The sequence below is a fragment of the Burkholderia sp. PU8-34 genome (assembly GCF_053427725.1).
Window position 1 is genome coordinate 221717 of sequence record NZ_JBSAXC010000006.1, and the last position, 113520, is coordinate 335236.

101 protein-coding genes, 1 tRNA gene and 1 pseudogene are annotated in these 113520 nt (G+C 68.5%); 54 read left to right on the forward strand and 49 right to left on the reverse strand.

Annotation, left to right across the window (positions count from 1 at the left end):
- Positions 1-80: 80 nt before the first annotated feature.
- The gene (locus ACV22Z_RS17175; protein ID WP_448077480.1) at positions 81-857 is read right to left on the reverse strand and encodes an ABC transporter substrate-binding protein; all 777 of its coding nucleotides are present in this window, start codon (positions 855-857) and stop codon (positions 81-83) included.
- 386 nt (positions 858-1243) lie between these two features.
- On the opposite strand from ACV22Z_RS17175, the gene ACV22Z_RS17180 reads away from it, so the two are divergent.
- On the forward strand, positions 1244-1942 hold the full coding sequence (locus ACV22Z_RS17180) for a pirin family protein (RefSeq protein ID WP_448077481.1): 699 nt from the start codon (positions 1244-1246) through the stop codon (positions 1940-1942).
- A 101-nt stretch (positions 1943-2043) separates the two neighbouring features.
- Here ACV22Z_RS17180 and ACV22Z_RS17185 read toward each other — a convergent pair whose 3' ends face one another.
- The gene (locus ACV22Z_RS17185) at positions 2044-2589 is read right to left on the reverse strand and encodes a periplasmic heavy metal sensor (protein WP_448077482.1); all 546 of its coding nucleotides are present in this window, start codon (positions 2587-2589) and stop codon (positions 2044-2046) included.
- A gap of 223 nt (positions 2590-2812) precedes the next feature.
- On the opposite strand from ACV22Z_RS17185, the gene ACV22Z_RS17190 reads away from it, so the two are divergent.
- The gene (locus tag ACV22Z_RS17190; protein ID WP_448077483.1) at positions 2813-3538 is read left to right on the forward strand and encodes a response regulator; all 726 of its coding nucleotides are present in this window, start codon (positions 2813-2815) and stop codon (positions 3536-3538) included.
- Positions 3522-4835, forward strand: coding sequence for an ATP-binding protein (locus ACV22Z_RS17195; RefSeq protein WP_448077484.1), 1314 nt, complete (start codon positions 3522-3524; stop codon positions 4833-4835). Before ACV22Z_RS17190 ends, ACV22Z_RS17195 begins: the two co-directional genes overlap by 17 nt.
- Positions 4836-4881: 46 nt before the next feature.
- Here ACV22Z_RS17195 and ACV22Z_RS17200 read toward each other — a convergent pair whose 3' ends face one another.
- A complete protein-coding gene (locus tag ACV22Z_RS17200; RefSeq protein WP_448077485.1) occupies positions 4882-5148 on the reverse strand; it encodes a double-stranded DNA-specific endonuclease in 267 nt (88 codons plus the stop codon).
- Positions 5149-5634: 486 nt separating this feature from the next.
- On the opposite strand from ACV22Z_RS17200, the gene ACV22Z_RS17205 reads away from it, so the two are divergent.
- Both ACV22Z_RS17205 and ACV22Z_RS17210 read left to right on the forward strand, forming a co-directional pair.
- Complete coding sequence (locus ACV22Z_RS17205) at positions 5635-7389, forward strand: ABC transporter permease (protein ID WP_448077486.1); 1755 nt, start codon at positions 5635-5637, stop codon at positions 7387-7389.
- Positions 7390-7411: 22 nt separating this feature from the next.
- A complete protein-coding gene (locus ACV22Z_RS17210) occupies positions 7412-8752 on the forward strand; it encodes an ABC transporter ATP-binding protein (RefSeq protein WP_448077487.1) in 1341 nt (446 codons plus the stop codon).
- Positions 8753-8839: 87 nt separating this feature from the next.
- Here the strand turns inward: ACV22Z_RS17210 and ACV22Z_RS17215 are convergent, their stop codons facing one another.
- Positions 8840-9334, reverse strand: coding sequence for a hypothetical protein (locus ACV22Z_RS17215; protein ID WP_448077488.1), 495 nt, complete (start codon positions 9332-9334; stop codon positions 8840-8842).
- The gene (locus ACV22Z_RS17220; protein ID WP_448077489.1) at positions 9331-9921 is read right to left on the reverse strand and encodes a hypothetical protein; all 591 of its coding nucleotides are present in this window, start codon (positions 9919-9921) and stop codon (positions 9331-9333) included. The genes ACV22Z_RS17215 and ACV22Z_RS17220 overlap by 4 nt, the downstream gene beginning before the upstream one ends.
- 249 nt (positions 9922-10170) lie before the next feature.
- Here ACV22Z_RS17220 and ACV22Z_RS17225 point away from each other — a divergent pair, with 249 nt between their 5' ends.
- Together ACV22Z_RS17225 and ACV22Z_RS17230 are read left to right on the forward strand one after the other, a co-directional pair.
- Positions 10171-10368, forward strand: coding sequence for a hypothetical protein (locus tag ACV22Z_RS17225; RefSeq protein WP_448077490.1), 198 nt, complete (start codon positions 10171-10173; stop codon positions 10366-10368).
- A 163-nt stretch (positions 10369-10531) separates the two neighbouring features.
- On the forward strand, positions 10532-10873 hold the full coding sequence (locus ACV22Z_RS17230; RefSeq protein ID WP_448077641.1) for a hypothetical protein: 342 nt from the start codon (positions 10532-10534) through the stop codon (positions 10871-10873).
- Here the strand turns inward: ACV22Z_RS17230 and ACV22Z_RS17235 are convergent.
- Both ACV22Z_RS17235 and ACV22Z_RS17240 read right to left on the reverse strand, forming a co-directional pair.
- On the reverse strand, positions 10789-12156 hold the full coding sequence (locus ACV22Z_RS17235) for an MFS transporter (RefSeq protein ID WP_448077491.1): 1368 nt from the start codon (positions 12154-12156) through the stop codon (positions 10789-10791). The genes ACV22Z_RS17230 and ACV22Z_RS17235 overlap by 85 nt on opposite strands.
- A gap of 201 nt (positions 12157-12357) precedes the next feature.
- A complete protein-coding gene (locus tag ACV22Z_RS17240) occupies positions 12358-12738 on the reverse strand; it encodes a DUF5594 family protein (protein ID WP_448077492.1) in 381 nt (126 codons plus the stop codon).
- 117 nt (positions 12739-12855) lie between these two features.
- Between ACV22Z_RS17240 and ACV22Z_RS17245 the strand changes: the two genes are divergently transcribed.
- Positions 12856-13275 carry a hypothetical protein gene (locus ACV22Z_RS17245; RefSeq protein WP_448077493.1) on the forward strand — a complete coding sequence of 140 codons (420 nt, stop codon included), beginning with the start codon at positions 12856-12858 and terminating at the stop codon, positions 13273-13275.
- Between the two features lie 281 nt (positions 13276-13556).
- On the opposite strand, the gene ACV22Z_RS17250 is transcribed toward ACV22Z_RS17245, so the two are convergent.
- Positions 13557-14063: a hypothetical protein gene (locus ACV22Z_RS17250; RefSeq protein ID WP_448077494.1), complete on the reverse strand. Its 507-nt coding sequence runs from the start codon at positions 14061-14063 to the stop codon at positions 13557-13559.
- Positions 14064-14202: 139 nt separating this feature from the next.
- Between ACV22Z_RS17250 and eco the strand changes: the two genes are divergently transcribed.
- Positions 14203-14706, forward strand: coding sequence for a serine protease inhibitor ecotin (eco, locus tag ACV22Z_RS17255; RefSeq protein ID WP_448077495.1), 504 nt, complete (start codon positions 14203-14205; stop codon positions 14704-14706).
- A 205-nt stretch (positions 14707-14911) separates the two neighbouring features.
- Here eco and ACV22Z_RS17260 read toward each other — a convergent pair.
- Positions 14912-14986 (reverse strand) — tRNA-Arg (locus ACV22Z_RS17260).
- Positions 14987-15118: 132 nt separating this feature from the next.
- Positions 15119-15301: a rubredoxin gene (locus ACV22Z_RS17265; RefSeq protein WP_448077496.1), complete on the reverse strand. Its 183-nt coding sequence runs from the start codon at positions 15299-15301 to the stop codon at positions 15119-15121.
- A gap of 208 nt (positions 15302-15509) precedes the next feature.
- On the opposite strand from ACV22Z_RS17265, the gene ACV22Z_RS17270 reads away from it, so the two are divergent.
- The 5 genes from ACV22Z_RS17270 to ACV22Z_RS17290 all read left to right on the forward strand — a co-directional run bounded on the left by ACV22Z_RS17270 (position 15510) and on the right by ACV22Z_RS17290 (position 23644).
- Positions 15510-15917 (forward strand): DUF4399 domain-containing protein, encoded by a 408-nt coding sequence (locus ACV22Z_RS17270; protein ID WP_448077497.1) that lies wholly within the window; start codon positions 15510-15512, stop codon positions 15915-15917.
- 203 nt (positions 15918-16120) lie between these two features.
- The gene (locus ACV22Z_RS17275; RefSeq protein WP_448077498.1) at positions 16121-18067 is read left to right on the forward strand and encodes an ATP-binding cassette domain-containing protein; all 1947 of its coding nucleotides are present in this window, start codon (positions 16121-16123) and stop codon (positions 18065-18067) included.
- Positions 18068-18497: 430 nt separating this feature from the next.
- Positions 18498-20480, forward strand: coding sequence for a DNA topoisomerase IV subunit B (parE, locus tag ACV22Z_RS17280; RefSeq protein ID WP_448077499.1), 1983 nt, complete (start codon positions 18498-18500; stop codon positions 20478-20480).
- A gap of 112 nt (positions 20481-20592) precedes the next feature.
- Positions 20593-22914, forward strand: a complete 2322-nt coding sequence (gene parC / locus ACV22Z_RS17285; protein ID WP_448077500.1) for a DNA topoisomerase IV subunit A — start codon at positions 20593-20595, stop codon at positions 22912-22914.
- A gap of 271 nt (positions 22915-23185) precedes the next feature.
- Positions 23186-23644: a CopD family protein gene (locus tag ACV22Z_RS17290; protein ID WP_448077501.1), complete on the forward strand. Its 459-nt coding sequence runs from the start codon at positions 23186-23188 to the stop codon at positions 23642-23644.
- A 143-nt stretch (positions 23645-23787) separates the two neighbouring features.
- Here ACV22Z_RS17290 and ACV22Z_RS17295 read toward each other — a convergent pair whose 3' ends face one another.
- Positions 23788-24672, reverse strand: a complete 885-nt coding sequence (locus ACV22Z_RS17295) for a LysR family transcriptional regulator (RefSeq protein ID WP_448077502.1) — start codon at positions 24670-24672, stop codon at positions 23788-23790.
- Positions 24673-24786: 114 nt separating this feature from the next.
- Between ACV22Z_RS17295 and ACV22Z_RS17300 the strand changes: the two genes are divergently transcribed.
- A complete protein-coding gene (locus tag ACV22Z_RS17300; protein ID WP_448077503.1) occupies positions 24787-25224 on the forward strand; it encodes a multidrug/biocide efflux PACE transporter in 438 nt (145 codons plus the stop codon).
- 70 nt (positions 25225-25294) lie between these two features.
- Here the strand turns inward: ACV22Z_RS17300 and ACV22Z_RS17305 are convergent, their stop codons facing one another.
- The 7 genes and pseudogenes from ACV22Z_RS17305 to ACV22Z_RS17335 all read right to left on the reverse strand — a co-directional run.
- A complete protein-coding gene (locus tag ACV22Z_RS17305; protein WP_448077630.1) occupies positions 25295-26491 on the reverse strand; it encodes a chromate transporter in 1197 nt (398 codons plus the stop codon).
- A gap of 192 nt (positions 26492-26683) precedes the next feature.
- On the reverse strand, positions 26684-29023 hold the full coding sequence (locus tag ACV22Z_RS17310) for a bifunctional diguanylate cyclase/phosphodiesterase (RefSeq protein WP_448077504.1): 2340 nt from the start codon (positions 29021-29023) through the stop codon (positions 26684-26686).
- A 212-nt stretch (positions 29024-29235) separates the two neighbouring features.
- Positions 29236-30150 carry a PhzF family phenazine biosynthesis protein gene (locus ACV22Z_RS17315; protein ID WP_448077505.1) on the reverse strand — a complete coding sequence of 305 codons (915 nt, stop codon included), beginning with the start codon at positions 30148-30150 and terminating at the stop codon, positions 29236-29238.
- Positions 30151-30163: 13 nt separating this feature from the next.
- Positions 30164-30622: a RidA family protein gene (locus tag ACV22Z_RS17320; protein WP_448077506.1), complete on the reverse strand. Its 459-nt coding sequence runs from the start codon at positions 30620-30622 to the stop codon at positions 30164-30166.
- 40 nt (positions 30623-30662) lie between these two features.
- Complete coding sequence (locus tag ACV22Z_RS17325; RefSeq protein ID WP_448077507.1) at positions 30663-31844, reverse strand: aminotransferase-like domain-containing protein; 1182 nt, start codon at positions 31842-31844, stop codon at positions 30663-30665.
- A gap of 152 nt (positions 31845-31996) precedes the next feature.
- The gene (locus ACV22Z_RS17330) at positions 31997-32905 is read right to left on the reverse strand and encodes a DMT family transporter (protein WP_448077508.1); all 909 of its coding nucleotides are present in this window, start codon (positions 32903-32905) and stop codon (positions 31997-31999) included.
- An 81-nt stretch (positions 32906-32986) separates the two neighbouring features.
- A pseudogene (locus tag ACV22Z_RS17335) lies at positions 32987-33067 on the reverse strand (VOC family protein); the annotation flags it as partial.
- Between the two features lie 237 nt (positions 33068-33304).
- Here ACV22Z_RS17335 and ACV22Z_RS17340 point away from each other — a divergent pair.
- From ACV22Z_RS17340 to mctP, 8 genes are all read left to right on the forward strand, one after another.
- Positions 33305-34762 carry an aminotransferase-like domain-containing protein gene (locus tag ACV22Z_RS17340; RefSeq protein ID WP_448077509.1) on the forward strand — a complete coding sequence of 486 codons (1458 nt, stop codon included), beginning with the start codon at positions 33305-33307 and terminating at the stop codon, positions 34760-34762.
- Between the two features lie 118 nt (positions 34763-34880).
- Positions 34881-36779, forward strand: a complete 1899-nt coding sequence (gene htpG, locus ACV22Z_RS17345) for a molecular chaperone HtpG (protein ID WP_448077510.1) — start codon at positions 34881-34883, stop codon at positions 36777-36779.
- A gap of 8 nt (positions 36780-36787) precedes the next feature.
- Positions 36788-37384, forward strand: coding sequence for a chorismate--pyruvate lyase family protein (locus ACV22Z_RS17350; protein WP_448077511.1), 597 nt, complete (start codon positions 36788-36790; stop codon positions 37382-37384).
- On the forward strand, positions 37384-37860 hold the full coding sequence (locus tag ACV22Z_RS17355; RefSeq protein ID WP_448077512.1) for a DNA-deoxyinosine glycosylase: 477 nt from the start codon (positions 37384-37386) through the stop codon (positions 37858-37860). Before ACV22Z_RS17350 ends, ACV22Z_RS17355 begins: the two co-directional genes overlap by 1 nt.
- Positions 37853-38347, forward strand: a complete 495-nt coding sequence (locus tag ACV22Z_RS17360) for a hypothetical protein (protein ID WP_448077513.1) — start codon at positions 37853-37855, stop codon at positions 38345-38347. Before ACV22Z_RS17355 ends, ACV22Z_RS17360 begins: the two co-directional genes overlap by 8 nt.
- A gap of 274 nt (positions 38348-38621) precedes the next feature.
- Positions 38622-39539 carry a spermidine synthase gene (locus tag ACV22Z_RS17365; protein ID WP_448077514.1) on the forward strand — a complete coding sequence of 306 codons (918 nt, stop codon included), beginning with the start codon at positions 38622-38624 and terminating at the stop codon, positions 39537-39539.
- 198 nt (positions 39540-39737) lie between these two features.
- On the forward strand, positions 39738-39980 hold the full coding sequence (locus tag ACV22Z_RS17370) for a DUF3311 domain-containing protein (protein WP_448077515.1): 243 nt from the start codon (positions 39738-39740) through the stop codon (positions 39978-39980).
- Entirely contained in the window at positions 39977-41527 is a 1551-nt protein-coding gene (mctP, locus tag ACV22Z_RS17375) for a monocarboxylate uptake permease MctP (protein ID WP_448077516.1), read from the forward strand. The genes ACV22Z_RS17370 and mctP overlap by 4 nt, the downstream gene beginning before the upstream one ends.
- A 91-nt stretch (positions 41528-41618) precedes the next feature.
- Here the strand turns inward: mctP and ACV22Z_RS17380 are convergent, their stop codons facing one another.
- From ACV22Z_RS17380 to ACV22Z_RS17400, 5 genes are all read right to left on the reverse strand, one after another.
- A complete protein-coding gene (locus tag ACV22Z_RS17380) occupies positions 41619-42071 on the reverse strand; it encodes a VOC family protein (protein ID WP_448077517.1) in 453 nt (150 codons plus the stop codon).
- A gap of 219 nt (positions 42072-42290) precedes the next feature.
- Positions 42291-43259: a transaldolase gene (gene tal, locus ACV22Z_RS17385; protein ID WP_448077518.1), complete on the reverse strand. Its 969-nt coding sequence runs from the start codon at positions 43257-43259 to the stop codon at positions 42291-42293.
- A gap of 236 nt (positions 43260-43495) precedes the next feature.
- A complete protein-coding gene (locus ACV22Z_RS17390) occupies positions 43496-44713 on the reverse strand; it encodes a benzoate/H(+) symporter BenE family transporter (protein ID WP_448077519.1) in 1218 nt (405 codons plus the stop codon).
- Positions 44714-44764: 51 nt separating this feature from the next.
- A complete protein-coding gene (locus ACV22Z_RS17395; protein ID WP_448077520.1) occupies positions 44765-45940 on the reverse strand; it encodes a vWA domain-containing protein in 1176 nt (391 codons plus the stop codon).
- A 27-nt stretch (positions 45941-45967) separates the two neighbouring features.
- Positions 45968-46810, reverse strand: a complete 843-nt coding sequence (locus ACV22Z_RS17400) for an AAA family ATPase (protein ID WP_448077521.1) — start codon at positions 46808-46810, stop codon at positions 45968-45970.
- Between the two features lie 244 nt (positions 46811-47054).
- Between ACV22Z_RS17400 and ACV22Z_RS17405 the strand changes: the two genes are divergently transcribed.
- Positions 47055-47414, forward strand: coding sequence for a c-type cytochrome (locus ACV22Z_RS17405; RefSeq protein WP_448077522.1), 360 nt, complete (start codon positions 47055-47057; stop codon positions 47412-47414).
- 20 nt (positions 47415-47434) lie between these two features.
- Positions 47435-47794 carry a c-type cytochrome gene (locus ACV22Z_RS17410; RefSeq protein ID WP_448077523.1) on the forward strand — a complete coding sequence of 120 codons (360 nt, stop codon included), beginning with the start codon at positions 47435-47437 and terminating at the stop codon, positions 47792-47794.
- Between the two features lie 172 nt (positions 47795-47966).
- On the opposite strand, the gene ACV22Z_RS17415 is transcribed toward ACV22Z_RS17410, so the two are convergent.
- Positions 47967-48401, reverse strand: a complete 435-nt coding sequence (locus ACV22Z_RS17415; protein WP_448077631.1) for a DUF1841 family protein — start codon at positions 48399-48401, stop codon at positions 47967-47969.
- Positions 48402-48730: 329 nt separating this feature from the next.
- On the opposite strand from ACV22Z_RS17415, the gene ACV22Z_RS17420 reads away from it, so the two are divergent.
- On the forward strand, positions 48731-49660 hold the full coding sequence (locus ACV22Z_RS17420) for a DMT family transporter (RefSeq protein ID WP_448077524.1): 930 nt from the start codon (positions 48731-48733) through the stop codon (positions 49658-49660).
- A gap of 196 nt (positions 49661-49856) precedes the next feature.
- Here the strand turns inward: ACV22Z_RS17420 and nth are convergent, their stop codons facing one another.
- Together nth and rsxB are read right to left on the reverse strand one after the other, a co-directional pair.
- Positions 49857-50501 carry an endonuclease III gene (gene nth, locus ACV22Z_RS17425; protein WP_448077525.1) on the reverse strand — a complete coding sequence of 215 codons (645 nt, stop codon included), beginning with the start codon at positions 50499-50501 and terminating at the stop codon, positions 49857-49859.
- Entirely contained in the window at positions 50498-51382 is an 885-nt protein-coding gene (gene rsxB, locus ACV22Z_RS17430; RefSeq protein WP_448077526.1) for an electron transport complex subunit RsxB, read from the reverse strand. Before rsxB ends, nth begins: the two co-directional genes overlap by 4 nt.
- Positions 51383-51636: 254 nt before the next feature.
- Here rsxB and ACV22Z_RS17435 point away from each other — a divergent pair, with 254 nt between their 5' ends.
- Positions 51637-52269 carry a TetR family transcriptional regulator gene (locus ACV22Z_RS17435; protein ID WP_448077527.1) on the forward strand — a complete coding sequence of 211 codons (633 nt, stop codon included), beginning with the start codon at positions 51637-51639 and terminating at the stop codon, positions 52267-52269.
- 150 nt (positions 52270-52419) lie between these two features.
- On the opposite strand, the gene ACV22Z_RS17440 is transcribed toward ACV22Z_RS17435, so the two are convergent.
- The gene (locus tag ACV22Z_RS17440) at positions 52420-53895 is read right to left on the reverse strand and encodes a polyhydroxyalkanoate depolymerase (protein ID WP_448077528.1); all 1476 of its coding nucleotides are present in this window, start codon (positions 53893-53895) and stop codon (positions 52420-52422) included.
- A gap of 211 nt (positions 53896-54106) precedes the next feature.
- Positions 54107-55936: a glycoside hydrolase family 15 protein gene (locus ACV22Z_RS17445; RefSeq protein ID WP_448077529.1), complete on the reverse strand. Its 1830-nt coding sequence runs from the start codon at positions 55934-55936 to the stop codon at positions 54107-54109.
- Positions 55937-56182: 246 nt separating this feature from the next.
- Between ACV22Z_RS17445 and ACV22Z_RS17450 the strand changes: the two genes are divergently transcribed.
- Positions 56183-57358: a lactonase family protein gene (locus ACV22Z_RS17450; RefSeq protein ID WP_448077530.1), complete on the forward strand. Its 1176-nt coding sequence runs from the start codon at positions 56183-56185 to the stop codon at positions 57356-57358.
- A 169-nt stretch (positions 57359-57527) separates the two neighbouring features.
- On the opposite strand, the gene ACV22Z_RS17455 is transcribed toward ACV22Z_RS17450, so the two are convergent.
- Both ACV22Z_RS17455 and ACV22Z_RS17460 read right to left on the reverse strand, forming a co-directional pair.
- Positions 57528-62678 (reverse strand): DNA translocase FtsK, encoded by a 5151-nt coding sequence (locus ACV22Z_RS17455; RefSeq protein WP_448077531.1) that lies wholly within the window; start codon positions 62676-62678, stop codon positions 57528-57530.
- Between the two features lie 173 nt (positions 62679-62851).
- Entirely contained in the window at positions 62852-63397 is a 546-nt protein-coding gene (locus tag ACV22Z_RS17460) for an META domain-containing protein (RefSeq protein ID WP_448077532.1), read from the reverse strand.
- A gap of 229 nt (positions 63398-63626) precedes the next feature.
- On the opposite strand from ACV22Z_RS17460, the gene purT reads away from it, so the two are divergent.
- The 4 genes from purT (at position 63627) to ACV22Z_RS17480 (ending at position 67406) form a co-directional block, all read left to right on the forward strand.
- Positions 63627-64841 carry a formate-dependent phosphoribosylglycinamide formyltransferase gene (purT, locus tag ACV22Z_RS17465; RefSeq protein ID WP_448077533.1) on the forward strand — a complete coding sequence of 405 codons (1215 nt, stop codon included), beginning with the start codon at positions 63627-63629 and terminating at the stop codon, positions 64839-64841.
- Between the two features lie 17 nt (positions 64842-64858).
- Entirely contained in the window at positions 64859-65050 is a 192-nt protein-coding gene (locus tag ACV22Z_RS17470) for a DUF6726 family protein (protein ID WP_448077534.1), read from the forward strand.
- Positions 65051-65154: 104 nt separating this feature from the next.
- Positions 65155-65535, forward strand: a complete 381-nt coding sequence (locus ACV22Z_RS17475) for an MliC family protein (protein ID WP_448077535.1) — start codon at positions 65155-65157, stop codon at positions 65533-65535.
- 377 nt (positions 65536-65912) lie between these two features.
- Positions 65913-67406 carry a DEAD/DEAH box helicase gene (locus tag ACV22Z_RS17480; RefSeq protein ID WP_448077536.1) on the forward strand — a complete coding sequence of 498 codons (1494 nt, stop codon included), beginning with the start codon at positions 65913-65915 and terminating at the stop codon, positions 67404-67406.
- Positions 67407-67686: 280 nt separating this feature from the next.
- Here ACV22Z_RS17480 and gluQRS read toward each other — a convergent pair whose 3' ends face one another.
- On the reverse strand, positions 67687-68580 hold the full coding sequence (gluQRS, locus tag ACV22Z_RS17485; protein ID WP_448077537.1) for a tRNA glutamyl-Q(34) synthetase GluQRS: 894 nt from the start codon (positions 68578-68580) through the stop codon (positions 67687-67689).
- 19 nt (positions 68581-68599) lie between these two features.
- Entirely contained in the window at positions 68600-69454 is an 855-nt protein-coding gene (locus ACV22Z_RS17490) for a sulfurtransferase (RefSeq protein ID WP_448077538.1), read from the reverse strand.
- A gap of 243 nt (positions 69455-69697) precedes the next feature.
- Here ACV22Z_RS17490 and dnaE point away from each other — a divergent pair, with 243 nt between their 5' ends.
- From dnaE to ACV22Z_RS17505, 3 genes are all read left to right on the forward strand, one after another.
- On the forward strand, positions 69698-73231 hold the full coding sequence (gene dnaE, locus ACV22Z_RS17495) for a DNA polymerase III subunit alpha (protein WP_448077539.1): 3534 nt from the start codon (positions 69698-69700) through the stop codon (positions 73229-73231).
- A 324-nt stretch (positions 73232-73555) separates the two neighbouring features.
- On the forward strand, positions 73556-74638 hold the full coding sequence (locus ACV22Z_RS17500) for a glycosyltransferase family 9 protein (protein WP_448077540.1): 1083 nt from the start codon (positions 73556-73558) through the stop codon (positions 74636-74638).
- Positions 74639-74992: 354 nt separating this feature from the next.
- Positions 74993-76168, forward strand: coding sequence for a glycosyltransferase family 9 protein (locus tag ACV22Z_RS17505; RefSeq protein WP_448077541.1), 1176 nt, complete (start codon positions 74993-74995; stop codon positions 76166-76168).
- Positions 76169-76364: 196 nt separating this feature from the next.
- Here ACV22Z_RS17505 and ACV22Z_RS17510 read toward each other — a convergent pair whose 3' ends face one another.
- From ACV22Z_RS17510 to ACV22Z_RS17520, 3 genes are all read right to left on the reverse strand, one after another.
- Positions 76365-77645 (reverse strand): O-antigen ligase family protein, encoded by a 1281-nt coding sequence (locus ACV22Z_RS17510; RefSeq protein ID WP_448077542.1) that lies wholly within the window; start codon positions 77643-77645, stop codon positions 76365-76367.
- Positions 77646-77778: 133 nt separating this feature from the next.
- Positions 77779-78621, reverse strand: a complete 843-nt coding sequence (locus tag ACV22Z_RS17515) for a glycosyltransferase family 2 protein (protein ID WP_448077543.1) — start codon at positions 78619-78621, stop codon at positions 77779-77781.
- A gap of 172 nt (positions 78622-78793) precedes the next feature.
- Positions 78794-79546 (reverse strand): glycosyltransferase family 2 protein, encoded by a 753-nt coding sequence (locus ACV22Z_RS17520; protein WP_448077544.1) that lies wholly within the window; start codon positions 79544-79546, stop codon positions 78794-78796.
- A 228-nt stretch (positions 79547-79774) separates the two neighbouring features.
- On the opposite strand from ACV22Z_RS17520, the gene msbA reads away from it, so the two are divergent.
- Together msbA and ACV22Z_RS17530 are read left to right on the forward strand one after the other, a co-directional pair.
- Positions 79775-81526, forward strand: coding sequence for a lipid A export permease/ATP-binding protein MsbA (gene msbA / locus ACV22Z_RS17525; RefSeq protein ID WP_448077632.1), 1752 nt, complete (start codon positions 79775-79777; stop codon positions 81524-81526).
- Positions 81527-81637: 111 nt separating this feature from the next.
- On the forward strand, positions 81638-82021 hold the full coding sequence (locus tag ACV22Z_RS17530) for an RcnB family protein (RefSeq protein WP_448077545.1): 384 nt from the start codon (positions 81638-81640) through the stop codon (positions 82019-82021).
- Between the two features lie 99 nt (positions 82022-82120).
- Here the strand turns inward: ACV22Z_RS17530 and ACV22Z_RS17535 are convergent, their stop codons facing one another.
- From ACV22Z_RS17535 to upp, 14 genes are all read right to left on the reverse strand, one after another.
- On the reverse strand, positions 82121-82681 hold the full coding sequence (locus ACV22Z_RS17535) for an FUSC family protein (RefSeq protein ID WP_448077546.1): 561 nt from the start codon (positions 82679-82681) through the stop codon (positions 82121-82123).
- 43 nt (positions 82682-82724) lie between these two features.
- Entirely contained in the window at positions 82725-84005 is a 1281-nt protein-coding gene (locus ACV22Z_RS17540; protein WP_448077547.1) for an MFS transporter, read from the reverse strand.
- The gene (locus ACV22Z_RS17545; RefSeq protein WP_448077548.1) at positions 84002-84961 is read right to left on the reverse strand and encodes a PRC-barrel domain-containing protein; all 960 of its coding nucleotides are present in this window, start codon (positions 84959-84961) and stop codon (positions 84002-84004) included. Before ACV22Z_RS17545 ends, ACV22Z_RS17540 begins: the two co-directional genes overlap by 4 nt.
- 431 nt (positions 84962-85392) lie before the next feature.
- Positions 85393-86664 carry a collagen-like triple helix repeat-containing protein gene (locus ACV22Z_RS17550; protein WP_448077549.1) on the reverse strand — a complete coding sequence of 424 codons (1272 nt, stop codon included), beginning with the start codon at positions 86662-86664 and terminating at the stop codon, positions 85393-85395.
- 547 nt (positions 86665-87211) lie between these two features.
- The gene (locus tag ACV22Z_RS17555) at positions 87212-87547 is read right to left on the reverse strand and encodes a YggL 50S ribosome-binding family protein (RefSeq protein ID WP_448077550.1); all 336 of its coding nucleotides are present in this window, start codon (positions 87545-87547) and stop codon (positions 87212-87214) included.
- Between the two features lie 66 nt (positions 87548-87613).
- Positions 87614-89083: a ribonuclease G gene (gene rng, locus ACV22Z_RS17560; RefSeq protein ID WP_448077551.1), complete on the reverse strand. Its 1470-nt coding sequence runs from the start codon at positions 89081-89083 to the stop codon at positions 87614-87616.
- An 8-nt stretch (positions 89084-89091) separates the two neighbouring features.
- Complete coding sequence (locus ACV22Z_RS17565) at positions 89092-89724, reverse strand: Maf family protein (protein WP_448077552.1); 633 nt, start codon at positions 89722-89724, stop codon at positions 89092-89094.
- Positions 89725-89773: 49 nt separating this feature from the next.
- Positions 89774-90244 (reverse strand): 23S rRNA (pseudouridine(1915)-N(3))-methyltransferase RlmH, encoded by a 471-nt coding sequence (rlmH, locus tag ACV22Z_RS17570; protein ID WP_448077553.1) that lies wholly within the window; start codon positions 90242-90244, stop codon positions 89774-89776.
- A 19-nt stretch (positions 90245-90263) separates the two neighbouring features.
- Positions 90264-90707, reverse strand: a complete 444-nt coding sequence (gene rsfS / locus ACV22Z_RS17575) for a ribosome silencing factor (RefSeq protein ID WP_448077554.1) — start codon at positions 90705-90707, stop codon at positions 90264-90266.
- 4 nt (positions 90708-90711) lie between these two features.
- On the reverse strand, positions 90712-91485 hold the full coding sequence (locus ACV22Z_RS17580; RefSeq protein WP_448077633.1) for a nicotinate-nucleotide adenylyltransferase: 774 nt from the start codon (positions 91483-91485) through the stop codon (positions 90712-90714).
- A complete protein-coding gene (gene hemF / locus ACV22Z_RS17585; protein ID WP_448077555.1) occupies positions 91482-92405 on the reverse strand; it encodes an oxygen-dependent coproporphyrinogen oxidase in 924 nt (307 codons plus the stop codon). The genes ACV22Z_RS17580 and hemF overlap by 4 nt, the downstream gene beginning before the upstream one ends.
- Before the next feature lie 119 nt (positions 92406-92524).
- The gene (gene purD, locus ACV22Z_RS17590; RefSeq protein ID WP_448077556.1) at positions 92525-93802 is read right to left on the reverse strand and encodes a phosphoribosylamine--glycine ligase; all 1278 of its coding nucleotides are present in this window, start codon (positions 93800-93802) and stop codon (positions 92525-92527) included.
- A 104-nt stretch (positions 93803-93906) separates the two neighbouring features.
- A complete protein-coding gene (locus ACV22Z_RS17595) occupies positions 93907-94635 on the reverse strand; it encodes a YebC/PmpR family DNA-binding transcriptional regulator (protein WP_448077557.1) in 729 nt (242 codons plus the stop codon).
- Positions 94636-95050: 415 nt separating this feature from the next.
- Entirely contained in the window at positions 95051-95701 is a 651-nt protein-coding gene (gene upp, locus ACV22Z_RS17600; protein WP_010091140.1) for a uracil phosphoribosyltransferase, read from the reverse strand.
- A gap of 226 nt (positions 95702-95927) precedes the next feature.
- Between upp and ACV22Z_RS17605 the strand changes: the two genes are divergently transcribed.
- From ACV22Z_RS17605 to ACV22Z_RS17685, 17 genes are all read left to right on the forward strand, one after another.
- Positions 95928-96707 carry an SDR family oxidoreductase gene (locus tag ACV22Z_RS17605; RefSeq protein ID WP_448077558.1) on the forward strand — a complete coding sequence of 260 codons (780 nt, stop codon included), beginning with the start codon at positions 95928-95930 and terminating at the stop codon, positions 96705-96707.
- 98 nt (positions 96708-96805) lie between these two features.
- Positions 96806-97198, forward strand: a complete 393-nt coding sequence (locus ACV22Z_RS17610; protein WP_448077559.1) for a methylglyoxal synthase — start codon at positions 96806-96808, stop codon at positions 97196-97198.
- 343 nt (positions 97199-97541) lie between these two features.
- Entirely contained in the window at positions 97542-98516 is a 975-nt protein-coding gene (locus ACV22Z_RS17615) for a quinone oxidoreductase family protein (RefSeq protein WP_448077560.1), read from the forward strand.
- Positions 98517-98687: 171 nt separating this feature from the next.
- Complete coding sequence (locus ACV22Z_RS17620; protein WP_448077561.1) at positions 98688-98810, forward strand: hypothetical protein; 123 nt, start codon at positions 98688-98690, stop codon at positions 98808-98810.
- On the forward strand, positions 98807-98899 hold the full coding sequence (gene kdpF / locus ACV22Z_RS17625; protein ID WP_017331558.1) for a K(+)-transporting ATPase subunit F: 93 nt from the start codon (positions 98807-98809) through the stop codon (positions 98897-98899). The genes ACV22Z_RS17620 and kdpF overlap by 4 nt, the downstream gene beginning before the upstream one ends.
- The gene (kdpA, locus tag ACV22Z_RS17630) at positions 98896-100701 is read left to right on the forward strand and encodes a potassium-transporting ATPase subunit KdpA (RefSeq protein WP_448077562.1); all 1806 of its coding nucleotides are present in this window, start codon (positions 98896-98898) and stop codon (positions 100699-100701) included. Before kdpF ends, kdpA begins: the two co-directional genes overlap by 4 nt.
- A 45-nt stretch (positions 100702-100746) precedes the next feature.
- Positions 100747-102831 (forward strand): potassium-transporting ATPase subunit KdpB, encoded by a 2085-nt coding sequence (gene kdpB / locus ACV22Z_RS17635; RefSeq protein WP_448077563.1) that lies wholly within the window; start codon positions 100747-100749, stop codon positions 102829-102831.
- 11 nt (positions 102832-102842) lie between these two features.
- The gene (kdpC, locus tag ACV22Z_RS17640; protein WP_448077564.1) at positions 102843-103424 is read left to right on the forward strand and encodes a potassium-transporting ATPase subunit KdpC; all 582 of its coding nucleotides are present in this window, start codon (positions 102843-102845) and stop codon (positions 103422-103424) included.
- 172 nt (positions 103425-103596) lie between these two features.
- The gene (locus tag ACV22Z_RS17645) at positions 103597-106452 is read left to right on the forward strand and encodes a DUF4118 domain-containing protein (protein ID WP_448077565.1); all 2856 of its coding nucleotides are present in this window, start codon (positions 103597-103599) and stop codon (positions 106450-106452) included.
- The gene (gene kdpE / locus ACV22Z_RS17650; protein ID WP_448077566.1) at positions 106445-107143 is read left to right on the forward strand and encodes a two-component system response regulator KdpE; all 699 of its coding nucleotides are present in this window, start codon (positions 106445-106447) and stop codon (positions 107141-107143) included. Before ACV22Z_RS17645 ends, kdpE begins: the two co-directional genes overlap by 8 nt.
- 119 nt (positions 107144-107262) lie before the next feature.
- Entirely contained in the window at positions 107263-107547 is a 285-nt protein-coding gene (locus ACV22Z_RS17655; RefSeq protein ID WP_448077567.1) for a putative hemolysin, read from the forward strand.
- 156 nt (positions 107548-107703) lie between these two features.
- Positions 107704-108024, forward strand: a complete 321-nt coding sequence (gene sugE / locus ACV22Z_RS17660) for a quaternary ammonium compound efflux SMR transporter SugE (protein WP_448077634.1) — start codon at positions 107704-107706, stop codon at positions 108022-108024.
- A gap of 190 nt (positions 108025-108214) precedes the next feature.
- The gene (locus ACV22Z_RS17665; protein ID WP_448077568.1) at positions 108215-108832 is read left to right on the forward strand and encodes a DUF4126 domain-containing protein; all 618 of its coding nucleotides are present in this window, start codon (positions 108215-108217) and stop codon (positions 108830-108832) included.
- Between the two features lie 137 nt (positions 108833-108969).
- Positions 108970-111474: an ABC transporter permease gene (locus ACV22Z_RS17670; RefSeq protein ID WP_448077635.1), complete on the forward strand. Its 2505-nt coding sequence runs from the start codon at positions 108970-108972 to the stop codon at positions 111472-111474.
- 43 nt (positions 111475-111517) lie between these two features.
- The gene (locus ACV22Z_RS17675) at positions 111518-111928 is read left to right on the forward strand and encodes a group II truncated hemoglobin (RefSeq protein ID WP_448077569.1); all 411 of its coding nucleotides are present in this window, start codon (positions 111518-111520) and stop codon (positions 111926-111928) included.
- A gap of 152 nt (positions 111929-112080) precedes the next feature.
- Entirely contained in the window at positions 112081-112812 is a 732-nt protein-coding gene (locus ACV22Z_RS17680) for an alanyl-tRNA editing protein (RefSeq protein ID WP_448077570.1), read from the forward strand.
- On the forward strand, positions 112809-113426 hold the full coding sequence (locus tag ACV22Z_RS17685; RefSeq protein ID WP_448077571.1) for a DUF924 family protein: 618 nt from the start codon (positions 112809-112811) through the stop codon (positions 113424-113426). Before ACV22Z_RS17680 ends, ACV22Z_RS17685 begins: the two co-directional genes overlap by 4 nt.
- Positions 113427-113520: the final 94 nt, after the last annotated feature.

Genomic DNA, 113520 nt, shown 5'->3' on the forward strand with positions numbered 1-113520 from the left:
GGGGGCGGGCGGCGCGTGGTTTGACTGCCTGTACTGCGCGGATGCGGGGCAAGCCCCGCGTCCGGATTTCGGCGGGCCGCTCAGCGGGCCGAGTAGACGCTGAATGCGAAATACTTGTGCGACAGCCGGTCGTACGTGCCGTCCTTGTGCATGTCGGCCAGCGCCTGGTTGACCTTGAGCTTCAGGTCGGCATCTTCCTTGCGCAGCCCGATCGCGGTGCCGTCGCCGATCGTCTTCGGATCCTTCACTTCCGGCCCCGCGAACGCGAAACCCTTGCCGCGCGGCGTGCGCAGGAAGCCGTAGTCGGCCTGCAGCTCGTCCTGCAGCGTCGCGTCGAGACGGCCCGAGCCGAGATCGGCGTAGACCTGGTCCTGGTTCTGGTACGGAATGATCGTCACGCCTTGCGGCTCCCAGTACGTCTTCGCGTAAGTCTCCTGCGTCGAACCCTGCTCGACGCCGACGCGCTTGCCCTTCAGCGACGCGATCGTCGGCAGCAGCGGCGAGCCGGTTTTCGCGATCATCCGCGCCGGCGCGTCGTATACCTTGTCGGAGAAGTCGATCTGTTCGCGGCGCTTGTCCGTCACGGTCAGCGACGACACGATGATGTCGTACTTCTTCGCCTTCAGCGCCGGGATGATCCCGTCGAGATCCTGCGCCACCCACACGCATTTGACGTTGATCCGCTTGCAGATTTCCTTGGTGAGATCGACGTCGAAACCGACGATCTCGCCGCTCGGCGCGGTCGACTCGAACGGCGGGTAGCTGGCATCGACGCCGATCCGCACGGTCTTCCACTCCTTCGCGAAGGCGCTGCCCGCCACGAGGGCGAGGGCGGCGCACAGGGCGGCCTTCTTCATTTCCATCCTTTTGTTGCTGAATTGCCGGGGCGGCGTGCGCGGCCTCGTGGGCCGGGCGCCGCGCCGTATTCTAGATAGCCAAAAATCGTCGTTCGGCGTCCGGGTGGCGGCCACCGCCGGACAGGCGGGCGCCAAAAGGGCGGTATTTTACCCGAACGCGATCCCCGGACAGCGCATAAGCGCGCTTGCAAGCGCATCCGTTGGTGCCGGACGACGCGGGCCGACCCGGCGCGATCGGGCTGTTGCGGCAATCGCTGTAGTCGCAACGAGTATTGCGCGAATTGAGCTCATGGGTGCAACGATCCGGTGCGTGCACGCGGATTGTTGCGACATGCGCGAATCCCTACATTGGCGGCATCCCGGAAAACCCTTACGGAGCGCCCGCCATGTTCCAGATTCGCCGCGCGGCCGAGCGCGGTTACGCCCACCGCGGCTGGCTCGAGTCGCATCACAGCTTCTCGTTCGCCGACTATCGCGACGACGCGCACCAGCAATTCGGCGCGCTGCGCGTGCTGAACGACGACCGGATCGCGCCGACCCGCGGCCTCGGCATGCACCCGCACCGCGACATGGAGATCGTCACGTACGTGCTGGACGGCGCACTCGCGCACCGCGACAGCATGGGCAACGGCTCGATCGTCCGGGCGGGCGACGTGCAGCGGATGAGCGCCGGCACGGGGATCGTGCACAGCGAGTACAACGCGTCGCGCGATCGGCCGCTGCATCTGCTGCAGATCTGGCTGCTGCCGACCGAGCCGGGCTGCCGGCCCGCCTATGAAGAGAAGCGCTTCGGCGCGGACGAGAAGCGCGGCCGAATGCGGCTCGTCGCATCGCCGGACGGGCGCGATGGTTCGGTGTCGATGCGCGCGGACGCGCGGATCTATGCGGGACTGATCGACGGCGACGAGGTGGCGGCGGTCGCCGTGCCGGCCGGGCGCCGCGCTTACGTCCATGTCGCGCGCGGCGCGGTGGACGTCAACGGCGAGCCGCTCGAGGCCGGCGACGGCGCGCGGCTCGGTGGTGTGAAGTCGGTCGCGTTCACGCGCGGCCGGGATGCGGAGGTGTTGCTGTTCGATCTCGCCTGAACGGGCGAGAGGGCGGACGCGGGCCGTTCGCCTGCGTCCGCCGGGCCGCCGCGCAGGCCTGGCGCAGGCCTGGCGCAGACCGAGCGCGACGGCCGTCCGGCTTACTGCGCCGGCGCCGACGCGGCCTTGCCCGCCTGGCGGTGCTGTTCCCAGCGCTCCTTCATCTTCTCGTGGCGCTGCTCCATCCGCGCGTATTGCTGCTTGATCGCGGTGCTGACCGTCGTCTTCTGCTGGTCGTTCAGGCCGTTGTAGAACGCGAGCCACGCGGCCGATGTCTGCTCGCGCAGTTGCGCGTTCTGCTGCTCGGCCTGCTGGCGCGCGGTGTGCATTGCGTTCAGGTCGAGGATCGGCTGGTTCTGTTGCGCCTTGAACTGTGCGCGCATCTGCTCGTGGCTCTTGCGCATCGCTTCGCGGTTCTGCTTCATCGTGTTGACAGCGGTCTGCCACTGCTGCTCCTGCGCGGCGGTGAGCTTCAGCTGGTCGTGCAGGCGCATGATCGCGCCGAACGGGCCGCCTTCGTGCATGTGTTGCATGCCGGGGCCGCCCGGCGGCGGCGTGTCGGACGGCTGGGCCGCCTGCGCGGCGCCGAATGCGAGAGCGAGCATGGTGGCGGCCGCAATGGCCACTCGGGACGTCTTCTTATACATTTCAGAAACTCCTGTAACCAAAGGATCCGGCGATGCGGCGGCGGGGGAGCCGGGCGTCGCATCCGGTAACAGGCAGGTTAGCGGTGCGCGTTCCGGACGGTGTTACGCGGGCCGGCGGCGGAATTACCAGGCATTACAGTTCCCTTGCGCGGTAACTCGCAGTAACCCTTTCGTCCCTTTGTATCGTTTTTAGTGGCCGCCCTCGCGCGGTAAACTCCGAGCCATGACTACCCAGATCCTCATCGTCGACGACGACCAAGAACTCCGCGACCTGCTGCGCGACTACCTCGTGCGCCAGGGGATGGAGGTTTCCGTGCTGCACGACGCGGCGACGCTCGAGAAGCGCCTCGAGCGCGAGCGCCCCGACCTGATCGTGCTGGACCTGATGATGCCGGGCGTCGACGGCCTCACCGCGCTGCGCCAGCTGCGCGCGGCCGGCGACGACATCCCCGTGATCATGCTGACCGCGCGCGCCGATGACGTCGACCGCATCGTCGGGCTCGAGCTTGGCGCGGACGACTACCTCGGCAAGCCGTTCAACCCGCGCGAGCTGCTCGCGCGCGTGCAGGCCGTGCTGCGCCGCCGTCGCGCGACGCCGTCGGCCGCGGCGCCCGAGCAGCGCGAGCCGTACGCGTTCGGCCGCTTCGTGCTCGACTTCCAGGCGCGCACGCTGTCGGTCGACGGCAAGCCGGCGACGCTGTCGAGCAGCGAATTCGCGCTGCTGAAGATCTTCGTGAACCACGCGCTGCGCACGCTCACGCGCGAGCGGCTGCTCGAACTGCTGCACGGGCCCGAATACGACGGCACCGACCGCGGCATCGACGTTCAGGTGTGGCGCCTGCGCCGCATCCTCGAAACGGATCCGTCGACGCCACGCTTCATCCAGACGGTGCGCGGGCGCGGCTACGTGTTCGTGCCCGACGGCGAGGCCCATGCGCAAACCCATTGATTCGCTGTTCGGCCGGCTGTCGCTGCTCGTCGTCGGTGTCCTGCTGCTGTCGCACTTCGCGTGGTATTTCGCGATCCGGCTCGAGCGCAACCAGATGCAGACGCGCTATGCAGTCGAGGAAGCCGCGTTCCTCGTCGATGCCGTGCGTCAGCACGTCGCGCGCACGCCGGACCAGCCGTTGCCGTCGCGCGTGCGGCTCGTTCCGCCCGGCAGCGCCGACGTGCCGCATGCCGACGGCAGCCTGCCGGCGCCGCTGAAGCGGTTCCGCGACGACGTGAGCGAGCGGATGCCGCCCGGCACGCGCGTCGAGATCGGCTTGCCGGGCCATCCTCCGGTGCTGTGGGTGAAGGAGCCGGCCGACGCGAACTGGATCGTCGTCCCCGTGCAGCCGTTGCGGCCGCCGCGCTCGCTGGACCGGATGCTGCTGTGGCTGGGCACGATCTTCTCGGCCGGCGTGATTGCCGCGTTGTTCGCGGCCTGGCAGCTGCAGCAGCCGCTGAGTTCGCTGGCGCGCGCGGTCGCGCGCTTCGGCCGCGGCCAGCCGGTGCCGCCGCTGCGCGAGCGCGGGCCACGCGAGCTGCGCCAGCTCACGCACGGTTTCAACCAGATGGTGGAGCAGGTGTCGCGCGCGGAGAACGACCGCGCGGTAATGCTGGCGGGCGTCGCGCACGACCTGCGCACGCCGCTTGCGCGGATGCGCCTGCGTGCCGAGATGATGGACGATGCGCGGCTGCGGGACGGCGTCGTGCGCGACGTCGACTCGATGTCGCACATCGTCGACCAGTTCCTCGTGTTCGCGCACGGCGGCAGCGACCGCAGCGAGCCCGTGCCGGTCGACCAGGCCTGCGAGCGGATCGCGCGCACTTACCGCGCGGTCGCGCCGAACGCGCCGACCGTCGAGACCCGGCTGGCCGCGGATCCGGGCTTTCTGCTGCCGACCGCGACGCTCGACCGGATCCTGTCGAACCTGCTCGACAACGCGCACGCGTACGGCGCGCCGCCCGTCATCGTCGAAACCGAGCGCAACGTGGCCGGCTACGTGCTGTCGGTCAGCGACCACGGAGGCGGCATCGCGCCGCGCGACCTCGCAGCCGCGACCCGGCCGTTCGTCCGCCTCGACCCCGCGCGCGGCGGCAACGGGCACAGCGGCCTCGGGCTTGCGATCGTCGAGCGGCTGGTGCTGCGGCTGGGCGGGACGTGCGAGATCGGCAACCGGCCGGAAGGGGGCCTGCGCGTCACGATGACGTTCCCGTTCGACGTGGTGCCGAAGGACGAGGCGCACGCCCAGGCCGCGTGAGCGGCAGGCATGGCGCCCGCGCGGCTGCGCGGGGCGCCATGCCGCGTCATTCGCCGAACAGCGTGCCGAGCGTCTCGGCTGCGTTGCTGTCGATCGTGTTGTAGGTCACGCTGGTGGCCTCGAAGATATAGACGGTCGTGTACCGGCCGAGGCGCTCGAGGATCGCTTCCTGCAGCGAATCCGGTACGATATTCATGTTCAGGTACCACGACGTCGACGACAGCCGCGTCTGGAACGAGCCGTATTCCTGCATCAGCTCGTAGAACGCATCGGCATCCTGATCGCGGCACACGATCACCAAGTTTCCTGCCATTCCCATTCCTCCCGCTCGTCGGACAATCCCCGTAGGGGCTAGCCCTGATCATACCTGCTTAGTCGTGTCCGACTCCTGACGCCGCACACGGTTTCGCGCCGCGCGCCGCAGGCGGGTTCCCGACCGGGCCGGATCACGGCATAATTCGGGCCAGCGCGCCGGCCGGACGACTGCGAGCCGCGCCATCCTGCGCCGATCCGTCTGCCGCCCGCCCGTTCCGGGCCCGTTTGCCCGCGGCGGCGGCCGGAACCCACCGTTTCGCCCCGGAAGGTTGTGCCTGAAATAGAGGTTGTAGTAGTGTCGTGCCGTTTGCGGAACGACTCGGCCGGGACCCGCGCGGTGGCGCAGTGAGCACGTGCGGCGCGTTGCGTCCGCCTTACATCGTGAGTCAAAACGAATTACCGCGCCCGTGCGCTTTGCCATGATTCAACATCGTCTGCCGGTCACATATTTCGATTCGATTGGCCTTACCGGGGAGAGCGCCTGATGGATATCGGATTCGATCCGAACCGGATCGCCAATGCATCCGCATGGCGCGTCCTGCCGAACCGGTGGGACTTCATCGCCTTTCCGCTGATCATCTGCCTGATCGCGATGGCGGTCGTCGGCTTCCACGAGACGATGGCGCCGATCGCGACCCTCAATACGCAGAAGATCTCGCTCGACCCGTCGAACCTGCCCGAATATGCGCTGCGCACGACGCTGCGGATGCTCGCCGCGATGGTCGCGTCGCTCGTCTTCACGCTCGTGTACGGCACGCTCGCCGCGAAGAGCCGCCGGGCCGGCATGGTGCTCGTGCCGATCCTCGACATCCTGCAGTCGGTGCCGGTGCTCGGCTACATCTCGTTTACGGTCACGTTCTTCCTCGCACTTTTCCCGAGCCGCGTGCTCGGCGCCGAGCTGGCCGCGATCTTCGCGATCTTCACGAGCCAGGCGTGGAACATGACGTTCAGCTTCTACCAGTCGCTGCGCACCGTGCCGCGCGATCTCGACGAAGTGTCGCGCGGCTTCCACCTGACGAACTGGCAGCGCTTCTGGAAGCTCGAGGTGCCGTTCTCGATGCCGGGCCTGATCTGGAACATGATGATGTCGATGTCGGGCGGCTGGTTCTTCGTCGTCGCGTCCGAGGCGATCACGGTCGGCAACCACACGATCACGCTGCCGGGCATCGGCGCGTATCTCGCGCAGGCGATCTCCGACAAGAACCTCGGTGCGATCGGCTGGGTGATCCTCGCGATGACGGTCGTGATCCTCGCTTACGACCAGCTGCTGTTCCGTCCGCTCGTCGCGTGGGCCGACAAGTTCCGGATGGAAACCACGAGCTCCGGCAACGCGCCCGAGTCGTGGCTGCTCGACCTCGTGCGCCGCACGCGGCTGATCCACAAGCTGCTCGTGCCGGCCGGCTGGTTCTTCGCGAAGGCCGCGCGGATCCCGTTCCGCCTGCCGCTGTCGGGCGCGGTGCGCTTCACGCTGCCGCGCGTCGAGAAGAAGGCGTCGCTCGCGGCCGACATCGTCTGGGCGATCGTCGTGCTGCTCGGCACGGCCTACGTGGTCTGGCGCGTGATCAGCTTCGTGGCGACCGGTGTGACGATGGCCGAAGTCGGCCACGTGTTCGTGCTCGGGCTCATCACGCTGCTGCGCGTGATCGTGCTGATCGCGATCGCGTCGGTAATCTGGGTGCCGATCGGCGTGTGGATCGGGCTGCGTCCGGCGCTGGCCGAGAAGATGCAGCCGCTCGCGCAGTTCCTCGCCGCGTTCCCGGCGAACCTGCTGTTCCCGGCGTTCGTGATCGTGATCGCGCGCTTCCACCTGAACGCGGACATCTGGCTGTCGCCGCTGATCGTGCTCGGCACGCAGTGGTATATCCTGTTCAACGTGATTGCCGGCGCGACCTCCTATCCGAACGACTACCGCGAGGCGGCGACGAACTTCCGCATCCGCGGCTGGCAGTGGTGGCGCCAGGCGATCCTGCCGGGCATCTTCCCCTATTACGTGACGGGCGCGATCACCGCGTCGGGCGGCGCGTGGAACGCGAGCATCGTGTCCGAAGCCGTGCAGTGGGGCGACACCAAGATCACCGCGCACGGCCTCGGCGCGTATATCGCGCAGACGACGGCCGCCGGCGACTTCCCGAAGATCATTCTGGGCATCGCCGTGATGTCCCTGTTCGTGACCCTGTTCAACCGCGTGCTGTGGCGCCCGCTGTATGCGTATGCCGAGTCGAAGCTGCGACTTGACTGACCCTGATTGAGAGCGAAACGCGATGCAAAATCCGAATGCTGTAAACGCCCCCGTTCAGACGCAGCCGGTGCCCCCGAAGCTCGGTGAGGAAATCCTGCGCGTCGACGACGTCAGCCGCGGCTTCAACAAGAACCAGGGCGAGCTGCTCGTGCTCGATGGCGCGAACCTGTCGCTGCGCGAAGGCGAGATCGTCGGGCTGCTCGGCCGTTCCGGCTCGGGCAAGTCGACGCTGCTGCGGATCATCGCCGGCCTGATCGAGCCGACGGGCGGCGAGGTGAGCTATCTCGGCAAGCCGCTGCGCGGCCCGGCCGAAGGCGTCGCGATGGTGTTCCAGACCTTCGCGCTGTTCCCGTGGCTCACCGTGCTGCAGAACGTGGAAGCCGGCCTCGAGGCGCTCGGCGTCGGCGCGCGCGAGCGGCGCGAGCGCGCGCTCGCGGCAATCGACCTGATCGGTCTCGACGGCTTCGAGAACGCGTATCCGCGCGAGCTGTCGGGCGGCATGCGCCAGCGCGTCGGCTTCGCGCGCGCGCTCGTCGTCGATCCGACGATCCTGCTGATGGACGAGCCGTTCTCGGCACTCGACGTGCTGACCGCCGAGACGCTGCGTACCGACCTGCTCGACCTGTGGACGCAGGGCCGCATGCCGATCAAGTCGGTGCTGATCGTCACGCACAACATCGAGGAAGCGGTGTTCATGTGCGACCGGATCCTCGTGCTGTCGTCGAACCCGGGGCGCGTGATCGCCGAGATCAAGGTGCCGTTCAAGCATCCACGCAACCGCCTCGACCCGGCATTCCGCCGGCTCGTCGACGACATCTACGCGAAGATGACGGCGCGCCAGATCGGCGAGGCGACGAAGAAGGGGCTCGAGCTCGGCAGCTGGCTGCCGCAGGTGTCGACCAACCTGATGGCCGGCCTGATCGAAACGCTGGCCGCGCCGCCGTACCACGGCCGTGCGGACATGCCGGAGATCGCACGCACGCTGCATCTCGAGGTCGACGACCTGTTCCCGATCGCCGAAGTGCTGCAGTATCTCGGCTTCGCGGACGTGCGGGAAGGGGACGTGTTCCTGACGCCGCCGGGGCGCGTGTTCGCCGAGTTCGGCACGCAGGAACGCAAGCTGATGTTCGCGGACCATCTGCTGAAGCACGTGCCGCTTGCCGCGCGGATCAAGAAGGTGCTGAACGAACGGCCGGGCCATCGCGCGCCGCGTGTGCGTTTCGAGCAGGAGCTGGAGGATTCGCTGTCCGACGGCGCTGCCGAGGAAACGCTCGACGCGGTGATCGACTGGGGCCGTTACGGCGAGATCTTCTCGTACAACGACCAGACCGAGATCTTCAGTCTCGAGGACGTCGAGTCCTGACCGGCGTGCCGGGCCGCCGGCCCGGCAGCGGTGAGCGTCGCGCTTACCGGACGTATTGGACGCACCCGGCGCGGCGCGCCTGATTCTTTACTGCAGGTTGCCCCAGCGGTCGACGGCCGGTTCGGCCGCGGCCCACTTCCAGTGCGTGCCTTGCTGGCACGCGCTCGCGAAATACCAGTCGGCCTTCGCGCCGTCCTTCACCGAAAACGCGAATTCCTTGCACAGCGCGAGCGGCGTCGAATACGCGCGCGTGACGCGCACTTCGCCTTCGCCGTTGTCGAGCGGAATCGTGTTCTTCACCTTCCACGGCTTCACTTCGCCGACCGCGAGGCCGCCGACCGCCTGCGCGATCGCATCCTGCTGGTTCTGATGGAGCTGCTTCATCGAGCGGTTCACGGCCTCGTCGGTCGCGGCCTGCACGGCGATGCCGACTCCGATGCCGACGGCCGGGTTCGCGGTCACGAGGCCCGTCGCCGCGCCCGCGAGCGCGCCGCTCGCCGCGCCGACCGAGCCGCAGCCGGAAAGCGTGGCGCCGGCCGCGCACAGCGCGCCGAGCCACGCGAGGCGAAACGCGACGCTCATTGCAGCGCGCCCCAGCGCTCGGTCGCCGGCTCGGCCGACGCCCATTTCCACACCGGGCCGTCGCGGCAGATGGTGGCGACGTAGAACGCCGATTGCGCGGCGGCATCGGGTTTCGCCGGCGTGTCGACGGAGAACACGATTTCCTTGCAGTCGAGCGGGCCGACGCTGATCATCCGGCTGACCGTCACGCGGCCGCGCTCGTCGTCCTCGATCGGAAACGAATGGTTGGTCGACCACGGCGCAACGCCGCCGACATCGAGCGGTCCGGCCGCAGTGGCGACCTGCTGCTGCGTGTAGCGGTGCGCGACGCGCTGCGTGTACTGGACGCCGGCGCGCGCGCCGGCAACCGCGCCGAGGCCGATGCCCGTCGCGACGGCCGCGTTGTTGGTGACCTTGGACGCGATCGCGGCGCCCGCGATGCCGGCGCCGGCCGTCGCGCCTTCGCTGTAGAGCGAGTTGCAGCCGGACAGCAGCGCGGCCGTGGCGACCACCGCCAGCACGATGCGCGCCGGCATGGCCCGGCGCGGCGATTCGAAACGAATGTTCATCCCTGAGTGCGAGTCCTGTCTGGGTGAGCGGCGATGCATGCGCGCGCCCACATGCCGTGCCATTGTTTCGCAATTGTCATGGGAAAACTGCAAAGCTTTGACAAATCGCCGGCGGGAGGGGCTCGCGCGCGCGCGGCGCTATTGTCTGGCAGATGGCTGACGAAGGGTCGAAGCGTTACAAATTGAAGGCAATTGTTACTTTGGCGCACCATCAACGCGCCTAGACTGTTTTGTTATGGAATGTTTCAACGACGGCGACGCGCCGCTCCCTGCATGAGACACTCAGCCATGCGCCGTTCGAAACGGCCTGCGCATCAGCCGCCCGACGCGGGCGCCGGCCGTCCTCGGCCGCGCACCGATGCGCCCTCCGCACCGCCAGCCGGCGCGCCTGACACGGCGCCGTCCGATGGCGATCACAACCAGGGCGGCGCCCGCCCGGAAGGACTCGACTATCAACGCGACCTCGGCCTGGAGCAGGACGCGTAACGACGTCTTCGTGACATCCTTCGCCGCATTTCGTCATCGCATCTCGTCAACGCATTTCGCAGGATTTCCCACGCCTGAACCGCCGCACGGCAGACCGCAAGCTGCCGTGCCCGCCAACGCGCGTGCCGCGCGCCGGCCATTCGAATCGGGGAGGGGAAGCCGCATGAGCAGATCGATCGTGGTATCGAACCGTGTCGCCATCGGCGAGGACACGCGCCCGAGCGCGTGCGGCCTCGCGGTGGGCGTGATCGACGCGCTGAAGGAAACCGGCGGCGTGTGGTTCGGCTGGAATGGCGAGAAGACGAACCTCGCGCGGCTGCGCGAGAACGACCTGTCGAAGTGGCGCGATACGTTCCTCGCCGATCTGCGCAGCGTCGCGACGGCCGCGTCAGTGACGCGGCGCGCGGCGATGCGGCGGGCTCAGGCCGATGCGTTCGGTTGCGGGGCCGCGATTCGCAGCATGCTGACGACGGCCGCGGCCGCTGCGAACGCGGCTGCCACGTAGAGCGCGATGGTCGGCCCGTGCGCGGGCGCGACGCCGAAGATCAGCGCGACGAGCGCAGCGCCGAGCGTCTGCCCGGTCAGCCGCGCGGTGCTGAGCATGCCGCCCGCACCGCCGCTGCGCTCGCGTGGCGCCGACGACAGCATTGCACGGTTGTTCGGCGACTGGAACAGCCCGAAGCCCGCGCCGCACAGCGCCATGCGCCAGACGATGTCGACCGTGTCCGGATGCGCGCCGATCGTCGCGAGCGACAGCAGCCCGGCCGCGAACAGTGCGAGCCCTATGCCGCCGAGCACGCCGGCCGAGTAGCGGTCGGACAGCACGCCGGCGAGCGGCGCGGCGACGACGATCACGAGCGGCCACGGCGTCATGTAGAGGCCCGTCTGCACCTGCGAGAAGCCGAGCGAATTCTGCAGCCAGAACGGCAGCGCGACGAACGCGAGCATCTGCGACGTGAACGACGCGACCGACGTGCAGATCGACAGCGCGAACACCGGGATGCGCATCAGGTCGACGGGCAGCAGCGGCGCCGGCTGCGACAGCTGCCGCTTCACGAAGAAGTAGCCGACGCCGAACGCCACCGCGAACTCTGCGGCGACGAACGCGCCACGCTCGCCGTGGCCGAGCCCGTCGACGGCCATGATCAGCAGCCCGAACACGCAGGCGTTCATCAGCGCGCTCGGGATATCGTACGGCGCGTGGTGCAGCGGATTGGCGGGCAGCGCGCGCAGGCTGCCGAGCACCGCGACGATGCCGATCGGCACGTTGATCGCGAAGAGCCACGGCCACGGCGCGACCGACAGCACCGCGGACGCGACCGTCGGGCCGACCGCCGACGACAGCGCGACCACCATCGCATTGATCGACAGGCCGCGGCCGAGCATCGACGACGGATAGATCATCCGCACGAGCGCCGCGTTGACGCTCATGATGCCCGACGCGCCGAAACCCTGGATCACGCGCAGCACCGCGAGCATCGGCAGCGACGTGGCGAGCGCGCAGCCGAGCGACGCGACGGTGAAGAGGGCGAGGCCCGCAATGTAGATGCGCCGGTAGCCGACGCGTTCGCCGAGCGACGCGAGCGGCAGCAGCGTGATCGTGACGGCGAGCTGGTACGCGTTGACGATCCAGATCGATGACGCGTCGGACGCGTGCAGGTCGCGCGCGATCGTCGGCAGCGCGACGTTGGCGATCGCGCCGTCGAGCACGGCAAGCGTGATGCCCAGCGCGACGCAGACGATCGCCCAGTAGCGTTGCGGAAGCGGCAGGCCGGTATCGGCATTCATGACGGGAACGCGTCAGTCAGGAGCCGGAACGCGGCCATGGAGCCTCCTTGCGGTGATGGGCGGCAGGTTGATGCGGGGAATTGTGCGAATGGCGCTCGCTCTCGCAGGCGGGCAGGCGGGCGCAAGCCGGCCGAGTGTAGCACCGGGCCGCGCGACACGTCGTCGACGCGGCGCGGCTCGGCGCGGTGGCCCTTTGCGCGGTCAACCCTCGAAGTCGAGTCCGCCCAGCCGCACCAGCGGCTCGGCCTGCGTGCGCGACACGAGATCGACGTCGCGCGCGCTCTGCCACGCGGTCAGCTTCCTCGGCAGCGCGGCGAGGTAATGCTCGAAGCGCTCCGTGCTGTGCGGTTCCATCAGCCGTTCGATTTCGTCGGTATCCCAGGTCAGCTCGAGGTTCAGCGGATGCGCGAAGCCGCTCACGTGTTCGTGCGGCGTGCTGCGGATGCGTACGCACGTCGGGTGGCCGTGACCCCCGTACGGGACGACGTCGGCCTCGACGTGGTCGGCGAAGAATGCGGCGATCGCGCGCGCGATGCGCGGCGCGAATTCGGTATCGAAACGGCGGGCGGTTTCGGGCTGCATGCGGGCGTCTCCTTTGTCCCGAAAATGCTAGCACGGCGGTTGCGCGCCGGGGCCCGCCGGTTCGCCGTAATTGCGCGTTACCACTTGCTGCATCTATTACGGCCGCTTGCCACCACAATGCATCGCATCCCGTACCACTTCGCGTGGGAGTGCATCATGAAAAAGCTCGCAGCAGTGTGTGTTCTCGCCGGTTCGCTTGCCGTTGCCGGGCCGGCCTCCGCGCATGGCCGCGACGGCGGCGCCGTGATCGGCGCGCTGATCGGCGGCGCGGTGCTGGGCGCGATCGTGACGTCCGCGCTGAATCCGCCGGTGGTGTATCAGGCGCCCGCGTATCAGGCACCGGCCTATCAGCCGCCGACCTACTACCAGGCGCCGGCCTACCAGGCGCCTGCGTATCCGCCGAGCTATCAGCAGGCGCAGTATCAGGACGAAGATGGCGACCAGCCCCGCTATTGCTATGACCGCTATCAGCGCCCGTATGTGTGCGGCGCGCCGGCGCAGGGCGGCTACGGCTACGCGCAGCCGGGCGGGTGGTAAGGGTGGCGGTGCGCGGCTGATCGGCTGGTTGGCTTGTTGGCTGCCGCGCTGCGCCGACGCCGTGATCGCACGTCGTGCTGCGCGTGCAGCACCTGGCAGAGCGCCGCGGCTCGTGCAAGGTGAATGCAGAACGGAAACGAAAAGGCCCTCGCATCGTGCGAGGGCCATTTCATTGGCGCAGTGCTACTGCAGATTCCGCAGATTCGGGAAATGGATGCATGCGCAACGTCGTTCGAGCCGCCATGCGTCACCCGCGCCGGATACAAACGGTTGCAATTGCGTCAGTGCCAGAAGCCGTGTCCGCGGTCGTCGTTGGCCTGGCCGCCACGCGAGTCCCGGCTGCCGCCGTTCGCGCGGTTGCCTTCGCTCGGGCGGTTGCCGCCATTGCCGCGATTCCAGCCGTTGCCGTTGGCATTGCCGTTGCCGCTGCCGTGATTCCAGCCGTTGCCATTCGCGTTGCCGTTGCCGCGATTCCAGCCATTGCCGTTGCCATTGCCGCGATCGCCCCAATTACGGTCACGGTCGCCCCAATTGCGGTCGCCCGGGCCGCGGTCGTGGCGCCAGTCGCGGTCGCCGCGGCGGTCATCGCGGCGATCCCAATCGCCGCCGCCACCCCAGATGTTGACGGTGCCGTATGCGGGCCCGTAGGCGGGGCCGTACGCGTAACCGGGGTCCGAGTAGTACGGCTGTCCGTAGCCGTAGCCGTAGCCGGCATCCGGGCCGACGACGCAGCCCGTCAGCAGCGTGGCGACGGCGGCGGTGGCGGTAAGAGTGATGAGCTTGATCATGGCGTTCTCCGTTGGGTCGAATCATATGTGGCGGAGCGCCGCAGATCCGCTAGCAATTGTGTCTCTAAATTACAGCCTCGAAAGGTCGGCCAGCGAAAGTGTTAGCATCCGGAGCCATTCGTCATACAGGAGCACATCGATGAAATTTGCGATCCGGGCCGCACTGGCCGCCGTCTGCGTGATGACCGCCGCCGCTGCATGTGCGGCGGGACCGTTGTCCGAGCCGGCGGTTTCTGCCGAATCGATCAAGATGTTCCCGCAGCCCACGGCCGGCCAGCAGCGCGTCGTGATTGCGCTGCCTGCACTGCCCGACGAAGCCGACGCGCGCGTTGAGCTGATGATCGGCAAGACCCTGCAGACCGACTGCAACCAGCAGTGGTTCGGCGGCGAACTGACGGCCGAGACGGTGCAGGGCTGGGGCTATTCGTATTACCGGCTGTCCGACGTGAAGGGCCCCGCGTCGACGCTGATGGCCTGTCCGGGGCAGGCGCCGCGCGAACGGTTCGTGCAGGTGCGCGGCGACGATCAACTGCTGCGCTACAACAGCCGGCTGCCGATCGTCGTGTACGTGCCGAACGGTTTCGAAGTGCGGTATCGCGTGTGGCATGCGTCGAACGACGTGAAGCAGGCGGTCGTGCAGTAATGTGCTGACGGGTTGTGCCGTGCCGGTGTCGCGATGCCGGGCGGCAAGATGAAGTCCATCCGTGGCGGCAATGCATCGGTGAGCGCCAATGCGGGGTCGCGGCGTTCGATGCGAATGCCGTGTCGCGCATGCGCGCTGTGCGATCAGTGCGGAACGGGGGAATCGATGGGCGTGGAGGTGTCGGCAGCGCGTGCAGAGACATCGCTGGTCCCCCCGACAGGAATCGAACCTGTATCTAGCGCTTAGGAGGCGCTTGTTCTATCCATTGAACTACGGGGAGCCTGCGGATCCGGCGTGGCGCGCGCGGCGCGAACCGGACAGCGGTATGGACAGCGCGCAGAGTATAGCAAACGCGCGTTCTCATCGGCAGACGGAATGCGCGCCGATGCGAACGTGCCGCGCGCTCAGGCGATCAGAAATCGACGACGACGAAGTCTTCCTTGCTCACGTCGCACAGCGGGCAACGCCAGTCCGCAGGGATGTCGGCGAACCGGGTGCCGGGCGCGATGCCCTCGTCGGGCAGCCCGTCCGCTTCGTTGTAGACCCACCCGCAAATCAGGCAGACCCAGCTCTGGTATTCGGTCACTTCGCTCATGTCGCGCTCTGGATGATGAATTCAGGGAATCGCCGTCCGCGGCCTGGCCGGCGGACGAAAGGCGCAATAGTACCGGAATTTCGCCGAACTCGGCCGCAACGTCGTTTTAAACGTGCGCATCGCGAACAATGCGGCCGAAACGCGCGTGTCGTGCACGCAGTGTATGCTTCGTGGGCCTGTCAGCCTGTCAATCAGAAGGAGAAAAACAATGCTCAACAAAAAGTGGATCGCGGGTGCGGTGTGCGTGGCGGCGATGGCCGTGTCGGTGGCGGCGCGGGCCGAGTCGCGCATGTACTTCGTCGAGCCGCAGGACGGTGCGACCGTGTCGAACCCCGTGCACGTTAAGTTCGGTCTCGACGGCGACGTTCATCTGGCGCCGGCCGGCGACATGACGCCGAAAACGGGCCATCATCATCTGCTGATCGACGGCAAGCCGGTGCCGAAGGGCGAAGTGATCCCGGCTTCCGAGCGTTCGCTGCACTTCGGCAAGGCCCAGACCGAGACCGACGTGAAACTGCCGCCGGGCCAGCATACGCTGACGCTTCAGCTCGGCGACGGCATGCACCGTTCGTACGGTCCTGAACTGAGCTCGACCATCACCGTCAACGTGAAGTAAGCGCGTGCACCCGCGCGCAGGTGGCCCGGCCGCCGCGCGCGACGCTGCATTCGCCGTCCGGGACCCGCGCCGTCGCGCCGCGCCCGGCAACTGACAACCCGGCCTTCCGAGCCGTCCGTTCGGCATCGTCCGTTCGGCCATGCCGGCGGCGGCTCCGCCACCGGTACAATGAGCGCTTCCGATTTCTCTTCGCCGTCTTCCCCATGTCGCTTTATTCCATTACCGGCGCGCAGCTCGCGTTCGGTCACGTCGCGTTGCTCGATCACGCGGATTTCTCGCTCGAGGCCGGCGAGCGCGTCGGCCTGATTGGCCGCAACGGCGCGGGCAAGTCGTCGCTGCTGAAGATCGTCGCCGATCTCGCGCGGCCCGATGACGGCCTCGTCACGCGCCAGCAGGAGCTCGTGACGGTCTACGTGCCGCAGGAACCCGAATTCGAGCCTGGCGCGACCGTGTTCGACGCGGTGGCGTCGGGCCTCACGCATGCGCGCGCGCTGCACGACGAATACGACGCGATCGCGCACCGTCTCGCGGAGACACCCGAAGGCGCCGAGCACGATGCGCTGCTCGCGCGGATGAACGCGCTGCAGTCGTCGCTCGACGCGACCGACGCATGGAACTGGCGCACGCGCGTGGCGATGACGCTCGCGCAGATCGGCCTGGCCGACGTCGACGCGCGCGTCGACGCACTGTCGGGCGGGATGCAGAAGCGCGTCGCGCTCGCCCGCGCGCTCGTCGTGCAACCCGACGTGCTGCTGCTCGACGAGCCGACCAACCACCTCGATTTCGACGGCATCCGCTGGCTCGAGGAGCTGCTCGTCACGCAGCGCGCAGGGCTGCTCTTCATCACGCACGATCGCGCGTTCCTCGACCGCGTCGCGACGCGCATCGTCGAGCTCGATCGCGGCCGCCTGCTGTCGTATCCGGGCAATTTCTCCGCATACCAGACGCGCAAGGCGCAGCAGCTCGAAGTCGAGCGCGTCGAGAACGAGAAATTCGACAAGCTGCTCGCGCAGGAAGAAGTGTGGATCCGAAAGGGCGTCGAGGCGCGCCGCACGCGAAGCGTCGGCCGCATCGCACGCCTCGAGCAGATGCGCCGCGAACGCTCGGAGCGCCGCAACGCGCAAGGCAACGTGAAGCTCGATGTCGCGCAGGGCGACAAGTCCGGCAAGATCGTCGCGGAACTGACCGACGTGACGAAACGCTATGGCGACCGCACGATCGTCGACCGCTTCTCGACGACCGTGATGCGCGGCGACAAGATCGGCTTCGTCGGCCCGAACGGCGCGGGCAAGACCACGCTGCTCAAGCTGATCGTCGGCGAGCTGAAGCCGGACGAAGGCACGGTGCGCACCGGCACGAACCTGCAGGTCGCGTACTTCGACCAGATGCGCGCGCAGCTCGATCAGGAGATGAGTCTCGCGGACACGATCAGCCCCGGCAGCGAATGGGTCGAGATCGCCGGCAACCGCAAGCACGTGATGAGCTATCTCGGCGATTTCCTGTTCGCGCCGGAACGCGCGCGCTCGCCGGTGAAATCGCTGTCGGGCGGCGAGCGCAACCGTCTGCTGCTCGCGCGCCTGTTCGCGCGGCCGGCCAACGTGCTGGTGCTCGACGAACCGACCAACGACCTCGACATCCCGACGCTCGAACTGCTCGAGGAACTGCTGACCGACTATGACGGCACCGTGCTGCTCGTCAGCCACGATCGCGCGTTCCTCGACAACGTCGCGACGTCGGTGATCGCATCGGAAGGCGACGGCAAGTGGCGCGAATACGTCGGCGGCTTCACCGACTGGCAGATCCAGAGCGAGCGCGCGCAGCAACTCGCCGCGCAGGAAGCCGCGAAGCGCGCAACGAAGGAGGCGGCCCCCGTCAAGGAAGAGCCGGCGAAGAGTGCGGCAGGCCGCAACGCGCAGCGCACCGTGAAGCTGTCGTTCAACGAACAGCGCGAGCTCGATGCGCTGCCGGACCGGATCGCGACGCTCGAGGAAGAGCAGAAGACGATCGGCGCACAGCTCGAGGACGGCTCGATCTTCGCGAAGGACCCGCAGGAAGGCACGCGCCTGACCGAGCGCTTCGCGGCGATCGACGACGAGCTGCTCGCCGCGCTCGAACGGTGGGAGACGCTCGAAGCAAAGCGCAAGCCGTGACGCGAGGTGGGGTGGCGATCCGTCGGGCGGCGATCCGTCGGGCGGCGATCCGCGGGTAGCCATCCGCCGGGCGGCGATTCACGGGGCGGCCATCCGTGGGGCGGCCATCCGTGGGGCGGCCATCCGTGGGGCGGTCATCCGCCGGCAGCCATCCGCGCGGCGGCCCTTCGCAGCGATCCCTGCACCGGCGCCGCAGCGCGTCGCACCGCGGCACCGGGCCGACCCGCAATTCGCCGGACGGCGCGTCGCGCGGAACCAGTAGAATACGGCCCGTTTCGGGCTGCGCGGCGCACGCTGCGCGCCCGCTTTCGGAGCAGTCCAAGCACACAGTTGTTTCGATTCGCTTTTTTACGGAACTCAACGTTTTGTCCACGACGTTGTCCACACGAGATGTGGACAACGTCCCGATGAATGACGAACATCAGCGCCTATGTCAACGAAGAAGCCCAGCGCGGCCTATAGCGAAGCATCGATCAAGGTGCTCAAGGGTCTCGAGCCGGTCAAGCAGCGGCCCGGCATGTACACCCGTACCGAGAATCCGCTGCACATCATCCAGGAAGTCATCGACAACGCGTCGGACGAGGCGCTCGGTGGCTACGGCAAGCAGATCACCGTGACGCTGCACGCGGACCAGTCGGTATCGGTCGAGGACGACGGCCGCGGCATCCCGTTCGGCCTGCATCCCGAAGAACGCGTGCCCGTCGTCGAAATCGTGTTCACGCGCCTGCACGCGGGCGGCAAGTTCGACAAGGCCGCGGGCGGCGCCTATACGTTCTCGGGCGGCCTGCACGGCGTCGGCGTATCGGTGACGAACGCGCTCGCGACGCGTCTCGACGTGACCGTCTGGCGCGACGGCAAGATCGCCGAGCTGGGCTTTGCGGACGGCGACGTCGTGAAGCCGCTGACGACGCAAGGCGCGGGCCGCGGCGAAAAGAAATCCGGCACGCGCGTGCAGGTGTGGCCGAATCCGAAATATTTCGATTCGCCGAACCTGCCGACGGGCGAGCTGCAGCGCCTGCTGCGCTCGAAGGCCGTGCTGCTGCCGGGCGTCGAGGTCGTGCTCGTCAACGAGAAGTCCGGCGAGCGCCAGAGCTGGAAGTACGAGGACGGCCTGCGCGGCTACCTGCTCGACGAGATGAACGGCAGCGAGCTGCTGATTCCGCTGTTCGAGGGCGAGCGCTTTGCCGATTCGCGCTCGGGCGACGACACGTTCGCCGAAGGCGAGGGCGCGTCGTGGGTCGTTGCATGGAGCGAGGAAGGCTCGCTCGTGCGCGAGTCGTACGTGAACCTGATCCCGACGCCGGCCGGCGGCACGCACGAGTCGGGCCTGCGCGACGGCCTCTACCAGGCGGTGAAAAGCTTCGTCGAGCTGCACAACCTGCAGCCGAAGGGCGTGAAGCTGCTCGCGGAAGACGTGTTCGCACGCGTGTCGTTCGTGCTGTCCGCGAAGGTGCTCGATCCGCAGTTCCAAGGCCAGATCAAGGAGCGCCTGAACAGCCGCGACGCGGTGAAGCTCGTGTCGTCGTTCTCGCGCCCGGCGCTCGAACTGTGGCTGAACCAGCACGTCGAGCACGGCAAGAAGCTCGCGGAGCTCGTGATCAAGCAGGCGCAGGCGCGCACCCGCGCCGGCCAGAAGGTCGAGAAGCGCAAGAGCTCGGGCGTCGCGGTGCTGCCCGGCAAGCTGACCGACTGCGAGGCCGAGGACATCGCGCGCAACGAGCTGTTCCTCGTCGAGGGCGACTCGGCGGGCGGCTCCGCGAAGATGGGCCGCGACAAGGAATACCAGGCGATCCTGCCGCTGCGCGGCAAGGTGCTGAACACATGGGAAACCGAGCGCGACCGCCTGTTCGCGAACAACGAGGTGCACGACATCTCGGTTGCGATCGGCGTCGATCCGCACAGCCCGGACGACGGTGTCGACCTGTCGAACCTGCGCTACGGCAAGATCTGCATCCTGTCGGATGCGGACGTCGACGGCTCGCACATCCAGGTGCTGCTGCTCACGCTGTTCTTCAAGCACTTCCCGCAGCTGATCGAGCGTGGCCACGTCTATGTCGCGCGGCCGCCGCTGTTCCGCGTCGATGCGCCCGCGCGCGGCAAGAAGCCCGCGCAGAAGCTCTACGCGCTCGACGACGGCGAGCTCGAAGCGATCCTCGACAAGCTGCGCAAGGACGGCGTGCGCGACACGCAGTGGAGCATCAGCCGCTTCAAGGGCCTCGGCGAAATGAGCGCCGAGCAGCTGTGGGACACGACGATGAACCCCGACACCCGCCGTCTGATGCCGGTGAAGCTCGGCGAACTCGACTACGAGGCCACCGTCGCGCGGATGACGATGCTGATGGGCAAGGGCGAGGCGGCCGCACGGCGCGGCTGGCTCGAGGAAAAGGGCAACGACGTCGAAGCCGACATTTAAAGCGCCCCGGAAAGGGGCAGGAAGACGCGGGACAGCCCGGCGTCTTCCTGTGGAGCGCGGCCCGGCGTGACGCCCGGCCCTGTCTCGCGCCACCTACGAACACGGAAACCAGATGGACGACAACACTTCCGATCTCTTTGCCGGCTCCGACGCGCCCGAGAACGACGCGCTGACGCTCGGCAACTACGCGGAGCAGGCGTATCTCAGCTATGCGGTCAGCGTCGTGAAGAGCCGCGCGCTGCCGGACGTCTGCGACGGCCAGAAGCCGGTGCAGCGCCGGATCCTGTACGCAATGAACGAAATGGGCCTCGGCCCCGACGCGAAGCCGGTGAAGTCGGCGCGCGTGGTCGGCGACGTGCTCGGCAAATACCACCCGCACGGCGACCAGTCCGCGTACGACGCGCTCGTGCGTCTCGCGCAGGACTTCTCGCTGCGTTATCCGCTGATCGACGGGCAGGGCAACTTCGGCTCGCGCGATGGCGACGGCGCGGCGGCGATGCGCTACACCGAAGCGCGGCTCACGCCGATCGCGAAGCTGCTGCTCGACGAGATCGACCAGGGCACGGTCGATTTCATGCCGAACTACGACGGCTCGTTCGAAGAGCCGAAGACGCTGCCGAGCCGCATGCCGTTCGCGCTGCTGAACGGCGCGTCGGGCATCGCGGTCGGTCTCGCGACGGAAATCCCGTCGCACAACCTGCGCGAAGTCGCGGCGGCGGCGGTTGCATTGATTCGTCATCCGAAGCTCACGCACGCGGAGCTGATGTCGCACATTCCCGGCCCGGACTTCCCGGGCGGCGGCCAGATCATCTCGAGCGACGCGGAAATCTCGGCGGCCTACGAGTCGGGCCGCGGCAGCCTGAAGGTGCGCGCGCGCTGGAAGATCGAGGATCTCGCGCGCGGCCAGTGGCAGCTCGTCGTCACCGAGCTGCCGCCGAACACGTCGGGCCAGAAGGTGCTCGAGGAAATCGAGGAACTGACGAACCCGAAGCTCAAGCTCGGCAAGAAGACGCTGACGCCCGAGCAGCTCAACACGAAGAAGGCGATGCTCGACCTGCTCGACGCGGTGCGCGACGAGTCGGGCAAGGAAGCGGCCGTGCGGCTCGTGTTCGAGCCGAAGTCGCGCACGATCGACCAGACCGAGTTCGTGAACACGCTGCTCGCGTACACGAGCCTCGAATCGAACGCCGCGCTGAACCTGGTGATGATCGGCGCCGACGGCCGGCCAGGCCAGAAGGGGCTGCTGACGATCCTCGACGAGTGGGTGAAGTTCCGCCAGCTCACGATGACGCGCCGCTGCCGCCACCGTCTCGCGAAGGTCGACGACCGGATCCACATCCTCGAAGGGCGGATGATCGTCTTCCTGAACATCGACGAGGTGATCCGCATCATCCGCGAGTCGGACGAGCCGAAGGCCGCGCTGATGAGCGCGTTCGGCCTCACCGAACGCCAGGCCGACGACATCCTCGAAATCCGTCTGCGTCAGCTCGCGCGGCTCGAGAAGATCAAGATCGAGAAGGAGCTCGAGGCGCTGCGCGACGAGAAGGCGAAGCTCGAGGAACTGCTCGCGAACGAAAGCGCGATGAAGCGGCTGATGATCAAGGAGATCGAGGCCGACGCGAAGCAATTCGGCGACGATCGCCGCACGCTGATCCAGCAGGAAAAGCGCGCGACGTTCGAGGCGAAGGTCGTCGACGAGCCCGTGACGGTCGTCGTGTCGCAGAAGGGCTGGGTGCGCGCGCTGAAGGGCCACGGTCTCGATCCGGCGAGCTTCTCGTTCAAGGCCGGCGACACGCTCTACGCGGCGTTCCAGTGCCGTACGCCCGACAAGCTGATCGCCTGGGGCAGCAGCGGCCGCGTGTATTCGGTCGACGTGTCGGTGCTGCCGGGCGGCCGTGGCGACGGCGTGCCTGTCACGTCGCTGATCGAGCTCGAGTCGGGCTCGCACCTGATGCATTACTTCGCGGCGCCGGCCGAGCAGCAACTGCTGCTTGCATCGAGCAACGGCTTCGGCTTCCTCGCGAAGGTCGGCGACATGGTGAGCCGCGTGAAGGCCGGCAAGTCGTTCATGACGATCGACGCGGGCGCGGCGCCGCTTGCGCCGATGCCGGTGCTGCCGAACGCGACGCAGGTCGCGTGCCTGTCGAGCGGCGGGCGGCTTCTCGTGTTCGGCATGGACGAGATGAAGACGCTGTCGGGCGGCGGCCGCGGCGTGATCCTGATGGCGCTCGAAGACAAGGAAACCCTCGTGCAGGCGCTCGCGATCGATCCGGCCGGCGTCGTGCTGATCGGCACCGGCCGTGGCGGCAAGGTCATGGACGAGACGCTGTCGTACGCGGGGCTCGCGCCGCACGTCGGCAAGCGCGCGCGCAAGGGCCGCGCGCCGGACACGAAGCTCAAGGTCGTCAGCGAGCTGCGTCCGCTGCTCGGCTGAGCGCACGTACCGGCGGCACCCCTGGGCCGCACGGCTGCTTCGGCGGCCGTGCGGCCTTTTTCGTTGTCGATGCGCGGCGCCGTCATGCAGCACTTGCAAAATAGTGTGAAATTCCGATGAGGGCCTGAACCGCATCGCAGCGCGCCTGTCGAACGTCGCTTGATGCCGCGCGCATCGACCTGCCGGCCGGTGTGCAGCGCATGCATGGCCGCGCCGGGCCGTCGGATGCGCAGCCGGTTCGCCGCATTCAACCCAGAACAGGATTTTCACCATGTCCCACGCCATCGCCGTCGCGTTGTTTCTCCATCTGCTGGCCGTCGCCGTGTGGGTGGGCGGGATGGTATTCGCCAACTTCTGCCTGCGTCCGGCGCTGTCGGACCTGTCGCCGCAATTGCGGCTGCCGCTGATCGAGGGCGTGTTCGGCCGCTTCTTCAACTGGGTCGCGGGCGCGGTGATCGTGATCCTGCTGTCCGGCGGCTTCCTGCTGATGCAGTTCGGCGGCGCGCACGCAACCTGGCCGCTGCACGCGATGGCCGGCCTCGGCGTCGTGATGATGCTGATCTTCGGTCACATCCGCTTCGCGCTGTTCCCGCGCATCCGCCGCGCGGTGCAGGCGCAGAACTGGCCTGACGGCGCGCGTGCGGTGAATGCGGTGCGACTGCTCGTCGTCGTCAACCTCGTGCTCGGTGTCGTGACGATCGGCGCGGCCGTGATGTCGCGCGGCTTCTGACGCGCGATTCTCGACGCGATTCTCGACGCGGTTTTCGACGCGATTCCTGCGCGATGTGCGGGCGGTGCGCGGCGGCTTGCGCGCGCGCCGCACGGTTCGACCGCGGGCGTCCGCCGGTGTCCGCCGCACCCGACACGCACCCGTCACGCAGCCAGCATCGCATCGAGCAGCCACGCGCCGGCGGGGCCGAGCGGCCGGCTTCTCGACCACACCGCATCGACCCGCACCCGGCGCGGCCAGCCGCGCGCGCGCAGCTCGCAGAGCCGGTCGCGCGCGAAATGCTCGACCATCCAGCGGGGCAGTTCTGCCCACCCGAATCCCGGCACTGCCATCTCCAGCAGCATCAGGTAGCTCGGCGCTGACCAGCGGTTCGTGCCGGCGACGATCGGGCCGTCCGCGTCGCGGCCGTCCGGCGTCGCGTACGTATTGAGGCGCAGCTCGCGCGCATCGCGCAGCGCCGCATGCGGCACCTCGGCGTCGCCAAAGGCGGCGAGCGGGTGCGTGCGTCCGACGAACAGCCCGATTTCCGATTCCTCCGCGATCGTCGCCGCGCCGATGTCGGCCGGGTACGCCGCGCGCGCGGCCATCAGCCCGAGTTGCGCGCGGCCCTGCTGGATCAGGTCCAGCACGTCCTCGTGCTCGGCGATCTGGCATTCGAGCTCGAGCGCCGGAAAGCGCTGCTCGAGCGCGGTCAGCGTCTCCTCGTAGCGCTTCGACTGATAGGTGTCGGAAACGACCAGCGTCAGGCGCGCCTCCTCGCCGCCGGCGAGCCGCGCGGCGGTGCGGTCGATCGCCGCGCCGGCTTCGAGCGCGCGCTGCACGTGCGGCAGCAGCGCGCGCCCGGCGTCGGTCAGCGTCGGCGTGCGAGTCGAGCGGTCGAACAACTGCACGCCGAGATCAATTTCAAGGTTCGCGATCGCTTCCGACACCGTCGACTGGCGCTTGCCGAGCTTGCGCGCGGCGGCGGTGAACGAGCCGAGCAGTGCGGCTTCGGCGAACGCGAGCAGGGCTTCGGGGGCGTGGCGCATGCGGGGTGCCTCGCATCGTCTTATCGGAAAATCCGATGATAACCAATTGGATTCGCCCGGTCAGGCCGATCAGAATGGCGGGCATGGATCACATGTCTGGATCGGAGGTTCGCAATGAAGCATCCCAATAAAACGGTGACGGAACGGCTCGTGCATGCGCTGACGTTCGAACTGGTCGCAATCGCGCTGTGCGCGCCGATCGGCGCGTGGCTGCTCGACATGCCGGTGTCGCACGTCGGCGCGTTGACGGTGATGGTGTCGCTGATCGCGATGGCGTGGAACATGACGTTCAACACGCTGTTCGACCGGTTCGAGCGCCGTTTCGGGCTCGTGCGCAATCTCGGCATGCGGATCGTGCATGCGGTCGTGTTCGAACTGGGGCTCGTCGCGATGGTGGTGCCGCTTGCCGCGTGGTGGCTCGGAATCGGCCTCGTCGAAGCGCTGCTGCTCGACCTCGGCATCGTGCTGTTCTTCCTGCCTTACACGTTCTGCTTCAACCTCGCGTACGACTACCTGCGCGCGCGCCGGATCGCGAGGCGCGTCGCGGCATGATGCCAGTGGTGTCAGGGTGTCAGTGTTGCCGTGGTGCCCATAGTGCCCACGCATCCGTGCGGCCGCACGCTCAGTGCGCGGCCGCCCACAGCCATGCGCCGCACGCGATCGCGACCGCGCCGTACACGACGAACACGGGCACCCTGAAGCGCGCAAAGCACAGCATCGCGAACGCGCCCGTGACCCAGTAGATCGGATCGGCCGGCTCGCGGTGCAGGATCTTCACGACCGCGACGACGAGAAAGCCGGTCGTCGCCGCGCGCAGCAGGCGCATCCCGTGCTCGAAGCGCGAATGCCGCTTCAGCCGGAACAGGTGATGCTGCGCGAACACGACGAGGCAGCCGGACGGGATGAAGAGGGCGGCGGTCGCGAGGAGCGCGCCGAGCCAGCCGTCGGTCAGGTAGCCGAGGAACGGCACGACATTCAGCAGCGGTCCCGGCGACACGGGCGACAGCGCGAAGGCGAGCGTGAAGTCGCGATCGGAGATCCCCGTCTCGGGCGTGACGAACAGCGCCTTCAGCACCGGCAGCGCGGAGAAGCCGCCGCCGAACAGCGTCATGCCTGCGCCCGCGAGGCGCGGCCACAGCAGCGTCGACTGGTAGTCGCCGGGAATCGGCAGCGCGAACAGCGCGACGAACACGGCAAGCAACATGAGCAGCTTGCGGTCGCGTCTCGACAGCCGGAGATCGACCGCGTTGCCCTGCGACGGACTGGTCAGCCAGCCCGCTGCAAACGCCGAGAAAAGAATCACGACGAACGTGGCCGGACTATGCGCGAATGCGAGCAGAATCGTCGACAGCGCCGCGATTGCCTGTTCGAGCGGCGCGCGCACGAGCGTGCGCAACTGCTTGACCCACGTGACGCCGATCAGCGCCGCCAGCACCATGCTGAAATGGTTGAGCATCACCGGCGCGGCCAGCGAGCGCACGAGCGGCGTGCGATAGAAGATCGCGAACAGCGTCATCATCACGAAGAACGGCAGCACGCTCGCGAAGCCGGCGACCCACGCGCCGATGCGGCCGTGCAGCGTCTGGCCGACCTGCACCGCGACGTTGCAGCCGACGGGGCCCGGCACGAGCCACGCGAGCGCGACGAGGTCGCCGAACGCGTGCGGTTCGATGCGCTGCATCCGGTGCACGTAATGGCGCTCGAGCTGCGCCATCATCGCGAGCCCGCCCCAGGACATGGCGGAAATGCCCGCGATGACCTTGAACAGGTTCCACAGGGAGGCCTGCTCGACGCGGTCTTCGGCTTCGACGCTCGTCATGGATGGGGGGCAGCGCGGGTTCATGCGATTCCGGTTTGGCCCTCGCGAACCGGCATGCGGACCTCGGACGTACCAATGCGTAGCATTTTCCGATGCGCGGCGCAGCGCAACCATGCGCAAAAACGCTAGTAAACCGACTAAACAATTAGGTTGGGAAACGAAACGATCCGGCAATCCGCGGTGGCGGGGCGCTCAGGTGCCCGTATGGCCCGTTGCGCGGTGCGGGACGAGGTGCGGATGCTCGCCGCGCACGCCGAAGCGCGCCAGCAGCGACGGGATCGCGTCCGCGGGCACGGGGCGCGAGAACAGGAAGCCCTGCGCTTCGATTTCGCCGAGCGCGGACAGCCACGCGATCTGCTCTTCGGTCTCGGTGCCTTCGACGACCACCGTCAGCCCGAGCGAGCGGGCCAGATGCACGATCGACGACACCATCACGCACACGCTGCGGTCGTTCGGGATCGCCTGCACGAACGAGCGGTCGACCTTCAGCGTGTCGACGGAGAAACGGTGCAGGTACGACAGCGACGAGTAACCGGTGCCGAAATCGTCGAGCGCGATGCGGATGCCGAGCTTCTTGAGCGCGACGATCTTCTCGGACACGAGCTCCGGATATTCCATCATCGCGGTCTCGGTAATTTCGAGCTCGAGGCGGCCCGCGTCGATGCCGGTTTCCTGCAGCGTGCGCGAGATCGTCTCGATCAGGTCGCCGCGCCAGAACTGCACGGGCGAGATGTTGACGGCGAGTGTCAGCGTGCCGTGCCCTTCGTCGCGCCAGCGCGCGATCTGCTCGCACGCGGTGCGGATCACGAAATCGCCGATCGGCACGATGAGGCCCGTCGATTCGGCGATCGAAATGAATTCGTTCGCGGAAATGATCCCGTGTTCCGGATGGTCCCAGCGCGCGAGCGCCTCGAAGCCCGTGATGTAGCGGTGCGTGAGGTCGATCTTCGGCTGGTACGCGAGGAACAGCTGTCCCTCGGCGAGCGCGACGCGCAGTTGCTGTTCCCAGCGCATCAGGTGATCGGCGCGATGCGACAGGTGCGGCGCGTAGAACTGGTAGCAGTTCTTGCCGGCGTCCTTGGCGCTGTACATCGCGAGGTCGGCCTTTTTCAGCAAGTCGATCTCGCTTTCGTTCGCGACCGTGTGCAGCGCGATGCCGATGCTCGCATGCAGTACGAACGAGCTGCCGCGCACGTCGAACGGCTCGCCGAACATCCGGATGATCGCTTCCGCCAGGCGCACTGCGCGCCGCTCGACGTCGTCGCCCTTCATCACGACGACGAACTCGTCGCCGCCGATCCGCGCGAGCGCGCCTTCGTCGCCCACCGCGTCGGACAGGCGCGACGCGGTCATCTGCAGCACGATGTCGCCGGCGTTGTGACCGAGCGTGTCGTTGACGGTCTTGAAGTTGTCGAGGTCGATGAACAGCAGGCCGAGCCGCGACAGGCTGGCCGGCATCGACACGTCGTTGCGCAGCCCGCGCAGCGTCGCGTAGCGGTTCGCGAGGCCCGTGAGCAGGTCGTATTCGGCGAGCTGGGTCATTTCGCGCTCGCGGCCGAGCAGCTTGCCGATGAGCCCCGTCGCGACGCCGAAGAACGCGAGCATCGCGAGCGTGATGAAGCTCGTCATCAGCAGGTAGACGTTGCGCGTATGGTTGTAGTCGGCGAACTCCTCGGCCTGCGACAGGCCGACGATCACCGCGAGCGGATAGCCGTCGAGATGGCGGTACGACACGATGCGCGTGACGTCGTCGATCGGGTCGATGATCGTGCCCGAAGTCCGTTCGGCGACCGGATAGACGCCCGATGCCGAGAACGCGCCCGGCGCGTTGCTCGCCGAGCCCGTGCGCCGCGCGAGCACGGCGCCGGTATCGGACACCACCGCGATCACGCCTTCCTTGCCGATCGCCGCGTTGTTGTAGAAATCGTTCGTGAAATAGCTCGGATCCTCGGACACGACCACGACGCCCGCGAAGCTGCCGTCCGGGTTGTTCAGGCGCCGCGTCATCTGCAGCGTCCAGTGGCCCGACACGCGGCCGAGCACGGGCTTGCTGATGTAGAGCTGGTTGTCGTTGCGCTTCAGGTGCACCTTGAAGTGTTCGCGGTCGGACAGGTCGATCGGCTTCGGATTGCGTTCGGCCGTGTTCGCGAACAGGATCCCCTTCGCATTGACGAGCGACACCTGGATCAGCGTATCGCTCGGCACGACGCCTTTTTCGACGGCGCTCGCGAGGTTGAAGCGCGCGGGCGCCTTCTCGAACTCGAACTTGACGAAGCGGGTGATCTGGTCGACCTGGTGGATCGCCTTCACCGTGTGCTGCTCGAGTGCGGACGACAGGATCGCCGCGGAGGCGGCCGCCTCCTTGTACGCGCTGTCCTTTTCGACCGACAGCCGCGCAACGATCACCGCCCACAGCAGCGCGAGCGCGATCATCCCGAGCAGCGGGATCGCGAACAGCGCCCGGCGGCGCGACTTGCGCGGGGCGCGCAACGGTCGCGTCGACGGCGTATGGGATGACCGGGCGGAGCTCATCGAAGGGTGCGGCGTCCTGGCGCGCGTGTGCCGTCCACTCGGGAGGGCTGGATATAGGGTCCCGTCAGCGTCTGTTCGTCTGCGGAATGCGCATCTGTGGACAGACCCCCGGGCGACGGATTAGGCCCGATATTACTGGTTGGAGGATTTTTGCGATAGCTGGGCTAAGGATAGCGCCGGCGGGCGCGGCGCGCATGGCGCGCCACGAAAAATCAGAGGGAAGTGCGGATGGCCGCCCCGGCGGTGCCAGCCAATCGAAAGGTGCCGTCGACGATCGTGACGACATGGCCGCCGATCCAGGTCGCGCCGGCGTCGTCGTCGTAGGTGACGGCGATCCGGCCGTCGCGGCCGATCGCCGTGCCCTGGCGGGCCGTGTACGACGGGCCGGGGCGGCGTTGCTGGCGGGTCAACAGCCCCGCCAGCGCCGCGTTCGCGCTGCCGGTGACGGGATCCTCGCCAACGCCGAAACCGCCGCCCGTCATCAGGCAGCGGATCTCGAACGTTGCCGGGCCCCCCGGCGGATGCGGCGCGTAGACCGCCAGCCCGTGCGTGCCGTAGCGATGCGTGAGCGCTTCGAGCGCCGCCGGATCCGGCGCGAGGCCGACGCACGCGGCGGCCGACTTCAGCCGTACGACGAGCCACGGCGCGCCGTTGTCGACCGCGCACGGTTCGGCATCCGGATCCACGTCGGCGGAGCGCAGCGCCGCCTCGAGCGCCGGGTAGTCGGCACTCGCAAGCGGCGTGACCCGCGCGGGCGGCGCCGCGAATGCCCAGCCGTCCGCCTGCTCGCGCAGCACGACCTGGCCGACCCCGCACTGCTGGATCAGCCGGCCCGGCGTGCGCGGCACGCCACCGGCTTCGAGAAACGCGTGCGCGGTGCCGAGCGTCGGGTGGCCCGCGAACGGCAGCTCGCCGCACGTCGTGAAGATCCGCACGCGGTAATCGGCGTCCGGGTCGGTCGGGGCGCAGAGGAACGTCGTTTCCGACAGGTTCGTCCAGCGGGCAATCTCGAGCATCGCGTCGTCGCCGAGCGAATCGGCGTCGAACACCACGGCGAGCGGGTTGCCCTTGAACGGCACCGACGTGAACACGTCGACCTGCTTGAAGCGGACGAGGCGGCCGGGCATCGTGATGCCCTCGTTACGCGACTTCGGCGATCAGTTCGATCTCGACGCACGCGCCGAGCGGGATCTGCGCGACGCCGAACGCCGAGCGGGCGTGCTTGCCCGCGTCGCCGAACACTTCCGCGATCAGTTCCGACGCGCCGTTCGTCACGAGGTGCTGCTCCGTGAAGTCGAGCGTCGAGTTCACGAGGCTCATCAGCTTGACGATGCGCGTGACCTTGTTCAGGTCGCCCGTGTGCGCGTGCAGCGTCGCGAGCAGGTCGATCGCGATCGCGCGCGCGGCGGCCTTGCCGTCTTCGGTCGTGAGGTCGGCGCCGAGCTTGCCGGCCCAGACCTTGCCGTCCTTCTTCGCGATGTGGCCGGACAGGTACACGGTGTTGCCGCTCTGTGCGCTCATCACGTAGGCGGCGGCCGGTGCGCCGGCGGTCGGGAGCTCGATGCCGAGCGATTTCAGTTTGTCGTAGACGTTTGCCATCTGTTCGATTCCTCGTTGCGAGTCGTGAAAGGAAAGGGGCTCAGAGACGCTCGCGCAGCAGCTTGCCGAGCCGCGCGACGCCTTCTTCGATCTTCTCGGGCGGCACCGTCACGAACGACAGGCGCAGCGTGTTCTGCTGCGCATCGTTCGCGAAGAACGGTGCGCCGGGCACGAACGCGACGTGGTTCGCGATCGCCGCCTCGAGCAGCTTCATGCTGTCGATCTGCTGCGGCAAATTCACCCAGATGAACATCCCGCCTTCCGGGCGGTTCCACGTGACGCCTTCGGGCATGTGGCGCGCGAGCGCGCTGAGCATCGCCTCGCATTGCGCGCCGTACAGCTGGCGGATCGTCGGGATGTGCTCGTCGAGGAAGCCGTCCTTGATCACCTCGTGCGCGATGCGCTGCGTGAGTGTCGGCGTGTGCAGGTCGGTCGCCTGTTTTGCCTGCACCAGCTTGAAGTGGAGTTCCTCGGGGGCGATGATGTAGCCGATTCGCAGGCCCGGCGCGAGCACCTTCGAGAACGTGCCGAGGTGCACGACGTGGTCGGGCGCCATCGACAGCATCGTCGGCAGCGGCTCGCCCTGGTAGTTGAGCGCGCCGTACGGATCGTCCTCCAGCACCGGGAACGGGCTCGTCTGCGCGAACGCGGCGAGCGCGCGGCGGCGCTCGACGGGCAGGCGGCGGCCGGTCGGGTTCTGGAAGTTCGGCTGCGCGTACAGCAGGCGCGCGCCTTGCGTCAGGTCGGGGGTGAGGCCTTCGGGCAGCAGGCCCTGCTCGTCGGTCGGCACCTGCACGTAGCGCGGCTCGTACAGCGAGAACGACTGCAGCGCGCCGAGGTAGGTCGGGGTTTCGACGAGGATCGGGCTGCCCGGATCGACGAGCGCCTTGCCGAGCAGGTCGAGCGCCTGCTGCGAGCCGGTCGTGATCAGCACCTGCGACGTGCGCACGCTGTAGCGCTCGGCGATCCACTCGCGCAGCGGCAGGTAGCCTTCGGTCGCGCTGTACTGCAGCGCGGCGGCCGGCGCATCGCGCAGCACGCGGTCGGCGGCCGCGCGCATGCGCTCGGCCGGGAAGGTGGCGGGAGCGGGCAGGCCGCCGGCGAACGAGATGACTTCCGGACGCTCCGTGACTTTCAGGATCTCGCGGATCGCAGAGCTCGTAAGCTTGCGGGCGCGTTCGGAAAGCTGCCAGTGCGGGGGATGCAGATCGCTCGGATTCATATGTCTCCTCGTTCGGATATCAAGGTCAGTCATGATGGTCGGCCGGGCCGGTCGGTTCGACGAAGCCGGGTAGGCTGGGTCGATGACGATCGGTCAGGCGCGGCCGGGTGGGCAAAACCGGTCAGGCAAAACGGCCATTATGGCTCACCAATTCAGCCAGCGCGAGCGGGCTGGGGGGCGGTGACCACCGAAGCGCGGCGGCCGAGCATCACGGTCGCGATCACGGCAGCGGCGAACAGCCACGTCGACGGCGTCACGGTCTCGCCGAACAGCAGCGCAGAGAACGCGATCGTGAAGAAGATCTGCAGCAGCTGCACCTGGCCGACGCGCGCGGTGCCGCCCATCGCAAGGCCCGCATACCACGCGAAGAAACCGATGAACTGCGAGAACAGCGTCACGTAGCCGAACGCGAGCCACGTGCGCAGTGCGAGCGGGCCCGGGTGCGCGGCGTGCTGCGTCCAGGCGAGCCAGCCGACCGGCAGCACGAGGAACGGCGCGGACACGACGAGCGCCCAGCAGATCACCTGCCAGCCGCCGATCTGGCGCGCGAGGCGCGCACCCTCCGCATAGCCGAGCGCGCCGATGCCGACCGCGGCGAGCATCAGCAGGTCGCCTGCCTGCAGCGTGCCGCCGCCGTCGCGCAGCGCGAACCCGATCACGAGCGTGCTGCCCGTCAACGCGCTGACCCAGAACGCCTTCGACGGCCGTTCGTGCGACAGCCATGCCGCGTACAGCGCGACGAGCAGCGACTGCAGCCCGTTCACGACCGCGCCGTGCGACGCGGGCACCGTTTTCATCGCCCACGCGGAGAACACCGGATAGCCGATGATCACGCCGGCCGAGACGACGGCGAGGCTTTTCAGTTGCGCACGCGTGGGCAGCGGCTCGCGCCGCCACCACAGCAGCAGCCCGGCCGGCACCGCGGCCGCGAGCGCGCGGCCGAGCCCGTTGAGGAGCGGATGCATTTCGGTGACGACGATGCGCGTCATCGGCAGCGTCAGGCTGAAGATCATCACGCCGATCAGGCCGAGCAGCATGCCCCGGGTTTCGCGCGAATTCATGTCGAGGGTGTCTCCGTATCGTGTATCGGGTAGCGGCCGGGCCGGTCAGCGCAGCGTGCGCGCGCCGTGCGGGGTGTCGAACTCGGCGACGTGGTGCTCGCCGTCGTCGAGCGTGCGGGCGGCGATCACGAGATGGTCGAGTGTCAGGGAATGGGCTGCCATGAACGTCGGAAAGCGAAACAGAAAGAAGCGTAACTGTAACGGTGGCGGGCAGCGCTGCCGGCGCGCGGCGGCCCGGACGGTGTGCCTGCCCGGGCCGGCCTGCGCGCCGGGTCCCGCGCGCGAAAGCGGCGAAAGCGGCCGCCGCGCGGCACCCGGTCCGACCAACTGTAATCGTGCGCACCGGCACAGTAACGGTACAATCGGCGCGATACCCTTCGGTACAGTTGGAGCCCCACGATGTCCACCGTCCCGCTCGACCAGATTCCCGTCCCGCACGACACGGCCACGCTCACGCTCGTCGACCAGTTGGTCCAGTGGGCGCGGCGGCGCATCGACGAGCGCGTGTTCCGCCCCGGGATGCGGATGCCGTCGATCCGCAAGCTCGCGCTCGACAAGAGCGTGTCTCGCTTTACCGTCGTCGAGGCATACGAGCGCCTCGTTGCGCAGGGCTACCTCGATTCGCGGCGCGGCTCGGGCTTCTACGTGCGCGAGCGGACCGGCGGCCCGCAGCCGGTCGACCTGTCGGCGCGTGGTGCCGAGGCGGCGCCCGTGCACAACACGATCGACGTCGTCTGGCTGCTGCGCAACATGCTGCACACCGTCAGCCCGGAAAAGGGGCCCGGTCTGGGCTACCTGCCCGGGCGCTGGCTCGACGGCGAGCTGATCACCGGCGCGCTGCGCGCGCTCGGGCGGCAGTCCGGCGCGCAGATGCTCGGCTTCGGCACCGCGCAGGGTTTCCTGCCGCTGCGCCAGCAGCTGCAGACGCGGCTCGCGGAGGTCGAGATCGGCGCGACGCCCGACCAGCTCGTGCTGGTGTCGGGCATCACGCAGGGCATCGACCTGATTTCGCGGATCTACGTGCGGCCGGGCGACGCGGTGATCGTCGGCGATCCGGCGTGGTTCCAGATGTTCGGTCGCTTCGCGGCGCAGGGTGCGCAGCTCGTCGGCATGCCGTACACGCCGGACGGCCCCGATCTCGATGCGCTCGAGACGCTCGTGCAGATGTGGCGCCCGAAGATGCTCGTGATCAACTCGGTGCTGCAGAACCCGACCGGCACGTCGCTGACGGCCGCGCAGGCGTTCCGGATCCTGAAGCTCGCCGAGGCGTACGACTTCCTGGTCGTCGAGGACGACGTGTACGGCGACCTGTGCCCGCCGAGCTACCCGGCGACGCGGCTCGCGAGCCTCGACCAGCTGAAGCGCGTGATCTATCTCGGCAGTTATTCGAAGACGCTCGCGGCGAACCTGCGGGTCGGGTACGTCGCGTGCGCGCCGGAGATCGCGAAGGCGATCACCGACCAGAAGATGCTGGTCGGGATGACGACGCCCGAGCTGAACGAACGCGTGCTGTACAAGATCCTGACCGAAGGGCATTACCGGCGCCACGTCGAGCGGCTGCGCGCGCGGCTCGACGGCGTGCGCGACAAGACCGCGCGGATGCTCGAGCGCACGGGCCTGCGCCTGTTCACGATGCCGGCTGCGGGGATGTTCCTGTGGGCCGATACGGGCGTCGATTCGGATGCGCTCGCGGCCGCCGCGCACGAGGACGGCTTCCTGCTGACGCCGGGGAGCCTGTTCTCGCCGCAGCAGTCGCCGTCGACGTGGACACGCTTCAACGTCGCGAACTGCGGCGATCCGGCGCTGCCGGTGTTCTTGTCGCGGTATATGGAGTCGGTGGCGCGGCGGGCGTCGTGACGCGCGCGTGCCGCTCTTGAAATTTCGCATGCCGTCCCCAGATAGGGGCGCAATACCCGCCGGGCATCGCGCACCGGACGTCGGGGCCACACCATTCAAGTAAGAGGAAACACGATCCATGGCACACGAAACGATGAGCTTTCAGGCAGAGGTCAAGCAACTCCTCCACCTGATGATTCATTCGCTTTACAGCAACAAGGAAATCTTCGTGCGCGAACTGGTGTCGAACGCGTCCGACGCGGCCGACAAGCTGCGCTTCGAGGCGCTCGCGAACAATGCGCTGTACGAAAACGATCCGAACCTGCGCATCCGCATCGGCTACGACAAGGCCGCGCGCACGATCACGATCGACGACAACGGCATCGGCATGAGCCGCGACGAGGCGATCGCGCACCTCGGCACGATCGCGCGCTCGGGCACCAAGGAATTCTTCTCGAAGCTGTCCGGCGACCAGCAGAAGGACGCGGCGCTGATCGGCCAGTTCGGCGTCGGCTTCTACTCGGGTTTCATCGTCGCTGACAGGATCACCGTCGAGACCCGCCGCGCGGGTCTGCCGGCAAGCGAAGGCGTGCGCTGGGAAAGCGCGGGCGAAGGCGACTTCACGGTCGACGGGATCGAGCGCGCGCAGCGCGGCACGACGATCACGCTGCACCTGCGCGAAGGCGAGGACGAGCTGCTGTCGTCGTACCGCCTGAAGTCGATCATCCAGAAGTACTCGGACCACATCGCGCTGCCGATCCTGATGCAGAAGGAAGAGTGGGACCAGGAAAAGGGCGAGATGGTCCTGAAGGACGAGGACGAGACCGTCAACCAGGCGAGCGCGCTGTGGACCCGTTCGAAGAGCGAGGTCACCGACGAGCAGTACCAGCAGTTCTACCAGCACGTCGCGCACGACCACCAGGATCCGCTCACGTGGACGCACAACCGCGTCGAGGGCCGCAGCGAATACACGCAGCTGCTGTTCGTGCCGTCGCATGCGCCGTTCGACCTGTGGAACCGCGACTATCGCGGCGGCCTGAAGCTGTACGTGAAGCGCGTGTTCATCATGGACGACGCCGAGCAGCTGCTGCCGCAATACCTGCGCTTCGTGAAGGGCGTGGTCGATTCGGCGGACCTGCCGCTGAACGTATCGCGTGAAATCCTGCAGGAAAGCCGCGACGTGAAGGCGATCCGCGAAGGCGTGACGAAGCGCGTGCTGTCGATGCTCGAGGAACTCGCGAACGCCGAGGACGATGCCGGCAAGGAGAAGTTCACGGCGTTCTGGCGCGCGTTTGGCCAGGTGCTGAAGGAAGGCCTCGGCGAGGATCACGCGAACCGCGAGCGCATCGCGAAGCTGCTGCGCTTCGCGTCGACGCACGGCGACTCCGACGAGCAGAACGTGTCGCTCGCCGACTACGTCGCGCGGATGAAGCCGGACCAGAGCAAGATTTACTACGTGACCGCCGACTCGTGGCTGGCCGCGAAGAACAGCCCGCATCTCGAGGTGTTCCGCAAGAAGGGCGTCGAGGTGCTGCTGCTGACCGACCGCGTCGACGAATGGATGCTGTCGTTCCTGCATGAATTCGACGGCAAGCCGCTCGCGAGCGTCGCGCGCGGCGACCTCGATCTCGGCGAGCTGAACGACGACGAGAAGAAGGCGCAGGAGCAGGCGGGCGAGGCGATCAAGCCGGTCGTCGACAAGATGAAGGAAACGCTCGGCGACAAGGTGAAGGACGTGCGCGTCACGTTCCGCCTGACCGATTCGCCGTCGTGCCTCGTCGCAGACGACAACGACATGAGCGGCTACCTGCAGCGGATGCTGAAGGCAGCCGGCCAGTCGGCGCCGTCGTTCCAGCCGATCCTCGAGATCAATCCGGAGCATGCGCTCGTCAAGCAGCTGAAGGCCGACAGTGCCGATTTCGGCGACTGGTGCCACCTGCTGTTCGATCAGGCGCTGCTGGCCGAAGGCGGGATGCTCGACGATCCGGCGAGCTTCGTGAAGCGGACCAACGCGCTGCTGCTGTCGCGCGCCGCGTGAACGCGCGGATGCGATTCGATGGCGGGCAGTCGGGCTGGTGCGAGACGCCGCGGCCCGGCTGCACGCTTGACCAGCGCGACTGGCTGACGCGCGGCGGCTCGCTGACCGCGCATCTCGCGCGGCTCGGCCGCGTGAGCGTGCGCGTGACGCGCGAGGCGGTCGACGGCCCGTGGTTCGACGAGCACATGGCGGTGGCCAGCGCGCCGCGCGCGCCGATGTGGGTGCGCGAGGTGATCCTGTCGGTCGACGGCACGCCGTACGTCGCCGCGCACAGCATCGCGCCGCTCGGCGCGAGCAAGGGCATCTGGCAGGCGATGCGGCGGCTGCGCACGCGGCCGCTCGCGGAATTGCTGTACAGCGATCCGCAGGTCGAGCGCTCGGCGCTCGTCAGCCGGCGCGTGATTGCCGGCCATCCTTTGTATGCACTCGCGACTCATGCGCTCGGCGGCGCGCGCGCGCCGCATGCGTTCGCCGCGCGGCGCTCGGTGTTCCAGCGTCACGGCGAACCGCTGATGGTGACCGAGTGCATGCTGCCCGCGCTGTGGCGGCATCTCGACGCGCACGGCGACGGGCCGCGATCGGGCGGGCCGGGCAGGGGCGCGTGATGCTGCGGGGGTTTCCGCCGGTCGTCGCGCCGAACACGCACACGATGATCCTCGGCAGCTTTCCGGGCGAGGCGTCGCTCGATGCCGCGCAGTACTACGCGCATCCGCGCAATCAGTTCTGGCGGTTGCTGGGCACGGTGATAGGCGAATCGGAGTTGCATGCGCTCGACTACGATGCGCGGCTCGAACGCGTCTTGCGGCACGGCATCGGGATCTGGGATGTGCTTGCCGCATGTCACCGCGAAGGCAGTCTCGATTCGGCGATTCGGAATGCGAAGCCGAACGACTTCGCATCGTTGCGCGAGCATGCGCCGTTGCTGAAGAAGGTCTGCTTCAACGGGAAGACGGCGGGAAGGTTTGCGGAAGTGATCGGCGCGGCGGGCTATGAGACGCTCGTGCTGCCTTCGTCGAGCCCGGCACATGCGTCGCTCTCCTTTGATCAGAAGCTGTCGCACTGGCGCGAGATTCTTGCCTGAATCCGCCGTCTCGGTCCCCTTAGGGTTTTCCCGCATCAAGGCAATTCGGCGCGAAGCCGTTATTGACCTTCATATCAACGATGCCCGGCATTGGTTCGGATACGCGCAGGCAAACGTTTGTCCGAATCCGGTTGCTGTCGTGATTTCCGGGCCCGGTCCGTTTGATCGTGATGCCCCGGGGGCGACGATTGTATTGCGCGCTGGTTCAACGCTGCGCGGACGAAGCTGCCGATGTGGCATTCGCGGCGTTCGCGAGTCACTGCAGGAGATCGACATGAACGCGGTGAAGACCGAGATCGAACAACTCGAGAAGGCGCTGAACCTGCTGGTTCGTCTCCCGCAACTGGTCCTCCGCGACTATTGGGTGTCGCAGATCGAGGGGCTGCTGGAACAGACGGGCCTCTCCTCGCAAGACGTGCGACGCCTGCACACCCTGCGCGAATTGTTCGGCTTCCCTGCGGACGAGTGCGCCGCCGGCAAGCCGTAGCGTCGTCAGGGCTAGCCGAGCCGGTATTGAAGTCATGCGCGGCTGACGCGCTCGCGCTACGGCGCCATCAGGTGTTGCCGGAAAAACGCTTCGGCGCGCGCGATCGCGCCGTCCGCGGACGCCGGGTCACGGCCGACTTCGTGACCGACAACCTCCCACCGGCGCAAATCGCCATTCGGCAGAACCACCTGCCTTGCCACGTTCGCGGTCGCCGCCCGCCGCGAATGCTATCCTCTCGTCCGCAAATCCAGCCTCACCCCAGCGAGATTCATCCATGACCCGACTGATCAAGCGCGCATCCGCCGAGGCGCGCGCATTCAATAGCGACAAGGCGTCCGCCTACAACGGCTCGTCGAAATTCCAGCAGCCGCGCGTGAAGCGCCGTACGGACATCGACGAACACGACGACGTGCCCGTCCTCGAAGCACCGCGCAAGCCGCGCTTCGCGCCGGTGACGTTCTCCGAGGAGCGCGGCGTGCGCTACCTGCACTTCGGCACCGAGTGGGTGCAAGGCGCGATGCGGATCTCGAAGCCGCACGCGATCGAGCTCGAATACGCGCAGCAGATGATGGCCTGGCTGCTGTTCCTCGAAACGCCCGGGCGGATCGTGCAGCTCGGGCTCGGCACGGGCGCGCTGACCAAGTTCTCGCACCGCTTCCTGCCGACCGCGAAGGTCGAGGCCGTCGAGCTGAACCCGGCCGTGATCGTCGCCGCGCGCACGATGTTCGCACTGCCGCCCGACGATGCGCGTCTCGCGGTGCACGAAGCGGACGCGTGGGACTTCGTCAACGACCCGGCCAATCGCGGCACGACGGGTGCGATCCAGATCGACCTGTACGACGCGACCGCGCGCGGCCCCGTGCTCGACAGCGTCGCGTTCTATCGCGCGGTGCGCGGCTGCCTCGCGGACGCGGGCATCGCGACGATCAACCTGTTCGGCGACCATCCGAGCTTCGTGCGCAACATGAAGCACCTGAACACGGCATTCGGGAATCGCGTGATCGCGCTGCCGGAAGTGCACGACGGCAACCGGATCGCGCTCGCATTCTCGGGCCCGGCGCTCGACGTGCCGTTCGCGCAGCTCGACGCGCGCGCGAAGCTGGTCGAGGATGCGCTGAAGCTGCCCGCGCGCAAGTGGGTGAAAGCCTTGAAAGCATCGGTCGCGCCGGGCGCGACGTCGTTCGCCATCTGACGCGACATGCACCGGCCGCATGCCGGTGCAACCTCACCGCGGGGACGGATCACCTCGGGTTCGTCCCCGCTTGACCGCCCGCTTGCGGCACCTATACTGGCGCGAAGCCAGGGGAGCCGCAGCTTACCCGTTTCGCCGCTCCTCTCGCCGCCGTACCCGTTCAAGAACACCGATAACCGGGAATGAAGAGGAGACGTCATGGCTCACGATGCCGACGCCAACCGGGCCGCCAAGCGCTGGCTCTGGCTGCTGGTGCTGCCGCTGATCGCGATGGTCTGGGTGCCGTCGTACAACAAGGTCGATCCGCAATGGCTCGGCTTTCCGTTCTTCTACTGGTATCAGCTCCTGTGGGTCTTCATTAGCGCGGTGATCACCGCGTTTGTCTACTTCAAGACCCGGAATGCGTGGAAGGCGGGCAGCGCGCAAGGAGACCGTCGATGAACCTTGCCGCTACCTTCGTCTTCGTCCTGCTCTTCATCGGCGTCACGATCATCGGCTTCCTCGCCGCGAACTGGCGGCGCGGCGATCTCGCGCATCTCGACGAGTGGGGCCTCGGCGGCCGCCGCTTCGGCACGATCGTCACGTGGTTCCTGCTCGGCGGCGACCTCTACACCGCGTACACGTTCGTCGCGGTGCCGGCGCTCGTGTTCGGCGCGGGCGCGATGGGCTTTTTCGCGCTGCCGTACACGATCCTGATCTATCCGTTCGCGTTCGTCGTGTTCCCGAAGCTGTGGAGCATCGCAAAGCGGCACGGCTACGTGACATCCGCCGACTTCGTCAACGCGCGTTATGGCAGCCGGATGCTCGCGCTTGCGATCGCGGTGACGGGCATCGTCGCGACGATGCCGTACATCGCGCTGCAGCTCGTCGGCATCGAGGTCGTGATCGGCGCGCTCGGGTTCGACACCACCGGCTTCGTCGGCGACCTGCCGCTCATCATCGCGTTCGCGATTCTCGCCGCGTACACGTATACGTCGGGGCTGCGCGCGCCCGCGATGATCGCGATCGTGAAGGACATCCTGATCTACATCACGATCGCCGCGGCGATCGTCGTGATTCCGGCGAAGCTCGGCGGCTTCGGGCAGATCTTCAGCCACGTGCCGCCCGCGAAGCTGCTGCTGAAGGCGCCGGACGCGACGAGCCTGAACGGCTTCAGCGCGTACACGACACTCGCGATCGGCTCGGCGCTCGCGCTGTTCCTGTATCCGCACTCGGTCACGGCGATCCTGTCGTCGTCGTCGGGCAACTCGATCCGCCGCAACATGGCGATGCTGCCCGCGTACTCGTTCGTGCTCGGCCTGCTCGCGCTGCTCGGCTACATGGCGCTCGCGGCGGGCGTGAAGGACATGCCGCAGTACGCGCCGTACTTCAAGGCGTTCGGCCCGAACTTCGCGGTGCCCGCGCTGTTCCTCGAGTATTTCCCGTCGTGGTTCGTCGGCGTCGCGTTCGCGGCGATCGGCATCGGCGCGCTGGTGCCGGCGGCGATCATGTCGATCGCGGCCGCGAACCTCTATACGCGCAACATCCACCGCGAGTTCATCAATCGCAACATGACGCACGACCAGGAGACGCACGTCGCGAAGCTGACTTCGCTGATCGTGAAGGTCGGCGCGGTCGCGTTCATCCTCGGGCTGCCGCTGACCTACGCGATTCAGCTGCAGCTGCTCGGCGGGATCTGGATCATCCAGACGCTGCCGGCGATCGTGCTCGGCCTCTATACGCGTCTGCTCGACTATCGCGGCCTGCTGCTCGGCTGGCTGGCGGGCATCTTATGCGGCACGTGGATGGCGATTTCGCTGAAGCTCGCGGGCTCGATCTTCACGATCCACCTGTTCGGCTATGCGATTCCCGGTTACGCGGCGGTGTGGTCGCTGATCGTGAACCTCGTCGTCGCGATCGTGGTGAGCGTGCTCGTGCGGGTGGCGGGGATGTCGCATGCGGAAGACCGCACGCGGCCGGAGGATTATCTCGACGTCGTCGAAAGCTGACGCCGCTTCGTGCGTGTAAATTTCGTGCGCGCAAAAACGGCAACGCCCGCCACCGGCAGGTGGCGGGCGTCTGTTCCGTCGGCCCCGCGCGTCAGCCCTGCGCGCGCTGCGCGAGATCGTCGCGCTGCGACAGATCCTCGACGTTGATCATCCACTGTATGCCGAAGCGATCCTTCAGCATCCCGAAGCCGAGTGCCCAGAAAGTTTTCTGGAAGGGCATCGTCACTTCGCCGCCGTCGGCGAGCGCATCGAACAGCTTCTTGCCTTCATCGACGCTCGCCGGGTTCAGCGACAGCGAATAGCCCGTGTGCGTACCGCCCGTATTGCGGCAGTCGCCGTCCGAGCACATCATCATCGAATCGCCGATCGTGAAGCTCGCATGCATGATCTTGTCCGCCATCTCGGGCGTGACCGGCTGCTCGGGGTTGGGCGGCGCGTCCTTGAAATGCATCTTGAACAACGTCTTCGCGCCGAGCGCCTTTTCGTAGAACTGAAGTGCAGCTTCGGCCTGGCCGTAGAAGGTCAGGTACGGTTGAACTTGCATCGTTGTCTCCGGTTCGACTCCAAGTTGACTGGGTAGAACGCATCGGGAGCGGCCGATGCGCCCGTGTCGTGGATTGTAGTGCGCGAGCTTGACCGGCGGATGAAAAAATAAGACGGCCGCGAACATCGCGTTCGCGGCCGTGTCCGGCAGGGGCAGGGGCAGGGGGGATGCTGCCCCACGTACTGTCTTGCGCAGCCGGCCATTGCCGGCTCCTGACACTCAGCGCAGCGCGTCGATCAGCTTCTCGAGCTTGACTGCATCGGCGGAGAACTGGCGAATGCCTTCGGCGAGTTTTTCGGTCGCCATCGCTTCGTCGTTCAGCTGGAAGCGGAACGATGCCTCGTCGATCGCGACCCGGTCGATCGCGACACGCGCGGCGGGCACATCCGTGAGCGCTTCCGGCGACAGCTTGCGCGTGACCGTCTCGTTGCTGTCCTGCAGCTTCTGCAGCAAATCGGGACTGATGGTCAGCAGGTCGCAGCCCGCGAGTTCGACGATCTGGCTCGTCGTGCGGAAGCTCGCGCCCATCACCTCGGTGTGATAGTCGAACGTCTTGTAGTACGTGTAGATGCGGCGCACCGACTGCACGCCCGGATCGTTCGCGCCGCCGTTCTTCACGTCATCCCATTCGGCGCCGGCCTGCTTCTTGTACCAGTCGTAGATGCGACCGACGAACGGCGAGATCAGCTGCGCGCCGGCTTCCGCGCACGCGGCGGCCTGCACGAGCGAGAAAAGCAGGGTCATGTTGCACTTGATCCCTTCCTTCTGCAGCACCTCGGCCGCGCGGATGCCTTCCCACGTCGACGCGAGCTTGATCAGGATGCGTTCGCGGCCGATGCCGGCGGCTTCGTAGAGCTTGATCAGTTCGTGTGCCTTGTCGATCGAGCGCTGCGTGTCGAACGACAGGCGCGCGTCGACTTCGGTCGACACGCGGCCCGGGATCAGCTTCAGGATCTCGGTGCCGAAGGCGATCAGCAGGCGGTCGATGATGAAATCGGTGCTCTCGTCGCGGTGATCGCGGACGGTTTTTTCGAGGATCGGCTTGTACGCGTCCTTCTGCACCGCTTTCAGGATCAGCGACGGGTTCGTGGTTGCGTCTTGCGGCTTGTATTGCGCGAGCTGCTGGAAATCGCCCGTGTCGGCGACGACGGTGGTGTACTGCTTCAGCTGGTCGAGTGCGGTAGTCATGGCGATTCGAGAAGAGGGCGCGATGCGCCGGGGTTCTCAGGGGCCGCGCTGTACGCGGCGGCGAAGCGAAGCGGCGCGCGCAGCGCCGCGTCCGATTCGCTATTCTAGGCCCGATTCGCGTCGCGCATGTTTCGCAGGGCCGAAGATCGCGCCGGCGCAGCGCGGACGGCCGGCGTGAACGGGGCGCGCAACGCGCGTTCGGCGGTCCGTCGCGCGCGAACGGCCCCTGGGTCTGCTTACCTGTCCCGGGCCGGGCGTCGCGCGTTGAGGATCACCTGCGTGACGATCCCGGCGATGAGCCCCCAGAACGCCGAGCCGATCGACAGCAGCGTGAGGCCCGACGCGGTCACCATGAACGTGACGAGCGCCGCTTCGCGCTGCTTCGCGTCCTGCATCGCGTTCGCGAGGCCGCTCATGATCGAGCCGAACAGCGCGAGCGCGGCGACCGACACGACGAGCGCCTTCGGCAATGCGGCGAACAGCGCGGCGATCGTCGCGCCGAAGATCCCGGCGATCAGGTAGAAGGTCCCGCACCACACGGCGGCCGTGTAGCGTTTCGCGCGGTCCTCGTGCGCCTCGGGGCCCGTGCAGATCGCCGCGGTGATGGCAGCGAGGTTCACGCCATGCGAGCCGAACGGCGCGAGCACGAGCGACGCGAGGCCCGTCGTCGCGATCAGCGGCGACGATGGCGTCTGGTAGCCGTCCGCACGCAGCACCGCGATGCCCGGCACGTTCTGCGACGCCATCGCGACGACGAACAGCGGAATGCCGATGCTGACGATCGACGCGACCGAGAACGCGGGCATCGTGAACACCGGCTTCGCGAGCGCGATGTGGAAGCGGCTGAAGTCGAGCAGGCCGAGGCCGCCGGCGACCGCCGTGCCGACGATCAGCGTCGTCACGATCGCATAGCGCGGCGCGAGCCGCTTGACGATCAGGTACGTGAAGAACATCGCGAGCACGAGCGCGGTCTGGTATTGCGCGGCGCGGAAGATCTCGATGCCGATCTCGAACAGGATGCCCGCGAGCAGCGCGGCGGCGATGCCGGCCGGAATCCGCCGCATCAGCGTGTCGAACAGGCCGCTCACGCCGACCGCGGTCAGCAGCAGCGCGCACACGACGAACGCGCCGATCGCCTCGGGGTAGGGCACGCCGGGCAGCGACGCGATCAGGAGCGCCGCGCCGGGTGTCGACCACGCGACGACGACGGGCGCACGAAAGCGCAGCGACAGGCCGATCGTCGTGAGCGCCATGCCGATGGAGAGCGCCCAGATCCACGACGAGATCTGCGCGTCGGTCAGGTGCGCGGCGCGGCCGGCCTGGAACATCAGCACGAGCGAGCTCGTATAGCCGGTCATCATCGCGACGAAGCCGGCGACGAGCGCCGACACCGACGTGTCCGAGAAAAAACGGCCGCTCGCGCGGCCCGCGCGCGCGGTGGGCGACTGGGTCATGCTATCTCCGGGAGGGGCCGTTCGAACGCGGCCTTCGAGTTGGCTGGGTGGTTATTTGCTGAGTGCGCGCATCGCGGTTTCGAGGCCCGCGAGCGTAAGCGGATACATGCGCTGGCCGAGCAGGTCGCGGATGATCGCGACCGACTGCCGGTATTCCCATAGCCGCTCGGGCTCGGGGTTCAGCCACGCATGATGGGGGAACTGGTCGGCGAGCCGCCGCAGCCATATCGCGCCGGCTTCTGGGTTGTTGTATTCGACCGAGCCGCCGGGCTGCAGCACCTCGTACGGACTCATCGTCGCGTCGCCGACGAAGATCAGCTTGTAGTCGGGCGTGAACTTGTGCAGCACGTCGAAGGTCGCCGTGCGTTCCGAGTGGCGGCGCCGGTTGTTCTTCCACAGGTGGTCGTACACGCAGTTGTGGAAGTAGAAGAACTCGAGGTGCTTGAACTCGGCCTTCGCGGCGGAGAACAGCTCTTCGGTGCGCTTGATGTGATCGTCCATCGAGCCGCCGACGTCGAGCAGCATCAGCACCTTCACGTTGTTGTGGCGCTCGGGCACCATCCGCAGGTCGAGCCAGCCCGCGTTCGCGGCGGTGCTGCGGATCGTGCCGGGCAGGTCGAGCTCCTCGGCCGCGCCTTCGCGCGCGAAGCGGCGCAGCCGCCGCAGCGCGACCTTGATGTTGCGCGTGCCGATCTCGACCGAATCGTCGTAGTCGCGGTATGCGCGCGCTTCCCATACCTTGACCGCGGTGCGGTTGCCGTTCGACGGCCCGCCGATGCGGATCCCTTCCGGGTTGTAGCCGCCGTGCCCGAACGGCGACGTGCCGCCGGTGCCGATCCACTTGTTGCCGCCTTCGTGCCGTTCCTTCTGCTCGTCGAGCAATTGCTTCAACCGCTCCATCAGCTTGTCGAGCCCGCCCATCGCTTCGATCTGCGCTTTCTCCTCGTCGCTCAACTCGCGCTCGAGACGCTTCTCGAGCCAGTCGAGCGGGATGTCGAACGCGTCGGACGGCAGCGCGGACACGCCATGGAAGTACGCGCCGAACGCCTGGTCGAACTTGTCGAAGTACTGCTCGTCCTTCACGAGCGTCATGCGCGCAAGGTAGTAGAACGCGTCGATCGACGGCGCGATGAGCCCGGCCTTCAGCGACTCGAGCAGCGTCAGGTATTCCTTCACCGAGACGGGCAGCTTCGCTGCGCGCAGCGCGTAGAAGAAATTGAGCAACATGGCCGGGCCTTCGCGAGGGTAGGAAGCTTACCGGTTGTGCCGGTTCATGTAGACGAGCCGCTCGAACAGGCTCAGGTCCTGTTCGTTCTTCAGCAGCGCGCCCGCGAGCGGCGGCACGATCTGCTTGCGATCCGGGCCGCGCAGCGCGTCCGGCGGGATGTTCTCGGCGAGCAGCAGCTTCAGCCAGTCGAGCAGTTCGGACGTCGACGGCTTCTTCTTCAGGCCCGACACGCCGCGCAGCTCGAAGAAGCTTTCGAGCGCCGCCTGCAGCAGCTCCTCGCGGATGTTCGGGTAGTGGACCGCGACGATCTTCTGCATCGTCGAAGGATCCGGAAACTGGATGTAGTGGAAGAAGCAGCGGCGCAGGAACGCGTCGGGCAGCTCCTTCTCGTTGTTCGACGTGATGATCACGAGCGGGCGGTGCTTCGCGCGCACGGTCTCGCGCGTTTCGTACACGTGGAATTCCATCCGGTCGAGCTCGCGCAGCAGGTCGTTCGGGAATTCGATGTCGGCCTTGTCGATCTCGTCGATCAGCAGCACGCTCGGGTGCCCGGCGTCGAACGCCTGCCACAGCACGCCCTTCACGATGTAGTTCGCGATGTCCTTCACGCGCGCGTCGCCGAGCTGCGAATCGCGCAGCCGCGACACGGCATCGTATTCGTACAGCCCCTGCTGCGCCTTCGTCGTCGATTTGATGTGCCACTGAAGCAGCGGCATGTCGAGGGCCGCCGCGACTTCCTCGGCGAGCATGGTCTTGCCGGTGCCCGGCTCGCCCTTGATGAGGAGCGGGCGTTGCAGCGTCAGCGCGGCGTTGACCGCGAGCTTCAGATCGTCGGTGGCGACGTAGTGCGAGGACCCTTCGAAACGCATGGCGGCGCTCTTCTCTATCGCGAAAAAATCCCAGTATAAGTCAGAAGGGCTGTCGGGTTCGGCCGCGGCCGCGTATCGTTGCGGGACCGCGGCGGGGCGGGCCGGGGCGCCGTATGGACGCGTTCCCCGCCGACGCGGTACAATCTGGCCGTTTTTTTGGCCTGCGTGGCGACCCGATAAGCAAAACGGCGCGGGCCGTTGCCGCTTTGGCGCCAGTTTCCCCTCAAGCTAGGTTACAAGAGCTATGAACAAATTCGTCGGCAAATACGTCGTTGTCGCAGCGCTCGTGGCGCTCGCGGGCAGCGCGCAGGCGGCCGGTGTGGTCGGCAACCCGAAGGTCGGGGCGAGCAAGGCCGCCATGTGCATCGGCTGCCACGGCATCGACGGCTACCGCACGGCTTACCCGGAGGTCTACCGGGTGCCGGTCCTCGGCGGCCAGAACGAGCAGTACCTCGCGAATGCGCTGCAGGCCTACCGCAAGAAGGATCGTCACTTCCCGTCGATGAACGCGATCGCCGGTTCGCTGACGGACCAGGACATCGCCGATCTGGCGGCCTACTACGCCGCGCAGAAAGCCGACTCGAAGGACAATCCCTACAAGTAAGCGCCGCGCTAGGAGCATTCATGAACAACGCATTCAAGACGGCGTCGGCGATCGCGTTCGCGGCCGGCCTCGCGATCGGCACCGCGCATGCGGCCGACCTGTCGAAGGGCAAGGACCTGGTCGAATCGCACAACTGCGCAGCCTGCCACGGCGCGAAGCTGAACCAGCCGATCAACGCCGAGTATCCGCGCCTCGCGGGCCAGCACGCCGACTACCTCGTCTGGGCGATGCGCGAGTACCAGATGGGCCTCGCGAACCCGCTGCTCGGTCGCAACAACGCGATCATGCAGGCGCAGGTGCAGAACCTGTCGGTCAGCGACATGAAGGACATCGCAGCCTACATCGAGTCGCTGCAGGGCGACCTCGTGTTCAAGAAGTAAGCGCACCTGGGCCGTACGGCCCGTGCAGCGCGAATACCCCGCCGCGGCGGGGTATTTTTTTGCCTGTGTCTGTTGCTCATGTCTGTTGCCGGCCGCCGACAGGGCCCGTGGTGGCGGGCCGGCCGGACACGCGGCGATCGGGTGCGATCGGGTGCGAGCGGGTTCCGCGCGTTCAGTCGCGCGATGCGCGGCGCAGGATGCGCTGCAGGTATGCGTCCGTGTCGGGCGGCGTATTCGTGCGCTGCGCTTCCCAGATCGTCTCGCCGAGACATTCCATGATCGCGTGCTGCGCGTCGTGCGTCGAATCGAGCTTCGCCGCGAGCTTGTCGTGCGCGGCGCGGATGCCGGGCGGCTGGTCGATCGACAACTGCTCGCTGATCGCGAGGTGCATCGACAGGTGCAGGAACGGGTTCGTGCGGCCTTCCTCGGGCGTGTAGTTGCGTGTCGCGGCGCCGTCGGCGTCCTCGAGGTCCGCGTGGTATTCGGGATGCTCGACGATCCAGTCGGCCGCGATCGCTTCCAGCGGCGTCAGGATTTCGCCGGCGCGTTGCTTGCGCCAGGTGTCGATGAAAAAGCGACGCACGTCGTCGCGGCTCGGATTGAACATGGTGGGGAACGTCGTCATTCGCGCGGCCTCATGCCGCGTCGCGCATTGTACGCCGCCTCGCGGTTCGCTGCTGGCGGCGCGGCCGGGGTTAGCGCGCCGGGCCAAGCACGCCGGGCCAAGCACGCCGGGCCAAGCACGCCGGGCCAAGCACGCCGGGCCAAGCACGCCGGGCCAAGCGCGCCGGGCCAAGCGCGACGGGCCAAGCACGACGGGGTAAGCACGACTGGGTAAGCACGACCGGGTTAGCGGGGGCTAGGCCCGGCGCCGCGCCGTCGATACACTCTGATGATTTCGGGCCGCCATCCCGCCTTCCTGTCCATCGTTTCGCCATGTCCGCCACCGCCCGTCCGCCGTCCGCCGCCCTGCAGGGCGCGCTCTATGTCGCATTGTCCGCCATCGCGTTCGGCGCGATGGCGATCTTCGGCCGCTATGCGTATGCGGGCGGCGTCGACGTGCTCGGGCTGCTGATCGTGCGCTTCGCGATCGGCGGCGCCGTGCTTGCCGCGATCGCCCGGCATCGCGGCGTTGCATGGCCGCGCGGCCGCGCGCTCGCGCCGCTCGTCGCGATGGGCGCGCTCGGCTACGTCGGCCAGTCGTTCTGCTATTTCAGTGCGCTCCAGCATGCGCAGGCGAGCCTCGTCGCACTGCTGCTGTACCTGTATCCGGCGTTCGTCACGCTGCTCGCCGCGTGGTGGCTCGGCGAGCGGCTCACGCGTACCAAGGCGGTCGCGCTCGTGCTGTGCGTCGCGGGCTCGGCGCTGATGGTCGGCGGCGGCCACGGCGAGCCGCTCGGCATCGCGCTCGCGCTGGCCGCCGCGGTGATCTATTCGCTGTATATCGTCGCCGGCACGAAGGCGACGCGCGGCGTCGACCCGCTCGCGACGACTGCGGTCATCTGCGTATCGGCGACGGTCATGCTCGTGCTGATCGCCATCGTGCGCAGCGCGGCGTTCGGCGCGCCGCCGCGCTGGCCGGCGACGGCAGGCGGCTGGGCCGCGATGCTGGCGATCGCGCTCGTGTCGACGGTCGCCGCGATGATCGCGTTCTTCGCAGGGCTCGAGCGGCTTGGTGCGGCGCGCACGTCGATGCTGTCGACGCTCGAGCCCGTCGTGACGGTCGCGCTGGCGGCGCTGCTGTTCGGCGAGGCGCTATCGCCGATGCAGTGGGCGGGTGGGGCCGCGATCCTCGCGGCGGTGCTGACGCTCGTGCGCGCGGGCGGCGCGGCCGCGGACGATGCGACCGCGACGTCCAACGCATAGGGGGAAGCGGGGAGGCCGGGTCTGGTCGGCAACGTGCGGCAAGCCGCGCAAGCGGTACGGGTTCCCGGAGTCGGTTCGCAGCACAGGTCCCGAGGCAGCCTCACAAGGTATCGTCCCGAGGTAACGCCGGGACCAGCGCGCGTTGCCCCGCATGACCTCCGCTGCGACTACGCGCGACATCTCACTCGGCCGGCGCTCACTCGACCGGCGGCGGCGTCTTCGGCTTGTATTCGCACAGCGGCTCGATCGCGCAATGCCAGCATTCGGGCTTGCGCGCCTTGCACACATAGCGGCCGTGCAGGATCAGCCAGTGATGCGCGTCCTGCAGGAATTCCTTCGGCGTGAACTTCTCCAGCGCGGCCTCGACGGCTCGCACGTCCTTGCCCGGTGCGAGGCCGGTGCGGTTCGCGACGCGGAAGATATGCGTGTCGACCGCGATCGTCGGATGGCCGAACGCGGTGTTCAGCACGACGTTGGCGGTCTTGCGGCCGACGCCCGGCAGGCTCTCGAGCGCCTCGCGATCGGCCGGCACTTCGCCGTCGTAGCGCTCGAGCAGGATCCGGCATGCGGCGACCACGTTCTTCGCCTTGGTCCGGTAGAGCCCGATCGTCTTGATGTACTCGGTGACGCCTTCCTCGCCGAGCGCGACAATTTGCCGCGGCGTATTTGCGACCGGGAACATCTTGCGCATCGCCTTGTTGACCGACACGTCGGTCGCCTGCGCGGACAGCATCACCGCGATCAGCAGCTCGAACGGCGTCGAGTATTCGAGTTCGGTGGTCGGCGCCGGATTGAGGCTCTGCAGCGTTTCGAAGATCGCGCGTCGTTTGCTGGCGTTCATTGTGGTTTCTTGTCGGGCGGCGTGGCGGAACCGTCTTCGGATTCGGGCTCGGACGCTCCGGCCTGCTGCGCCTGCTGTTCGGCGAGCCGCTTGCGGCGCGCTTCGGCCGCATCGATCTGTGCCTGGACGGCAGGGCTCACGTGTTCGATGTTCTTCGGCGCGCTGCCCTGTGCGGCCAGCTCTTCCTTCTTCTTGCGCGCGCGCTCGAGCGCGGCGGCGATGATCGCACGTTTCTTCGCATCGGCATCCGCGGCTGCGTCGGCCGGCGGTGCGGACTGCGCAGCGGATGGCGCAGCAGCCGGCTGAGCCGCGCTCGCGGTGCTCGTCGCGCTCACCGCACGCCGTGCGGCCGCGCGCGCTTCGGCGGCTTCGCGCTCGCGGCGCTCGCGCGCGAGCCGGCGGTCGTGGCGCTCGCGTGCGGCATCGGCCTGGTCCTGGGTCCACGCGTCCCAGCCGGTGCGCTCGCCCGTCACGGGCACCATCGCGATGCAGTCGACCGGGCACGGCGGCACGCACAGGTCGCAGCCGGTGCAGAGCGAAGCGATCACCGTGTGCATCTGCTTGGGCGCGCCAGCGATCGCGTCGACCGGGCACGCCTGCATGCACAGCGTGCAGCCGATGCACAGGCTCTCGTCGATCACCGCGACAGGACGAGCGCGTTCGTCACCGTTGACGGGGTTCAGCGGAATCACGGGCTTGCCGAGCAGGCGCGCAACGCGCGCGACGCCTTCGGCACCGCCGGGCGGGCACTGGTTGTAGTTCGCGTTGCCGGCGGCGATCGCCTCGGCGTACGGGCGGCAGCCCTGGTAGCCGCACTTCGTGCATTGCGTCTGGGGAAGCAGATCTTCGATGCGATCCGCGAGTGTCTTGGAGTCGGTCACGGTGACAGCGGGCGCCAATGCGCCGAATGTCTCGCAGCCGCGCGCCGGGCGCGGCCGGAAAGGTTTGCCAAAACGGAATTATCGCCGATTTCCCGCATTGCGCTTGACGCCTTCTGTGCGCATAATCGAAGCGCTTTTTTGCAGGGGCGCAGCAGGAGGGCGGCCGCACGCGGCGCGCCCGTTCCAGGGTCGCCGGCGCCGACGCGGTGGGGCGACCGGTCCGGATCACGCGGCTCACATAGCAAAACGCCACCATGAATCAGCCAAAAATCAAAAGAGATCCTGAAGGCACCCGCCGCCGCATCCTGATGGCGGCGGCCGAAGAATTCGCGAGTGGAGGCCTGTTCGGCGCACGTGTCGACCAGATTGCGCGCCGGGCGGAAACCAATGAGCGCATGCTCTATTACTACTTCGGCAGCAAGGAGCAATTGTTCACCGCCGTGCTCGAGCACGCGTTCTCCGCGCTGACCGAGGCCGAACGGGTACTCGACCTGGACGGCGTCGCGCCTGTCGAGGCCGTCACGCGGCTCGCGCATTTCGTGTGGGACTACTACCGCGACCATCCCGAGCTGCTGCGGCTCATCAACAACGAGAACCTGCACGAGGCGCGCTACCTGCACAAGTCGACGCGGATCCGCGAGATGATGTCGCCGATCGTCGCGATGCTCGCGAACGTGCTCACGCGCGGCCAGAAGGCCGGGCTGTTCCGCAGCGACGTCGATCCGCTGCGCTTCTACGTGACGCTGTCGGGCCTCGGCTATTACATCGTGTCGAACCGTTTCACGCTCGCCGCGACGCTCGGGCGCGACTTCACGGTGCCTGAAGAGCGCGCGGAAATGGTCAGGATGAACACCGAGGTGCTGCTCGCGTTTCTGCTGCGGCGCTGATCGAGCGCTGACGGTGAGTTGAACGCGGATTGACGTCCGCCGGATGAACGAACGCCGCCGTGCACAAGCACGGCGGCGTTTCATTTGGTGCGGGCGCGTGATGTGGCCTTGATTCGAGGCCTTGATTCGAGGCCTTGATGCGCGGCCTTGCTACGCGGCCTTGCGGGTGCGGACCGGCTTTGCACGCGTGCCGCTGCCGCTGCCACGTTTCGCGGCGGCGGTTTTCGCGGGAGCGGGCGCGGCGTCGGACGCATTCGCACGGACACGCTTCGCGGCGGCTGCCTTGGCCGGTTCGGACGGCGTGCTCGGGGCCGGCACGGCGGCGAGCGCCGCCTTCGCTGCGGGGGCGTCCGGATGATCCTTCGCGTCGCCGCGCTTCGGCTCCGGTGCATGCTCGCGGATGAAGTCGCGCAGTTGCGGGTAGATGATCGTGCGCCAGCGGCGGCCCGAGAAGATCCCGTAGTGGCCGCACTTCTCCGCGGTCAGGCTGCGGCGGTGATCCTGCGGGATGCCCGTGCACAGCTCGTGCGCGACGTGCGTCTGACCGCTGCCGGAGATGTCGTCGAGCTCGCCTTCGATCGTCATCAGCGCGGTGCGGTGGATGTCCTGCGGGCGCACGAGTTCGCCGCCGATCTCCCACGTGCCTTCGGCCAGCCGGAATTCCTGGAACACGATGCGGATCGTCTCGAGGTAATACTCCGAGGCCATGTCGAGCACCGCGTTGTATTCGTCGTAGAAGTTGCGGTGCGCTTCCGCGTCGTCTTCGTCGCCGCGCAGCAGGCTCTGGTAGAAGTCCCAGTGCGATTGCGCGTGACGCTCCGGATTCATCGCGACGAAGCCCGTGTGCTGCAGGAAGCCCGGATATACCTGGCGGCCTTCGCCCGGATAGTTCGCGGGCACCGTGTGGATCACGTTGTTTTCGAACCACGAGATCGAATGCTGCGTCGCGAGCGAGTTCACCGACGTCGGGCTGCGGCGCGCATCGATCGGGCCGCCCATCATCGTCATCGTGAGCGGCGTGTCCTCGCCGCGGCTCGCCATCAGCGAGATCGCCGCGAGCACGGGCACCGTCGGCTGGCAGACCGAAATCACGTGCAGGTTGCGCGCGCCGATGTGGCGGATGAATTCCTGGATGTACGCGACGTAGTCATGCAGGTGGAACGGGCCGGTCTCGACCGGCACCATCCGCGCGTCGATCCAGTCGGTGATGTAGACCTTGTGGTCCTGCAGCAGCGTGCGCACGGTGTCGCGCAGCAGCGTCGAGTGGTGGCCCGACAGCGGCGCGCAGACCAGCACGACCGGTTCGTCCTTCAGCTGGGTGACCGCGTCGGCGTCGTCCGAGTAGCGCTTGAAGCGCAGCAGCCGGCAGAACGGCTTCTCGACGATCGTCTGCTCGACGATCGGGATGTTGTGGCCATCCTTGACGATCTGGTGAATGTTGAACTCGGGCTTCTCGTAATCCTTGCCGAGCCGGTACAGCAGCTCGTACGCAGCAGCCATCCGTGTGGCGCCCGGAACCAGCGAGAACGGGCTGGACGGGTTCGCGAACGACTTCGAGGCGGCCTGGGCCCAGGCCGTGAGCGGGCTCAGCATCGCCCGCTGGAATTCGTGCAGTTGGTAAAGCATGCAGACTACTCCCGCTGGGGGACGGTGCGCGAAGGCGGCGTGGGGCGTCGCGGCGTGCCGTGTGGGTCGGCGACCGGCCATGTTGCATTGCAGCCAGTCAATCGCCGTCGATCATATCGGACAACGATGCGTGGTGCAATGCAACATTTCCCGGATTTTTCATCAAAATTTTGCGATTTGACGTTCTCTGACGATGCCTTCGCGCCCGTTTTCAACGCCCGGTGGCGACGGCCGGCACCGGCTGGCCGACTGCGCGCGCCATCGCTTCCTCGTGGTGCATCAGGTTCATCGCGGTGTGCACGAGCGCAACGTGCGAGAACGCCTGCGGGAAGTTGCCGACGAGGCGCCCTTCGACCGGGTCGTACTCTTCGGCGAGCAGCCCGAGGTCGTTCGACAGCGACAGCAGCCGGCAGAACAGCCGGTGCGCTTCGTCGATCCGGCCGAGCAGCGCGTAGCTGTCGACGAGCCAGAAGCTGCACGCAAGGAACGTGCCTTCACCGGGCGGCAGGCCGTCGTCGTATTCGTGCGTACGGTAGCGCAGCACGAGGCCGTCGTGCAGCAATTCGCGCTCGACCGCGGCGACCGTGCCGGCGACGCGCGGATCGTCCGGCGGCAGGAAGCCGAGCAGCGGCATCAGCAGCACACTCGCGTCGAGCTCGTCGCTGCCGTAGCTCTGCGCGAACGCCTGCTTGCCGTCATGCCACGCGTTCGCGCAGACGTCCGCGTGGATCTTCTCGCGCAACGCGCGCCAGCGCTCGAGCGCGCCGGGCAGGCGGAACATTTCCGCAGACTTGATCGCGCGATCGAACGCGACCCACGCCATCACCTTCGAGAACGTGAAATGGCGGCGGCCGCCGCGCGTTTCCCAGATCCCTTCGTCGGGCTCCTGCCAGATCTTCTCGAGATGGTCGAGCAGCGTGCACTGCACCGACCACACCGTGTCGTCGGCCTGCAGGCCGCCCACCCGCGCGAGGTGCAGCGCCGCCATCACTTCGCCGAACACGTCGAGCTGCAGCTGGTTCGCGGCGCCGTTGCCGATCCGCACCGGCTTCGAATCCTGATACCCGGGCAGCCAGTCGAGCTCCATTTCCGGCAGCCGGCGCTCGCCGGCGATGCCGTACATGATCTGGATCTGCTCGGGCGAGCCGGCCATCACGCGGCCGAGCCAGGTGCGCCAGGCGCGGGCCTCGTCGTAGTGGCCGCCGCGCATCAGCGCGAGCAGCGTGATCGTCGCGTCGCGCAGCCAGCAGTAGCGGTAGTCCCAGTTGCGGTTGCCGCCGATCTTCTCGGGCAGCGAGGTGGTGGGCGCCGCGACGATGCCGCCCGTCGGCTCGTACGCGAGCGCCTTCAGCGTGATCAGCGAGCGGCGCACCGCGGCCTCGTAGCGGCCCTGCACCTGGCAGCGCCCCGACCATTCGAGCCAGTAGTTCTCGGTGCGCGCAAGCATCGACAGCGGGTCGCGCGCGGGCGGCAGCCGCAGGTGCGACGGCGCGTAGCCGAGCGAGAACGGCACGCGCTCGTCGGCGCTCACGGTGAATTCGGCGAGCGTGTGCAGGTTCTTGCCGGTGAGCGGCACGGGCGTGCGCAGCACGACGGTGTCGGGCCCCGCGATCGCTTTCATTCCGTCCTCGCGTGACAGCTGCGTGACCCACGGAATCGAGAAACCGTAGTCGAAGCGCAACACCAGCTCCATGCGCATCTTCATCGTGCCGTGCCGGCCGACGACGATTCGCACGAGTTCGGACCAGCCGTTGCCGGGCGGCATGAAGTCGACCACGGTGACGGCGCCGTCGGCGCTCTCGTAATCGGTTTCGAGTATCAGCGTGTCGCCGCGATAGCGGCGCGTCGTGTGCGTGATCGCGGCATCGGCGGCCGGCGCGAGCAGCCAGCGGCCGTGCTCGGGCGTGCCGACGAGCGCCGCGAAGCAGGCGCCCGAATCGAAGCGGGGCCAGCACAGCCAGTCGACGGAGCCGTCTTTTGCGATCAGCGCGGCCGTGTGGCCGTCGCCGACGAGGGCGTAGTCTTCGATCAGGGCGGGCATGGGCGGCAATCCTGGTTGCGAGTTCACATTGCGGACGGCGGTGCCCCGGGCTTCACGCCCGGGCACGGCGGCTCGTATACTCGGCCGGGCGGCGGAACGCGCAAACGGCCGGCGTTTCGTCACATCTCAACACTTGAAGCGGCTCGATGCAAGGAGGATTCAATGCCCAACCGTTTACGCTCACGTGACCAAGCACGTGACGCGCGCGCTTCGACCCGAGGGTTTCCGCTTAGGCTCGCTCACTGGATGAAAGGTTTCGCGATCGTGCTCTCGTTATCTGCGACGCATGCATTTGCGCAACAATCTGCGCAGGCTCCGGCCGACGGCGTCTACAACCTGCTCGTCGGCACCTATACCGACGGCGGCAGCGACGGGATCTACGTGTACCGCTTCGATACGAAGACGGGCAGCGTCGCGCCCGTATCGTCGGCGAAGACGGTCAATCCGTCATACCTGTTGCCGAGCCGCGACGGCCGCACCGTGTACTCAGTCAACGAGTTGCCCGGCGACAACGGTCCGGCGGAACAGCGTGGCGGCGTCAGCGCATTCCGGTTCGACGCGAAGACCGGGGCGCTGACGTTCATCGATCGCGTGTCGTCGGAGGGGAACGATCCTTGTTATCTGAGCCTGTCGCCGGACGGCAAGTATCTCGTGACCGCGAACTACTCGGTCGCGTCGAACCCCGGCGGCAGCTTCGCGGTGTTTCCGCTGGGCGCCGACGGCGCAGTCGGCAAGTCCGTGCTGTCCGTGCACCACGAAGGCACCGGGCCCGTGAAGGGCCGCCAGGACGGCGCACATGTGCATTCGACGGTGTTTTCGCCGGACGGCCGTTACCTGTTCGTGCAGGATCTCGGCGCGGACAAGATCTTCGGCTATCGCTACACGGTCGACGGCAGCCGCGGCCTGATCAGCCCGACCGACACGCGCTACACGCCGGTGAAGGCCGGTTCGGGCCCGCGTCACATGGTGTTCAGCGCGAACGGCCGTTATGCGTATGTGACGAGCGAGCTGAATGCGTCGGTCGAAGTGTTCGGCTACCACGACGGCAAGCTGACGCCGGTCGAAACGGTGCCGATGGCCGCGCCGGGCTTCAAGGGCAAGGTCGGCGGCGCGGCGATCCATCTGTCGCCGGACGGCCGGTTCCTCTATGCGAGCAATCGCGGCGACGCGAACGAGATCGTGATCTATGCGGTGAACCAGGCCGACGGCCGCCTGAAGGTCATCGGCCGGCAGTCGAGCCTCGGCAAGACGCCGCGCGAGTTCCTGATCGATCCGACCGGCAGGTGGCTGATCGTCGGCAACCAGGACAGCGATACGTTCTACGTGTTCCGGCGCGACGTCGAGACCGGCCAGCTCGACGCGAACCCGCAGAAGGTCGCGCTCGGCAAGCCGGTCGATTTCAAGCTGGTTCCGGCGTTGTAATCGGGCGGATTCCCGTGCGGTAAACGCGAGAAGGGCGCTGCCTCTGAACTGCCCCCGCAAAGTTGGGCCTTGATCCAACCTTTGGGGTGCAGTTCACCTCGGCAGCGCCCTTCGTGTTTGCGCAGGGCGGCGGTGCGGTGGATGGCCGATTGCGCCCCGACGGCGACACTCAATCGGCGGCGGGCGGCACCAGCACCTCGCGGCTGCCGTTGATGCCCATCGGCGACACGAGCCCGGCCGCCTCCATCTGCTCGACGAGACGGGCCGCGCGGTTGTAGCCGATGCGCAACTGACGCTGCACCGACGAGATCGACGCGCGGCGCGTGCGCACGACGAAGGCGACCGCCTCGTCGTACAGCGGATCCGCTTCGGCGTCCGGCGCGTCGCCGAACAGGTCCTGCGATGCGCCTTCGGATGCCGGGCCGTCGAGAATCCCTTCCTCGTACTGCGGCTCGCCGAACTGCTTCAGGTATTCGACGATCCGGTGCACTTCCTCGTCGGCGACGAACGCGCCGTGCACGCGCTGCGGATAGCCGGTGCCCGGCGGCAGGAACAGCATGTCGCCCTGGCCGAGCAGCGACTCCGCGCCCATCTGGTCGAGGATCGTGCGCGAATCGATCTTCGACGACACCTGGAACGCGACCCGCGTCGGGATGTTCGCCTTGATGAGGCCCGTGATCACGTCGACCGACGGGCGCTGCGTCGCGAGGATCAGGTGGATGCCGGCCGCGCGCGCCTTCTGCGCGAGACGGGCGATCAGTTCCTCGATCTTCTTGCCGGCGACCATCATCAGGTCGGCGAGCTCGTCGATCACGACGACGATCAGCGGCAGCGTCGACAGCGGTTCGGGATCGTCGGGCGTCAGCGAGAACGGGTTGCCGATCTTCTTTTCCTTCGCCTCGGCGTCGCGGATCTTCTGGTTGAAGCCCGCGAGATTGCGCACGCCGACGGCCGACATCAGCCGGTAGCGCTTTTCCATCTCGCCGACGCACCAGTTGAGTGCGTTCGCGGCGAGCTTCATGTCGGTGACGACCGGTGCGAGCAGGTGCGGAATGCCTTCGTAGACCGACAGCTCGAGCATCTTCGGGTCGATCATGATGAGCCGCACGTCCTCGGGCGCCGCCTTGTACAGCAGCGACAGGATCATCGCGTTGATCGCGACCGACTTGCCCGAGCCGGTCGTGCCGGCGACGAGCATGTGCGGCGCCTTCGCGAGATCGGTGACGATCGGGTGGCCGGTGATGTCCTTGCCCATCGCGAGCGTGAGCTGCGACGCCGAGTGCTGGTACTGGCGCGACTCGAGGATCTCCGACAGGCGGATCATCTGCCGCTTCGCGTTCGGCAGCTCGAGCCCCATGCAGGTCTTGCCGGGGATCGTCTCGACGACGCGGATCGACGTGAGGCCGAGGCCGCGCGACAGGTCCTTCATCAGGCCGACGATCTGGCTGCCGCGCACGCCGAGCGCGGGCTCGATCTCGAAGCGCGTGATCACCGGGCCGGCGGACGCGCCGACGACCGTCACCGGCACCTTGAATTCCTGAAGACGCTGCTCGATCACCTGGCCGGTCTGCGCGAGGTGCTCTTCGCTGATCGTCTCGATGTCGTCGGACGCCGGCTCGAGCAGGTCGAGCGTCGGCAGCTCGATGCTGAACGATGCCGGTGCGTGGAATTCGAACGCGTTCGGACGCGGCTGACGAGCCGGAACTTCCTCGTGGGCGTCGGGTGTGGCCGGGGCCGGCAGCGTCTGGGTCATGGTGCCGGGGAGGGCGGCCGCGGGTGCCGCGGGGAGGGCCGGAACGGCCGCGACGTGGGCCGGTGCAGGCGGTGCCGTCACGCCAGGTATGGCGGCCGCGGGTGCCGCGGGGATAGCCGGAACGGCCGCGACGAAGGCTGGTGCAGGCGGTGCCGTCACGTCAGGTATGGCAGTCACGGGCGCCGTGGGTGACACCGCGGTAGCGGCGATCATGGACGGCGCGGCTGGCAACGCCGCGCCGGGAATGGCGGCAGCCGGCGTGGCGGCAGGAACCGCTTGAGCGATCGTGGTCGCAGCCGGCGTCGCAGCGGTCGTCGCGCCGGGCACTGCGGGAATCGGCGTTGCGGGCGCAGCTTGAGCAGCGATGACGACGGTCGGCGTTGCGGGGGCGGTCGTACCCGGTGCTCCGAGCGTCGGCCGGGCGGGAATGGCGGGCGCAGCGATTGCCGAGGTCGTTGCGGCAGGTGCAGTTACCGTCGAAGCCGCCGTGCTCGGCGTCGCAGGGATCGCGATGGCTGCAGTCGTCGCACCGGGCGTTGTTGCGCCGACGGCTGGCGTAACCGGCGTCGGGGAATATGCGGCAGCAGAGGTCGCAGCTGCCGATGTGACAGGTGTGGTCGTCGCGGAAGCCATGGCGGTCGGCATCGCGGAATTGGCGATTGTCGAGGTCGTTGCGACGGGCGTCGTTGCTCCGGGAGCTGCGGCAGCCGGTGTCGCTGAAGCCGCCGGCGCGGCAGTGCTGACGGTCGATGCGGCAAGCGTTGCCCCACCGATGAAGGAGGCCGGCGTCGCCGATGCGGCCGGGACAGCGGTTGTCGCGGTTGCCGTGGTCTGCGTCGCAGGTGCTGACGTGCCGGCGATTGCGGCAGGCGCCGCAGCGACAGTTGCGCCGTCGGGCATTGAGCGGAGGCTGCTCGACGACAGCGTGGATGGTGCCGGCGACAGCGTTGCGGAAGGTGTCGAGGTGACTGACGCGACAGCAGGCGAGGGCGAGGTGGTCGCCGTTCGAGCAGGCGTCTGCGTGAGGCTGGCAGCGGGCGTCGGTGCGTTCGCGACAACCGTGCCGAGCGGTTGCGCCGGCGCGCCTGCGGCGGGAACCCGCGGCGCTACGCCCGGTGTCGCGAACTTGAATTCGGCGGGCGTTGACGCTGCGGTTGCGACGGTCGGTGACGGCGCGGACGCGGGCTGCTGCGCAGATTGCGATGCTGGCGGCACCGCACGCGTCGCGCTGGCTGGGTTCGCAGGCAGAGGCTGCGTCGCGACCGGTGTCGACAGCGTCGAAGCAGTAACGGCAGCGGGTGCAACTGCCGCCGCTCCGGCGGCCGGCATCTGCACGGTCTTGACGGCGGATGCCATGCCGTCTTCGCTTGCAGTTGGCGCAGTTGGCGCAGTTGGCGCAGTTGGCGCAGTTGCCGCAGTTGCGGCAATCGGCGCGGTCGGTGCAGCGGTTGCGGGCAGTGCCTCGTCGCTGGTCGTATTCGCCGTCGAAGCGTGGGCGGCTGCAGGGACGCTCGCGATTGCTTCGGTGCTTGCCGCGGCAGCGTTCGCAGCGGCCGGCGTTGCAGCGGATGCGTCTGTACGGACGCTCGAGGTTGCGAGCGACGGTGCGCCGATGACCGCGTATTCCGGGGTGATGTCATTTGCCACCGGGGCAGCCGGCTTCGTTTCGACCGGAGTCGACGCAACTGTGCGCTGGCTGTCGGTCGTGCTGGCCGATACCGGCTTATCGGGGCCGGCGGCAACCATCGACGGTCGCGCCCCGGCGTCGCGCGGCGACGAAGCGCTGTCGGTCGTGACGCCGAAGTGATCGGCCTTGGCCGCCTCGTTCGCCTTCGGCATCGCGGGCTCGCTCGATGCTGCGTCAAACGGCGATGCGCCGCGTTCCGTGGCAGGCGACGTTGCGGTTCCTGCGAGCGGAATGGTCGGCGGCGTGACGGTGACCCTTGTGTCAAGCGCGGCATCCGGTGTGCGGGCGATGTCTTCCCACGGCGCGAGATCCACCGGTACGTCGACATGCGACGCGAACGGCGAATCGAGCGCCGCACGCGCGTCGACGTCCTGCCCGTGTTCCAACGCGGGCGAGGGCGTCACGACGGAGGCATGCGCATCGGCGTCGTGCCCATCGTGCTCATCATGCGTATTGTGCGTATTGTGCGTATCGTCGAAAGCCGTGGTCGAAGCCACGGCTTCGGTCACGGCGCCAGCCGGCGCGACAGCTTGCGCGCGAAGCCAGTCGTCCGTCAGCAGAGGGCCGGCATCGGCCGGCGCGAACGCTGGCAAGGAAATCGGCGCGTCGTCTTGCGCGGGTGCCGTATCGTCATCGGCTGCGATGCGCGCATCACGCGCATCCGTGCGTGGCGGAACGGAAACTGCCCCGGCCGATGCAGCAGGCTGCATCGACGTTGCCGTACCAGCCGGAACGGCAGCCGCGCCGGCGAACGGCACGGCTGCGTGCGCGGCTTCGGCGGCGGCAGCAGTACCGGCGAGTGCCGTCCATTGCGCGGTGCTGGCCTCGATCGAGCGCAGCGTTTCGTGGACGCTCGGTGCCGGCGCGATCGGGGCGGAAGGTTTCTCCGCCCACGCGTACAACGGCGCGCGCGCGGGCGTGACGGCCGGCCGGCGCCGCGGTTCCGCGGGCGGCAACGCGCTCGGCGCCGTCCCGGCAGCCGGACGCGTCACCGGCCGTGCCGGCGCCGGGCCGGCCGAGCGAGGCGTGACAGTCGCGCGCGGTACGGCCGGTTGCTTGAGCGCGGCCACCGCCGGACGCGCCGCCGACGTCGCCGGCTGCGGCCGCGCGCGAGCCGGTTCGAACGCGATCGGGGCCGGGTCGGGGCGCGGGGGCGCCAGGCTTGCCGCGGCGCGCGCCGCGCCCGCTGCGGCGTTGGCGGCCGCCACGGCGCTCGTGCTGCCCGCGGTGGGGACGGGCCGGTTCGCCGCGTTCGGCTTCAGCCAGCCTGCGGGCGCGACCGGTTCGGCGAGCGGCCGGGGCGCGGCCGGTGCGCGCGACTTCGCAGGCGCCTGCTGATCGGGTTTCCACAGCGTCGGTCGCGCAAACCGGCCGTTCTGGCGTGGCGCCATCGAATTGACGGTGTGTGCGGTGGTCGGCTGCACGTCGCCCGCGCGGCGCACGCGCCGCTCGTCGTCGCGATGCAGCGCGTTGCGCGGCAGGTCGGCGACGCTGCGGGTGTCTTCATCGTCGCCGCGCGCAAGGCTGACCCCGAACGACGTGTCGAGCCACGTGGCGACACGCTGCCAGCCGATGCCGGTCAGCCACGGCAGGCCTGCGAAGAACAGCACGACCATCGCGAGCGGCGTGCCGATGTGGCCGAGCACGCGTTCGAAGCCGGCCGCGAACGCATGGCCGAGCAGATTGGTGTCGGGCCCGGACAGCGCGCTCGTCAGCGTGGAGCTCGCGACGAACACGCTCGCGAACCCGAGCCACAGCCGGATCGAGCCGCGGCCGGCGAGCCCGCCGCCGCCGGGCAGCAGTGCTTGCGCGACGCGCCAGATGAGAAGGATGAACCAGACGGCGGAGACGCCGAACCAGCCGAGAACAACCGTGTGCATGCTTTGAAACAGGAATGGGGCGGGGAGCGCGACGCGCGACCCGCCGAGTTTAACCGGCCGACGAAGAAGACTCTAAGGCATCGCGCTGCAAAGCAGGCGCGCCCGCGGGCAACGTGCGGCGGGATGCGGTCGGCGCACCGTCCCGCGCGCGTATCGTCCCCGTGCGAACCGTGTTACGGGCCGCGGCGCGTGAAGGTCAGCGTCGCGCCGTCGGCGGTGACGATCTGCAGCTGCTGCGGCGCGCGCATCTGCACGCCGGCCTTCGCGATGTGCGCGAGCGCGTCGAGATACGCCTGCTCGAGCTGGCCGCCGGGCGTGCCGGTGCAGGCCATCCGCGTGCCGGCGAGCGGGCCGAAGCTCAGCACGCCGTTCTTGACGTCGTAGGTGCCCATGTAGCGGTTGCAGCCGGAGTACCCGGACGCACGGCGAATGCCTGATTCGGTCGACAGCGCAAGCTTGATCGGTTCGCCGTTGTCGCCGTGCGGGATCGTGCGTGGCGTACCGTCGGCGTTCTGCCAGCTCGTGAGTTCCCAGCTCGTGTCGTCGAGCAGCTGCACGGCAGCGGGGTTGAACGGATCGGGGGCGGCGGCGGCGGCGTCGGGATGAGTCGGCATCGAGCAGGCGGCGAGAAGCGTGGCGAGCGTCAATGCGCCGAGCGGCGCGCGCAGCGGGCGAAACAGGCGGGTGCGCGTGCGTGCGGCTGCGGTCGGGTGGGGCATGAGCCTCGTTCCTCATCATGTTCTGAACAAGGCGTAAGAGTAACGCACTCACCTTGCGTCAGGCGAGGCGACCATCCGCGCGCGAATTCGTTCGCGGCCCGCCGGCGCGACGCGCGAGCGCGGCACGAGAGCGGCGTGAGTACGGCACGAAACCGGCCGGACCGACACCGAAGCGCGTGTTAACATCGCAGTCGTTTTCGACCTCCAACCTGAAGCGGGAAATCATCACATGCAGATCGGTCAGCGGCTCGGTACGCCGCTTTCGCCCTCGGCCACGCGCGTCATGCTGCTCGGCGCCGGCGAACTCGGCAAGGAAGTCATCATTGCGTTGCAGCGCCTCGGCGTCGAGGTGATCGCGGTCGACCGCTATCCGGACGCGCCGGGGCATCAGGTCGCGCACCGCGCGCACGTGATCGACATGACCGACGCGGCCGCGCTGCGCGCGCTCGTCGAGACCGAGCGTCCGCACCTGATCGTCCCCGAGATCGAGGCCATAGCGACCGACGCGCTCGCGGCAATCGAGGCGGCGGGCATCGCCGAGGTGATCCCGACCGCACGCGCGACCCAGCTCACGATGAACCGCGAAGGCATCCGCCGGCTCGCCGCCGAGGAGCTCGGCCTGCCGACGTCGCCTTACGCGTTCGCGGAATCGTTCGACGCGTTTCGCGCGGCCGTCGCGACGATCGGCATGCCGTGCGTCGTGAAGCCGGTGATGTCGTCGTCGGGCAAGGGGCAGTCGGTCGTGCGCAGCGACGCCGACATCGAGCCCGCGTGGCAGTACGCGATGGCGGGCGGGCGCGTGAATCACGGTCGCGTGATCGTCGAGGGCTTCGTGGATTTCGACTACGAGATCACGCAGCTCACGGTCCGCGCGATCGATCCGGCGACGGGCGACACGCGCACCTATTTCTGCGAGCCGGTCGGCCACGTGCAGGTCGCGGGCGACTACGTCGAGTCGTGGCAGCCGCAGCCGATGTCCGCGACGGCGCTCGCGCGTTCGCGCGAGATCGCGCACAAGGTGACCGAGGCGCTCGGCGGGCGCGGGCTGTTCGGCGTCGAGCTGTTCGTGCGCGGCGACGAGGTCTGGTTCTCCGAAGTGAGCCCGCGGCCGCACGACACGGGCCTCGTCACGCTCGCGTCGCAGCGCCAGCCGGAGTTCGAGCTGCATGCGCGCGCGATTCTCGGCCTGCCGGTCGATCCGACGCTTGGTTCGCCCGCTGCATCGGCGGTGATCTACGGCGGGCTCGACGAGCGCGGCATCGCGTTCGAAGGCGTGCGCGACGCGCTGGCGGTGCCGGGCGCCGACCTGCGCCTGTTCGGCAAGCCGGAAAGCTTCGCGAAGCGGCGCATGGGCGTTGCGCTCGCGACCGGCGCCGATGTCGACGAAGCCCGCGCACGCGCGAAGCGCGCGGCCGCGGCCGTCAAGCCCGTATCGGGCCGCTGAAGACGGGAGGGCGTGCGATGCCGACCACCTGCTTTCTGCGACGCGTCGCGCGCCTCGGCGCTGCGCTGGCGCTCGCCGCGAGCGTTTCGGGCTGCGGCCTGGCCGCCGCGCCGTGCCGGATCGCGTCGGCCGGGCTGAAGATCGTGCCGGTCGTCGGCCACGTCGCCGCCGCGCCGACCGATGCCTGCGCGGATGTCATCGATCCCTGATCGCCGCTGACAACGCCTGACAGCCCCCTGACAACCCACTGACAACAATAACCGGCGCGCCCGGGCGGGCGCGCGTTCACACCACGTCTCGTGAGAGGACCTGCATGATTCGTCAAACCCTCGCCGCGCTTGCACTGGCCGGCCTGTCCGTATCCGTCGCGCATGCCGCGCAGCTGACCGTCGAGGAAATCGACGCGGACGCGCGCCAGACGGCCGTCTACCAGTGCGCGAACCAGGCGCAGCCGGTGCGCGTGTCGTACTGGCTCGCGGGCAACGGCCAGAGCTTCGCGCTCGTGCCGGTCAACGGCCAGCGCCTGCTGTTCGTCGACACCGTGTCGGCGTCCGGCGTGCGCTACCAGGCCGGCCGCTATACGTGGTGGACGAAGGGCAAGGAAGCGACGCTGCGCGACGAAATCGCCGACCAGAAGGCGCCGCCGCTGTTGTCCGACTGCGTGCAGGTCGAGAAGAAAAAGAAGAAGGGCTGATCGCCGCCCGGCGTCCCCGATGTCGTGTGCCGGCGGGGCGGGCCGGCGCCCGTGCGCAGCGAGCTGGAGTCGGCCACCGGACCGGCTGCGGTGCCGTCCGCCGGAACCGGGCAGCGGCGTCTGCGCGTCGCGTCGGCGAGGCTGTCACGGACAGATCGCTGCGCAGTGCTACAATACGGCCCTTTCCGCCGGCATTCGCGCCGAACGGAGTCCGCACGGCCTGGTTCCAGGGTTCGCATCGAACCGGTCCCAAGCGCCAGAGCGGCGCCGCGCGGCGCGCCGCGGCTCCGTCTACTTCCGAAATGTGATTCGCGCAGGCCCGCCGGGCCGGCCTGACGCGTGATGTCCCCGCCGCGCCTTTTGAGCGAAACGCCACCATGTCCGATTCTGTCGCCAAGCCAGTCGACGCAACCTTCGATCAATTCGGCCTTGCCGCCGACATCCTGAAAGCCATTGCGGAGCAGGGCTACACGACGCCAACGCCGATCCAGGCGCAGGCGATTCCCGTCGTGCTCGCCGGCCGTGATGTCATGGGCGCCGCGCAAACGGGCACCGGCAAGACCGCGAGCTTCTCGCTGCCGATCCTCCAGCGCCTGCTGCCGCAGGCCAATACGAGCGCGTCGCCCGCCCGCCATCCGGTGCGCGCGCTGATTCTCACGCCGACCCGCGAACTCGCCGACCAGGTCGCCGCGAACGTGCATGCGTACGGGAAGCACACGCCGCTGCGCAGCGCGGTCGTGTTCGGCGGCGTCGACATGAATCCGCAGATGGCCGAGCTGCGCCGCGGCGTCGAGATCCTGATCGCGACGCCGGGCCGCCTGCTCGACCACGTGCAGCAGAAGACCGCGAACCTCGGGCAGGTGCAGATGCTCGTGCTCGACGAGGCCGACCGGATGCTCGACATGGGCTTCCTGCCGGACCTGCAGCGGATCCTGAACCTGCTGCCGAAGGAGCGCCAGACGCTGCTGTTCTCGGCGACGTTCTCGCCGGAAATCAAGAAACTCGCGTCGACCTACCTGCGCAATCCGCAGACGATCGAGGTCGCGCGCAGCAATTCGACGAACGCGAACGTCACGCAGATCGTCTACGACGTCGCCGAGGGCGACAAGCAGGCGGCTGTCGTGCAGCTGATCCGCGGCCGCGGGCTCAAGCAGGTGATCGTGTTCTGCAACAGCAAGATCGGCGCGAGCCGGCTCGCGCGTCAGCTCGAACGCGACGGCGTGGTCGCGTCGGCGATCCACGGCGACAAGTCGCAGCTCGAGCGGATGCAGGCGCTCGACGCGTTCAAGCGCGGCGAAGTCGAGGCGCTCGTCGCGACCGACGTGGCCGCGCGCGGCCTCGACATCGCCGAGCTGCCGGCCGTGATCAACTTCGACCTGCCGTTCAACGCCGAAGACTACGTGCACCGGATCGGCCGCACGGGCCGCGCGGGCGCGACGGGCGATGCGCTGTCGCTGTGCAGCCCGAACGAGCGCAAGCAGCTCGCCGACATCGAGAAGCTGATCAAGCGTCCGCTCGAGATGCAGACGCTCGCGCTCGACAAGCCGGCGCGGCATCGCCACGACGAGCGCGGTGGCGAACGAGGCGGCGAGCGGGGCGGGGAGCGCGGTGGCGAGCGGGGCAGCCGCCGCGAACGCGACGAGCATCGCGGCGCGTCGGGCCGCCGCTCGGCAGGCGCGGAGCGCGGCGGGTACCACCACCGCCGCCACGAGGCGCCGATCGACGACTTCTTCCTGAAGCCGTACGAGCCGTCGGCGCCGGCGAAGCAGCCGGAAGAAGTGAAGTCTGCGCAGCCGGAGAAGAAAGGGCCGAAGCGGCAGGTCGCCGCGCTGCTCGGCGGGTTCGGGATGCCGCGCAAGCCGTCGGCGTAATCGGTCGGCGCGAGACGCGCGCGTATCGAGGAAACGGGTGCATGCGACGAGCATGCGCCCGTTTTTTTATTGGTGAAGAGGAGCGGACAGAGGCGGCATGTTCGTGGCGTCTGGTCGGGGCGACATTGGTGTTGCGTAGTGATCCGGCGGGCGAGGGGAGAGGGGCGAACGAGCGAACGAGCGAACGAGCGAACGGGATGCCACAGCGGCCCATATTGCGCGTAGCCGTCATCGCCGGCGCTTCCCCGCGTCGATGGCCGGACGCGGCACCCGATGGCCTCTAGCCGGCCCGCGGCCCGAAGCGCCGAGCCCACGCGGCCGTCGCGGCCCCGTAGAACGACGCCAGCGTCGTACCGGGCAACTCGCCGTCCGACGCAAGCCCCAGATGCGCGGCCGCAGCCTTCAGCGCCGGCAGCGGATCGTCGCGTTCGAGCGCGATCGCGCCGGTCTGCTTGCTGAGCTTTTCGCCATTCGCGTCGAGGACGACGGGCACGTGCAGATACGACGGCGTCGGCACGCCGAGGCAGCGCTGCAGGTAGATCTGGCGGGCGGTCGAATCGAGCAGGTCGGCGCCGCGCACGACGTGCGTGATGCCAGCATCGGCGTCGTCGACGACGACCGCGAGCTGGTACGCCCACAGGCCGTCGGCACGCTTCAGCACGAAGTCGCCGACCTCGGTGGCGAGATTCTGCGATTGCGTGTGTTGCCAGCGATCGTCGAACGTGACGATCGCCGCATTGCCGTCCGGCACCCGCAGTCGCCACGCGCGCGCGGGCTTGCCGTGCAGGCCCGACCGGCAGGTGCCCGGATACGCGAGCGTCGTATGGCGTTCGTGCGCGGCGCGCAGCGAATCGGCGATCTCCTTGCGCGTGCAGCCGCACGGATAGACGAGCCCCGTCGCCATCAGCCGTTCGAGCGCAGCCGCGTATGCCGTTTCGCGCGCGCTCTGCCAAACGGGCGGCTCGTCCGGCGTCATGCCGAAGTGCGCGAGCGTCGCGAGGATGTCGTCGGCCGCGCCGGGCACCGTGCGCGGCCCGTCGATGTCCTCGATGCGCACGAGCCAGACACCGCCGTGCGCGCGTGCATCGAGCCAGCTCGCGAGTGCGCCGACGAGCGAGCCGAAGTGCAGCGGGCCGGTCGGCGACGGCGCGAAGCGGCCGCGATAGCCGTTCATCGGAATCCGCGGCGCTCGCTCAGGCGGTGCCCGCAGCGTTCGCGCAGGCCGGGCAGGACTGGCCGCGCACGTAGCTCGGCGATTGCTGCGCCTCGGGCGTGACGACCGCGCGGCACGCGAAGCAGGTGACGTTCTCGGTGGGCTCGAGCTGCGGGTTCAGCGCGGTGCGATAGTCGAACACGAAACAGTCGCCGTGATAATGCGCGCCGCCGACTTCCTCGAAGTACTTGAGGATCCCGCCTTCGAGCTGGTACACGTTGTCGATGCCGACGTCCTTCATGTGGATCGCCGCCTTCTCGCAGCGGATGCCGCCCGTGCAGAACGACACGACCGTCTTGCCTTCGAGGTCCGCGCGGTTCGCTTCGATGACGCCCGGGAATTCGCTGAACTTGGCGATCCGGTAGTCGAGCGCGTTGTCGAACGTGCCGACGTCGACCTCGAACGCGTTGCGCGTGTCGAGCATCACGACCGGGCGGCCCGCGTCGTCGTGGCCGCGGTCGAGCCAGGCCTTCAGCGTGTGCGCATCGACGAACGGCGCGCGGCCGAGTTCCGGCTTGATCGCCGGCTTCTTCATCGTGATGATTTCGCGCTTCAGGCGCACGAGCATGCGGCGGAACGGCTGCGAGTCGGACAGGCTTTCCTTGAACTGCAGCGTCGCGAACTTGCCTTCGAACAGCGGATCGTGGCGGATGTAGTCGATGAATGCATCGGCCCCATCGCGCGTGCCGGCGATGAACAGGTTGATGCCTTCCGGCGCGAGCAGGATCGTGCCGCGCAGGCCGAGTTCGTTGCAACGGGCGGTGACGAGGGGGCGCCATTGTTCGGTCGCGTCGAGCGATACGAAGTGATAGGCGGCGAGATTGACGATACTCATGATGGTCGGAACTGAAAGCGGCCGCGGCCGTGCAATGATCGCACGGGGCTCGCGAAATAGGGGTGCGAACCGGGCGGATTAGCAAGCGGATAAGTCGAAAACGCGTATTATCCCGCAAACCGAGCGCGATCCGGCATCTGGCCGTCCGGCCAGCGGCGCGGCGCGTGGTCGCGCACTCGGCCGCATGGCCAGCGCGGGGATTTTTTGGGCAGCCTGCGTGGCGACGCGGCTACAATAGCGCCCATGTCAGATCCCCGCTTCGTCCATCTTCGCGTTCACTCCGAATTCTCGATTGCCGACGGCATCGTGCGTCTCGACGATATCGTCAAGGCGGCGGCCGCGGACGGTCAGGGCGCGCTCGCCCTCACCGATCTCGGCAACGCTTTCGGCCTCGTCCGTTTCTACAAGGAAGCCCGCGGCAAGGGCATCAAGCCGATCGCCGGCTGCGACGTCTGGATCACGAATCCGGACGATCGCGACAAGCCGTCGCGGCTGCTGCTGCTCGTCAAGGACAAGCGCGGCTACCTCAATCTCTGCGAGCTGCTGTCGAAGGCGTGGCTCACGAACCAGTATCGCGGCCGCGCGGAGATCGACGTGCAGTGGCTCGAGACCGAGCTGGCCGAAGGGCTGCTCGCGCTGTCGGGCGCGCAACAGGGCGATATCGGCCTCGCGCTCGCGGCCGGCAACGAGGAGGCGGCGCGCCGCCATGCGCAGCGCTGGGCGAAGGTGTTTCCGGGCGGTTTCTACATCGAACTGCAGCGCTACGGCCAGCCGGGCGCCGAGGCCTACATCCAGCAGGCGGCGACGCTCGCCGCCGAGATGAAGCTGCCGGTCGTCGCGACGCATCCGACGCAGTTCATGACCGACGACGATTTCACCGCGCACGAGGCGCGCGTGTGCATTTCGGAAGGCGACATCCTCGCGAATCCGCGGCGCCAGAAGCGCTTCACCACCGACCAGTACTTCCGCACGCAGGACGACATGGTCGCGCTGTTCGCCGACCTGCCGTCCGCGGTCGCGAACACGGTCGAGGTCGCGAAGCGCTGCAACCTGAAGCTCGAGCTCGGCAAGCCGAAGCTGCCGCTGTTCCCGACGCCGGACGGCATGTCGCTCGACGACTACCTGATCCAGCTGTCGAAGGAAGGGCTCGAAAAGCGTCTCGAGCAGCTGTATCCGGATGCCGCCGAACGCGACGCGCAGCGCGACACGTACTACAAGCGCCTCGAATTCGAGTGCGGGACCATCACGAAGATGGGCTTCCCGGGCTACTTCCTGATCGTCGCGGACTTCATCAACTGGGCGAAGAACAACGGTGTGCCGGTGGGGCCGGGCCGGGGCTCGGGCGCCGGTTCGCTGGTCGCCTACGCGCTCGGCATTACCGATCTCGATCCGCTGCGCTACAACCTGCTGTTCGAGCGCTTCCTGAACCCGGAACGCGTGTCGATGCCCGACTTCGACATCGACTTCTGCCAGCACGGCCGCGACCGCGTGATCCAGTACGTGAAGGAAAAGTACGGCGCGGACGCCGTGTCGCAGATCGCGACCTTCGGCACGATGGCCGCGAAGGCGGCCGTGCGCGACATCGGGCGGGTGCTCGATCTCGGCTACATGTTTACCGACGGCATCGCGAAGCTGATCCCGTTCAAGCCGGGCAAGCACGTGACGATCGCCGACGCGATGAAGGAAGAGCCGCAGTTGCAGGAGCGCTACGACCACGAGGACGAAGTGCACCAGCTGCTGGATCTCGCGCAGCGCGTCGAGGGCCTCACGCGTAACGTCGGGATGCACGCGGGCGGCGTGCTGATCGCGCCCGGCAAGCTGACCGATTTCTGCCCGCTGTATACGCAGGGCGACGACGGCGGCGTCGTGAGCCAGTACGACAAGGACGACGTCGAGGCCGTCGGCCTCGTGAAGTTCGACTTTCTGGGCCTGACGACGCTGACGATCCTCGACTGGGCCGAGCGCTACATCCGCCGGCTCGATCCGGCGAAGGCCGACTGGTCGCTCGCGCAGGTGCCGCTCGACGATCCCGTGTCGTTCCAGATCCTGAAGAAGGCCAACACGGTCGCCGTGTTCCAGCTGGAAAGCCGCGGCATGCAGGGCATGCTGAAGGACGCGCAGCCCGACCGTTTCGAGGACATCATCGCGCTCGTGGCGCTGTACCGCCCGGGCCCGATGGACCTGATCCCGAGCTTCTGCGCACGGAAGCACGGCCGCGAGAAGGTCGAGTACCCGGATTCGCGCGTCGAATCCGTCCTGAAAGAGACCTACGGCATCATGGTCTATCAGGAGCAGGTGATGCAGATGGCGCAGATCATCGGCGGCTACTCGCTCGGCGGCGCGGACTTGCTGCGCCGTGCGATGGGCAAGAAGAAGCCCGAGGAGATGGCCGAGCACCGCGAGATCTTCGCGGAAGGCGCCGCGAAGAACGGCTTGTCCCGCGAGAAGTCCGACGAGATCTTCGACCTGATGGAGAAGTTCGCGGGCTACGGCTTCAACAAGTCGCACGCGGCCGCCTATGCGCTGCTCGCGTACTACACCGCGTGGCTGAAGGCGCACCATCCGGCCGAATTCATGGCGGCCAACATGACGCTCGCGATGGACGACACCGACAAGGTGAAGATCCTGTTCGACGACTGTGTCGTGAACAACCTTGCGGTGCTGCCGCCGGACATCAACCAGTCGCACTATCGCTTCGAGCCGGTCGCGGAAGCGGACGGCAAGCGCTCGCGCACGATTCGCTACGGGCTCGGCGCGGTGAAGGGCAGCGGCCAGAACGCGATCGAGGAAATCCTGCGCGCGCGCGAGGAAAAGCCGTTCTCCGACCTGTTCGATTTCTGCGAACGGATCGACCGGCGCGTCGTGAACCGCCGCACGATCGAGGCGCTGATCCGCGCCGGCGCATTCGACTCGCTGAATGCGAACCGCGCACAGATGCTCGCGTCGGTGCCGCTCGCGATGGAAGCGGCGGACCAGGCCGAGGCGAATGCGATGCAGGCGGGCCTGTTCGACATGGGCGCGGAGTCGCCGCACGCGCACGCGCTCGTCGACGAACCCGCATGGGACGACAAGCGCCGCCTGCAGGAAGAGAAGGGCGCGCTCGGCTTCTACCTGTCGGGCCACCTGTTCGACGCGTATCGCGACGAGGTGCGGCGCTTCGTGCGCCAGAAGGTCGGCGAATTGAAGGAAGGGCGCGACAAGCTCGTCGCAGGCATCATCGCGTCGCTGCGCACGCAGATGACCCAGCGCGGCAAGATGCTGATCGCGCTGCTCGACGACGGCTCGGGCCAGTGCGAGATCACGATCTTCAACGAGCAGTTCGAGGCGAACAAGGCGCTGTTCAAGGAGGACGAACTGCTGATCGTGCAGGGGCAGGCGCGCAACGATGCGTTCACGGGCGGCATCCGCTTCACCGCCGATACCGTGATGGATCTCGAACGCGCGCGCAGCCGCTACGCGCAGGCCGTGCGGCTGACGATGAACGGCAATGCCGATGCGGCCGCGCTGCGCCGCGTGCTCGAGCCACACGTATCGAAGGACGAGCCGCCCGCGGCGAGTGCCGCCGAGGCGCCCGCGCCGCGCGGCGGCGGGCGCGACGGCGGCCGCCGGCAAGCGCCGCCGCCGTTGCCGAACGGTCTTGCCGTGCAGATTCATTACAGCAGCGCCCGCGCACAAGGCGAGATGCGTCTCGGCGATGCATGGCGCGTGAAGCCGAGCGACACGCTGCTCGCGGAGCTGCGCGCGGCGTTCGGCATTACCGTCGAGATTGCGTACTGAGCGGCCGGGCGCCCGCGCCCCCCGCGCGCCCCGCGCGCCCTGCCTCGCGGCGGCCACGCGACGCTGACCTGCAGCGGCGCCGGCAACAGGCACTTGGGCGCGTCATGCGGTCGCTATACAATCCGTCGCGGGTCGCGTGACGCTCTCGTCGGCGGTGTTCGCCCGCTGGCGGCGGTACGCGTGCAAACGGCAGCACGGCAGCACGGCAGCACGGCAGCACGGCAGCACGGCAGCACGGTGGCACGGTGGCACGGTGGCACGGTGGCACGACGCCGCCTCGGCAGGCCGCGCACGCTCAAAATGATCAGACCGTCTACAACAAGAATGGCCAACGACAACTCGATGGGGCGGATCCTCGTGATCCGGATCGATTTTCTGGGCGACATGCTGTGCACGACGGCGTTTCTCGGCGCGCTGAAGCAGCGCTGGCCGGGCGCGGAACTGCACGTGGTCGCCAACACGTACAACGCGGCCGTGCTGGCCGGCAACCCTGACGTGCACACGGTGCACAAGTACGTGTACAGCCGGCAGTGCGAGCGTAACGACCGGCCGGGGCGCTGGCGGGCGATCGTCGACCGGCTGCGGCTCGTGCGCCGCCTGCGCCGCTTGCGGTTCGATCTGGTGATCGTCCCCAACGGCGGGATGCACCGGAGCAGCGTGCAGTTCGCGCGGCAGCTCGGTGCGAAGGATTGCCGCTGGCACGACACCGGGTCCGAATTCGACGACCGCAAGCCCGAGCATGTCCGCACGCGGCCGATGCGCCACGAAGCGCTGTCCGGGTTTCAGCTCGTCCCCGAGCTGGCGTGTACCGACATCGAGGGTCTCGCGTTGTCCGCCTATCCGGATCGCGCGCAGCAGGACACCTGGCATCGCGTGCTCGGGCCGCGTTCGCAGCCGCGGATCGGCCTGTTCGTCTCGAACAAGGCGGCGGAGCGGCGCTGGAGCGGGGACAAATGGCGCGACCTGAGCCGGCGGATCGGCGGGATCGCCGACGTGATCGTGTTTCGCGATCCCGCCAGTGCGGACGATCGCGACGCGTGGCGCGATGTGCACGCGCGGCATGTCGCGCCGTCGTCGGTCGCCGACCTGATTGCCGCCGTGAGCCTGCTCGATGTCGTCGTGTCTGCGGACAGCGCGCCGGTGCACCTCGCGTCGGCGCTGGGCGTGCCGGTTGCCGCGTTGTTCGAGGACCGGCCGGAGAAATACCTGCGCTGGCATCCGCTCGGCGTGCCGCACGTGATCCTGCGGGCCGGCGCGGCGGTCGACGCGATCGGCGTCGACGCGGTCGAGCGGGCGGTAGGTCATCTGCTCCGGCATACCGAGCGTGGCGATGCTCCGGTTGGCGACCCGGTTCACGGGGTGCCGGCGCCGCCGGGGACAACCGTGCTCGACGCGACCGTTTCGTAACCCGCGATCTTTTCTCGAAGCGCGGCGCGCCGGTCATCCGCCGCGCCGCGTGTCATGCCGGATTCGGGCAGGCTCGACCGGACGATGTCGAACCACGTCCTCTCGGCCCAAGTCCGCCAAGCCGCCAGCCGCCAAGCCGCCAGCCGCCAAGCCGCCAGCCGCCAAGCCGCCAAGCCGCCAAGCCGCCAAGCCGCCAAGCCGCCAAGCCGCCAAGCCGCCAAGCCGCCAAGCCGCCAAGCCCGGGACCGTACCCCGCTCGCACTGCACGTCCCGCACACACGGCCCGAGCCGGTTGCCGCAAAATCCTGTACATTGCCAGCCTTGTTCGCCAGCCAGATAGACGGATCGATTGCCGTGGCCCTGTTTTCTTCCGCCCGCCCGCCCAAAACCATCCTCGTCGCCGCACCGCGCCGCATCGGCGACGTGTTGCTGACGACGCCGCTCGTGCGCTCGCTGAAAGCCCGCTGGCCGGATGCGCAGATCGACATGCTGGTGTTTCGCGGTACCGAGGGCGTGCTCGAGCACAATCCGGACGTGCGTCGCGTGATCGTCGTCGCGCAGCGCGCCGGGTTCGGTGAGCGACTGCGCGACGCGCTGTCGATGTGGCGCCGCTACGACCTCGCGTGCGCGGCGCTGAGCTCCGACCGGCCGCGCTTCTACAGCTGGTTCGCCGGTCGCAGGCGGGTCGGCCTCGTCGATCCCGACCGCGTCACCTGGCTGACCCGCATGATGCTGCACGGGATCGCGATCAACCATCACCAGTCTGCGCACACCGTCGTGAGCACGTTGGCGCTTGCCCCGGTGATCGGCATCGAGCCGGTCTCCGAAGTGGTCGCGCCCGGCATCGGCGACGATCCCGCGCGCCGCGCGCAGTTCGACGCGTGGCTCGCCGAGTCGCCCGCGGTGCGCGACGGCAAGCCGCTCGTCGTCCTGCATCCGTATCCGATGTTCCGGTACAAGCAGTGGCGGGCCGACGGCTGGGTCGAGATGATCGACTGGCTGCGCGCGCATGGGTTTGCGGTCGCGCTGTCCGGCGGCCCGGCACAGGGCGAGCGCGATTACGCGGCGCAGGTGGCGGCCGCAGCGGGCGGCGACGTGCTGAATCTCGTCGGCCGCCTCACGTTCGGCGAGAGTGCGGAACTCGTGCGGCGCGCGCGGCTCTTCATCGGGCCCGACACGGGCGCGACGCACGTCGCCGCTGCGACCGGCACCAGCACGGTCGCGCTGTTCGGGCCGTCCGACCCCGTGCGCTGGGGGCCGTGGCCGCAGCACTGGCCCGCGACCGAGAATCCGTGGCCGCTGCGTGGCTCGGGCCGGCACGGGAACGTCTATCTGCTGCAGGGCGAGGGCGATTGCGTGCCGTGCCGCCACGAAGGCTGCGAGCGCCACGTCGAAAGCCGCAGCGACTGTCTCGTCAATTTGAGCGCGCAGCGCGTGAAGGCCGCGGCAGCCGAGATGCTCGGGCTGGACGCGCCGGACGCGGCGGCCGTCGTCGACACGTCGCGGCTGCGCCGCGCCACATCGGACTGAGGATCCGGGCGGCGGTCAGCCTCCGGCCGCGTGAATGAATAGTCGGAAGAGGGGAGGGTGCCGGGCGGCCACACGTCGGCCACCCGCCGGCGTTCTTTCTGCGCGCCTGATGCGGTCAGGGCGCGCTCTTTGCCGCGCGTCTCGGGCCGTCCGGGGAACGGACGACCGGCAGTGCTGCCGCCCAGAGTGAACCGCGTCAGGCGCTGCGCCGGATCGCCGACGTCTCGCGCGGCAGCGTGTCGCCGCGCTCGCCGCAGCCGAGCAGGATGCCCGCGAGCAGCACGATCAGGTGCCCTTCGGCGAAATCGAGCAGCAGCGAATTCGCGAGACTGCCGATCGTGAAGATCGCGAGCCACGCGAGCAGCAGGTGGCGCGAGCGCGGGTCGAGCGTGCGGCTGCCGCGCGCGATCTGCACGATCAGGTTGACGAACAGCAGCAGGCCGACCGATCCGAGCTGAACGGCCATCAACAAGTATTCGTTGTGCGGGTTCGACGTAAGCTGGCCTTCGGCGGCGGTCTTGCCTTGCGCGAGCTTGTTGAATTCGAACTCGAGGCCGCCCGCGCCGTAGCCGATCACGGGCCGCGCCTGGAACAGTTCGAGCCCCTTCTTGTACCACTCGAGTCGCAGGCCGGTCGACGTGATCGCGTCCTTCTGCTGATACTCGCGCACTTCCGACACGACCTTCACGAGCCGGCCGCCGTGGATCGTGCACGCGGCGGCGACAAGCGCTGCTGCCGCCACGACGAGCGCGCCTGCGGCAAGGCCCGCGCGCAGCGGCGAGCGCTTGCGCAGCACCAGCACGAACCGCACCGCGACGACCAGGATCAGCAGCAGCGCGATCAGCTGGCCCGTGCGTCCCTGCAGCATCACGAACACGTTGACGAGCGACCACAGGGCGACGCCGGCGAACGCGGCGCGGGAGAGCGCCGTGCGGGCCACCAGCGCGAGATCGGCCGCCTGGTAGAACAGCAGCGCGCCGAACATGCCGGCCGCGATGTGATTCTTGAACACCCACGCGCGCGACAGCGGCAGCTCGGACGCATGCGCGGGCCCGATCGCGGTCAGCCCGAGGTAGTTGGTCGTCGACAGCACGAGGATCACGCACAGCGTGCCGAACCAGCAGCGCCGCACGATCGGCGCCCAGTTCGAATGGCGGAACGCGAGCGCGGCGAAGGGCAGCAGCAGCAGCTTGTCGTACTTGGCGACCCAGCTCCACGCCTTGTCGTGCGGCGCGACGGTGTACGCGACGCTTGCGGTCAGCGCGGCCATCACGAGCAGTGCCGCGAGCGACGCCGGTTGCGTGACGAACGAGCGGAGGTCGCGCCAGAACTCGGGTGCGATGACAAGCGCGACGGCGAACAGCGCGCAGAACACGTTCGTCAGCGCGGTGGAGACGGGCACCATGCACAGCGCGGCGACGGCGAAGGCGCGGGCGGCGGTCAGGCGCCGCGAGGCGGGAGCGGAAAACGAAAGCATCGAAACCTGTCGGATGGGCGATTGCGGCATGCGGGCACCATGCTGCGCGCCGCGGTCCAAGCGGCACACGCCGGGACAAACCGCGGAGTATACGCGAACCGCCGCGCGTTTCCGCACGGTTTCGGGGGACGAATCAGCTGAACGCGCGTTTGATCCGCGAGCGCAGCAGCGCGCGCTTCAGGCGGCCGGCGACTTCAGGCGTATCGAGCGCGACGCGCGCGCCGGCCGGCTCGCCGCGGTGCAGGTAAAAGCGGTCGAAGGTCGCCTGCGTCATGCCCCATTTGTTGAGGAACTGGCGGCGGCCGTCGTTCTTGACGATCTTGCCGGTGCTCTTCTGCTGGAAGTGGTAGACGAGGCTGTCGCCCACGCCGAGGAAGATCCGGCAGCCCGCGTCCCAGAATTTCATCGAGAAGTCGTTGTCGCTGCTCATGCCGGGCGACAGCTCGCTGCTGTAGCCGCCGATCCGGTTCCACCAGTCGCGGTGCACGAGCGTCGGCGGCCAGGTCGAGCCGAGCCAGTCGGCGCGCGCGAGCTTCGGCGCGGCCGCGACGAGGCCGGCCGCGTCGAAATGCTCGGCGTCGCGGCCGAAATTGCTGACGACGACGCACGGGTTGCGCGTGTCGACCGGCTCGACCATCGTGCCGGACAGCATGAACAGGTCGGCCGGCATCTGCTCGATGCGGCGCACGAGCGCTGCGTCCCAGCCGGGACAGCAGAACATGTCGTCGTTCATGTAGACGACGTAGTCGCGCGTCGCGCGCGCCGCGGCGAGGTTCACCGCGTGGCAGATGCCGATGTTGGCGGGCGACGCGGTGTACTCGATCCCTTCGCTGCGGACCCAGTCGAGGGTGCCGTCCGAGCCGTCGTTCACGTGCACGATGATCTGGTGCTCGTATGCGGAATGCCGGCGCAGGCTGTCGACGACGAGCTTGAGGTACGGCAGGTTGTTCCAGGTCGGGATGATGATGGAGAACATGGCGGTCGGAATCGGTGGTCGTCGTGTCGGGCGGCGCGCGGCGTCGTCGGTGGGCTCGTCGGTGCGCGCGCGGCGCGGGCAGGCCGGCATTGTAACGTCCCGGCGGCCGCGCGCCGCCGCGGCCTGGCGCAACGGCGGCCCCGGCAGGCCGCCGTTGCGGCGCGCAGGAGCGTCAGCGCGCGGGCTCGTGGCCGAGCTTCAGGAAGCGGTAGTAGACGGTTTCGGCGTTGAACACGGCGATCATGAAGCCCGCGCGCCCGTCGAGAAAGCCGCGCCGCAGCACGTAGGTCCGCGCGAACGCCCACAGGCCGCGGGCGACGGCCTTGCCGAAGCCGCCGCGCTGGCCGGCCGCGCGGCGCTGCCGGGCGCCCGCGGTCGAATACGCGTCGAGCTTGCGCACGACGGTCTCGAAATCCTCGTACGAGTAGTGCATGAGCTTGCCGGCGAGGCGCTGCGCTGGCGTGTCGAACACGAGGCGCTCGTGCACGAGGTCGTCGGAGAAGCGCGCCGCGCCGCGCCGGAACAGGCGCGGCACCCAGTCCGGATACCAGCCGCTGTGGTGGATCCACTGGCCGCAGAAGCTCGACAGCCGGTCGAGCGCATAGACCTGCGCGGCCGGCTGGCGGATCGCCGCGCGGATCGATTGCGAGAGTTCCGGGCTGACGACCTCGTCGGTGTCGAGCGACAGGATCCAGTCGGTGGAGAGTGCGGCAAGCGCGCGATTCTTCTGCGGGCCGAAGCCTGGCCAGTCGCGCTCGACGATCACGCGCGCGCCATGCGCGTGGGCGATCGCGACGGTGTCGTCGGTGCTGCCGCCGTCGATCACGACGACGTCGTCGGCGAACGCCAGCGCGTCGAGGCACTGCGCGAGCCGCGCGGACGCGTTGAGGGCGATGAGGGCGACGCCGAGGGTGGGTTCTGCCATGAAATCGTCGGACGGATGGAGGAAGCGGTGAGCGGCAGTATACCCGCGCGCCGGCTGCCCGCCGCCGTCGGCGGCGGCCGTGCCGGCCCGGGCGGTGCGGCTATAATGTTGGGCCTTTTCGGCACCCGCCCGGCGGGGTCGGATTCCCGGGCCGATGTCGTCCCCGGGGCGCCGCGCCGCGGCTCAAGAAGGATTGCCTTGGATACTCAGAACACGCTTCGCAAACCCATGGACGCGTCCGGCACGTCGCCGGTGACCGTCCTCAAGCGCCTGTGGCCGTACATCAGGCCGCTGCTCGGCGTCGTCGTGCTCGCCGTGATGACGATGGGCGTCGTCGCGGCGACCGAAGCCGGGATTCCCGCGCTGCTCAAGCCGCTGCTCGACCACGGCTTCGGCGCGCACGGCAGCGACCGCGCGAAGTGGTACGTGCCGGCCGCGGTGATCGGCCTCGCGCTCGTGCGCGCCGTGTCGCAGTACGCGTCGAACTACCTGCTCAACTACGTCTCGAACCGGATCCTGCTGCAGCTGCGGCTCGAGATGTTCCAGCGGATGATCCACACCGGCGCGTCGTTCTTCCAGCGCGAAACCGCGAGCACGGTGATCAACGCGATCGTGTTCGAGGTCAACCAGATCCTGTCCGTGCTGACGGGCGTGATGGTCACGCTCGTGCGCGATTCGCTGACGGTGATCTTCCTGCTCGGCTACCTGTTCTACCTGAACTGGCGGCTCACGCTGATCGTCGCGGTGATCCTGCCGGGCATCGGCTGGCTCGTCAGCAAGATCAACCGCCGGCTGCGGCGGCTGAACCGCGAACACCAGACGCTCACCAACGAGCTGTCGTACATCGTCGAGGAGACGGTCGGCGGCTACAAGGTCGTCAAGGTGCACAACGGCGAATCGTACGAGATGGACCGCTTCACGGCGATGAGCAAGCGCCTGCGCGGCTATGCGATGCGCATGACGGTGTCCGGCGGCCTCGCGCAGCCGCTCACGCAGTTCCTCGCGTCGATCGCGCTCGCGGTCGTGATCACGATCGCGGTCGTGCAGTCGTCGAACGATCAGACGACGGTCGGCGGCTTCGTCGCGTTCGTCACGTCGATGCTGCTCGTGATCTCGCCGCTCAAGCACCTGATCGACGTGAACCAGCCGCTGCAGCGCGGGATGACGGCGGCCGAGCTGATCTTCGGCCTGATCGACGAGCCGGCCGAGCCGCAGGGCGGCGGGCGGCCGCTGCCGAATGCTCGCGGCGAGATCGAGTTCCGCAACGTGTCGTTCGATTACGGCGCGTCCGAGCGGCCGACGCTCGACCGGATCTCGTTCAAGGTCGCGCCGGGCGAGATGGTTGCGCTCGCCGGGCCGTCCGGCAGCGGCAAGACGACGCTCGTGAACCTGCTGCCGCGCTTCTTCGACCCGACGGGCGGCGCGATCCTGCTCGACGGCGTGCCGGTCGCCGACTACGACATCCATGCGCTGCGCAGCCAGATGGCGATGGTCAGCCAGGACGTCGTGCTGTTCAACGACACGATCGCCGCGAACGTCGCATACGGCCAGACGCCGGACCGCGCGCGCGTGCAGGCCGCGCTTGAGGCCGCGAACCTCGCGGACGCGGTCGCCGCGATGCCCGACGGGCTCGATACGATCGTCGGCGGCAACGGAATGCGCCTGTCCGGCGGCCAGCGGCAGCGCCTCGCGATCGCGCGTGCGATCTACAAGGACGCGCCGATCCTGATTCTCGACGAAGCGACGTCGGCGCTCGATTCCGAATCGGAGCGGCACGTTCAGGCGGCACTCGAGCGGCTGATGGAAGGCCGCACGACGCTCGTGATCGCGCACCGGCTGTCGACGATCGAACGCGCTGACCGCATCCTCGTGCTCGAGGCCGGCAAGATCGCCGAAGAGGGCAGTCACGACGAGCTGCTGCGCGTCGGCGGCCTGTACGCGCACCTGCACCGGATCCAGTACCAGCAGCAGGCGGCCTGACAGGCGCGCGGCGCAGGCGCCGCGCGGGGTTTGCGTCATGCCGGTGTGCTAGTCTTCATCGCGCAGGCCACAGTCGTTTCGTTCGACGTGACAACACGGAGGGAAGGCACGATGAAGAAGATGCACGGCATGATGTTGGCTGCACTGATCGCGGCGGGTTTCGCCGCGCCGCTCGCGATCGCGCAGGACCATGGCGACCACAACGACCAGGGCGGCCCTGCGATGCGGCATGGCCATGGACCGAAGGGCATGCCGCCTGGCCACGCGATGCATCACGAGGAGGACGTGCCGCCGCGCTGGGCGGACCAGCCGCGTCGCGACTGGCACAAGGGCGACCGGCTCCCGCCCGAGTTCCGCGACCGCCAGTATGTGGTCGAGGACTGGCGCGGCTATCACCTGAGCCCGCCGCCGCGCGGCTATCAGTGGGTCGGCATCGGCGGGGACTACCTGCTCGTGCAGATCGGCTCCGGCCTCGTGTTCCGGGTCGGGCCGTAACCTTTCCCGATCGTCCTGCAGCCGGGCGTCGCGCGCCCGGCGCGCGTCTTCATTCCTTTGCCGAGCAGCGCTGACCGCCGGCAACATCGCGCCGCCGCGCTACGCGCGTCGGAACCAGCGCCGCTCGATCCTCGACATTCCCCAGCACACGCCGAGCGCGCATACCGTGCCGAGCGTCACTTCACCGAGCCGCACGAGCGGAATGTCCCACAGCGGGCCGCTGCCGGGAAACAGCATCACGATCGTCGCGGTGACGCCGCCGAGCCGCGCCGCGCTGCCGACGTTCAGGCACCAGCAGCTGACGATCACGACCGCGACTGCGATCGCATAGGCGACGATGTCGTGGCCGCCGCCGAACGCCGCGCCCGCAAAGCCGAGCACGCCGCCGACCATCGCGCCGACGAACTGGTCGCGCGACAGCGACATCGTGTCGGAATAGTTGTGCTGGGTGACTGCGATCGCGGTGATCGCCGCCCAGACGGCCTGCTCGGTGTGCAGCGCGCGGCCGATGCCGTACGCGAGGCACGCGCCGCAGACAGCCTGCAGCGCCATCAGGCCGCCTTGCGCGAGCCGCTCGCGCAGCGACAGTCCCTTGAACAGGTCGAAGATCGACTGCTGGATCTGCTGCCGGGTTTCGTTGAGGGTCCTGAGCGTATTCATCGCGTTGCTGTCATGAATCGGGTGATGGCGGCGCGTGTGCGTGTCAGTGTGCTTCCTCGGGCGAGGCGGTGGCGGGCGCCTCGGCCGCGTCGTCGCCATTCTCGACGCGCGTCTCCGGCATCCCGAGCCACACCAGCAGTACCGCGAGCGCGCCCGCGGCGGCGAGCCCGAAGAAGCTGACCGCATTGCCGAAATGATCGGCGACATAACCGGCCGCGGCCGTGCTGAAGGTTGCGCCGATTCCCGCCGCAAGGCCGAACAGGCCGATGCACAGGTTGTAGCGGCCCTTGCCGCCCGCGACGTCCGCGGCGATCAGCGGCAGCATCACGCCGAACACCGCGGCGCTGATGCCGTCGAGCATCTGCACCGGCACGAGCAGGTACGGGCTGCTCACGCCGGCGAACAACAGCGCGCGCACGGGCAGCGCCGAGAAGCCGAGCAGCAGGATCGGCCGGCGGCCCCAGCGCTGTGCGGAGCGGCCGACCCACGGCGACAGCATCGCGACGATCGCCTGCGGCACGATGATGCACGCGGCGATCACGAGCTGCACGTTGTCGCCCATCCCGGCCGTCACTTCGCCGGCCGCGAGGTTGAGCATCGCCGCGTTCGACAGGTGGAACAGCACGACGCACGCGGCGAAGATCAGCATGCGCCGGTCGCGCAGCAGTTCGAGCAGCGTCTCGCGTCGTTCGCCGTCGGCGTTGTCCTGTTCCTTGTCCTTGGGGTCGTGCCTGGGCCTGCCGTGCGGGATCACCGTATGGGTCGGCTGGATCATCGCGAGCGCGAACAGGGCGGGCAGCGCGAGCACGGCGGTCAGCCAGAACACCGCGCGCGCGGAGAAGTATTCGCCGGTGAGCCCCATCAGGCCCGCCGCGACCGCACTGCCGATCGATGCCCAGCGCGCGTTGCGGCCGAGCCGGTCGCCGAGGTCCGCGCGGCCGACGAGCGCGAACGAGATCGCGGCCATCGCCGGCACGAGCATGCAGCTCGCGAAGCCGTGGAACACCTCGGCCGCGATCACCGGCACGATGGTCGGGCTTGCCGCGAGCAGCACCGCGGACAGGATGATCGCCGCGATCGCCCACGCGGCCGCGCCTTTCTTGTTCTTCAGCGCGTCGACAGCCGCGCCGCCCGGCACCTGGCTCACCATTGCGCTGATCGTGCCGATCGACAGCACCATGCCGATTTGGCCTTGCGTCCACTTGTGCGATGCGAGGTACGACGCGATGAAAGGGCCGAAACCCGTTTGAACGTTTGCGACGAAGAAGTTGAGCCAGTCGAGGGCCCGGAGACTGCGCACGCTGACGGAATGCTGGATCGTCATCGTGTGGCACTCGCGGAAGAGGCCGGCGCTGCGGCGGCGGGCGGCGAGACCGCGACGATGGGCTTGTCGGCCGCATAGGGCGGCGACGCCTTGATCTGCGCGTCGTTCAGGTCGAGCAGCGGGTGCAGCGCCTGGTCGCGCATGACGAAGCGCAGCGCGGCCCAGTTCGCGGCGATCGTGCGGCCGTTCGGGTCGACGAGGCCGCCGAGATCGAGCACGATCGCCTGCGGCTGCGCGTCCCGGTCGATCAGCACGTCGACGACGCGGCCGATCTTCGCGCCGTTCGGCCGCTCGACGTCGCTGTCGAGGATCGGCAGGCGCGTTGCGGACGGCCCGGTGCCGGGGCCCGAACGCGGCAACACCTTCGGGCGGGCGGCGGGCGGCAGTTCACCTGGCGCCACGTCGAGCACGATCGGCTCGCGCTTGCCGCCCGGCGTGAAGCGGAACACGTTCCACGGGAAGCTGACCTTGCGATCGCCGACGCCCATGAAGCCCTGCAGGTTGACGATCATTTCGCGCGGCTTGCCGCTTGCGTCGGTCACCATGTCGACCGCGCGGCCGATCACCTTGCCGCTGCGCCGCTGCACCTCGCTGTCGAGCAGCGCGTGGAGCTGGTTGCGGTCGAGCGTGCGCGTCGCGACGAGCGGCGCCGGCGCGGGCTGCGCGGGCGGCGGCGAGACGGGACGCTGGACGGGCTTCGGCCGGACGGGTTCGCGGGGCGTTTTTTTCGGCGCTTCGGCGCCGGGCTCGACCGGCGCGGGCACGGGCGGCATCGTCAGCGGCTCGCCGGCGGTCTCTTCGACCGGCTCGACGAGTGCCTCGCTGATCGGCGCGGGCGGGTTCTGGGTCGGCAGCAGCCCACAGCCGGACAGCAGCGTGGCGGCGGCGAGGACGAGGAAGGCTGTCGAGGACGGGAACGACATGCGGGACGCGGGAAGCGGATATCCGCCGCTCATTGAAACTCACTCCAGGGGTCGGGACGGGCGCGAACGCACGTGGCTGGCGATGGATGGCGGGTGCGGGCGGCGCACCACGCGAGGGGAGAGTTTAACGTGTCTCGCGGGAAAGGCCGATGAAGTCGGGGCGATCGCGGTGAATCGTGGAAGGAAACCGGTGTTGGCAGGAGGCAGGCGGGGAGGGGCGGAATGTGGGGGCGGCGCCCGGCGGTGCCCTGCACGGCGCCTGTCGGGCGACTTCCGGCCGTGTCCGGCGATGGCGGGCGGCGTCCTGCGTGTCCGGATGCCGTGCCGCGGCAAGCAGTAACCCGAACCGGAAGCCCCCGTTCTGGCACCGGACGCCATTTCGCGATTCCGCGGGCGCCGGCGAGACCCTTTCGCTTGCGGCCCCTCCGTCGTGCCGATCGACGGCGAAGAGGCCGCGTGACGCGTTACTTGACCAGCCCGCCGAGCGCGGTCGTGACGGGCGCGAGCAGCCCGGTGCCGGTCTTCGTCAGCGCGCCACCCGACGTGCTGCCGGTCAGCCCGCCGGCCGGCGAGCCGCCGGCGGTGCCCGACACCGCGCCAGTGACCGTGCTGACGGCCGACGTGAGTGCGCCGGTCGCGCTGCCGCCGCTCGTTGCGCCACCCGTTGCGCTGCCCAGCGCGCCGGTCGCGGTCGATACGAGCCCGGTCACCGGCGCGAGCGGATTCGTCGCGCCGGGGCTGCCACCGCCGCCGAGCAACGTGGTGCCCGCGGTCGCGACCGTGTTGCCGGTGGCCGTCACGACGTTGCCGACCCCGGTCGTCACAGGGTTGTTGCCGGTCTTCGCGATCGTCGTGCCGGCGCCCGCGACGCCATTGCCGACGGTCGTGACGAGATTCGTGAGCGGTGTGCCGAGCGGCGTGCTCGACGCGACGGTCTGCGTGACCGAGCCGACCGTCGACGTGATCGGCGTGATCGCCGAGCCGGCGGCGCCCGTGACCTGCGCGACGGGGCCCGTCGACAGCTGCGTGCCGAGCGTCGCGCCGCCGCCCGCGATCGTGTTGCCGAGCGTCGTGATCGCGCCGCCGACGGGCGACGTGACCGGCGCGAGCGGCGACAGCGCCGAACCGCTGCCGCCGAGGCTCGACACGACACCACCGGTCGCCGCGACCGCATTGCCGAGATTCGTGACCACGCCGCCCGTGCTCGCGACCGTGGTGCCGACCGGGTTCGACGATGCACCGAGCTGGCCGAGCCCGGAGCCGATGCCGTTGCCGAGCGTCGTCACGGCAGCACCCGTGTCCTGCACGACAGCGCCGAGCCCCTGCGTCGTCGCGGGGCTGGCGCCCGGCACCGACTGGCCGGTGATCGTCGTGCCGACGCCGGAAACGGCGCCGCCCGCGGCAGTCACGATGTTGCTCGACGCGGCCGCCGTCTGGCCGACCGCATTGGCCGACGTGCCGCTGCTGCCTGACGTGCCGCCCGTGGTGCCCGTGCTTCCGGCGGTGGTCGTGCCGCTGCCGTTGGCGCTGCCGGAACCGCTGCCGCTGCTGCCCGAGCCGTTGCTGGTGTCGCCCGTCGTGGCGGTCGTGGCGGTCGTGGCGCCCGAACCGGAACCGGAGCCGCCCGTGCCCTGGCTCAGCGTGCCGGAGCCGCCGCACGCGGACAGCGACAGCAGGGTCGCGGCGCCTGCTGCGATCAGGGTCATTCGGAGTGCTTGGCAATGGATGTTCAACATGGTCGTGTCTTCCTCGTCTCGAATCAATGGAACGGAGTCAGGCTGGCATTGCTGTCGGCGTTGCGTCGCTGGCGAACCTCTCGCCGAAGTGCGGGGGTGGTCGGCGCGTCATCGGTTGTCTCCCTGTCTGGCCTGTCGTCGTGCCGTGCTGCTTGCCTGGGTCGGAATCCGGATCGCGTTTGAAACGAACGGCTGACATTCTTTCGTATTGCTTGCCGATCGCGTCGGGATTCGTCGGATTCTTCGCGATCAGAGTAGATGAACGTTTGCGACGCTTCCTTTAACCATCGTTAAATTGAAGTAAGCATCCGATTCAATCGTCCGATCAGGGAATGCGATGACAACACGATCGCGGATCCCAGTGCGTGGGGGCACGATGCGTGTGCAGGTCGTGTCGAGCGCGGTCGCGCTTCGCGGCGTGAGGGGGGAGAGGGCGCAGCAGGAGACGGAGAGGGCAGGCAGGCGCCGCAGCGGCGCACTTGCGCACGTCAGCGGTGCGCGCTCGACAGCCGGGCACGGGGCCGCGGCCGTCGATGCGGCGGGAAGGTCAGGCCTCGGGATACCAGGCGTCGGTGAACGCGCCGAGCTCGACCTGAGCGAGTTCCGCGCGCGCTTCGAGCCACGCACGGACCGTTTCGCGATCTTCGTCCGTCGTCGTGCCGCGCGGTGCGCCGGAGATCACATAGGCGACGATGCCTTCTTCCGCGGAGGCGACGGTCAACAGGCCGTTCGCCTCGACGAAGTCGATGAACGCGTCGATCATTTCGCCGCGTTCGAGGTCGGTCGGTTCGTTGCGGAATTGCGCGGAGATGGTGAAGGCGAGTTCCTGGAATTCGCCGATGTGGAGTTTCTTGCGCTGGCGGCGGTTGTAGTGCTTGCTCATGATGTGTGATGCGTGAGTGTCTGGGTGGAAAGGGGAAATGCCGTGCCCGGTGCGGCCGGCCGCGCTTTACATCAGCACGATGTCGTATTGCTCCTGGCTGAGATTCGACTCGACCTGCAGCGACACGGGCTTGCCGATGAAGTCGATCAGCATCGCGAGATGCTGCGATTCCTCGTCGAGGAACAGGTCGATCACCTGCTGCGCGGCGATCACGCGGAATTCGCGCGGATTGAACTGCCGCGATTCGCGCAGGATCTCGCGCAGGATGTCGTAGCACACGGTGCGCGACGTCTTCACCTGGCCCTTGCCCTGGCAGGTCGGGCACGGCTCGCACAGCACGTGCGCGAGCGATTCGCGCGTGCGCTTGCGCGTCATCTCGACGAGCCCGAGCTGCGAGAAGCCGTTGACGGTCACGCGCGTGCGGTCGCGCGCGAGCGCCTTCTTCAGCTCGGACAGTACGGCGTCGCGATGCTCGGCGTTCTCCATGTCGATGAAGTCGATGATGATGATCCCGCCGAGGTTGCGCAGCCGCAATTGCCGCGCGATCGTGTGCGCGGCCTCGAGGTTGGTCTTGAAGATCGTGTCGTCGAAGTTGCGCGCGCCGACGTAGCCGCCCGTGTTCACGTCGATCGTCGTCATCGCCTCGGTCTGGTCGATCATCAGGTAACCGCCCGACTTCAGGTCGACCCGCCGCGACAGCGCGCGCTGGATTTCCGTCTCGATGTTGTACAGGTCGAACAGCGGCCGCTCGCCCGTGTAGTGGTGCAGCTTCGGGCTCACGGCCGGCGTGAACTCGGCCGCGAATTCGGCGAGCCGCTGGTACGTCTCGCGCGAATCGACCTGGATGCGCGACGTGTCGTCGTTCGCGAAGTCGCGCAGCACGCGCTGCGCGAGGTCGAGATCCTGGTACAGCAGGCTCGTCGCCGGCAGCCGCTGCGCCTGGGCGACGATCGTCGCCCAGGTCTTGCGCAGGTAGGTGACGTCGCCGGCGAGTTCGTCGGAGGTCGCGTCCTCGGCGATCGTGCGCACGATGTAGCCGCCTTTCTCGTCCGGCGGGATCACTGCGGTCAGGCGCGCGCGCACGGCCTCGCGCTCGGCCTCGCTCTCGATCTTCTGCGAGATGCCGATGTGCGGCTCCTGCGGCAGGTAGACGAGCGTGCGGCCCGCGATGCTGACCTGCGTCGACAGCCGCGCGCCCTTCGTGCCGATCGGGTCCTTGATGACCTGGACCATCAGCGTCTGGCCCTCGAACACGGTCTTTTCGATCGGCTGGTGCGGCGCGCTCGTATGCGGCTCGCCGTTCAGGCGCGGCTGCCAGATGTCGGCAACATGCAGGAACGCCGCGCGCTCGAGGCCGATGTCGATGAACGCCGACTGCATGCCAGGCAGCACGCGCACGACCTTGCCGAGGTAGATGTTGCCGACGCGTCCGCGCGACAGCGTGCGCTCGACGTGAAGCTCCTGCACCGCGCCTTGCTGGACGAGTGCGACCCGCGTTTCCTGCGGCGTGATGTTGATCAGGATTTCTTCGTTCATGGTGCGATTCAGAAGTCGACGCGCGCGGTGCGCAGCAGCGCCGCAGTCTCAAAAAGGGGCAGACCCATGATACCTGAATGGGAACCTGCGATTTGCTCGACGAACTCGGCCGCGCGTCCCTGGATCGCGTACGCACCGGCCTTGCCGAACGGCTCGCCGGTCTCGACGTAGCGTGCGAACGCGTCGCGCGACGCGGCCGCGAAGCGCACCGACGAGCGCGACAGCGCGGGCGGCAGCAGTTCGCCGCGCGCATCGACCACCGCCACCGCTGTCAGCACTTCGTGCTCGCGCCCGGCGAGGCGGGAGAGCATCGCGAGCGCGTCGGCCGGGTCGGCGGGCTTGCCGAGGATCGCGCCGTCGATCGTCACGGTCGTATCGGCGACGAGCAGCGGCGCGGCCGGCTTGCCGCTCGCGACGAGGCGCGAGCGTGCGGCCTCGGCCTTCGCGACGGTCACGCGCAGCACGTAGTCGTCGGCGGCTTCGCCGGGCAGCTCGGCTTCGAGCGCTTCGGCGTCCTCGTCGGGGCGGGGCAGCAGCAGCTCGAAGCGCACGCCGATCTGCTGCAGCAGCTCCTGGCGGCGCGGGCTTTGCGAAGCGAGGTAGAGGGTCGGGAACAGCGCGGAGGTGGTGCTGGACGGCATGGTGTCGTTATCTCTTGGGGCGCGCGGCGCGCGTCGCGAGGACGACGCGTCATGCGCGGTGATAGGGGTGATTCTGCGTGATGCTCCACGCCCGGTAAAGCTGTTCGGCGAGCAGCACGCGCACCATCCCGTGCGGCAGGGTCATGCTCGAGATGCGCAGCAGCAGGTCGGCGCGCCCCTTCAGCTCCGGATCGAGGCCGTCGGCGCCGCCGATCACGAACGCGACGTCCCGGCCGTCCTGCTGCCAGCCGGGCAGCGCCTGGGCGAGCTGCATCGTGGTCCAGTCGCGGCCGCGCTCGTCGAGCGCGACGATCCGCGCGTTCTTCGGCAGCGCGGCCTCGATCTTCTGCCGCTCGGCGGCCATCACGCTTTCGGCGCTGCGGCCGCCGGAACGCAGTTCGGGCTTGATCTCGCGCAGCTCGATGCGCAGCTCGGGCGGCATCCGCTTCGCATATTCGTCGAAGCCGGATGCGATCCAGCCGGGCATCTTGTGGCCGACCGCAAGGATGAAGAGCTTCATCGGGACGATGCGTGACGACTCAGCGGCGGCGCGCAGGCGCCTTCCGGGCCGGACGGGCGACTTCTTCCTCGTCCTCCTCGTCGTCGTTGCTCGCGGCCGCACCGTTCGGCGCCTTGCCGCCGCCGAGCTTCATCCGCACCGGCTTGTCGCCCCAGATTTCCTCGAGGTTGTAGTACTGGCGCAGCGCGGGCTGCAGGATGTGCACGACCGCGTCGCCGCAGTCGACGAGTACCCATTCGCCGGTGTCCTCGCCTTCGGAGCTGACGACGTCGCCGCCGGCTTCCTTGACCTTGTCGCGCACGTTCGACGCGAGCGCCTTGGTCTGGCGGTTCGACGTGCCGGATGCGACGATCACGCGATCGAACAGCTCGGTCAGGTGGCTCGTGTTGAACACTTTGATGTCTTGCGCCTTGATGTCTTCGAGGGCGTCGACGATGACGCGCTGCAGTTTGCGAATATCCATGGATTCAGGATTGGTAGAGACGATGTTGAAGAATATAGGCCCACACGGCGGGCGGCACGTGCTCGGCCGCCGCGTCGGGCGTGTGCGCGCGGCGCGCGAGGCAGTCGCGCAGGTGCGCGCGGATGTCGGTCGCGGCGATGTCGAACGCGAGCGTCGTGTCGATCAGGATGCGACCGGCCGGCGTAGCCTTCAGCACGTCCGCGCCGGCCTGCCGCGCGGCGACTTCCTGCGTGACCGCCTGCGGCGCCGCAGCAAGCTCGAAGCCGGGGCGCGTCGACACGCAGATGTGCGCGTAGTCGAACAGCCGCCGCCAGTCGTGCCACGTATCGAGGCGCACGAGCTGGTCGGCGCCGATCAGCAGCGACAGCGACGCATCGGGGCCGATCCGTTCGCGCCAGCGCGCGAGCGTATCGACCGTATAGGTCGGCCCCGCGTGCTCGATCTCGTCGGTCGCGACGCTGACTGTCGCGCCGGGCAGCGCGAACGCGCTGGCGGCCGCGCGCGTCATCGCGAGGCGGTGCTCGGCCGCGGACACGTCGCGCTTCTGGTACGGCTGCCCGGCGGGCAGCAGCACGAGCTCGGTCAGGCCGAGCACCTCGGCGAAGCGGCGCGCGAGCGCGAGGTGGCCGTCGTGGATCGGGTCGAACGTGCCGCCCAGCAGGCCAATACGGCGTGGCAGCGAGGCGGTTCGGGCGGTGGTGTCCAGAAAGCGTCCTTTTGTTGCGGTGCGTTGCGTTGCGGTGCGTTGCGGTACGTTGCAGTGGCGCGCGGGGCTCAGACCCAGTCGCGCGGCACGATGAAGTCGCTGTACAGGCGCGCTTCCGGCGTTCCCGGCTCGGGCTGCCAGTTGTAGCGCCAGTTCGCGACGGGCGGCATCGACATCAGGATCGACTCGGTCCGGCCGCCGCTTTGCAGGCCGAACAGCGTGCCCCGGTCGAACACGAGGTTGAACTCGACGTAGCGGCCGCGGCGGTACGCCTGGAACGCGCGCTCGCGCTCGCCGTACGGCGTGTCGCGGCGGCGCTCGACGATCGGCAGGTAGGCGGCCAGGAACGCGTCGCCGACGCTTTGCATCATCTCGAACGCGCGTTCGAAACCGGGCTCGGCGAAATCGTCGAAGAAGATCCCGCCGATGCCGCGCGCTTCATTACGGTGCTTGAGGAAAAAATACTCGTCGCACCACTTCTTGAAGCGCGGATACAGGTCTGCGCCGAACGGATCGAGCGCATCCTTGCAGGTCTGGTGGAAGTGCCGCGCGTCGTCCTCGAAGCCGTAAATCGGCGTCAGATCCATGCCGCCGCCGAACCAGAACACGGGTTCCTCGCCGGGCTTCGTCGCGATCAGCATCCGCACGTTCATGTGCACGGTCGGGCAATACGGATTGCGCGGGTGCAGCACGAGCGACACGCCGATCGCCTCGAAGCCGCGGCCCGCGAGCTGCGGGCGCGCCGCACTCGCCGACGGCGGCAGCGCATCGCCCGCGACGTCGGAAAAGCCGATGCCCGCACGCTCGAACACCTGTCCGTCCTCGAGGATGCGCGTGCAGCCGCCGCCGCGCAGGCGCTCGCCGGGTTCGCGCTGCCAGGTGTCGGTCGCGAGCGGGGTGCCGTCGAGTGCGCCAAGCGCGTCGGCGATGCGCGTCTGCAGGCCTTGGAGGTACGCGCGCACGCGCGCCACGTCGTAGGTCGAATCGGTCATGTCAGGACTGGATGCCCCCTTCGGAAAAAGGGTGTGCGTAAAAAAGCATCTGCCGGGCATTCTATCGAACCCCGGCAGAGGAGGGCGCCGCCGCCTGAGCGGGGCGCCGGTTGCCAACGTCACGCGCTCTTGCGGTTCAGCGCGCGGTAGCCGATGTCGCGGCGGTACTGCATGCCTTCGAAATTGATCTGGTTGATCGTTTCGTAAGCATGCTGCTGCGCTTCGCGCACCGAATCGGCGAGGCCGACCACGCACAGCACGCGGCCGCCCGACGTCGTCAGCTTGTCGCCGTCGAGCGTCGTGCCCGCGTGAAACGTCACGGCCTGCCCGGTCTCGGCCGGGATCCCGTTGATGCGGTCGCCCTTGCGCGGTGCGTCCGGATAGCCGTGCGCGGCCAGCACGACGCCGAGCGCGGTGCGGCGGTCCCAGTCGAGCTCGACCGTGTCGAGCGTGCCCGCGATCGCCTGCTCGACGACCTTCGAGAAATCGCTCTTCAGGCGCGCCATGATCGGCTGCGTCTCGGGGTCGCCCATCCGGCAGTTGAATTCCAGCGTGCGCGGATTGCCTTCCTTGTCGATCATCAGGCCCGCGTACAGGAAGCCCGTGAAGCGGATGCCGTCCTTCTCCATGCCGCGCACGGTCGGCATGATGATCTCGCGCATCACGCGCGCGTGCATCTGCGGCGTAACGATCGGGGCCGGGGAATACGCGCCCATGCCGCCCGTGTTCGGGCCGCGGTCCTCGTCGAGCAGGCGCTTGTGGTCCTGGCTGGACGCCAGCGCCAGCGCGTGCTTGCCGTCGACCATCACGATGAAGCTCGCTTCCTCGCCGTCGAGGAATTCCTCGATCACGACACGCGCGCCCGCATCGCCGAGCTTGTTGCCCGACAGCATCATGTCGACGGCCGCATGCGCTTCTTCCAGCGACATCGCGACGACGACGCCCTTGCCGGCCGCAAGGCCGTCGGCCTTCACGACGATCGGTGCGCCCTTCGCGTCGATGTACGCATGCGCGGCGGCCGCGTCGGAGAAGGTTTCGTAGTCGGCGGTCGGGATGCCGTGGCGCTTCATGAACGCCTTCGCGAAATCCTTCGAGCTTTCGAGCTGCGCCGCTTCGCGGGTCGGGCCGAAGACCTTCAGGCCGCGCGCGCGGAACAGGTTGACGATGCCGGCCGCGAGCGGCGCTTCCGGGCCGACGAGCGTGAACGCGACGCCTTCGCTTTCCGCGAAATCGGCGAGCGCGTCGAGCGACGTGATGTCGACATTCTTCAGGCGCTCGTCCTGCGCCGTGCCGCCATTGCCGGGCGCGACGTAGACCATCTGGACGCGCGGCGACTGCGCGAGCTTCCACGCCAGCGCATGTTCGCGGCCGCCGGAACCGACGACGAGTAGTTTCATGGGATTCCCCGCAGACTAGAAAACAGGGCGGCCGGCACGCTCAGGCGCGCCGGCCGCGATATCGGTCGGGCCGCCGCCGCCAGCGTTGCACGGCGGCAGGCATCTCATTCCTCGACGACGATGGCGTTCGTGTACACGTCCTGCACGTCGTCGAGGTTCTCGAGCGCGTCCAGGAGCTTCTGCATCTTCGCCGCATCGTCGCCGGTGAATTCGACTTCGTTCTGCGGCTTCATCGTCACTTCGGCGAGTTCGGCCTTGAAGCCGGCGGCTTCGAGCGCGTCCTTCACCTTCGAGAATTCCTGCCAGTCGCACAGCACTTCGATCGAGCCGTCGTCGTTCGTGCTGACGTCGTCCGCGCCCGCCTCGAGCGCCGCTTCCATCAGCGTGTCTTCCGACGTGCCCGGCGCGAACAGGAACTGGCCGACGTGATCGAACATGAACGCGACCGAGCCGTCGGTGCCCATGTTGCCGCCGAACTTCGAGAACGCGTGACGCACTTCCGCGACCGTGCGGGTGCGGTTGTCGGTCAGCGTATCGACGATGATTGCCGCGCCGCCGATGCCGTAGCCTTCGTAGCGGATTTCCTCGTAGTTCGCGCCGTCCGCGCCGCCGACGCCGCGATCGATCGCGCGCTTGACGTTGTCCTTCGGCATGTTCGCGTCGGCCGCCTTGTCGACCGCGAGACGCAGGCGCGGGTTCGAGCCGACGTCGCCGCCGCCGAGGCGCGCCGCGACCTGAATTTCCTTGATCAGGCGGGTCCAGACCTTGCCGCGCTTCGCGTCGGCTGCTGCCTTCTTATGCTTGATGTTGGCCCATTTCGAGTGACCAGCCATACGTTTCTCCGTCGCCCGGGCGCGATGCGCGGGCGTTTAAGCCAATGTGTCGTTGATTCGGCGGCCGCTCCGGCGGGCATGAAGCCGCGGGGCCGCGTGTCGAGTGGAACGAGATTTTATCACGCGGCGGGCCCCCGCTTGGGGCCGTCGCGCATGGCCGAACGGCCGGGGGCGGCGGCCCGGGAGCGTTCGCCGGCGCCGGACGGCCCAAGGCTGCGGATTCACCGAATGGACGCCGCTGCGCCAGCCGCGGGACGGACGGCCCGGATGGCCGTCCCCGGATGGCCGTCTCCGGATAGCCGTCCCCGGATGGCCGTCCCCCGGTTCGCCGGTCCCGGATGGCCGTCTCCTGGTCTCCCGTTTCGTCGGCCGCCGGATGGTCTGCCCCGGGTGCGCCGGCCCGGATGGTCGTCCGTCAGTTCTTCGTGCCGAACAGGCGGTCGCCCGCGTCGCCGAGGCCCGGCACGATGTACGCGTGCTCGTTCAGGTGCGAGTCGAGCGACGCGACGTACAGCTTCACGTCAGGGTGCGCATCCTGGAACACCTGCACGCCTTCCGGCGCGGCGACGAGCGCGACGAACATGATGTTCGCGGCCGGCACGTTGCGGCGCTTCAGCACGTCGACCGCATGCACGGCCGAGTAGCCGGTCGCGACCATCGGGTCGCACAGGATGAAGATCCGGTCCTCGAGGTCCGGCAGGCGCACGAGGTATTCGACCGGGCGATGGTCGTCCGCGCGATACACGCCGATGTGGCCGACGCGCGCCGACGGAACGAGGTCGAGCAGGCCGTCCGACATCCCGACGCCCGCGCGCAGCACCGGCACGATCGCGAGTTTCTTGCCGGCGATCACCGGTGCGTCGATCTCGACGAGCGGGGTTTCGACCCGCTTGGTCGTGATCGGCAGGTTGCGGGTGATCTCGTAGCCCATCAGCAGCGTGATCTCGCGCAGCAGCTCGCGGAACGTGCGCGTCGACGTGTCCTTGTCGCGCATGTGGGTCAGCTTGTGCTGGATCAGCGGGTGATCGAGGATGAAGAGATTCGGGAAACGGCTGTCCTGTTTCATGACGGGGTGCCCAGAGGCAAAAGGGGATCGGGGGCGGCAGGCGGGCGGCGGGCCCGTCTGCGCGCAATGGCGCAAGTTTACCAAGACGGCTCGCGCGATCCGGATATTATCGACGTCTCACCGACAACCCGCGCGCTGTCAGGCCCGTTTGTGCACGATCGCCGGCTCGTATCCGGCGCGAACGGGCGGGCGGCCGGCGGCGCGCCTCAACCAGGGAACATCGACGATGGATCTCGGCATCGCAGGAAAGACCGCGCTCGTGTGCGCGGCAAGCAAGGGCCTCGGGCGCGGCTGCGCGGAAGCGCTGGCCGCCGAGGGCGTGAATCTCGTGATCGTCGCGCGCACGCGCGACACGCTGGAGGCGACCGCGGACGCGATTCGCCAGGCGTCGGGCGTCGCCGTGACGGCGATCGCGTGCGACATCACGACGCCGGACGGGCGCGCGGCCGCGCTCGCCGCCTGTCCGCAGCCGGACATTCTCGTGACGAATGCCGGCGGCCCGCCGCCGGGCGATTTCCGCGACTTCTCGCACGACGACTGGATCCGCGCGCTCGAGTCGAACATGCTGACGCCGATCGAGCTGATCCGCGCGACCGTCGACGGGATGATCGCGCGTCGTTTCGGCCGCATCGTCAACATCACGAGCTCGGCCGTGAAGGCGCCGATCGACGTGCTCGCGCTGTCGAACGGCGCGCGCTCGGGGCTGACGGGGTTCGTCGCGGGGCTCGCGCGCAGGGTCGCCGCGCACAACGTGACCGTCAACAACCTGCTGCCGGGCCTGTTCGACACGGACCGGATCGCGACGACGCTCACCGCGCAGGCGAACGCGCAGGGCGTGACCGTCGACGAGATGCGCGAGCGGCGCGCGAAGGACATCCCGGCCGGACGCCTCGGCACGCGCAGCGAGTTCGGTGCCGCGTGCGCGTTCCTGTGCAGCGTGCACGCGGGCTACATCACCGGGCAGAACTGGCTGCTCGACGGCGGCGCTTATCCGGGCACGTTTTAACGGGCACTTTTCAACGGGAACGTTCTCACGGGCGCGGCTCGTGCCGCGCTTCCTGCTTTCTGCTGACGACAACAACCTGAACGACGAAGGATCTGGAGATGAGCACACCCCGCATCGCACTGATTGCGCACGACGCGAAGAAGGACGAGATCGTCGCGCTCGCGGGCGAATATCGCGCGACGCTCGCGCACTGCCGGCTGGTCGCGACCGGCACGACGGGCGGCCGCATCGCGGCCGCGCACGGGCTCGACGTCGAGCGCAAGCTGTCCGGGCCGCTCGGCGGCGACCTGCAGATCGGCGCCGAGCTGGCCGAGGGCCGGGTCGACATCGTCGTGTTCCTGCGCGACCCGATGACCGCGCAGCCGCACGATCCGGACATCACCGCGCTCGTGCGCGCGTGCGACGTGCACGACGTGCCGTGCGCGACCAACGTCGCGACCGCGCGGATGCTGCTCGACGACCTGATGCGGAAGATGGCGGGGGCCGCCTAGGTGCGGCCGGCTAGGTGGGGCCGCCTAGGTGGGGCCGGCCAGGTGGGCCGGCTGGGCGCGGCCGCCTAGGCGGGGTCGGCCAGGCGGGGCCGGTTAGCTGCGACCGGTTCGCTGCAACCGGTCAGGTGCAGCGGCCTGGCTGCCGCCGGCCAGGCGGGGCGCCGGAATGCGGCGGCCACCTGAATTGCCCCTGCTGGTTGCAGGGCAATGCACGGATTGCCGCGACGCGCGAGAATCGGGCGTCGCGATGCGCGGCTCACCCGGAATCAGGCCGGAGCAGGGCGCGCAGCGTCGCCGGACCCGAACTTTCCCCTGACAGAACACGAAGACGAGGAGCGAAACGATGCCGAAAGCAATCCGATACGACCAGGCCGGCGGCCCGGACGTGATGAAGTGGGTCGACGTCGAGGTCGGCGAGCCGCAGGCGGGCGAGGTCCGCATCCGGCAGCACGCAGTCGGGCTCAACTACATCGACGTGTATTTCCGCACGGGTCTCTATCCGCAGCCGCTGCCGGGCGGCCTCGGGATGGAGGCGGCGGGCGAGGTGACGGCGGTCGGCGCCGGCGTCACCTCGCTCAAGCCCGGCGATCGCGTCGCCTATTGCGGGCAGCCGCCGGGTGCGTACGCGCAGGAGCGCGTGATGCCCGCCGAGCGCCTGGTGAAGCTGCCGGACGGGATCGGCTATGACGACGCGGCGTCGGTGATGCTGCAGGGCCTGACCGCGCATTACCTGCTGCGCCGCACGTACCCGGTGAAGGCCGGCGACACGATCCTGATCCATGCGGCGGCAGGCGGGGTCGGCCTGCTCGTGTGCCAGTGGGCGAAGGCGCTCGGCGCGACCGTGATCGGCACGGTCGGCTCGGACGAGAAGGCCGAACTCGCGAAGGCGCACGGCTGCGACTACCCGATCGTCTACACGCGCGAGAACTTCACGCAGCGCGTGAAGGAGATCACGAACGGCGCGGGCGTGCCGGTCGTCTACGATTCGATCGGCAAGGATACCTACGTCGGCTCGCTCGACTGCCTTTCGCCGCTCGGCTATTTCGTCAGTTTCGGCAACGCGTCGGGCCCGCTGCCGCCGATCGACTCGAAGGAATTCTCGTCGCGCGGCTCGCTGTTCTTCACGCGGCCGACGCTGTTCTCGTACATCGCGAAGCGCGCGGACCTCGAAGCGGCCGCCGCCGAACTGTTCGACGTGATCCTGTCGGGCAAGGTCAAGACCAGCATCAACCAGCGCTATCCGCTCGCGGAAGTTGCACGCGCGCACGCCGATCTCGAGGCGCGCAAGACCACCGGCTCGACGATCCTCATCCCCTGACCCTGCCGCGCCGGCCACGCGCCGGCACGCGATCTCCCGGGCGGCGCTGCGGCGCCGCTCGTCCCCGCCAGTCCCCGCCAGTCCGTTTACGCGTTTTTTACACGCGTCCCGACACCTTTGACCCGTCCTTTACGCGCGTTCCAATAACGTTCTAGTCGTCTGATTTCGACGATGGAGCACACAAAAATGGATGCGGTTTTCATCGGCGGTCTGGTGCTGTTCACGGCACTGATCGTTGGCTTGGTCGCCGGTTGCGAGAAGCTTGCGCAATACGGTCGCGGGGGGCGAGCATGACCTGGATGCTGTGGTTGGCGGGTGCTTCGACCGCCTTGCTGTTCGCGTATCTCGTCTATGCGCTGCTGCGTGCGGAGGACATCGAATGAACGCGAACAATCTGTTCCAGTCGTTGCTGTTCATCGTCGTGCTGCTGGCGGCGGCCGTGCCGGTCGCGCGCTATCTGACCGCGGTGATGGACGGCAGCTCGCGCGTCGTGCGTGTGTTCGGCCCGCTCGAACGCGTGCTGTATCGCATCGCCGGCGTCGACGCCAGCCGTGAAATGAACTGGAAGCAATACGCGATCGCGACGATCGCGTTCAATGCGCTCGGCGCGCTGTTCCTGTATGCGCTGCTGCGCTTGCAGGGCATGCTGCCCGGCAATCCGCAGCAGTTCGGCGCGATGACGGTCGACGGCGCATTCAACACGGCGGTCAGCTTCGTCACCAACACGAACTGGCAGGACTACACGCCCGAGCAGACGGTCAGCTACCTGACGCAGATGCTCGGCCTCACCGTGCAGAACTTCCTGTCCGCGGCAACCGGCATCATCGTCGTGATCGCGCTGATCCGCGGCTTCGCGCGGCACACCGCGCAGACCATCGGCAACTTCTGGGTCGACCTGACGCGCGTGACGATGTACGTGCTCGTGCCGATGTCGGCCGTGATCGCGGCGCTGCTGATCAGCCAGGGCGCGATCCAGAACATGAAGGCGTACGAGGACGTGCCGGCGCTGCAGACGACCACCTACGCCGCGCCGAAGCTCGATGCGCAGGGCAACCCGGTCAAGGACGACAAGGGCAACCCGGTGACGGTGCCGACCCAGCTCACGAAGCAGACGCTCGCGATGGGCCCGGTCGCGTCGCAGGAAGCGATCAAGATGCTCGGCACCAACGGTGGCGGCTTCTTCAACGCGAACTCCGCGCACCCGTACGAGAACCCGACGCCGTTCGCGAACTACATCCAGATCTTCGCGATCCTGATCATTCCGGCCGCACTGTGTCTCGTGTTCGGCCGCATGGTCGGCGACCGCCGGCAGGGCATCGCCGTGCTCGCGGCGATGACGGTCGCGTTCGCGATCGCCGTCGGCGTCGAGGTGAGCGCCGAGCAGGCCGGCAACCCGACGCTCAACGCGCTGCGCGTCGACCAGTCGGCGAGCGCGCTGCAGTCGGGCGGCAACATGGAAGGCAAGGAAACCCGCTTCGGCATCGCGCAGAGCAGCATCTTCACGGTCGCGACCACGGCCGCGTCGTGCGGCGCGGTGGACACGATGCACGATTCGCTGACGCCGCTCGGCGGCCTTGTGCCGATGCTGCTGATCCAGCTCGGCGAAGTGGTATTCGGCGGGGTCGGCTCGGGCCTCTACGGGATGCTCGTGTTCGCGCTGCTCGCGGTGTTCGTCGCCGGCCTGATGATCGGCCGCACGCCGGAATACGTCGGCAAGAAGATCGAGTCGTACGAGATGAAGATGGTGTCGATCGTCGTGCTGCTCACGCCGTTGCTCGTGCTGGTCGGCACGTCGATCGCCGTGCTCGCCGATGCAGGCAAGGCCGGCATCGCGAACCCGGGCCCGCACGGCTTCTCGGAAATCCTGTACGCGTTCAGCTCGGCCGCGAACAACAACGGCAGCGCATTTGCCGGTCTGACCGTCAGCACGCCGTTCTACAACTGGCTGACGGCGATCGCGATGTGGTTCGGCCGCTTCGGCACGATCGTGCCGGTGCTCGCGATCGCGGGCTCGCTCGCCGCGAAGAAGCGCATCGCCGTGACGAGCGGCACGCTGCCGACGCACGGGCCGCTGTTCGTGGTGCTGCTGCTCGGCACGGTGCTGCTGGTCGGCGCGCTGACCTACGTGCCCGCGCTCGCGCTCGGGCCGGGTGTCGAGCACCTGATGATGTGGCTGGGCGCGTGATGCGCGCCTGCATGACTTCGCATTGAAGAGATTGAAGAGATCGCAATGACTCAACATTCCGCAACACGGTCCATGTTCGATCCGGCGCTGCTGCGCCCGGCGATCGTGGACTCGTTCAAGAAACTTACGCCGCGCACGCAGTTCCGCAACCCGGTGATGTTCTGCGTGTACGTCGGCAGCATCCTGACGACGATCCTGTGGGTGGCCGCGCTCGTCGGCCAGGCCGAGGCGCCTGCGGGCTTCATCCTCGCGGTGTCGCTGTGGCTGTGGTTCACGGTGCTGTTCGCGAACTTCGCGGAGGCGCTCGCCGAGGGGCGTTCGAAGGCGCAGGCCGCATCGCTGCGCAGCGCGAAGCGCGACGTGATGGCGAAGAAGCTCAACGAGCCGCATCCGAAGTCGCCGATCCGCATCACGACCGCGACCGACCTGCGCAAGGGCGATGTCGTGCTGGTCGAAGCGGGGGACGTGATTCCGGCCGACGGCGAGGTGGTGGACGGCGTCGCGTCGGTCGACGAATCGGCGATCACCGGCGAATCTGCACCGGTGATCCGCGAATCGGGCGGCGACTTCTCGTCGGTGACGGGCGGCACGCGCGTGCTGTCCGACTGGATCGTCGTGAAGGTCACCGCGAACCCCGGCGAGGCGTTCCTCGACCGGATGATCGCGATGGTCGAAGGCGCGAAGCGCAAGAAGACGCCGAACGAGATCGCGCTGACGATCCTGCTCGTCGCGCTGACGATCGTGATGCTGCTCGCCACCGCGACGCTGCTGCCGTTCTCGATCTTCTCGGTGCAAGCGCTGAAGTCGGGCCACGTGGTGACGATCACCGCGCTCGTCGCGCTGCTCGTATGCCTGATCCCGACGACGATCGGTGGCCTGCTGTCCGCGATCGGCGTGGCCGGGATGAGCCGGATGATGCAGGCGAACGTGATCGCGACGTCGGGCCGCGCGGTGGAAGCGGCGGGCGACGTCGACGTGCTGCTGCTCGACAAGACCGGCACGATCACGCTCGGCAACCGCCAGGCGTCGACGTTCCTGCCCGCGCCGGGCGTGACCGAGGAAATGCTTGCAGACGCCGCGCAGCTGTCGTCGCTCGCCGACGAGACGCCGGAAGGCCGCAGCATCGTCGTGCTCGCGAAGGAGCGCTTCAACATCCGCCAGCGCGACATGCAGGCGCTCCATGCGGTGTTCCTGTCGTTCAGCGCGCAGACGCGGATGTCCGGCGTCGACATGCCCGGCCGCGAGATCCGCAAGGGCGCGGCCGACGCGATCAAGCGCTATGTCGAGACGCACGGCAGCCGCTTCCCCGAGGAAGTGCGCCGGGCGGTCGACGACGTCGCACGCCGCGGCAGCACGCCGCTCGTGGTGGCCGAAATGCATGATGCGGCGGCGCGCGTGCTCGGCGTGATCGAGCTGAAGGACATCGTGAAGGGCGGCATCAAGGAGCGCTTCGCGGAACTGCGCAAGATGGGCATCAAGACCGTGATGGTGACGGGCGACAACCGGCTGACCGCGGCGGCGATCGCGGCGGAAGCGGGGGTCGACGACTTCCTCGCGGAAGCAACGCCGGAGACGAAGCTCGCGACGATCCGCGAGCATCAGGCAGCGGGGCGCCTCGTCGCGATGACGGGTGACGGCACCAACGATGCGCCGGCGCTCGCGCAGGCGGACGTGGCCGTTGCGATGAACAGCGGCACGCAGGCGGCGAAGGAAGCGGGCAACATGGTCGACCTCGACTCGAACCCGACGAAGCTGATCGAGATCGTCGAGATCGGCAAGCAGATGCTGATGACGCGCGGCTCGCTGACGACGTTCTCGATCGCGAACGACATCGCGAAGTACTTCGCGATCATTCCGGCCGCGTTCGTGACCACGTATCCGCAGCTGAAGGTGCTCGACATCATGCACCTGACTTCGCCGGCGTCCGCGATCCTGTCGGCGGTGATCTTCAACGCGCTGATCATCATCGCGCTGATCCCGCTCGCGCTGAAGGGCGTCACGTACCGTCCGCTCGGCGCAGCGTCGCTGCTGCGCCGCAACCTGCTGGTCTACGGCCTCGGCGGCGTGCTGCTGCCGTTCCCGTTCATCAAGCTGATCGACATGACGCTCGCCGCGCTCGGCTGGGCTTGAGGAAATTCGCCATGAAAACGTTGATTCGTCCGCTTATCGTGATCTTTGTCGTGCTGACCGCGGTGACGGGGCTGGCCTATCCGGCCGTGATGACCGTGTTCGGCCAGGCCGCGTTCCCGTCGCAGGCGAACGGCAGCCTGATCGAGAAGGACGGCAAGGTGGTCGGCTCCGCGCTGATCGGCCAGCAGTTCGACGCGCCGAAGTACTTCTGGGGCCGGCTGTCGGCCACGTCGCCGATGCCGTACAACGCGACCAATTCCGGCGGTTCGAACCTCGGCCCGCTGAACCCGTCGCTCGCCGACCAGGTGAAGGCGCGCATCGCCGCGCTGCGCGACGCGGGCACCGACATGTCGAAGCCGGTGCCGGTCGACCTCGTGACCGCGTCCGCGAGCGGGCTCGATCCGGAGATCACGCCGGCCGCGGCGGCCTACCAGGTCGAACGCGTCGCGAAGGCGCGCAACCTGTCGCCGGACGCGGTCGCGCAGCTCGTCGCCGCGAACACGAGCGGGCGCCAGTTCGGCGTGCTCGGCGAGCCGCGCGTGAACGTGCTGAAGCTGAACCTCGCGCTGGACGCGGCGCAGGCCGCGCACTGAGCAAGGCGCGGGCACACACGGCTCCCGCAGCACCCGGCATCCCGCGCGGCACGGCGCCGCGCGGGATGCGTTTTGGCTCGGCGGCGCGCTTGCGCCGTCTTTGCCTTTTGTGGCGATTTGGATCAACAATGTTCGTACCCACGCTTACCCACGCGCGTTGCACGCGTCACGCATGAACCGCCCCGATCCCGACCAACTTCTCGACAAGCTGCAGCGTGACGAAGAAAAACAGCGGCGAGGCCAGCTCAAGATCTTCTTCGGCGCGTCCGCCGGTGTCGGCAAGACCTACGCGATGCTGCAGGCCGCGCGCCAGCGCAAGCAGGACGGCGTCGACGTCGTCGTCGGCATCGTCGAGACCCACGGCCGCAGCGAGACCGCCGCGCTGCTCGACGGCCTCGACGTACTGCCGCTTACGCGGATCGACTATCGTGGCCGCCAGCTGGCCGAATTCGATCTCGACGCTGCGCTCGCGCGCAAGCCCGAGCTGATCCTCGTCGACGAGCTCGCCCACTCGAACGTGCAGGGCGCACGCCACCTGAAGCGCTGGCAGGACGTGTACGAGCTGCTCGATGCGGGGATCGACGTCTATACGACCGTCAACGTCCAGCATCTCGAGAGCCTGAACGACGTGGTCGGCGCGATCACCGGCATCCGCGTGTGGGAAACCGTGCCGGACCGCGTGTTCGACGCGGCCGACGAGGTGACGCTCGTCGACCTGCCGGCCGAGGAACTGCTCGCTCGGATGCGCGACGGCAAGGTCTATCTCGCGCAGCAGGCCGAGCGCGCGGTGCGCAACTTCTTCCGCAAGGGCAACCTGATCGCGCTGCGCGAGCTCGCGCTGCGGCGCACCGCCGACCGCGTCGACGCGCAGATGCGCGAATACCGCGCCGACCGCTCGATCCAGCGCATCTGGCAGGCGCGCGAGCGGCTGCTCGTGTGCGTCGGGCCGGGCCCCGAGGCGCCGACGCTCGTGCGCGCGGCCGCACGGCTCGCCGCGAGCCTGAAAGCCGACTGGATCGCCGTCTACGTGGAGACGCCGAAGCTGCAGCGCCTGCCCGACGCGCAACGCGAGCGCACGCTGAACGCGCTGAAGCTCGCCGCCGAGCTCGGCGCGGAGACGGCGACGCTCGCCGGTGGCGACGCGGTCGCCGCGCTGATCGGCTATGCGAAGGTGCGCAACGTGTCGAAGGTCGTCGCGGGCGGCTCGCAGAAGACCGGGCTTGCGCGCTGGTTCGCGCGGCCGTTCGGCGAGAAGCTCGCCGAGCGTGCGGGCGACGTCGACCTGATGCTGATCCGCGCGTCGGCGAGCGACGAGGTGCGCGCAGCGCCCCTCGACGCGCGCGCGCGCGACTGGCGCGACGCGTTCGCGAGCCTCGGCGGCCATCGGTCGCCGCCGCGCCATTACGCATACGCGGCCGCGATTTGCGCGGCGATCACCGTGGTCGCGAGCGTCGTGTCCGAGCGGCTCGACCTGACCAACCTCGTGATGCTGTACCTGCTCGGCGTCGTGTTCTCGGCGGTGCGCCTCGGGCGCGGGCCGGGCGTGCTGCAGTCGTTCCTGTCGGTGGCCGCGTTCGATTTCTTCTTCGTGCCGCCGCGCATGTCGTTCTCGGTCAGCGACACGCAATACCTGCTGACGTTCTTCGGGATGCTGCTGACGTCGCTCGTGATCAGCCACCTGACGTCGACGCTGACCCGCCAGGCGAGCGTCGCGCAGCGCCGCGAGCGCCGCACGGGCGCGATGTACGCGATGGCGCGCGAGCTGGCCGCGGCGCTGACCACCGAGCAGATCGTCGAGATCGGCAGCCGCCACGTGAGCGAGGTGTTCCGCGCGCGCGTCGCGATCCTGCTGCCCGACAGCGCCGACAAGGTGCAGCAGAAGATCGAGGAGCCGGACGCGGCCGTCACGCTGACGGGCGCCGATCTCGACAGCGACGTCGGCCAGTGGGTGTACGACCAGCAGAAGCCGGCCGGCCACGGTACCGACACGCTGCCCGCGACGGCCGCGCTGTACCTGCCGCTGAAGGCGCCGATGCGCACGCGCGGCGTGCTTGCGGTCGTGTCGAAGGAGCCGCGCGAGCTCGAAGTGCCCGAACAGCAGCGGATGCTCGATGCGTTCGCCGCGCAGATCGCGCTCGCACTCGAGCGCGTGCACTATGTCGAGATCGCGCGCGACGCGCTTGTCAGCATGGAATCGGAGCGGCTGCGCAACTCGCTGTTGTCGGCGATCTCGCACGACCTGCGCACGCCGCTCACGACGATCGTCGGCTTCTCGTCGATGCTCGCGAACGCGCGTGCGGCCGCGCAGCGCGGCGATCCGGCGGCCGCGCCGCGGCACGGGCCGCGCGAGGACGAACTCGTCGAGGCGATCCACGACGAGGCGCTGCGGATGACGGGCATCGTCACGAACCTGCTCGACATGGCGCGGCTGCAGGCGGGCAGCCTGCAGCTGAAGCGCCAGTGGTCGCTGCTCGAGGAAACCGTCGGCGCGGCGCTGGCCGCGTGCCGGCGCGTGCTCGCGCGACATCCGGCGCGCGTTGCGCTGCCGCCCGACCTGCCGCTGCTGCAGATGGACGCAGTGCTGATGGAGCGCCTCTTTTCCAACCTGTTCGAGAACGCCGCAAAATACACGCCGGCGGACACGCCGGTCGAGATCGGCGCCGAACGCGTGACCGAAGACGGCCTGCCGTTCGTGCGCGTGCACGTCGACGATCACGGCCCCGGCCTGCCGCCGGGCATGGAAACGCGGATCTTCGACAAGTTCACGCGCGGCGAGAAGGAATCGGCGACGCCGGGCATCGGGCTCGGCCTCGCGATCTGCCGCGCGATCGTCGAGGCGCACGGCGGTAGAATCGGCGCGCTCAACCGCACGGCACCCGACGCTCGCGTGACAGGCGCGCGCTTCTGGTTCACGCTGCCTGTCGAGACGCCGCCCGCGGCGCCCGCCATGTCCGAAGAGGAAGCCGAGGCGCTGCACGCGCTGCCGTCCGCGCCCAGATCATCCGAGCCACCGCCAGACCATGAGTGAACCGAGCCTGACCGTCGTCCTGATCGAGGACGAAAAACAGATCCGCCGTTTCGTGCGCGCCGCGCTCGAGGAGGAGGACATCGCCGTATTCGAGGCCGAGACCGGCAAGCAGGGGCTCATCGACGCGGCGACGCGCAAGCCGGATCTCGTGATCGTCGATCTCGGCCTGCCGGACACCGACGGCCTCGACGTGATCCGCGAGCTGCGCGGCTGGTCCGAGGTGCCCGTGATCGTGCTGTCCGCGCGCACGCAGGAGGAGGAGAAGGTCGCCGCGCTCGACGCCGGCGCCGACGACTACCTGACCAAGCCGTTCGGCGTGTCGGAGCTGCGCGCGCGGATCCGCGCGCAGTTGCGGCGGCGCAACCAGGGCGGCGCGAACGAGTCGCCGAAGGTGAGCTTCGGCACGGTGTCGGTCGACCTCGCGCTGCGCCAGGTCTGGCGCGACGGCGAGATCGTGCACCTGACGCCGCTCGAATACCGGCTGCTCGCGACGCTCGTGCGCCACGCGGGCCGCGTGCTCACGCACCGTCAGCTGCTGCGCGACGTATGGGGGCCGTCGCACGTCGAGAGCCATCACTACCTGCGCATCTACATGGCGCACCTGCGCCAGAAGCTCGAGCGCGACCCCGCGCAGCCCGAGTACATCATCACCGAGACGGGTGTCGGCTACCGGCTCGTCGGCGCCGCGTGAGGCGGGCCGCGCGCGGGCAGGGCGGCGGCGCGGCGTGTCGCGCGGCCGCCATTCATCGCACACCCGCCGCGGATTCCCCGTTATGCTGGCCGTTCTGCGAACGGAACGAGGAGCGTACGATGCTTGCCCGACTGGCCATCTCCTGTGCGCTGGTGCTCGCCGTGTCCGGCGTGTGCGCGCAACCGCTGCCGCCCGGGCAGCAGCCGCAGCCGCCGAAGGTGGCGCTCGCGAATCCGGCGTCGGTGAACTGCGTGAAGCTCGGCGGCCGCCACGTGATCCGCAACACGCCGCAAGGCGACGTCGGCATGTGCGTGTTCAAGGACGGCCGCGTGTGCGAGGAATGGGCGATGTACCGCGACGACCGCTGCGTTGGAGCCGGCAAGCCGAAACGCGTGTCGCACTGACCGCTCAGCGCTCGGCCTCCCGGCTACTGCCGCGGGTTCCGCCGCCGCAGCCTGCACGGTTGTAAGCCGTTTGTTATACTCGGCGCCGCCCGGGGACGACCCCGGGTCATTCGTTTCAACGGGGACGGCCCCATCCGATCCATGGAGCGCGTCGAGATGGCGTGGGGATTGTTGTTGATCGCCGGTTTGCTGGAAGTGGCCTGGGCGGCCGGCATGAAATCGTCTGAAGGCTTTACGCGGCTCGGGCCGTCGGTGTTTACGATCGTGACGGCGCTGGCCAGCTTCGGGCTGCTCGCGGTCGCGATGCGTCAGTTGCCGCTCGGCACCGCGTATGCGGTCTGGACCGGCATCGGCGCGGTCGGCGCTTTCGTGTTCGGCATCGTGATGATGGGCGAGGCGCTGACCATCGCCCGGCTCGCGAGCGCATCGCTGATCGTCGTCGGCCTGATCGGCCTCAAGCTGTCGTCGGCCGCCTGAGGGTTCTCCGCAACGGGGATTTGCGCCGGACGGCCGGCTTCCCTGTCTATAATGGAACGCATTCGAGCCTGAATGCCGCGTTGTCGCGCGCCGAGCGCGACCCGGCATGCGCCGCCGGCCGCCACGCGCCGCGCGGGGCCGGCCATTCTGATCGATCGGCAACACGCACGGAAAGTGCAAGGAGAGGGCCATGATCGAAGCCATTTCGCTCGGCGCGGGGCTGGCGTGGGCGAGCGGCCTGCGCCTGTACCTGACGGTGCTGATCGCAGGCGTGCTGGCGCGCGCCGGCTGGCTCCATCTTCCCGATACGCTCGCGGTGCTCACGTCGCCGTGGGTGATCGGCGCCGCAGCCGTGCTCGCGATCACCGAATTCCTCGCCGACAAGATTCCCGCCTTCGATTCGCTGTGGGATGCGGTGCATACATTCATCCGCATTCCCGCAGGCGCCGTGCTCGCGGCTGGTGCGCTCGGCCACGCCGATCCGACCGTGCTCGCAATTGCGGGGCTCGCGGGCGGCTCGCTCGCCGGCGCCGCACACATCACGAAGGCCGGCACGCGCGCGCTCATCAACCTGTCGCCCGAACCGATCTCGAACTGGATCGCGTCGTCGACCGAGGACGGCCTCGTGTTCGGCGGGCTCGCGCTCGCGTTCTTCGTGCCGCTGCTGTTTCTCGTGCTGCTGGCAGCGTTCATCGCCGCCTCGGTGTGGGCGGTGCCGCGGCTGTGGCGCGGCGTATCGGGCGGCTTCCGCGGGATGGCGAACCACATGGTGACGCGGCTCAACTCGATCGGGAGCAAGCGGGATTGAACGGGCGGCGATCCGCGGGGCGGCCATCCGCGGGGCGGCCGTCCGGGGCGCAGTCTGCCGTCGCCGCGCGCGACGGTAGCGGGCCCGCGCACGCCGGGCGGTTCGGCTGGGCCGACCTGATCGGGCAGGCCGCGCGGATGACCGGGCGCGACTGGCGCGCGGGCGAGCTGACGCTGCTCGTGCTCGCGCTGGTGCTGGCGGTCGCGGCGCTGACGAGCGTCGGCTTTCTCGCCGACCGGCTGCGTCAGGGGCTCGAGCGCGATGCGCGGCAGATGCTCGGCGCCGATTTCGTCGTGCGCTCGGATCACCCCGTCGACGCGTCGTTCGCCGGACAGGCACGCGCGCTCGGCCTGCGCACCGCGACCACCGCGATCTTCCCCAGCATGATCAGCTCGACCGTCGGCGAAGCGACCGGCGATGCGCCGCCCGCGCGGCTCGCGGCCGTGAAGGCCGTGTCGCCGGGGTATCCGCTGCGCGGCGCGGTCGAGATCGTGCCGGCCGACGGTGCTCGCGCGCGCAAGGCGGAGGCGATTCCTGTGCCCGGCACCGTGTGGGCCGACCCGGCGCTGCTCGATGCGCTGCACCTGAAGATCGGCGACACCGTGCGCGTCGGGCTGCGCACGTTCACGGTCGCAGCGTCGATCTCCCGCGAGCTCGATCGCGGCTTCTCGTTCGTGAATTTCTCGCCGCGGCTGATGATGCGCGCGGACGAGCTGGCGGCGACCGGGCTGACCGGCTACGGCAGCCGCGTCACCTACCGGCTGCTGGTGGCCGGCGGCGACCAGGCGGTCGCGCGCTTCGAGACGTATGCGCATGCGCGCGTCGACGGCGGCAAGCTGCGTGGCGTCGGCCTCGAATCGCTGCAGGAAGGGCAGCCGCAAGTGCGGCAGACGCTCGACCGCGCGCGCCATTTCCTGACGCTCGTCGCGCTGCTGACCGCGCTGCTCGCGGCGGTCGCGATCGCGATGGCCGCGCAGCGCTACATGCGTCGGCACCTCGACGGCTGCGCGACGATGCGCTGCCTCGGCGTCAGCCGTCGCACGCTCGGCGCGCTGTTCGCGCTCGAGTTCGCCGGGATCGGCATCGCGGGCGGCGTGGCGGGCGCGCTGCTCGGCTACGGCGGCCACTGGCTGCTGCTCGCGTCGCTCGGCAGCCTGATCGACGTCGTGCTGCCGCCGCCGACCGTGTGGCCGGCGCTCGTCGGCATCGGTGCCGCGCTGGTGCTGCTGCTCGGCTTCGCGCTGCCGCCGCTCGCGCCGCTGACGCGCGTGCCGCCGGTGCGCGTGCTGCGGCGCGAGTGGGGCGATGCGGCGCGCATCGCGTGGGCCGCTTACGCGGTCGGCATTGCGCTGTTCGCGGGGCTCCTGATCGCGGCTGCCGGCAACCTGAAACTCGGGCTGATCGTCGCGGGCGGCTTCGCGGGCGCGCTCGTCGGCTTCGCGCTGATCGTCCGGCTCGTGCTGTTCGCGGCGGCGCGCGCGGTGCGCAACGGGCGCGTCGCGACGGGCATCGGCTGGCGTTATGCGCTCGCGTCGCTGCACCGGCGCGGCACCGCGAGCGCGCTGCAGATCACCGCGCTCGCGCTCGGCCTGATGTGCCTGCTGCTGATCGCGATCACGCGCAACGACCTCGTCGACGGCTGGCGGCAGTCGATGCCGCCCGATGCGCCGAACCAGTTCCTGATCGACATCCAGCCGGACCAGCGCGCGGACGTCGCCGCGTATCTCGCCGTGCACGGCGTGCGCGACGCGGAGCCCGCGCCGATGGTGCGCGGCCGGCTCGTCGCGATCAACGGCAAGCCGGTGAATCCCGATGCGTATGCGTCCGACGACGCGCGCCGGCTCGTCGACCGCGAATTCAACCTGTCGTATACGGCCGAGCTGCCGCCCGACAACCGGGTCACGGCCGGCGACTGGTTCGGCACGTCGGCGACGCCGCAGATCTCGATCGAAGCGGGGCTCGCGAAGATGCTCGACGTGAAGCCCGGCGACGTGCTGCGCTTCGACGTGACGGGGCTGCCGGTCGAGGCGCCGGTCACGAGCGTGCGCAAGCTCGACTGGAACACGTTCCGCGTCAACTTCTTCGTGCTGATGCCGCCGGCGGTGCTGCAGGATTTCCCCGCGATCTACCTGACGAGCTTCCACCTGCCGGCCGAGCGCGCGGCGCTGCTCGATCCGCTGATTGCGCGCTATCCGAACCTGACCGCGATCGACGTGGCGCCGATCCTCGCGCAATTGCAGCGGATGATGCTGCAGGTGGTCGGCGCGGTGCAGTTCCTGTTCGCGTTCACGCTCGCGGCCGGCGTGCTGGTGCTCTATACGGCGCTCGCGGGCTCGCGCGACGAGCGGGTGACGGAAGCGGCGCTGTTGCGCGCGCTCGGCGCGTCGCGCGCGCAGGTCAATGCGGTGCAGCGCGCCGAATTCGTCGTCGTCGGCGTGCTCGCCGGCACGCTCGCCGCGGCGGGTGCAATCGGCGTCGGCTGGGTGCTCGCGTCGCGCGTGTTCGATTTCCGGCTCGCGGTCGATCCGTGGCTCGTGCCGGCCGGCATCGCGGCCGGCGTGGCGTGCACGAGTGCAGCCGGCTGGCTGAGCCTGCATAATGTGCTGCGGCGTCCCGCGCTGCAGTCGCTGCGCGACGCGTGAGCGTCGGCGGCGGCCCTGAAGACCCTGATTTTCGACTATCGGTATGACTGATGTGAATGATGACGCGCCGTCGCAGCCGACGGCGTTCGAACTCGTGGGCGGCGAAGGCCGCGTGCGCGAGATGGTGGACCGCTTCTACGACCTGATGGACCTCGAGCCGGAGTTCGCGCAGATCCGCGCGGTGCATCCGGCGTCGCTCGACGGTTCGCGCGACAAGCTGTTCTGGTTCCTGTGTGGCTGGCTCGGCGGGCCGGACCACTACATCAGCCGCTTTGGCCATCCGCGCCTGCGCGCGCGGCACCTGCCGTTCCCGATCGCGTCGGTCGAGCGCGACCAGTGGCTGCGCTGCATGGCGTGGGCGATGGAGGACGTCGGCCTGCCCGAGCCGCTGCGCGAGCGTCTGATGCACTCGTTCTACGAAACGGCCGACTGGATGCGCAACCGGCCAGGTTGATCGACCGCACAACCGGCCCGGTTGATCCACCCCTCAACCGGCCCGGTTGATCCAACAGTACGCCGCTGCCCGACTGCCGTTCGCAGTGCGTCTGGCCGGCGGCGCAGCCGGGCGCGACACTGGTCGTTCCCCTTCACGACGAGAGTGCTCCGATGACGACCCATGCATTGTTTCGGGAAAACGCGTACCTGGCCCACTGCGATGCGGTCGTCACGGCGGTCGACGACGACGGCATCCGGCTCGACCGCACGGTGTTCTATCCGCTCGGCGGCGGCCAGGCCGGCGACAGCGGCGTGCTGAAGCTGCCGGACGGCACATCGATCGCGATCGCCGATACGCGCAAGGCGAAGTTCGACGGCGCGACGCCCGACGACGCGGTGCACGTGCCGGCGCCGGGGCAGGATGCGGGCATCGTGGCGCTTGCGCCCGGCGCGCGGATCGTCGCGGAGATCGACTGGGTGCGCCGCTACCGGCACATGCGGCTGCACACGGCAGCGCACCTGACGTGCGCGGTGTTGCCGTATCCGGTCGACGGCTGCAGCGTGACGGCGGACTATGTCCGGCTCGATTTCGCGACGGCCGAGCCGATCGACCGCGACGACGTCGAGCGGCGGCTGGCCGAGCTGATCGGCGGCGCGCATCCGGTCACGACCGAATGGATCACCGACGACGAGATGGCCGCGCGGCCCGAGCTCGTGCGCACGATGAGCGTGAAGCCGCCGATGGGCCTTGGCCGCGTAAGGCTGCTGCGGATCGACGGCGTCGACCTGCAGCCGTGCGGCGGCACGCACGTGCGCAACACGGCGGAAATCGGCGGCCTGCGGGTCGCGAAACTCGAAAAGAAGAGCGCGCGCACGCGGCGCCTCGTGCTGGAGCTTGCATGACGGTCAATCACGCGATCAACGATGACGCGGCGCTCGATCCGCGGGCACGCGAGGTGCTGGATTTCTGGTTCGGCGTGCCGGGCTCGGCGGAATTCGGCCGCGAGCGCAAGATGTGGTTCAACGGCGGCGCGGCGCTCGATGCCGAGCTGCGCGAGCGCTACGGCGCGTTGCTCGACGCGGCCTGCAACGGTGCGTGCGACCACTGGGCCGCATCGCCGCTCGGCATACTCGCGTTGATCGTCGTGCTCGACCAGTTTTCGCGCAACATCCATCGCGGCACGCCGCGCGCGTTCGCCGCAGACCCGAAGGCGCTTGCGCTCGCTCGCCAGCTCGTCGCCGCGGGCGGGGACGCCAGGCTGCCGAGCGGGCAGCACCGCGCGTTCGCGTATCTGCCGTTCGAGCACGACGAGTCGCCGGACAGCCAGCGCGAGGCCGTGCGGCTATGCGAAGGCATTCGGGACGAGGCGGAGTGCGCGAGTTATCACGACTTCGCGCTGCGGCATGCGGCGGTGATCGAGCGCTTCGGCCGGTTCCCGCACCGGAACGCGATTCTCGGACGCACGTCGACCGACGACGAGGCCGTGTTTCTGCGCGAGCCCGGTTCGTCGTTCTGAGCACCGTCCGGGCGTTTCAGCCGGCTGTCCGGCCGGTGGTCCAGCGGTTGGTTCAGCGGTTGGTTCAGCGTGCGCCGCGCCGCCACGCGCGATC

Coding starts and splice junctions, on each gene's coding strand:
- ACV22Z_RS17175 (WP_448077480.1), bottom strand. CDS start 857: ATGAAGAAGGCCGCCCTGTGCGCCGCCCTCGCCCTCGTGGCGGGCAGC.
- ACV22Z_RS17180 (WP_448077481.1), top strand. CDS start 1,244: ATGTTCCAGATTCGCCGCGCGGCCGAGCGCGGTTACGCCCACCGCGGC.
- ACV22Z_RS17185 (WP_448077482.1), bottom strand. CDS start 2,589: ATGTATAAGAAGACGTCCCGAGTGGCCATTGCGGCCGCCACCATGCTC.
- ACV22Z_RS17190 (WP_448077483.1), top strand. CDS start 2,813: ATGACTACCCAGATCCTCATCGTCGACGACGACCAAGAACTCCGCGAC.
- ACV22Z_RS17195 (WP_448077484.1), top strand. CDS start 3,522: ATGCGCAAACCCATTGATTCGCTGTTCGGCCGGCTGTCGCTGCTCGTC.
- ACV22Z_RS17200 (WP_448077485.1), bottom strand. CDS start 5,148: ATGGCAGGAAACTTGGTGATCGTGTGCCGCGATCAGGATGCCGATGCG.
- ACV22Z_RS17205 (WP_448077486.1), top strand. CDS start 5,635: ATGGATATCGGATTCGATCCGAACCGGATCGCCAATGCATCCGCATGG.
- ACV22Z_RS17210 (WP_448077487.1), top strand. CDS start 7,412: ATGCAAAATCCGAATGCTGTAAACGCCCCCGTTCAGACGCAGCCGGTG.
- ACV22Z_RS17215 (WP_448077488.1), bottom strand. CDS start 9,334: ATGAGCGTCGCGTTTCGCCTCGCGTGGCTCGGCGCGCTGTGCGCGGCC.
- ACV22Z_RS17220 (WP_448077489.1), bottom strand. CDS start 9,921: ATGCATCGCCGCTCACCCAGACAGGACTCGCACTCAGGGATGAACATT.
- ACV22Z_RS17225 (WP_448077490.1), top strand. CDS start 10,171: ATGCGCCGTTCGAAACGGCCTGCGCATCAGCCGCCCGACGCGGGCGCC.
- ACV22Z_RS17230 (WP_448077641.1), top strand. CDS start 10,532: ATGAGCAGATCGATCGTGGTATCGAACCGTGTCGCCATCGGCGAGGAC.
- ACV22Z_RS17235 (WP_448077491.1), bottom strand. CDS start 12,156: ATGAATGCCGATACCGGCCTGCCGCTTCCGCAACGCTACTGGGCGATC.
- ACV22Z_RS17240 (WP_448077492.1), bottom strand. CDS start 12,738: ATGCAGCCCGAAACCGCCCGCCGTTTCGATACCGAATTCGCGCCGCGC.
- ACV22Z_RS17245 (WP_448077493.1), top strand. CDS start 12,856: ATGCATCGCATCCCGTACCACTTCGCGTGGGAGTGCATCATGAAAAAG.
- ACV22Z_RS17250 (WP_448077494.1), bottom strand. CDS start 14,063: ATGATCAAGCTCATCACTCTTACCGCCACCGCCGCCGTCGCCACGCTG.
- eco (WP_448077495.1), top strand. CDS start 14,203: ATGAAATTTGCGATCCGGGCCGCACTGGCCGCCGTCTGCGTGATGACC.
- ACV22Z_RS17265 (WP_448077496.1), bottom strand. CDS start 15,301: ATGAGCGAAGTGACCGAATACCAGAGCTGGGTCTGCCTGATTTGCGGG.
- ACV22Z_RS17270 (WP_448077497.1), top strand. CDS start 15,510: ATGCTCAACAAAAAGTGGATCGCGGGTGCGGTGTGCGTGGCGGCGATG.
- ACV22Z_RS17275 (WP_448077498.1), top strand. CDS start 16,121: ATGTCGCTTTATTCCATTACCGGCGCGCAGCTCGCGTTCGGTCACGTC.
- parE (WP_448077499.1), top strand. CDS start 18,498: ATGTCAACGAAGAAGCCCAGCGCGGCCTATAGCGAAGCATCGATCAAG.
- parC (WP_448077500.1), top strand. CDS start 20,593: ATGGACGACAACACTTCCGATCTCTTTGCCGGCTCCGACGCGCCCGAG.
- ACV22Z_RS17290 (WP_448077501.1), top strand. CDS start 23,186: ATGTCCCACGCCATCGCCGTCGCGTTGTTTCTCCATCTGCTGGCCGTC.
- ACV22Z_RS17295 (WP_448077502.1), bottom strand. CDS start 24,672: ATGCGCCACGCCCCCGAAGCCCTGCTCGCGTTCGCCGAAGCCGCACTG.
- ACV22Z_RS17300 (WP_448077503.1), top strand. CDS start 24,787: ATGAAGCATCCCAATAAAACGGTGACGGAACGGCTCGTGCATGCGCTG.
- ACV22Z_RS17305 (WP_448077630.1), bottom strand. CDS start 26,491: ATGACGAGCGTCGAAGCCGAAGACCGCGTCGAGCAGGCCTCCCTGTGG.
- ACV22Z_RS17310 (WP_448077504.1), bottom strand. CDS start 29,023: ATGAGCTCCGCCCGGTCATCCCATACGCCGTCGACGCGACCGTTGCGC.
- ACV22Z_RS17315 (WP_448077505.1), bottom strand. CDS start 30,150: ATGCCCGGCCGCCTCGTCCGCTTCAAGCAGGTCGACGTGTTCACGTCG.
- ACV22Z_RS17320 (WP_448077506.1), bottom strand. CDS start 30,622: ATGGCAAACGTCTACGACAAACTGAAATCGCTCGGCATCGAGCTCCCG.
- ACV22Z_RS17325 (WP_448077507.1), bottom strand. CDS start 31,844: ATGAATCCGAGCGATCTGCATCCCCCGCACTGGCAGCTTTCCGAACGC.
- ACV22Z_RS17330 (WP_448077508.1), bottom strand. CDS start 32,905: ATGAATTCGCGCGAAACCCGGGGCATGCTGCTCGGCCTGATCGGCGTG.
- ACV22Z_RS17340 (WP_448077509.1), top strand. CDS start 33,305: ATGTCCACCGTCCCGCTCGACCAGATTCCCGTCCCGCACGACACGGCC.
- htpG (WP_448077510.1), top strand. CDS start 34,881: ATGGCACACGAAACGATGAGCTTTCAGGCAGAGGTCAAGCAACTCCTC.
- ACV22Z_RS17350 (WP_448077511.1), top strand. CDS start 36,788: ATGCGATTCGATGGCGGGCAGTCGGGCTGGTGCGAGACGCCGCGGCCC.
- ACV22Z_RS17355 (WP_448077512.1), top strand. CDS start 37,384: ATGCTGCGGGGGTTTCCGCCGGTCGTCGCGCCGAACACGCACACGATG.
- ACV22Z_RS17365 (WP_448077514.1), top strand. CDS start 38,622: ATGACCCGACTGATCAAGCGCGCATCCGCCGAGGCGCGCGCATTCAAT.
- ACV22Z_RS17370 (WP_448077515.1), top strand. CDS start 39,738: ATGGCTCACGATGCCGACGCCAACCGGGCCGCCAAGCGCTGGCTCTGG.
- mctP (WP_448077516.1), top strand. CDS start 39,977: ATGAACCTTGCCGCTACCTTCGTCTTCGTCCTGCTCTTCATCGGCGTC.
- ACV22Z_RS17380 (WP_448077517.1), bottom strand. CDS start 42,071: ATGCAAGTTCAACCGTACCTGACCTTCTACGGCCAGGCCGAAGCTGCA.
- tal (WP_448077518.1), bottom strand. CDS start 43,259: ATGACTACCGCACTCGACCAGCTGAAGCAGTACACCACCGTCGTCGCC.
- ACV22Z_RS17390 (WP_448077519.1), bottom strand. CDS start 44,713: ATGACCCAGTCGCCCACCGCGCGCGCGGGCCGCGCGAGCGGCCGTTTT.
- ACV22Z_RS17395 (WP_448077520.1), bottom strand. CDS start 45,940: ATGTTGCTCAATTTCTTCTACGCGCTGCGCGCAGCGAAGCTGCCCGTC.
- ACV22Z_RS17400 (WP_448077521.1), bottom strand. CDS start 46,810: ATGCGTTTCGAAGGGTCCTCGCACTACGTCGCCACCGACGATCTGAAG.
- ACV22Z_RS17405 (WP_448077522.1), top strand. CDS start 47,055: ATGAACAAATTCGTCGGCAAATACGTCGTTGTCGCAGCGCTCGTGGCG.
- ACV22Z_RS17410 (WP_448077523.1), top strand. CDS start 47,435: ATGAACAACGCATTCAAGACGGCGTCGGCGATCGCGTTCGCGGCCGGC.
- ACV22Z_RS17415 (WP_448077631.1), bottom strand. CDS start 48,401: ATGTTCAATCCGAGCCGCGACGACGTGCGTCGCTTTTTCATCGACACC.
- ACV22Z_RS17420 (WP_448077524.1), top strand. CDS start 48,731: ATGTCCGCCACCGCCCGTCCGCCGTCCGCCGCCCTGCAGGGCGCGCTC.
- nth (WP_448077525.1), bottom strand. CDS start 50,501: ATGAACGCCAGCAAACGACGCGCGATCTTCGAAACGCTGCAGAGCCTC.
- ACV22Z_RS17435 (WP_448077527.1), top strand. CDS start 51,637: ATGAATCAGCCAAAAATCAAAAGAGATCCTGAAGGCACCCGCCGCCGC.
- ACV22Z_RS17440 (WP_448077528.1), bottom strand. CDS start 53,895: ATGCTTTACCAACTGCACGAATTCCAGCGGGCGATGCTGAGCCCGCTC.
- ACV22Z_RS17445 (WP_448077529.1), bottom strand. CDS start 55,936: ATGCCCGCCCTGATCGAAGACTACGCCCTCGTCGGCGACGGCCACACG.
- ACV22Z_RS17450 (WP_448077530.1), top strand. CDS start 56,183: ATGAAAGGTTTCGCGATCGTGCTCTCGTTATCTGCGACGCATGCATTT.
- ACV22Z_RS17455 (WP_448077531.1), bottom strand. CDS start 62,678: ATGCACACGGTTGTTCTCGGCTGGTTCGGCGTCTCCGCCGTCTGGTTC.
- ACV22Z_RS17460 (WP_448077532.1), bottom strand. CDS start 63,397: ATGCCCCACCCGACCGCAGCCGCACGCACGCGCACCCGCCTGTTTCGC.
- purT (WP_448077533.1), top strand. CDS start 63,627: ATGCAGATCGGTCAGCGGCTCGGTACGCCGCTTTCGCCCTCGGCCACG.
- ACV22Z_RS17470 (WP_448077534.1), top strand. CDS start 64,859: ATGCCGACCACCTGCTTTCTGCGACGCGTCGCGCGCCTCGGCGCTGCG.
- ACV22Z_RS17475 (WP_448077535.1), top strand. CDS start 65,155: ATGATTCGTCAAACCCTCGCCGCGCTTGCACTGGCCGGCCTGTCCGTA.
- ACV22Z_RS17480 (WP_448077536.1), top strand. CDS start 65,913: ATGTCCGATTCTGTCGCCAAGCCAGTCGACGCAACCTTCGATCAATTC.
- gluQRS (WP_448077537.1), bottom strand. CDS start 68,580: ATGAACGGCTATCGCGGCCGCTTCGCGCCGTCGCCGACCGGCCCGCTG.
- ACV22Z_RS17490 (WP_448077538.1), bottom strand. CDS start 69,454: ATGAGTATCGTCAATCTCGCCGCCTATCACTTCGTATCGCTCGACGCG.
- dnaE (WP_448077539.1), top strand. CDS start 69,698: ATGTCAGATCCCCGCTTCGTCCATCTTCGCGTTCACTCCGAATTCTCG.
- ACV22Z_RS17500 (WP_448077540.1), top strand. CDS start 73,556: ATGGCCAACGACAACTCGATGGGGCGGATCCTCGTGATCCGGATCGAT.
- ACV22Z_RS17510 (WP_448077542.1), bottom strand. CDS start 77,645: ATGCTTTCGTTTTCCGCTCCCGCCTCGCGGCGCCTGACCGCCGCCCGC.
- ACV22Z_RS17515 (WP_448077543.1), bottom strand. CDS start 78,621: ATGTTCTCCATCATCATCCCGACCTGGAACAACCTGCCGTACCTCAAG.
- ACV22Z_RS17520 (WP_448077544.1), bottom strand. CDS start 79,546: ATGGCAGAACCCACCCTCGGCGTCGCCCTCATCGCCCTCAACGCGTCC.
- msbA (WP_448077632.1), top strand. CDS start 79,775: ATGGACGCGTCCGGCACGTCGCCGGTGACCGTCCTCAAGCGCCTGTGG.
- ACV22Z_RS17530 (WP_448077545.1), top strand. CDS start 81,638: ATGAAGAAGATGCACGGCATGATGTTGGCTGCACTGATCGCGGCGGGT.
- ACV22Z_RS17535 (WP_448077546.1), bottom strand. CDS start 82,681: ATGAATACGCTCAGGACCCTCAACGAAACCCGGCAGCAGATCCAGCAG.
- ACV22Z_RS17540 (WP_448077547.1), bottom strand. CDS start 84,005: ATGACGATCCAGCATTCCGTCAGCGTGCGCAGTCTCCGGGCCCTCGAC.
- ACV22Z_RS17545 (WP_448077548.1), bottom strand. CDS start 84,961: ATGAGCGGCGGATATCCGCTTCCCGCGTCCCGCATGTCGTTCCCGTCC.
- ACV22Z_RS17550 (WP_448077549.1), bottom strand. CDS start 86,664: ATGTTGAACATCCATTGCCAAGCACTCCGAATGACCCTGATCGCAGCA.
- ACV22Z_RS17555 (WP_448077550.1), bottom strand. CDS start 87,547: ATGAGCAAGCACTACAACCGCCGCCAGCGCAAGAAACTCCACATCGGC.
- rng (WP_448077551.1), bottom strand. CDS start 89,083: ATGAACGAAGAAATCCTGATCAACATCACGCCGCAGGAAACGCGGGTC.
- ACV22Z_RS17565 (WP_448077552.1), bottom strand. CDS start 89,724: ATGCCGTCCAGCACCACCTCCGCGCTGTTCCCGACCCTCTACCTCGCT.
- rlmH (WP_448077553.1), bottom strand. CDS start 90,244: ATGAAGCTCTTCATCCTTGCGGTCGGCCACAAGATGCCCGGCTGGATC.
- rsfS (WP_448077554.1), bottom strand. CDS start 90,707: ATGGATATTCGCAAACTGCAGCGCGTCATCGTCGACGCCCTCGAAGAC.
- hemF (WP_448077555.1), bottom strand. CDS start 92,405: ATGACCGATTCGACCTACGACGTGGCGCGCGTGCGCGCGTACCTCCAA.
- purD (WP_448077556.1), bottom strand. CDS start 93,802: ATGAAACTACTCGTCGTCGGTTCCGGCGGCCGCGAACATGCGCTGGCG.
- ACV22Z_RS17595 (WP_448077557.1), bottom strand. CDS start 94,635: ATGGCTGGTCACTCGAAATGGGCCAACATCAAGCATAAGAAGGCAGCA.
- upp (WP_010091140.1), bottom strand. CDS start 95,701: ATGAAACAGGACAGCCGTTTCCCGAATCTCTTCATCCTCGATCACCCG.
- ACV22Z_RS17605 (WP_448077558.1), top strand. CDS start 95,928: ATGGATCTCGGCATCGCAGGAAAGACCGCGCTCGTGTGCGCGGCAAGC.
- ACV22Z_RS17610 (WP_448077559.1), top strand. CDS start 96,806: ATGAGCACACCCCGCATCGCACTGATTGCGCACGACGCGAAGAAGGAC.
- ACV22Z_RS17615 (WP_448077560.1), top strand. CDS start 97,542: ATGCCGAAAGCAATCCGATACGACCAGGCCGGCGGCCCGGACGTGATG.
- ACV22Z_RS17620 (WP_448077561.1), top strand. CDS start 98,688: ATGGAGCACACAAAAATGGATGCGGTTTTCATCGGCGGTCTGGTGCTG.
- kdpF (WP_017331558.1), top strand. CDS start 98,807: ATGACCTGGATGCTGTGGTTGGCGGGTGCTTCGACCGCCTTGCTGTTC.
- kdpA (WP_448077562.1), top strand. CDS start 98,896: ATGAACGCGAACAATCTGTTCCAGTCGTTGCTGTTCATCGTCGTGCTG.
- kdpB (WP_448077563.1), top strand. CDS start 100,747: ATGACTCAACATTCCGCAACACGGTCCATGTTCGATCCGGCGCTGCTG.
- kdpC (WP_448077564.1), top strand. CDS start 102,843: ATGAAAACGTTGATTCGTCCGCTTATCGTGATCTTTGTCGTGCTGACC.
- ACV22Z_RS17645 (WP_448077565.1), top strand. CDS start 103,597: ATGAACCGCCCCGATCCCGACCAACTTCTCGACAAGCTGCAGCGTGAC.
- kdpE (WP_448077566.1), top strand. CDS start 106,445: ATGAGTGAACCGAGCCTGACCGTCGTCCTGATCGAGGACGAAAAACAG.
- ACV22Z_RS17655 (WP_448077567.1), top strand. CDS start 107,263: ATGCTTGCCCGACTGGCCATCTCCTGTGCGCTGGTGCTCGCCGTGTCC.
- sugE (WP_448077634.1), top strand. CDS start 107,704: ATGGCGTGGGGATTGTTGTTGATCGCCGGTTTGCTGGAAGTGGCCTGG.
- ACV22Z_RS17665 (WP_448077568.1), top strand. CDS start 108,215: ATGATCGAAGCCATTTCGCTCGGCGCGGGGCTGGCGTGGGCGAGCGGC.
- ACV22Z_RS17670 (WP_448077635.1), top strand. CDS start 108,970: ATGACCGGGCGCGACTGGCGCGCGGGCGAGCTGACGCTGCTCGTGCTC.
- ACV22Z_RS17675 (WP_448077569.1), top strand. CDS start 111,518: ATGACTGATGTGAATGATGACGCGCCGTCGCAGCCGACGGCGTTCGAA.
- ACV22Z_RS17680 (WP_448077570.1), top strand. CDS start 112,081: ATGACGACCCATGCATTGTTTCGGGAAAACGCGTACCTGGCCCACTGC.
- ACV22Z_RS17685 (WP_448077571.1), top strand. CDS start 112,809: ATGACGGTCAATCACGCGATCAACGATGACGCGGCGCTCGATCCGCGG.